This is a genomic window from Altererythrobacter sp. (assembly GCF_050299635.1).
Taxonomy (GTDB): domain Bacteria; phylum Pseudomonadota; class Alphaproteobacteria; order Sphingomonadales; family Sphingomonadaceae; genus Erythrobacter.
Genome location: NZ_JBNKWF010000009.1, coordinates 1 through 114,674 on the forward strand (window position 1 = coordinate 1; position 114,674 = coordinate 114,674).

Consider the following 114,674-nt stretch of genomic DNA (forward strand, 5'->3'; position numbering starts at 1 on the left):
GAAGGTTTCAGCATCGGACTTCCTGCTTCTCCAAGAAGTGGCCAATCCGGTCAGGTTTAGTGATACTTCGAAACGCTTTGCTACATGGGCGACAGTCCAATGATCGACAAAAAATCCCAAACGGAAGAGTTCAAGAAACTCGCCCGCGAACTAGAATGCGACGAGGATGAAGCTCACTGGGACGAGCGGCTGAAGAAAGTCGCCAAGGGCAAATCGGAAAAGCCTGATGTGGAGTGATCCTGCGATCTGGGGGCCGGTCATTGTCGCCGGTTCTGTTATCTGGACAGGAAGCTGGATCACGCAGTCAATTCAGTCCGCGAGTGCCGCGCGGCGAGAAGACCATGAATATCTAATGCGCGATCTTGCCGAGATAGCTAGCGACATTGGCCGCATTGAGCTTCTTGTCGGCGGGATCGCCAATGACGTTGCCCCGCCGATTGACCCAGAGAATCCGCCCTACTGAGGACGTGTTTGCAAAAAATACTATCGCCAATTCTTTAGGGGTGCCTGCTCAACCCAAACTCGCCGGCCCAAATGCACGCGGGAGCAGGTCTGACAGCTTCGTCTGGACGACTTCACCATTGCCCGCGCACCACACCACCGGATCGGTATCGCCCAGTTGCGCCAGTTCGCTGAGCACCTGGCGGCAACGGCCGCATGGCGTCACCGCGCCACCTGTCTCGCCGATCACCGCGATCTCCACCAGCCCGCCGCGATGGCCGTCATCCATCGCTTTCGCCACCGCCACGGTCTCCGCACACAATGCGAGGCCATAGCTGGCGTTCTCGATATTGGTGCCGGTCACCACCGTGCCATCGGCGAAACGCAGCGCCGCGCCCACGCGAAACGAGGAGTAGGGCGAATAGGAATTGTCCAGCGCGCGCCGCGCCGAGGCGATCAGGCTGTCCCGGTTGTTGTCTTCACTCATGGCTGCACCACCACCCATTCGACCGGCTCTTCCGAAGCCTCCGTATAGCGCGCGGAATTGGCGCTCCATAACAACCACGGCCGCCCCGCATAGCGCGGAGGGAAGCGGTCGCGCACCAGCCACAGATCCCGTTCCATCATCTCGGCGACAGCATAGCGCTGCTCGAATGCGGGAGAAAGTTTCAGGATCACACGCTTCCCCTCGTGCAGTTCGATCTGGTTGACGAAGGTCAGCAGCTCGCTTTCGACCGCCGCATCGCTGACCTTTTCAGGGCAATTCTCTGCGGTCTGGTCCAGCGCAATGACCGGCGGGAGCATGTCCGCATCGCGCGGCACGACGGTAACGAAATTGGCTGATTGCCCGTCAGCCCCGACGCAGGGATCGAAATGGTGAACGGCACCGGCGCGCAGCCCCGCGCGCTTCGCCGCGGCTAGATTGCGGGTAAAGCGCGCGTCCTTGCGCCTGCTGCCGATGCTGGCATCGAGATAGGCGAACTTGCCGCCCAGTGCGCGCACCGTCTCGAAGCCGACCAGCCCCTGCGCCTCGCCCACGGCCACGCCCTGATCGGGATAGGTGGCTTCGCTGGGGGCCCAGCCGCGCATGTCCCACCAATACCATGCGGCCCCGGTCAAAGCCGCCAGCAGCAATGCTGCCAGCGCATAGAGCCACAAGGGCCGGCGACGTGTTGTTCGCTTGCGTGCCATGCCTGCGGCTCTGCCTTCAGCCCTTGATATGCAGCACGCAGATCAGCGTGAACAGCCGCCGCGCGGTGGGGAAATCGGTTTCGACCTTGCCTTCGAGCCGCTCGATCAGCAGCTCGGCGGCATTGTCATGGATACCTCGCCGCGCCATGTCGATCGTCTCGATCTCGGCAGGGGTCGCCTTGCGGATCGCCTGGTAATAGCTGTCGCAGATGGCGAAATATTCGCGGATCGGCCGGCGAAAGCGCGCCAGCCCGATCATCAGCGTTTCGAGCATCTGGTCCTGCCCGTCGCTGATTTCGAGCACCAGCCGCCCGTCCTGCACCGAGAGCTTGAGGCGATAGGGGCCCTTTGCTCCGCGCTCGGTACTGCGCACGGGCTTGAAAGTGTTCTCTTCGATCAGGTCGAAGATCGCCACGCGCCGTTCCTGTTCGACATCGGCATTGCGCCAGATGATCGTCTCCTCATCGAGGGAGATATGCGCAATGCGGTGATCGTTAGCAGGCGAAGACATCAGGACTGGCCTTTCGCAGATGCATGGGGTGCCAAGCAAGCATTTCGATATTCCATCCCCGCTATCCACAAGCGACTGCGGCGATTATGCCATCCTTCACCCTTGCTTATGCTGGCAGTGCCAGCAATGAAGGCCGCGATGGCCGATACCGAACTCCTGATCAGATCAGACAACGACACTGCCACTGCGCAGGGCCGGACGCTGCCTTCGAATATCGAGGCCGAGGCGGCCTTTCTCGGCGCTGCGCTGATCGACAATCGTGTGCTGGAAGAATTGCGCACGCCGATTCGCGCGGAGCATTTCTTCGAACCGCTGCATCAGCGGATTTTCGACCGCATCATCAAGCTGGTCGATCGCAATGCCACCGCCAGCCCGGTGACTTTGAAGCCCTATTTCGAAGCCGACGAATCGCTCAAGGCGCTGGGCGGCACGACCTATCTGGCGCAGCTTACCGCCGATGGCGCCGGCCTGCTCGCAGCGGGCGAGCTGGCGGCGCAGATCTATGATCTGGCGCTGCTGCGCGAATTGGTGAGCGTGGGCCGCGGCCTGGTGGAGGGCGCGCTCGACACCAGCGAAGACGTCGCGCCGATGGACAAGATCGCGCAGGCCGAAGCGGATCTGTTCAAGGTCGCGGAAGGCGCGACCACCGGCAGCGAAGCTTCCAGCTTCAAGGACGCAGCGCTCACCGCGATCAAGATGGCCGAAGCGGCGATGAATTCGGGCGGCGGGCTTTCGGGCAAGACCACCGGGCTTGCGACTATCGACCGCAAGACCTCGGGCCTGCACAATTCGGACCTCGTCATCCTCGCCGGGCGTCCGGGCATGGGCAAGACCTCGCTCGCCACCAATATCGCGTTCAACTGCGCCGAAGAGTATCTCAACTGGCAGCGCGACGGCGGCGAGTTCAATTATGGTGCGCCGGTTGCCTTCTTCAGCCTGGAAATGAGCGCCGACCAGCTCGCCACGCGTATCCTGGCCGAACAGGCGGAAATCTCTTCCGAAGCGCTACGTTCGGGCAAGATGAGCCGCGACGATTTCCAGAAGCTGTCTTTCGCCAGCCAGCGCCTGGCCGAACTGCCGCTCTATATCGACGATACGCCCGCACTCACCATCGCTGCGCTGCGCACCCGGGCACGGCGGCTCAAGCGGCGCCATGATATCGGGCTGATCGTGGTCGACTATCTCCAGCTTCTGCAGGGATCGGGCCGCGCCAACGACAACCGCGTGAACGAGATCTCGGAGATCAGCCGCGGGCTCAAGACGCTGGCCAAGGAGCTGCAGGTTCCGGTGATCGCGCTGTCGCAGCTCAGCCGCGCGGTCGAACAGCGCGAGGACAAGCGCCCGATGCTGTCAGACCTGCGCGAATCCGGCTCGATCGAGCAGGACGCCGACATGGTGTGGTTCATCTACCGCGCCGATTATTACCACGAAGCGATACGACCCGACATGCCGAGCGAAACCACATCGGCGGAAGCAACAGAGAAATACCGCAGCTGGGAAGAACGCTATCTCGAGATCAAGAACAAGGCGACGCTGATCGTCGCCAAGCAGCGTCACGGTTCAACCGGCAATGTCCCGCTGCACTTCCAGAGCGAGATCACCAAGTTCACCAGTCCCAATGTGAAGGACTATTCGGACTGGGGATACGAATAACGGTGCAGATTGCGCCTAAAGCCCCAGATTGAGCCGCCGCGTCACCGTATAATCGAGCACGTAGACCAGAAACCAGCCGAGCTGCCAGCGGATGCGGTTGAACAAGGTCCCGCGCTTGCGGTGTAGTTCGCGCGTGACCGGTTCGCTCCATTGCTCCATGTGATCGACCAGCCCGCGCAACCGCTCGGCCAGCGCCGCATCCTCGATCCTCACCATCAGTTCGAGGTTCAGCCTGACCGAGCGCATGTCGAGATTGGCGCTGCCGAAATAGGAAATATCGTCCACCACCATCAGTTTCATGTGCAGCTTGCAGGGCTGGAACTCGGCCACGCTCGCCCCCGCCCGCAACAGGCCGCCATAGAGCGCACGCGAAGCGCCGATGGTTGCGCCATTGTCCGTCTTGCCAGCCATCACCAACCGCGCGCGCCCGCGCCTCGCCAGCCGGCGGATTTGCCGCCGCATACTGCCGGGTGGAGAGAAATAGGCCATGACGAGATCGAGCCGACTGGCCCGCGCGATATCGAGTTTCGCCATGCGCGCCCAGGCACTTGTCATCCGCGTCGGCCCGCCAAGCAACAATTGCACAGGGCCAGAGCCGCCATCCCAGTCGCGCACCATGCGGCGGATCGAGCGGAACTGCGCCTCTCCATCGGCAGTCCAGGTCTCCAGCTCGGCGAACCAGCTGCAAAAGCGTTTCACCACCTCGCCTTCGATCATCACACCGAGATCGCACCAGCCGTTCACTTCCGGCGGCGCGAAATAATGGTCCGAGACGTTGAATCCGCCGGTCAACACGCGTGCCCTGTCAGCGATCACAAATTTCTGATGGTTGCGAATCAGATAGCGTACGTTCCAGCCCGGCTGGAAACGGCTGAACCGCCCGCCCGCGCGCATAATCGGGTCGAAGAAAGCCTGCGGTGCATCGCTACCGAAATCGTCGATCATCAGGTGGACATCGACCCCGCGCTGTGCCGCGCGGATCAGCGCGCCGCGGATCCTGGTGCCGGTATGGTCCGCCTGGAACATGTAATAAAAGATCGCCAGGCTGCTCTGCGCACCTTCGATCATCTCCATCAGCGCATCGAATCGGTCGCTGCCCGCCGGATAGAAGGTGAATCGGTGGTCCTGCACCTCGGCGGAGAACGGCTCCGGATCGCGATAGCCGTCAACGCTCTGTGGCGGATGCAGTTCGGCGGCGTCGTCGCTCATGCCAGCGCTCTAGAGCATAGCGCCACAACAGCGCAATTTCTTGACTCGCGCCGCCTTGCCACCTATCTCGCGCGCTTTCCAGACAGCTTATTTTGCATGAGAGGCCTTCATGGCACGCGTTACCGTTGAAGATTGCGTCGACAAGGTTCCCAACCGTTTCGATCTCGTCCTGCTCGCCGCAGAGCGCGCACGCGAGATTTCGGGCGGCGCCGAAATGACGATCGACCGCGATCGTGACAAGAACCCCGTCGTCGCCCTGCGCGAAATCGCCGAACAGACGATCAAGCCCAAGGATCTGCACGAAGCGGTGGTTACCAACCTGCAGAAGATCCTGCCTGACGATGAAGACGAAGCCGATGACATCGGCTCGCTCAGCCAGTCGGCCGAAGCGCTGCGCATCACTGCCTCGGCGCCGACCCGCTCGACCTCGATCGGGGCCGATTACGACGCCGGCTGAATTCCGCCTTCAGTGGAAGATGAAGGGCCGCTCCATAACGGGGCGGCCTTTTCATTTGGGCCATCGACGCCCCCTCCCCGCCCCTCTCGCATGAGTCCCGGCATGAGCCAGCCTGCGCTTGCGGGATTGACGGTATGCCGGTGCGCCGCAATGGCTTCAGGCAAGCACTGAGTCACACGCCACCAGCAAGGATATCGGGGATCCATGGCCGTCATCGCGATCTACAGCGCCAAGGGCGGAGTGGGCAAAACCACCATCGCTTCAAATCTCGCCTGGTGCTCCGCCACGCAAGCGGGACACAGCACATTGTTATGGGATCTCGATGCTGCAGGCGGTGCAGGCTTCCTGTTCGGCGTCGAACCCAAGGCCAAGCGCGCCGGGGCCATGTTCGCACGCGACGAGAACCCGGAGGAACTGCTGTGGGAGACAGGTTACGAGAACCTCGACCTGCTGCCCGCCGATGACAGCCTGCGCCAGCTCGATTCGCAATTGCTGCAGATCGGCAAGCGCCGCCGTCTGGGCAAGCTGGCGAACAGGCTGGGCAAGCATTATGAGCGGATCGTCCTCGATTGCCCGCCGGGGCTGGGCGAAGTCAGCAGCCAGGTATTGCGCACCGCAGAGATCGTGATCGTTCCGCTGCCACCCTCGCCCCTGTCGCAGCGGGCATTCGACCTGGTCCGGCGCGAGATCAAGCGTGTGGGCGAAAAGGCTCCATCGATCCTGCCGGTGCTTTCGATGGTCGATGTCCGGCGCAAGCTCCACCGTGAAGCTGTCGAGGCAGAGCCGAGCTGGCCTGTGCTGCCTTATTCCAGCCCGGTCGAACAATGCGCGGTGCGCAACCAGCCGGTCGGCGCCTTCGCCGCATCCGCGCCCGCCGCGCAGCAATTCGGCAGGCTGTGGCAAGCGATCGACCGCAAGCTCAGCAAGCGTTGATCGCAGCCCACAAGAGACCTACCCTCTGCCCCCTCCCTTGCCTATAAAGCGCGCTTGCGAAGGGGGCAGCATGAGCGAAATCGGTGAAGCGATTGGAACTGCGGTCGAAGGCGGGTTGCTTGCCCGGATCGTCGGCGGCGCCAGGGGCGGCCATGTGACAGACAAGGACGGCAATCCGCTCGAGAAGGGGCATTTCGCCGAAGGCACCTGCCTCAATTGCGGGACTGAACTGACCGGCGCTCACTGCCATGCCTGCGGACAGAAAGCGCACCTCCACCGCACGATCGGAGCTTTCATGCACGATCTGATGCACGGCGCGCTGCATCTCGACGGCAAGATCTGGCGCACGCTGCCGCTGCTCGCTTTCAAGCCCGGGCAGCTGACGCGGCGCTATATCGATGGCGAACGCATGCGCTTTGTCAGCCCGATGGCGCTGTTCCTGTTCAGCGTCTTCCTGATGTTCGCGGTGTTCCAGATTGTCGGGCTGACGGCGCCGACCGAAATCAAGCCCAACGTCGACCCGGAGAAGACGCTCAACATGGTGCGCGAAGGGGCGAGTGAGCAGCGCGAACGGATTCAGGAGCGACTCGACGCACTGCCCGCCGATTCGCCGGAGCGCGCGGAGCTGGAAGCGAAGCTGGCCGATGCGGACGAAGGCCTGGAAGGCATTGAACAGGTCGAGAAGTTCACTCTGGACAAGAGCGGCACCGTGAACTTCAATCTCACCGGAATCGAAGCGCTCGACGAAGGTCTGATCAAGAAGTGGAAAGAAAACCCCAGCCTGATGCTCTACAAGCTGCAGGCCAGCGCATATAAATTCAGCTGGTTGCTGATCCCTCTTTCGATCCCATTCGTGTGGCTGCTGTTCGCCTGGAAGCGCCGCTTCAAGGCCTATGACCACGCGATCTTCGTAACCTATTCGCTTGCTTTCATGTCGCTGCTGTTCATCGCCCTATCGGTGCTGGCCACAGCGGGCATCGGTGGCGGCTGGGTGTTCCTGGCACTGCTGGTGATCCCGCCGGTCCATATCTACAAGCAGCTACGCGGCACTTATGAGCTCTCACGCTTTTCCGCGTTCTGGCGGATGGCGGTGCTGTGCACGATCATCGTCCTGGTGGTGGTGCTGCTGTTCCTGTGGCTGCTGGTGCTGCTGGGCGCGTTCTAGCACGACAGCGCAAAGCAAAAGGCGCCCGGATCGCTCCGGACGCCCTTTCCTGTCCTGCCAGATCGGCTGCGTTCAGGCCCCTTGCGGTGCCGTATCGCCCGATCCGCCGAACTTCTTGCCTGCCTTGGGAACCGCCGAGCCAGGCGCGGTCTGCACCACAGCAGGGCCGGAAGGCCGGTCGGGCCGGTCGATCTTGCCGTCTTTCATCAACTGGTCGATTTCCTCGCCATTGAGCGTCTCGTATTCGAGCAAGGCCTGCGCCAAAAGGTGCAGCTTGTCCTCCTGTTCGGTCAGCACATCGGTCGCGCGTTTGAGCGCGGTTTCGACCAGCCGCTTAATCTCGGCATCGATCAGCTTGTTGGTTTCTTCGCCCGCCATGGTGCGAGCGGTCTGGCCCATGCCCAGATAGCCTTCCTGGCTCTGCTCGTACTGGAGCGGGCCGAGCACATCGGACATACCCCATTTGGTGACCATGTTGCGCGCGAGGTCGGTCGCATACTGGATATCGCCCGAAGCGCCGGACGAGACCTTGTCATGCCCGAAGATGATTTCCTCGGCCACGCGCCCGCCCATGCTGACGGCAAGGTTCGCATGCATCTTGTCGCGGTGATATGAGTAATTATCCCGTTCGGGCAGGCGCATCACCATGCCCAGCGCACGACCGCGCGGGATGATCGTCGCCTTGTGGATCGGATCGGACGCCGGCTCGTTGAGGCTTACCAGCGCGTGGCCGGCCTCGTGATAGGCGGTCATCTTCTTTTCGTCTTCGGTCATGACCATGGATCGGCGCTCGGTGCCCATCATGACCTTGTCCTTGGCGTCTTCGAACTCCTGCATCGCGACGAGGCGCTTGTTGCGCCGCGCGGCAAGCAGCGCCGCTTCATTGACGAGATTGGCCAAGTCAGCGCCGGAGAAGCCGGGCGTGCCGCGCGCAATGGTGCGCGGGTTCACGTCAGGTGCCAGCGGTACCTTCTTCATATGCACGCCGAGGATCTTCTCGCGCCCGTCGATATCGGGGATCGGCACAACCACCTGGCGGTCGAAACGGCCGGGGCGCAGCAGCGCCGGATCGAGCACGTCGGGCCGGTTGGTGGCAGCGATGATGATGATGCCTTCATTGGCTTCGAAGCCGTCCATCTCGACGAGGAGCTGATTGAGCGTCTGCTCGCGCTCGTCGTTGGAATTGCCCAGGCCGTGCCCGCGATGGCGGCCGACCGCGTCGATTTCGTCGATGAAGACGATGCAGGGTGCGTTCTTCTTGGCCTGTTCGAACATGTCGCGCACGCGGCTGGCGCCGACGCCCACGAACATCTCGACGAAGTCGGAGCCGGAGATGGTGAAGAAAGGCACGCCTGCTTCGCCTGCGATGGCACGCGCGAGCAAGGTCTTGCCGGTGCCGGGGCTGCCGACCAGCAGCGCACCCTTGGGGATCTGTCCGCCGAGTTTGGAGAAGCGATGCGGATCCTTGAGGAACTCGACGATTTCTTCCAGTTCTTCGCGCGCTTCATCGATGCCCGCGACATCCTCGAAGGTCACACGTCCCTGCCGCTCGGTCAGCAGTTTGGCCTTGGACTTGCCGAAACCCATCGCGCCGCCGCCGCCGCCTTTCTGGACCTGGCGCAGAGCGAAAAAGGCAATGCCCAGGATCAGCAGGAAGGGTAGCGTCTGGATCAGGATATAGAGCAGGATATTGCCCTCTTCCGCCTTGACACCGGAATACTCCACACCGTTCTCTTCGAGCAGCTTGGGCAGCTGCGTGTCATTCGCGACCGGAACGGTGGTGAATGTCTTGTCATTCTTGAACGTGCCGCTGATGCTGTCCGGCGCGATCTGGACTTCCTTGACCGATCCCTCGGTCACTTTCTCGCGAAAGTCGGAATAGGGGATTTCGGTCCCTGCAGCAGGTGTGCTGTTGCCCATAACGGACACAGTCAGCAACAGCGCCAGGAAAACGCCGCCCCAAATCATCAGGTTTTTCATCCAGGGGCTGGGGCCCTGCGGCCCTTCTCCATTGGGGTCACGCGGATCGTTGAGATCGCTCATCGGCAAATAGTCCTTTCCTTGAGGACCAATGTAGGCGCGGCAGGGTGAATGGCAAGATAACGCCCTGTCAGGTTGCGCGGGAATTGCGATCAGTCTGATCGTCCCCTTGGCCTAGCGAGCGGAATAACCCTTCAAAAACAGGTCGACGGCACCTGCTACCCGCGCCCGATCGGCAGCAGGATCGGTCTGCATGCCATATCGCCGCTCGACATCGCCCAGCCCCTTGCACATGCCCACGAATTGTTCGGCTGCGAGCGAGGAATTCTCGATTCGCAGGTCACCAGCGGCCACCATCGCTTCCAGCATGGCGACAAAGGCGGCTTTCACGCGGTAGGGGCCCGCATTGAGGAAAGCCCGCCCGACATCGGGATTGCGTTCGGATTCGGCGGCCACCTGGCGGTCGAAGCACACCACTTCGGGTCGCGAAAGAAATGCGCTCATGGCCTCGCCGATCGCCGTCAGCCGTTCGCGCACCGAGGCCGGTTCCCGGCCGGCGCTCACCGCTTTCGCCCCTTCTTCGAACAAGCGGCGCATCTTCCCGCATTCGAGGTCCACTGCGGCCGCGAACAACGCATCCTTGTCGCCGAACTGGTTATAGATCGTGACCTTGGAAACGCCTGCCTCGGCCGCGACCTGTTCGATCGAAGTTGCAGCGAATCCATTCCGGAAAAACAGCGTTGCAGCCGCTTCGAGAACCGCTGCGCGCTTGGCAGGATCGACAGGGCGCCCACGCAACCTGGCGTTTGACCCGAACTCATCCTGTCTATTTCCAGTTGACAAAGTGAACCGCTCCGTTCAATTAAACGATACCGTTCATTAATGCGCCATGTGCGCCTATTGTGCAACCCTCGCAAGCAGCAGGACCTGGCAGGAATGCTCTGGATCGCCATCAGGATGCTCACCGGAGACCGGCAGAAGTTCTTCGGCCTGCTGTTCGGCATCGCCTTTTCCACCCTGCTCATCACCCAGCAATTGACGCTGTTCGTCAATCTGCTCGAACGTGGTGCGAGCGGCGTCTTCAACAACGCCAATGGCGAAGTGTATGTGATGGACCCGGTCAGCCGCACCGCAGACGTGGTCTATCCCATGCCCTCCACCGCGCTCGACCGGGTTCGCTCGGTCAAGGGGGTTGAATGGGCGGTACCGCAAATCCGCGCCAATGCCGCCGTGCGCACGCGGCAGGGCGATCTGGAGCAGGTCGCCATCATCGGTGTCGACGATGCCACGCTGATCGGCCTGCCCAAGCGGCTGGTCAAAGGCGACAAGAACGATCTGAGGATTCCCGATTCGGTCATCATCGACGATGTCGGGGCGATCCGCATGTTTCCCGGCAGCGATCCGGTTGGTGAGCGGCTGGAACTGAATGATCAACGCGCGGTGATCCACGGCATAGCCGATGCCGTCCCCGGATTCACCAGCACTGCCGTGCTATACACCACCTATTCGCGCGCGCTGACCTTTGTTCCCGGCACGCGCAACCGGATGAGCTTCGTAATCGTGGGAGCGGAAGCGGGCGTGACACCGGAAGCGCTGGCGCAGCGCATTCATCAGCAGACCGGATTGCGCGCACGCACACGTGACGAATTCGCGCAGGACGGCGTCGATTTCATCCTCGAAAACAGCGGCATCCCGTTCAATTTCGGGGTGACGGTGGCGCTCGGCTTCATCGTCGGCGTCGCCATCGTGGGCCTGACCTTCAGCCTGTTCATCCGCGACAATATCCGCCAGTTCGGTGCCCTCAAGGCGATCGGCGTCACCAATGGCAAGATCATCCGCATGGTTGCGGCGCAGGCTGGGATGGTCGGTTCGATCGGCTATTGCCTGGGCCTTGTCGGCACAGTGGTTTCGCTTTCGCTGTTCACCCGAAACCCTTTCTTCAAGGGGTTCTACGTCCCGTGGCAGGTGCCGCTCATCAGCCTGATGGCGGTCATCATAATCCTCGCATTCACTGGCTGGGTCGCCTTGCGCAATGTGCTTCGGACCGAGCCCGCGGCGGTATTCCGGTGATGGCTGATAGCGTCGCAAAATCCCTCGACTGCTCAGAGGAAGCAGCGATCTGCACCCGCGATGTGTCGCGCGATTTCCAGTCGGGCCAGCAGGTGTTGCGCGTGCTGCACGATATCAGCGTGGACATCAGGCCGGGCGAGATGACCTATCTCGTGGGCGAGAGCGGATCGGGCAAGACCACGCTGATCTCGATCATGTGCGGCATCTTGTGGCCGACCCATGGCGAGGTGCGTGTCTTCGGCACCGACATTTACAGCCTGAGCGACGACGAACTGGTCCGCTTCCGTCTGCAGAACATCGGCTTCATCTTCCAGCAGTACAATCTCATTCCCTCGATAGACGCCGCTTCCAACGCCGCCGTTCCCCTGATCGCGCAAGGTATGGACCGCCATGCGGCGCGCGAGAAGGCGATGGCGCTGCTCGATGCGCTCAACATCGCGGATCAGGCGGACAAGCTGCCCAGCCAGCTTTCAGGCGGCCAGCAGCAACGCGTCGCCATCGCGCGCGCACTGGTGCACGAACCGCGCCTTGTGGTGTGTGATGAGCCAACCGCCGCGCTCGACGCAAGGTCGGGCCGCCGCGTCATGGATCTGCTGCGCGAAGTCGCGGTCTCGCAGGACCGCGCCTGCATCATCGTGACTCATGACACCCGTATTTTCGACCTCGCCGACCGTATCCTCGTGCTGGAAGACGGTCGCATAACGCATGACGGCAAAGACATGCCGGACGGACAGTAGGACTATCGACCATGGCACTCCTCCCCGAAGGTTTCAGCTTCTCGCGCAAGGCATTGCCGGTGATCGCCTTGATCGGCTTTATCGGGGCCGCGATCTTCATTGCGACGGGCTATCCCGACCGCAGCCTGTCGGAACCCGAAGAACAACCGCCTCACGCGACTGGCGAGCTTGCGCGCTCCGCCCGGGTCGCGGGCACGGGCGTGGTCGAGCCGTCGAGCGAGATCATCGACATCGGGAGCGCGCTGTCCGGTCTGGTCACGGAAGTGCGGGTCACGCCGGGCGAATTCGTCGACAAGGGGCAGGTGTTGTTCATGGTTGATGCCCGTGCCGCACGGGCACGGCTGAACGAAGCAAACGCAGGGATTGCCGAGGCGAAAGCCGCAATAAACGAAGCGCAGACGGCGCAGGCCACCGCCCGCAGCCAGCTCGACCTCTACAACAGGATTGATGATCCGGCGGCCGTCAGCCGGGCCGAAGTGATCCGTGCCGAAGGTGAAGCCAAGGCGGCATCCTCAAGGCTGGAGCTTGCTCGCGCACGCCTTTCCGCCGCGCAGGCCGCCGCAGGCAGCGCACGGACGGAAATCGGCCGGTTGACGGTTCGCGCGCCAATCGCAGGCGAAATCCTGGAGGTGAATGTGCGCCCCGGCGAATATGTCTCGACCATGGGCGCGGCGAGCGAACCCTTCATGCGCATGGGCGAAACCCGCCCGCTGCATGTCCGCATCGATGTGGACGAAGACGAGGCAATCCGTGTGGCGATGGGTGCACCCGCGCAGGTCAGCCCGCGCGGTGCTGCGGTAAAGCAGGTCGAGGCCAGCTTCGTGCGCGCCGAACCGCTGGTCGTGCCCAAGCGCTCGCTGACCAATTCCGCGCAGGAACGCGTCGACGTCCGCGTGCTGCAGCTGATCTATGCCCTGCCCGAATCGGCCCACGATACTTTCCGCGTGGGCCAGCAGGTCGACGCCTTCATTCCGGCTGCTAAAGGCACGGACCAGTGAGAGCGCGCGTCACCCTGATCGCGGTTTCCGCGCTGGCGCTTTCCGCCTGTGTTGCGGGGCCTGCGCCCGAAATCGCGACCCCCACGCCGGAGCTTCCCAAGGCGTTCTTCCATGCGCCAGATCAGGCGCAGCAAGCGGCGTTGGCGGCACTCATGCCCAGCGAGGATCCTGCCTATCGCACGCTTGTCGAGCAGGCCGAGGCAGAAGGGCCCTCGCTTGCCGAGGCTCTCGCGCGGGTCGAAGCGGCACGTGCCGGAGCTGCTCGCGCTGGCGCCGAGCGCTTGCCGCAAATTGGCGCCGATGGCTCGGTCTCGCGCAGCCGCACCAACCCCGCTCAGTTTTCCGCGAACCTGCCGCCCAACATCCGGATCGACACGGAGCGCACCAGCTTTGCCGCCAACCTGACCGCACGCTGGGATGCCGATCTGTTCGGCGTGCTCAAGGCAAGCGAGCGCGCCGCACTCGCCCGGCTCGATGCCGCCAGTGCAAGCGCGCAAGCCGTGCGTTTGGCGCTGCTGTCCGAAGTGGCCGGCAGCGTGATCGACTGGCGCACGCTCAAACGTCGCGAGGCTGCGCTCAAGCAAGACGAATCCGCCGCCGCGAGGCTGGCCGAACTGGCCGGAAAACGCGAAGCGGCAGGGATCGCCCCCGGTTTCGACCGCGTCCGCGCCGAAGCCGCCGCCAGCCAGTCACGCTCGCGGATCGCCGCGCTCGCCAGCGAGGAATCGCGGATCATCGGCAGGTTGGTGGCGCTGACCGCGCTCGATGCGGCGGCGGTGAAGCAAGCGCTCGTTCAGCCGGGACCGGAGGATTGGAGCGGTGCGCCTCCCGCCGCATTGCCGTCCGACCTGCTCGCCAACCGGCCCGATATCGCGCGCGCGGAAGCAGAGCTTGCGGCAAGCGATGCCGATCTCGCCGCCGCAGCCCGCAAGCGCTTCCCCCGGCTGACGCTTTCGGCAGCACTGGGGCTGCTTTCGTTCAATCTCTCGGATCTGTTCGACAGCAATTCCGTTGTCGGATCGGCGGGAGCCGGGCTCGTCGCCCCGCTGCTCGACTTCGGCAGGATCGAAGCGGAAATCGACGCTGCAGCGGCGAACAAACGCGCTGCCTTTGCGGCCTATCGCGGGGCCGTGTTCAATGCGCTGGGCGATGCCGAAGCATCCTATGGACTGGTTGCAGCGAGCGATGCCGAAGCGCTGGCTGCCAGAGAGGAATTGGCGCGGCTTCAACGTGCCGCCGACCTTGCCGAGACGCGCTATCGCGCGGGCCTTGCCGATTTCCTCACCGTGCTGGAAGCGCGCCGGGCGGCTGACGGAAGCCGCGAACGCGCCGCCGCCGCGCAAGGCCGGGCGCAAAGGGCGCGGGTGCTCTTGTGGCAATCTTTGGGCGGGGATCAGCCGAACATGCGGTCGACCAGCCAGTAGCTCGCGGTGATGCCAATCGCGTAGCTCGCGAAGCGGACCGCTGGCGCTTCGCCATGCGGCGCCAGCTTGCGCACAATCTGTCGCAGGCCCAGCACCGTCGCGATAATGATGAGCTGCCCCGCTTCCACGCCCAGATTGAAAGCCAGCAAGGCGGCGGGCACTTCGCCTTCGGGCAATCCGATTTCGCGCAGGGCACCGGCAAAGCCGAAACCGTGCAACAGGCCGAAGCCGAAGGCGATCAGCCAGGGCCAGCGCCGCGTCCAGCTGTGTCGGTTCTCATGCGTGAGCTCGACCGCGAGGAAAATAATGCTGAGCGCGATCAGCGCTTCGACCGGGCGCTGCGACAGGCCGGTATAGCCCAGCGTCGTGGCCACCAGCGTCAACGAATGCGCCAGCGTGAAAGCAGTCGCGGCCCCGACTACCGGCCAGCCGGTCCTCACCAAAAGGATCAGCGCCACCACGAACAGCAAATGGTCCCAGCCCAGCAGGATGTGCTCGGTTCCGATCGCGAAATAGTCCTTGAACACCTGCCACTTCTGCGGCCGCGCGGCGATCGTTGCAGCAGGATCGCTGGCAGTCAGGCGAAAGCTCTGCACTTCGCGGCCCAGCGGGGTCACGCGCAGCAAAGCGTCCGCATTGCCGACCAGTCCGGGCAGCGAAACCATACCGCCTTCGACCGGACCTTCGCAAATGACATCCTCATGCCCGATCACCGCAGTAGCCCCGGCGCGTAGCGCCGGCTCGCCCTGCGCGGAGCAATTTGCGGGAACCTCAGGGATCACCGCATCGTTGCTGCCTGGCCCGGCCAGCGACTGCTTCCAGTCGAGCGACCATTGCCCCGGCGTGCGTTCCGCAAACTCGATCGTGAAGGGGCGGATCTCGTCCGCCAGCGCGGGCACGGCGGCAAGGAACAGCGCCGCAAACGCCGCCAGCCAGCGGATCATCGCGCGATCTCTATGCGATAGGCATCGCGCAGGATCCGGTAAGCCTCCTCTTTCCGTTCGGCTATCGTCTCGCTGCGCCAGTCGTCCTCGACCTGCTGGCGGATATCGGCGAACGGGGGCACCTTTCCCGGTTCGCGCGCGGAAAGACGGACCAGATGCCAGCCGAGACCGGAGGCAACCGGACCCTGCCATGTATCGCCAGGCTCAAGGCGGTCGATCTCATCCACGAAACGCTCACCAAAGCGGGCAAGGAGTTCGCGGCGCGGTTCGCTGGCAAGGCTGGCAGGCAGGTCGATCCGCTCGCCAAGCCTGCGCCAGTCCGCCCCGCCCTTCAGCCGCGCCATCGCCGATTTGGCCGCGTCGTCACGCGAGAACCAGAGCTGGTCCAGCGTATAGTGCGCCTCGTCAGCAAACCGCTCGGGATGCGCCGCGTACCAGGTCTGCAAGGTTTCGTCCGAAGGTTGCCCTGTCTCGGCCCTCGCACTGGCGACCATGTCCATTTTCTGTGCCAGCCGCCGCCGCACGATTGCATCGCCCCGGTCGAACCCCAGCCGCAGGGCTTCGCGGTAGAGAACCTCCTCGCGCACATAGCGATCGATCTGGCTGTCGAGCTCGGCATCGGTCGGTGCGCGGCCCATCATCTGCTCGAAACCGAGCGCGATCGACGCCTGCGTTTCGCGGTCAACATCGATCACGCGGCTGGTCGGATCGACTTCCTCCCCGCGCATCGAGAAGAGGGCGAAGACCAATACGCCGGCGAGCAGGAAATGGACCAGAGGTTCGCGCGTCCAGCCGGGCAGTTTCACCACGTCTCCATCATCACTTGGCCGTCACTTGGCGGCAGCAGGTTTGAGCCAGATCGGCGAGGAATAGGCGCGTTCCTGCGCCACCGCATCCTCCATCGCATCATCGGGCAGTTTGACCCCGAAACGCACCGCATCGTAGAGCGGCCAGCGCGGAGTAGGGATCTCGAGCACGCGCAGGTAATAATATGCCCGCTGCCCCTCGACATAGTCGGGATCCTGCCATGCCGCGCGCAGCTCGGCTGCCCCTATGTCATTGGTATAACTCGCCGTGTTGCGATCCACCGTATCGCCCACCGCGGGGACCTTGCCGCCCCTGCGGGCGCGCTTGTCCATATCGCTCCAGACCACGTCATAGACGCGTTCCTGCATGGCGCCCGAACCATCGACCCAGCCCTTCACGACCTGCACCCGGTCGAGATTGGCGCCATCGGGATCCTTCAGCGCGGAGATCAGAAATGTTGGCGCCTTGCCGCTATCGGCCAGCTCTCCGCCCATCGGGACGCCGCGCGTATATCCCGCCTTGACCCAATCGCCGTCCCAGTCCGTAGTGCTGAAATCGAACCCGCCGAACAGCCGCACCACCATGCGCGGGCCGGTGGTGGCATAGACTTCGCGCCGCTTGAACGCGTCGAAGATTTCCGCACGCGTATTGCCGCGCGCCCAGGCCGCCGCATAGCCACCGGCGAGATATTGCCAACCGAACCGGCCAATTCCCGTGCCGATGTTCTGCGAATGAAGCGCGCGATCCTTGATCGCCGGTTCATTGCCCGTGTGCTTGCCGAAAAAACTGTCCTCATCGCCCGTCGCAAGCGCGGTGTGGCTATCGGTCGAGCCCACCAGCCCGAAGGCGTAGGGATTGACGCCGAGACGTTCTTCGATCGACAGCCCGCGCTTCAGCGCTTCGCGAATGTAATTGCCGCCATACATGTCAGGCGTGGATCTGGCGGTGAGCGGCAGATTGCCCAGTTCCCATCCCTTTACGCCAAAGCCTGCAAACTCGTCATTGGGCGAGAGGAAAGGATGGGTTTCGCTGTCGCCCTTGATCTGCGTCGCTTCGACGACCGGCTCGTGCGCAGCCCGCCTGCGCGCATATTCTGCCGTCATCGCGCCGCCATCGGGCATGGTGAGTTCGAACATCAAGCCATTGGAAAGGTTGGAGTTGTGCGGGATTGCCAGCACCTGGCCACTTGTCACCTGTGTGTAGGAGTCCATGTAATCCCACAGCCCCTGAACTTCGGTGTTGAGGCCGGGAAAGGGAAGCACCTTTCCAGTTTTGTCCTTGCCGTCGCGGAACATCACCACCCGGTGGAGATTGTTGCCGTCCGGCATCAACGTATATTCGAAGCCCGCCAGCGCGGTGAACTTGCCGGGCCGGTTATAGCGATCAAGCGTGTCGAGCAGCGCGCCCCAGATCTCCTGGGTCGCTTCCTTGTTCCTGGCCTGATCGGTCATGGCTTCGGGCAAGGTTCCATTCGCCGCTGCAGTGATGAGTTCGGCCACCGCCTGCTGCGATTGTTCCGGGCTTTCATGCATCATGTCGTGCCAGCGCCGCAGCGTCTCGTCGCGGATCAGCAATCGCGGCGCATCATAGAGGCGGCGCGTTGCTCCCAGCCCGTCAGAGTGATCTGCGATGACAAGGAAATCGAGCGGCCGGACAAGCTTTGCCTTGATCCCGGTGGTTGAGGTCACTTCTTCGCCGCTGGCAAATTTCAGTGCATCCTCAGGGCCAAGCCGCACGCCGAAACCGAAGGCATCGACCGAGTTATCGGTATGAAGATGGGTGTCGCCCCAATAGGGCCGGTCCGGATATTCGGCGAGCTCAATCGTGCCCTCGCCATTGCCAAGCTGGCTTTCGTCCGGTGCCGCTTTCTGGCTACAGCCTGCGAGCGCCAGCGCCGCGCTGCCCGCCATGAACCATTGTGCCAAAACTTTGTGCATGGAGCCTCTCCCTCTCCTTGTCGCAAGGGAGTTTGCGCGCTGGCGGCGGTCCAGGTCAAGCGGACGCGCCAAGCGCAGCCATGCCGTAACGTCAGGGTCGTTCGATCAGCCTGGGCGCTTGTGCAGCAGAGCGCTGCGCAGGCAGCGGCAGACCACTTCGTCTCGCTGGTTGAGCATCTCATGCGTGAAGGTCACGATCCCCGCATTGGGCCGGGACTTGCTCTCTCGCAATTCGGCCACTTCGCTTGTCGCACGCAAGGTATCGCCCAGGAAAACCGGCTTGGGCATCACGAGCTTGTCATAGCCAAGGTTGGCCACCAGCGTTCCCAGCGTCGTGTCCGCGACCGAAATGCCGACCATCAGCGAGAAAGTGAAAGTCCCGTTGACCAGGATCTGGCCGAACTCGCTCTTCTTCGCCGTTTCGATATCCAGGTGAAGCGGCTGCGAATTATGCGTCAGCGTAGTGAAGAGCAGATTGTCAGTCTCGGTGACCGTGCGACGCAACTCATGCTCGATCCGATCGCCAACCTGCCATTCGTCGAAATATTTCCCAGCCATGCCGTTCAGCCTTCCTGTTTCCAACGCGCCACGACGTCCTCGCCATCCCTCGCACTGTCGCGGATCGTCCCCGGCGTGCGGCTGAAGCGCGGCGCGGGCGCGGTATGCCATGTGCCGCCATGTTCGACATAGACGTCGCGTGCTTTCATATGCGGGTGATCTCGCGCTTCGTCGAGCGGCAAGACAGGGGCGAAGCAGGCATCGGTCCCTTCGAGAAGTTCGCACCAATCGGATTGCGTCCTGGTCTTGAAGAGTGCGGCCAGCTTGCCGGTGTAGTCCTCCCAATTCGCAATATCCAATTGCCCCTCGCGCAATTCGGCAGGTGCATTGGTACGTTCGAGCAGTTCGGCATAGAATTGCGGCTCGATCGCGCCGACGCTTACCTCTTTCCCGTCAGCACAGGCATAGCAGCGATAGAAATGCGCCGCGCCGCCCAGCAGCCCGTGGCCGCGCTTCGTTGTTCGGATTGCATTGGCAGGCTGTCCGAAGAAGAAGCTCATCAGGCTGGTCACACCATCGACGATCGCGGCATCGACAACCTGCCCCTTGCCACTCCGCTCACGCTCATAGAGCGCGGCGAGGATACCGAAGGCGCAATACATCGACCCACCACCGAAATCGCCGACCAGGTTCTGCGGCGGGATCGGAAGATCACCTTTCTTGCCGATCGCGTCGAGCGCGCCGGTGATCGCGATATAGTTGAGATCATGCCCCGCGGCCTTGGCCAGCGGCCCATCCTGGCCCCAGCCGGTCATGCGGGCAAAAATGAGCCGCTGGTTGAGCTCCATCAACACTTCCGGCCCCAGCCCCAGCCGCTCCATCACACCGGGCCGATATCCTTCCACCAGCACATCGGCATGGCTCAGGGCATCGAGCACGAATTGGTGCCCTTCGGGGCTCTTGAGGTCCACTTCAACCCTGTGCCGCGCGCGTTCGACCACGGGATTCATCGCCTGGCCGCCCGGACGCTCGATCCGCACGACTTCCGCGCCAAGGTCCGCCAGTAGCATGGCGACGTGCGGCCCCGGCCCGATCCCGACGAACTCCACCACCTTGAGACCGGTCAGCGGCCCGTTCGATTGCGACATGAATGCTCCTCTCTCTTTGCCCGATTGCATGGCGCGAGGGGTGCCTGCTGGCAAGGGGCGTTTCGCTGGCCTGCATTGACAGTGACGGGTCGAGAGCGGGATAGGGCGCGCATGGCAATCGTATTGGCTGCGGCATCGGGCGGAGGGCATCTGGAGCAGATGGCGCTGCTGCGCGAGGCATTCGCGCCGCATGATTGGACCGTCGCCACAACCGACACTCTCCAGGCCGAGCAATTGGGGATCGAGGCCCCCGCGATCCTGCCCGATTGCAATCTCGACCAGCCGCTACGATCGCTGATCTGCGCCTTTCGCGCGCTGCTGCTCATCTTGCGGATTCGGCCTGACATTGTGATCTCGACTGGTGCCGCTCCCGGCTTCCTCTGTATCTTTTGGGGCCGCTTGCTTGGCGCAAGAACGCTGTGGATCGACAGCGTTGCGAATGCCGAGCAGCTATCCCTCAGCGGACGGCTTGCACGGCGCGTGGCGCATCGTTGCCTCACACAGTGGGAGCATCTGTCAGACGGTGAAAACGTGCAATTCGCGGGGTCCGTCCTGTGATCCTGCTGACCGTCGGCATGCAATTGGGCTTCGACCGGCTGATCCGTGCAATGGATCGGCTTGCGCCCGAATTGGGTGAGCGCATCGTCGCGCAGGTTGGACCTGGATCATACCGCCCGCAGCATATGGAAGCGCACGAGCGGCTCGACCCACAGGAGTTCGAGAGACTGGCACGCGAGGCCCGGCTGATCGTGTCTCACGCAGGGATAGGCACGCTTCTCACTGCACGGCGATTGAACAAGCCGATCGTCCTCTTTCCGCGCGAGGCCAGCCTGAGCGAGCATCGCAACGACCACCAACTTGCGACAGCGCGCCAACTGGCGGATCGCCCCGCCATATCGGTCGCATATGACGAAAGCGAACTGCCGCTAGCCGTGAGGCGCGGGCTGGAGATGGATCGGGTTGAATGGGCGCCGCCCGCCGCGCTCGCTTCGCTTAGACAGGCAGTGGCGCAATTCATCGACGAATAGCCGCGATCAAAACGTTACTGGCCGTAAACCATACAAATGCGCTTCAAGACACCTAAAGCACCGAATTCCTGCCCGAATTAACCAGTTTTTGACACGACGACAGCTATTTGCGCCGCGCTATGGAAGCTGTCGTCAAAACACATCTCGATCCCGCACCCGATCACCAGATTGCTGTGGTTGGCCTGGGCTATATCGGACTGCCTACTGCGGCAGTGCTGGCCGGCTTCGGCTGGTCCGTCTGCGGCGTCGATGTTTCGCCCCGGATCGTCGAAACCGTCAATTCGGGCGGCGTGCATATCGAGGAGCGCGATCTCGATCGGCTGGTCTACGAAGCGGTCGAAAGCGGGCGGCTGACGGCATCCACGGCCATGCCGCGTGCGCATTTCTACATGATCGCTGTTCCCACTCCGCTACGCGACAACAACCAGCCCGACATCGCATTTGTCGAAGCCGCCGCGCGAGCCATTGCGCCTCAGCTAACCAGAGGCTCCAGCGTGATCGTCGAAAGCACTTCGCCCATCGGGACCACCGAGCGCGTGGCGGAAATCTTCGCCGATTTGCGGCCCGACCTCGCCGTTCCCTCCTATGGCAGCAAAACGCAGGCGGATGTCGCGATCGCCTATTGCCCCGAGCGTGTGCTGCCGGGCAAGATCGTGACCGAGCTGGTCGAGAACGACCGGGTGATCGGCGGCGTGACGCCGGCCTGCGCGGAAAAGATCGCGACGCTTTACCGCAGCTTCGTGAAAGGCGACTGCCTGACAACCAATTGCCGCGTCGCCGAAACCGTGAAACTGGTCGAAAACAGCTTCCGCGATGTGAACATCGCTTTCGCCAATGAACTTTCGATGATCGCCGACACGATCGAGATTGACGTGTGGGACGTGATCCGGCTGGCCAACCGTCATCCGCGGGTTAACATCTTGCAACCCGGCCCCGGTGTGGGCGGGCACTGCATCGCTGTCGACCCGTGGTTCCTGGTAGCTGGTGCGCCCGAGCAGGCGCGGCTGATCCGCACCGCGCGCGAAGTCAACGACCACAAGGCACATCACACTGCAGACCGTATTCGCGCGCTGATCGAAGCGGCCGGACCGGACGCCAAGATCGCGCTGCTCGGCCTCGCCTTCAAACCCAATATCGACGATTTCCGTGAGAGCCCCGCACTCGAGATCGCAGAGGAAATCGCCCGCGAGCAGGGCGAGCGCGTGCTGCTGGTCGAACCCTATGCGGCGGAACTCCCAACCTGCCTGAAGGGCAGCGGCGCACAATTGACCAGGCTTGACGAAGCACTTGAGGCTGCCGAAGTGGTCGTGCTGCTGGTCGACCATGACGCCTTCAAGGTACTCAGCATGGAAGGGCTGGCGGGCAAGCTCGTCTATGACACGCGGGGCATGCTGAAGAAATGACTCAAGCGAAAATCCTGGTCACCTTCGGGACGCGGCCCGAAGCGATCAAGATGTTTCCGGTGGTCGAAGCCTTACGCGAGGCCGGATGCTTCGACGCGCGCGTGGCAGTCACCGCGCAACATCGCGACATGCTCGACCAGGTGCTGCAAATTGCCGGGATCGAACCCGATATCGATCTCGACCTGATGCAGCCCGGCCAGAGCTTGGACGATCTTGCAGCGCGGATCGTGACCCGATTCGGACAGGTGCTCGACGAGGAAAAGCCTGATCGTGTGCTCGTCCATGGCGACACGCTGACCACGATGATGGTCACGCTGGCCTGCTATTTCCGCAAGATCCCGGTCGGCCATGTCGAAGCGGGCTTGAGAAGCGGCAACATCTATTCGCCTTGGCCCGAAGAAGTGAACCGCAAGGTGACAGGCGCCATCGCGGACCTGCATTTCGCCCCGACTGAGGCTGCAGCAGCAGCACTCAAGGCCGAAAATGTGGCGGAAAGCGCGATCCACGTAACCGGTAACACAGTCATCGATGCGCTGCTGGCGACCCGCGCGCGGATCGCCGCGAACCCTGCGCTCGCGCCCGCCCTCGACCCGCTGGTCGAGCGTTTCGCCGGCAAGCGGCTTATTGCAGTCACCGCGCACCGGCGCGAGAATTTCGGCGAAGGCATGCGCCAGATCGCCGCCGCACTGGCGGAACTGGCCCAACGCCCCGATATCGCGCTGATCTATCCGGTGCATCCCAATCCCAATGTGCTGGAAGTGATGCAACCTGCACTGGGCAGCATCGACAATATCGCGCTGATCGAACCGCTCGATTATCCCAACTTCGTCCGCATGATGGAACTGTCAGACCTGATCCTGACCGATAGCGGCGGGATTCAGGAGGAAGCCCCCAGCCTGGGCAAGCCGGTGCTGGTGATGCGCGACACGACCGAACGGCCCGAGGCGGTTGAAGCGGGCACGGCACGACTGGTTGGGGCCGACCGCGCGTCCATCGTCAGGAATGCGAGCGAACTGCTGGATGACAGCGCAGCCTATGCCGCAATGTCCAATGCCCATAATCCGTTCGGCGATGGCACCGCGGCACGCCAGATCGCACAGATCATCGCGAAGCAGCACCCGGACTGAGGGACCGCGCGTATTTCCACGCGGCTATTCCCACCGCCGCGCTTGCGCCCAAATCGATGGCCCAGTTCAGATGAAGTCCGCGAAACAGCAGGCTATCGGTCAAGTGCAGCGATATTACGCGCAATACGACCAGCCCCACCATCACCACTGCCGCCAGCCGCGCCACCAATAGGGATTGCGACCTAACCCCGGCGTTCCGGCGGCGATAGCTGCGCCAGATCCGCCACAGCACTCCACCCGTCACCACGAGTGCCAAGAGCGCCAGCGGATATTGCCCGATACGCCGTTCGCCATAGGCATCGCCCAGCAGCAGCATTTCGCGCAACTCGAGCCGGACCAGATCTTCAAATTGGTAAAATCGGCTTAGCGCAAGCAGTATGAAGAGCATCGTCAGCACAAACCAGGTTGCCGCATCGCCATTCGGCGTCGCGACCGATCCTGCTTGGACCCGCGCCCGAACCATGGCGAAAAGGCAGCTCGCACTGACCGCAAGATAGAAGAGAATTGCCGCAAGGCTGAGCGGGGAAGGCATAGCAATCGAATCTCAAGCACGCTTAACCAATTAAGACCCTGCAACAAGGCGAGGAATCATTCCACGTTTCGCGGTTTGGTACGGCAGAATTGCCCACAGGACAGTCCACCGACTCGGTTGCGTGAGAGGCAGCGGGTCTTCTATCCAAAGTTCAGGTCGCCAAAGGAACGCACCATAGGAACGCATGGGCAATGAGATTCACGGCACAGCACCGAATACGGGCTGCGTTTGTGAGCGCTATCGCGGCAGGACTTGCTGCGTGCGGCGCGACGCCACCACCGGCGGTGGGACCGGTCGCAACTGCGCCAGTCCAAGAGCTCGGCCAGGGCGATTATGCGACGGTATCGGACAATGCCTACCGCCTGCGTCCCAGCGACGTCATTTCCGTGTCGGTCTTTCGCGAACCTGACCTCTCGGTGGCAAGGCTGCCAATCGGGTCTGACGGTACAATCTCCCTCCCACTGATCGGTGCGGTAGAAACCGAAGGTAAAACGCTTGAAGCATTGACCAATGAGGTCACCCACCGGTTCGACATATCCGGCCTGAGGCGGCCCAGCGTGAGCATCAATGTAATCGAATATGCCTCACACCTGGTAACCGTCGAAGGCGGCGTCGAGAGCCCGGGTGTCTATACATTCCAGCCGGGCGCCAGGCTTTCTTCGGCGCTCGCGCTGGCCAGCGGCCCAACGCGCGTTGCCAAGCTTCGCGAAGTGGCGATTTTCCGCGAAACCGATGATGGTATGAGAGTCGCCAAGTTCGACTATGCGGCCGTGAGCCAGGGTACCATGATCGACCCTGTGATCGAACCGGGCGACCGCGTGGTCGTGGGCATTTCCAGCCTGTCGCAATTCTGGCAGGATTTCCTGCGCGCTCTGCCTGCCTTCGGCATGTTCACAAGGGTGAGGTTCTGAGAGCGGCGATGAACAGTCCCGCGCACTCTCATCAGCCAGCTGGCCGTCCTTCGGGCGGGATGGGGCCATGGGTTGACCAATTCCTGCCGGTTGCCGGTCAGACAGGTCGCAACTACCCCCAGACGCTCGTAACCGCCTCCTTCGTGCGCGGTGTTCTGTTCCGCCAGCGCTATCTGATCCTTGCCACGATTGGCGTAGCCCTTCTGGCAGGTCTGATCCTGACGCTGCTGATGACGCCAATCTACCAGGCGGTCGCCACCGTGCGGATCGACCCATATGAGGTCAATATTGTCGAGGGTCAGGATATCGCTCCAGGCCTCGCGACGAACGAGATCAGCCGATACATGGAAACACAGGGCTCGGTGATCGAGAGCAAGAAGATGGCTCGACGCGTCGCCGAAACGCTCGATCTGGCCGACAATACCGCATTCCTGGGCCCGGATACGATGGATTCGCGACCAGATGGGGTGGACGACAAGCAGTGGCGAGCCGAGCGGATGCACATGGCAGTGGCCAAGCTGCGAGGCGGCATCACTGTCGATATTCCGCTCGACAACCGGATCGTTCCGATCAGCTTCCGCTCCAGCGACCCGGCAATCGCAGCGCGGATCGCCAATGCCTATGCCGACGCATTCGTGCTGGAGGATCAGCAGCGCAATATCGAGGTCAACCAATATGCGCAGCAATATCTGCAAGAGCAGATCGTGGATGTCCGCGCACGCCTGCAGGACGCCGAGCTGGCCGCCAATGCCTATGCCAAAAGGAGCGGCATCGTCCGCCAGTCGAGCGGTGAAAACGCCGGTTCCTTCTTTGGTACGCCATCGTCTGCCCCAACGATAACCGGAGCAAACCTGGCGCAGGTGAACCAGACCTACACCGCAGCCAAGGCAGATCGGATAACGGCCGAGCAACGCTGGCGGGCGATCGCCGGAACACCCGCACTGCAACTCAAAGACGTGCAGCAGAGCGAAGTCATTCAGGGCCTGCAAAGGGCCCGTGCCGAACTGGTGAGCGATCTGGCAGACCTGCGCCAGCGCTATGATGACGATTATCCTGCAGTGACCGAAGTGGAAGCGCAGATCGCAAGCCTCGATTCAGAGATTGGACGCACCGCTTCGAACATCAAGGCCAGCATCCACCGCGAATATGAAGTGGCTGCGCGGCAAGAGCAGGCACTTCTCGGTGAACGCAACCGCGTCTCCAATGCGACGCTCAACGAGCAGGATCGCCGCGTGCGATTCAACATTCTGGAGCGCGAAGCCGATGCCTTGCGCAACCAGCTCGCCAGCCTGCTGCAGCGCTTCAACGAGATTGCAACTGCGGCCAATGTGAAGACCGGCACCGTCACCAAGCTCGACAGCGCCGACATTCCCGAAACGCCGGTTTCACCGAACATCCTTCGCAATCTGCTGATCGCATTGATCGGCGGCGTGGGCCTGGCAGGAGGGTTGGCGATCCTGCGTGAAACCTTCGACGAGCGGCTGCGTTCGCTGGAAGAGATCGAGGAACGGCTGGGCTTCCCTCTGCTTGGCCACACGCCTTTCGTGTCTGAAGGTGACATAGCGGAACAGACCGGCAATCGCTTCAGCCCGCTGATGGAAAGCTATTCTTCGATACTGACCGCACTCGATTATTCACTGCCGCGCAACAAGAATGTGCTGCAGTTTACCAGCAGCCAGGCATCGGAAGGCAAGACCACCACGGCTGTCGTGCTCGCCATGTCGCTCGCGCGGCTGGGCCGCAAGACGCTGCTGGTCGATGCAGATTTACGCAGGCCATCGGTCGCGGCGCATCTCGGCCACGCCACTCCCGAACTTGGATTTGCGGAGGTGCTGCTTGGACATGCCGAACAGACCGACGCCTTGCTGCCCGGCACACCGGACAATCTTGACGTCCTTCCAGTTGCCACAACACCGCCCAACCCGGTCGAACTACTGTCCTCGCAGATGATCGAGGATTTCATCGAGCGCAATCGCGGGGAGTATTCGGCGGTTATCTTCGATACTTCGCCAGTAATGGGGATTGCTGATTCGCCTTTGCTGGCGCGGCACGTCGATGCGACCGTCTTCATCGTCGAAGCGAACAGTGTCCAGTTCGGCCAGGCGCGTGCAGCACTCAAGCGGCTGCGCGGCGCAGGCGCAAACATTGCCGGCGTGGTGCTGACCAAATACCGGGCGCTTCAGGCGGGCCAGTCATACGACTACCAATACCGCTACTATCACTACTCGCCAGGCGAGAAGGATTGACCGGTCGGGCGGGAATCGCGCGCGCATGAACCGTCCTGGCATCTGGCATCTGAGCGGCGACTTCCCCGATCCGTTCGATACGGCCAAGACTCAAGCGATCCGGCGGCTGATCGATCTGACGGCAACGCAATTCGAGCACCGGGTCTTCTCGATCAATCGGGTAACGCCCGGAACGGCCGAATTGGCGCACTCGCTTGTATCCGGCGCAGTGGCGATCGAGGAGCGTAAGTTCGAATATGGAGTCGCCTTGCGGTACCAGGCTCCGCCGCGCGGTTTGTTCCATGCGACGTATCTGAAGCGGCTGGGCGATTGGCTGGCTGACCAGGCAGAAGCATACGGCAAGCCCGATCTGATTATCGGTCACAAGCTGACGATCGAAGGCATCGCTGTCGAACGGGCCGCGCGGAAGCTGGGCGTGCCCTACGCGATCGTGATCCAGGGCAATAGTGACGAGAAGATCCTGCGCTATCGGCCTGGATTGCACACTCGGCTGGAGCGCGTGTTCCACCGTGCCGGCGCGATCTTCCCCTTTGCTCCCTGGGCGCTTGCTGCAGCCGAGGAAAAGCTTGGCAAGGCTCGCGCGCCAGTAGAGTTGCTGCCCTGCCCGCTGGCCGAAGGATGGCAGCTCGTGGCTCCGACACCAGGAGGGAGCCAGTTCGCCAGCGCCTTTAACCTCGGCACTTACAAGGAGAAGAACCTGGCCGGCCTTGCCCGCGCGCTTGGCCTCTTGCGAGCTCGAGGTGTGGATGTGCACTGCCGGATCGCAGGCGGGGGGAAGGAGGCTGACCGGCGAGCAACCAAGAGAGCTATCGGCAACGCCACAGGAATCGAATTCCTCGGTCAGCGCGATCAACCTGCCCTGGCGAGGCTATTCAACGAGAGCATTGCGATGGTCCTGCCTTCGCGCCGTGAGAGCTTCGGCCTGGTATTCATCGAAGCGCTCATGTCGGGTTGCCCGATCATCTATCCCGCAGGCGCAGGCGTTGATGGCTATTTCAACGGCAAGAGCTTCGCGCTGCGGGTCGATGCAACGGACCCGCGGAGCATTGCCGATGCGATGGAGCATGCGACCGCAAACCAGGCCGAGATGAAGGCAGCGCTTGCCGAGTGGCAGCAAAGCGATGAAGCCCGCTTCTTCGCGCGCGCAAGCATCGCAGAGATTTTCGCGGCCGGGATCCGCCAAGCAATCGAGCCGAGCTGATCTGCGCGCGCTGCTTCAGTAGCCCGCCAGCCAGGACCCGCGTTCGCGCCAGACTTCGGCGAAACCAGCCTTCGCTGTGCGATAGTGCGGAATGACCGCCAACAGCGAAAATGCCGCCATCCGGTTGGCGGCCCACAGCCATGCGAGCGCAATGCCAAGCGGCCGCAACGCCGGGTGCCAATGGTCTCGGATGAGCGTGCTCCTTGCGCGCATCACGGAGATTTTCTTGCGATATTGCAGCGGGGTCGAGGCGCCGACCAGGTGCATGATCTGTGCATCGGGCGTGATCATCGGGCGATAACCCCGCTTGCGCGCACGCAGGCATAAATCCGCTTCCTCCCCATACATGAAATAGCGCGGATCGAAGCCGCCCAACTCGCGCCACAAATCTGTTCGGATCAGGAAGAAGCAGCCGACAACGATATCGACTTCGCGCTCGCTATCGCGCCGCCAGCAGCCGATTGCTTCCGGGTTGAAGATGCAGGATCGCGGGAACAACCGCGTGAGCCCCACAGCCGAGCAAAACTGGCTCCAAGGGGTTATGCGGTTCCAGCACGACGCCATATTGAGCGAACCATCGGGAAATACGGTTCGCCCGCCAAAGATTCCCGCCCGGGGATTGGCAATTCCGAATGCGACCAGCTTCGCGATCGCCGCGTCCTGGGTTTCCGTATCGGGATTGAGCAGAAGCAGCCATTCGCTTTTTACCCGCTCCGCCACCGCATTATTCGCACGGGCAAAACCGATGTTTTCATCATGGGCGACCAGTTCAACTTGCGGAAATTTCTGCGCGATCGCCTCTGCCGATCCATCCTCGGAGGCATTGTCCCACACAATCACGCGCATCGCGATGTCCCCGGCATGCGCGAACAATGTCTCAAGTGCTTTCAGAGTCAGGGCGCAGGTATTGTAGCTCACGATCACGACAGTCACTTCCGCCGAAATGCCGCTCTCTCCTCCAGCTCGCCTGTTCGCAGCGCTAGCCGAGTTCATGCGCGCGCGGATTGCGTAAGCGAAAGGCTTGCGCCCAGGATAACCAGGAACCATGTCAGCAGGCCGCCGACAAAGGCCACGGTAAAGCCGGCAATCACCAGCACGAACAATGCGATCGCAAGGCCGAGCACGGTGCGGCGATCAACCTCTTCCAGCATCGTCGTGCAGCGGCCGAGAGCAAGAATCGCGAAGATCGACACCAGGAACAGCGCGGCTGGCACCGCCAGTCCGTGCCGGATCGCCAGCACCAGCCAATAGCTGTCGACGCTGCTGTTCATCCAGTCGGGCCGTTCATGCACCGCGAAGCCGATGCCGAAGACCGGAAATTTCTCCACCGACTGCACGCCAAATCGCCAGATCAACAGCCGATAGTATCCCGTCTGCGGGTTGAGCGTCATGCGGATAAGAATCGAGATGATCCCGTTCTGCGATGCAATATGGATGAAGAGCGCGGACAGTGCGGCAAATGTCGCCAGCAGCCGCCAGTTGAGGAAGCTGACCGCTCGCTGGATCCAATCGTAGGCGATAAGTCCGATCGAAAGCACTACGCCGAGGATCGCAGCCGAGCTGAGTGTGAAGAGCGAAAAGACCGCCGTCGCGACCCCCAATTTTCCGGGCCAGCGGCGCAGTCCGGACAAGGCGTAGAGCGGAAGCAGGCTGGCAAGGAACAGACCCGCGAAGATCGAATGGGCGAAGGGTCCCGAGGCTCGCAACAGGCCGAAGCGGTAATTGGCGATATTGGCCTTCTCGCCCACTGCAACGCCCCCTTCATAGAGCGGCAAGTCCCCGAAGATACTTGCGGCGATGGGTCGCACGATCGGATGCCCGGCAAGCACTTCCACCAGCAGGCTGAATCCGGCGAAGAAGGCGCCGGGTGCCAGGATGACAAGGAGTCGGCGCAGATCGTCAATATCGCGAATGCATAGCCGCGCGAGCATGTAAGGGCCGAGGAGGTCGAGCACCAGGGCCCCTCCACGCAGCACGCCATCGCCCACGCCATAGACGAAGATGAAGGACACCATCATCCAGCCTGCTGCAAAGAACACCAGCCCATCAGCCGGACGGATCCGAAACTGCCCCAACAGGAGGCTGCGCGCGATCCAGGGAGTGACCAGAAATACTGCGGCCCGGCTGGGATAGATCACCTGCTCGCTTATGACGATGCGCATTTCCTGCGGCAGGAAGATTGAATAGACCAGCAGGACAAGGGGAAGAAGTCTGCGCAGCGATTGAAGGTCGCCACCAGCAAAGGCTTCGGCTTCCGGGGCCTCGGCGCCTGGCTGATCCTGAGCCGGAGCGGCTATCGACGCCATCCTTCGTGTCCTCCTCGCACAGATGAATTAGGCATATTGCCGGGTCTGCCGCAAGCAGCCCCCCTCACGGTTCTGGGCAAGAATCCATTTTCCTACAGGTAAATGCACGTGATAGCCGATGTTCCTCATTTGTTCCAACAAGAGGAAACCCCATGCCCAAGGATAATTTCCAGTCTTCATCCGACAGCCTGATCTCTCCGGCCCAGATCTGCTTCGCCGTTACGCCGGACGATGCACAGGATCTCGCAATGGTGACCAAGGCGATTTACATCGGACTGGGCGGCGACGTGACCTTGCGGTCTGTCGACAACACTGACGATGTGACTTTTGCAAATGTGCCGACCGGCGCGATTCTGGATGTCCGCGTCAGCGCCGTCCGCGCGACCGGGACGACCGCCAGCAATATCGTGGGCCTGGCCTGATGGGTCGCTTTGGAACCGGCTTTCCTGCGGGCCGCCGTCGCAGGATACTGGATGGATCAACTCCCCCACCGCCACCTCCTCCACCGGGCGTATCGGAAATCAGCCCGGCGCTCGCCTGGGATGGCACCGCAGGATCGGGCTTTGCATCGCTTCCCGCCGATCCAACGCGCGTTACCGCCAAGCCTGCGCTGCGCCTGATCGTGCCGCCGCGCCAGACCTTCACCGATACGCTGCTCATCGGAGTCTATGCCGGGGCGAACAATGCCGGTTCGCTCTATACCAACATGGGACTCAGCTTCGTGCGGGTGCATTACGAGGGCACCAGCCATGATATCGCGGCACCGAGCTATCAGAGTTTCGCCGATGCCAATGGAAACATTGTCAGCTATTTCGGCTGGTGGGCCAAACTGAAGCACAATGGCACGAACGGCGTTTCGCAGGTCTATTTCGAAGCCGTACCTTCGGATGCGACCATGCAGTCTCGGGTCGCCGGTCCCTACACATTCTTCCCTGCCGCTGCCCTGCATGACCTCGAGCTCGAAGTGGCACCGTCGCAAGCACAGATCACCGGGCAGCGCTATCAAACGCTTCGGGCTGCACGCGACTATGCGCGCTCGCAAGGCGCCAACCACCCGCGTATCACCATCACCGAGGGTGGAGACCTGGTATTCGGCGACACTGTCGCCTCCTATGTCGGTCAAGGCTATCTGACCTATGAAGCAAGCGTTCCCGTCACGCTCACGCTGGATGCCGCAACCGTGGCCACGGGGACGAGAGCCGACGCGCGCTTCCGCAGCAAATACGGCCGACAGCACTTCAAGGGCGCGAATATCACGCTCGATTTCAAACATGCGCTGGAAATCTACAACGAAAGCGGACTGGGTAGCCCGCCCGACTGGTTCGACGGGATTAACATCACCAATCCCAATGGCCGCTACGACCTATGGCGCGGCTACCCCCGCAGCCGCAAGCTCTCTACCCTGATCCGCGGCAGGCCGTGGCTGACCGAGTGCAGCTTTTCGAACGTCCCCTATAACGGCACCAGCGCCTCGCTGACGCGCGGTTGCACGGTCAGCCAGGGATGGCAGGAGATTGCAACCGATTGCGACTGCGCCCTCGGCAATGTGATCAATGACTTCAACTCGGGCGACTATATCGCCGCCGTTAATGCGATGCAGGTCAGCTATGCCGGTGCTGGTGCCACCGCGACACTGTCGTGCAGTGGCGACTGGAACAGCACTTCGCGCACGTTCACCGCCAAGGTTGACGGCAGTGAGGTCGGGACTTTCACGGTCAACGATAGCGACGCCGACTATCTGGCGGGGACCAACTACACAGTCCAGAATGTCGTCGACTGGATCAACGGCTTGAGCGGATGGAGCGCCACGCTGCTCGACAATTCGCGCTTCGCCACTGCGATCTCCATTCCGGGCGGCAATGCCGGTGCATTCACCGACATCGACGTGATGAGCGCCGCATTCACCTTCGTGACCGAGTTCGACATCCATCCGGATTTCTACCAGGTCACCCATGTCGGCAAGGAAAACGGCGTGCTGGCGGACAATGTTGGCGGCGGGATCGTGGCCCAGAGCCTGTTCATGAAAGATGGACCCTCGAGCGATTTCCTGGTGCTCAACAATGTCTTCGATAACACCAATTCGACCCAGTATTTGAGCCAGCTTGGCGACGATCACAGCCATGTGGTCATCGCGCACAATAGCTGGACGCGGCAGGACTTCTGGCTGCGGGTCAACGTGCTCGGCTACAATCCGGATTCCTACTGCCTTGTCGCGAACAACACCGCGCCCCTGTTGTTCTGGGAGGACGCGGCTGACGGCGAAGTGACGATCGCCGCCAACCACTTCCACGCCGGGGCCAGCGACCCTGTGGGCGCAACGGGTTCGAGCTTCGGTGGCGACGAGGATACGCTGTTCGCAAACATTGCGGGCGGCGATTACGCACCTGCAGGCGCACTGCTGACCAACCTCAAGAGCCCGGTCCTGCGCTATGATCTTGCAGGCGCGCAGCGAGGTGCGTCGGCACCCGCGGGCGCGCTCGCCTGATCGGCGGGATGGCAATGAAGGCGGGCAGTCGGGACCGTGCAAAGTCCCGCTGCCCGCTCTTGCTTCCGCGCCATCCGCTTCCATAAGGTGAGGGGTCTGCACGTCGCTCACCCTGCACGGAAACCAGCCGATGGCCGCCACCAATTGCGAAGTCTCCATCGCTGCGCATTACGTGCCCGAAAGGGTGCCTTTCCTTGTGCAGGCGCTCGAAGCGATCGGCCAGTGGCAGGAGCATTCCGCCAGCGTGACGATCGTGACCAACGACATGGCGCTGGCGGAAGAAGCGGAGATTGCGCGCGTCGTTGCAGAGCTGGAAACGCGCGGACACAGCGCGCGCTTCGACCGGACGCACGGGTTGGCCCATCCCTTCCATCTTACATGGTGGCACAAGGCCCATCTGCGCGAATGGTTTGAGCGCGACGGGCCAGCCGACGACCTGTTCCTCTATATCGAGGACGACATAGCAGTGACCGAAGCGAATCTGCACTATTTCCGTCGCTTCCTTCCTGCCGCCAAACAGGCGGGCTGCATCCCGGGCCTGCTATGTTACGAAATCGCGCCCTGGGACGAGCGCTACTCGACCGGATTTCGCGGCCCTCAGATCGTCCGAGAAGGCGAGTGCCTTGCGCTGGAGGGCCAGCGCTTCGTCTCACCCGCATTTCCCTATTGGCCCGGCTTCATCCTCGACCGCGAGCTCTGCGCGCAATATCTCGCTTCGCCCTGGTCCGACATTGAACAGGCAGAGCGCATGCCGCAATCCGCACGCCATACCTGCCGCGTCCAATCGGCATGGGCACTGACCTACGACAATGTCCCTAAGGGCCTGCATTCGCGCTACGTCCTGCCTGTCGATGCCAGGCTCAACCCGCTGCCGGAAAGCTGCGTGCTGCACACCGCCGGGAATTATTCGGTAACGCGGCGATACAGCTTCGGCACCGTCCGACTGCGCGACGTTTTTCTGCCGATGGGCATAACGTCCAGTTTGCGCCAGGGATGGTGGAACGCGCGTGCGCTGATGCGCAGGATTGCGGACAAGCTCCGTCGCACTTTCTCTTCCGCCGGGTGACGTGATGGGCCGGCTGACACGCATGATCGAGCTGGCGAAGTTACTCTACCTCCAGCGGGTGACGGGATTTGAAGTCGACGACGTACCAATGCTTGACGATGAGGCCGGGCGCTGGTTCACCGACCGGATCGGCCAATGCGCGAGCTATCTCGAGTTCGGAGCAGGCGGAACGACACGGCTTGCGGCGCGCCTGCAGGTGCCGACGATCTCGGTCGAGAGCGACCGCTATTTTGCCGCCGCAGTGCGCAAGGGGCTCGCACCAGGGCACACGGTCACGCTGATCGATGCCGATATCGGGCTAACGACCAATTGGGGCATTCCCGTCCCGGGCACGCCCAATACCCGGCGCGTGAAACGCTGGCGGCGCTATGTCGACCTGCCCTTCGCCACTCTAGAACGTATCGGGCAGCCTTTCCCCGATTTGGTGCTGGTCGATGGCAGATTCCGCCGTGCCTGCGCCTTGCAGGTCGCTTATAAGGCAGCAAGAGCCAGGGCGCAGTGCGATCTTCTGTTTGATGACTATTACCGCGAAGAACGCACCCACTATTCGGCAATCGAGAGCTTTCTGGGGGAGCCGGAACCGCTGGGCCGGGCGGGATTGTTCCGCATTTCGCCGGATCGGCAGGTCTGCGAAACGGATATTGCCGAAGCGATGCGGGACTTCCGCTAGAGCCAGTTCAACTGGGGTGACGAGCAACCAGTTGCCGCATTTCGTGCAATAGCGGGTGACGCAGCAAGGCCAAGGCCGCCAGCCACACCACCCCTGCGACCGGCACCAAGGCTCCAAGCATTGCGAGCCGCGACATTCCGCCGGACAGTGCGCCAAGCGCCAGATGTGCCGCCAGCGCCACCAACAGCGCGGCAGCGGCGCTCTTCCACACCGCTCTGGCAAAGGCGCCGTATGTCATACCGAAGGACCGCTGAAGCAGGTGCTGGTTCACAAAGAAACTCACCACCAGCATCGCCAGCAGGCCCAGCGCGACCGCAGTGGTGCTGATGGTAACGGTAAGACCGAGGATCACGAAACGCAGCAGGGTCAGCCCGGCCTCTCGCCTGAACACCAGCCGTGCTTCTCCCGCCGCTGCATGAAGCTGTTGCGACAGAGCGGTGGCGGCATGCACGATCCCGCCCAGGGCGAGGATCTGACCCAGCAAGATGGATTTGCCCCATTGCGGGCCGAACAGTCCGAGGATTACCGGATCGGCCAGCACCGCGAAACAGGCCAGCGCCGGCCAGACCACACCCGTCATCAAGGCAATCGTGCGCAGATAATCGCGCCTCATCGCCACGCGATCGCCGTTCGCCCCGGCGAACCCCGTCAGCACGATTGGATGGATCGCCTGTTCGATGCCCGATCGCAGCGTACGCACCAGCCGGTTGGCGCGGTTGAAGAAGGCGGTCCAGGCAAGCCCCTGGAACGTGCCGATCATCAGCGGTTCGATCGTGCCGCCCAATCCGCCGAACAGCTGCGCACCGCCGAATTGCGAACAGAAGCGGAAGACCTCCGCGGAGCCGCGCCTGCTCGGCATGACAAAGCGCAGATCACGCCCGATCATGCCGAGCGAGGCTAGTTCGCAGGCGAACTCAGCAAAGGCGCCCCAGGCCAGCGCCTCCGCCCCATAACCGCGCGCGATCAGGCCTAGCGTGACCGCCACTTTCAGCAGCACGGCTCCCAGCTTGACCTGAGCGATCGCACCATAGCGATAGGCCTTGGCCAGCACCGCCTCTGCGGTCTGAGCCCATGGCCGGGCCAGTAGCCCCAGCCCCATGATCGCCAGGCAATTGCCGACTGCGGGGGAGTCATAGGCCGAACGCAAGACCAGCGCGAGCAGCAGACAGGCCACCACCGCCGCTAGCGTATTGGCGAGCGCCACGAAGCGCGCCGGGCCCAGCACCTCGGCATCGATCCGGTCTTGCATCAACAGATAGCTCTTGAGCTGGAGATCGCGCAGCGGTTCGATCAACATCAGCACGGCGAAGGCCATGACATAGGCGCCGATCACATCAGGCGGCAGAATCCGCGAGACGACAACGACCAGCGCCAGAGAGATCGCCAGCGAACCGAAATTGGCCAGGCTCGACTGGATGACGGACTTACCGACTCTAGCCATGTTTGGATGCCCTACTCGGCACGATGCGCCACCACGGTCAGGAACTCGGGGCCGTGAAAATCGTCGGAAGCGGGGCGGCACGGTACGATGCCGGGGTTTGCTTGAATCGCCGTGCGTGCCTGCCGCGCCATGTCATCACCCACGGATGAGCGATCATGCCATTCGATACGGTTGAACCCTGCATCATGCAGCGCGCGAGACAAGGCCGCGCGGCTGGGCAGGCAGAAGTGACGCGGCGCTTCGAGCCCGCGCCAGAAGCGCCCGAACTCTCTCAAACCGGCGGCCTGAGCATTGGGCGTTTCCAGATAGAGCCGCCCGCCGGGGCGCAACCATGCTGCGAAACGCGCGAGCAAACGCGCCGGATCGGGCACATGCTCGATCACATGATTGGCGGTGATGCAGTCGAAACCCTCAACGAAATCGGCCTCATCCACATCCGCCGCGTTCCTGACCTCAAGCCCGCGACCCGCAGCAGTCGCCACAGCTCGCTCGTCGAAATCCACACCGCAAACATCATGACCGAGCCCCGCCGCCCGGAGCATGAAATCGCCATTGCCGCAGCCATAGTCGAGCACTCTGGCAGGAGCGGGCGGGAGGAAGCGGTACCAGCAATCCAGCTCGAGCTTTCGCTCCGAGAACAGGCTTACGGCGGTCCGCGCTGCAAACGAAGCGAGACTGGCGGAACCTCCATAGGTTCCCTGCACATAGCCCCGCGAGCAGGCACGCCAGATACGGGCTGCGATGCCCCTCTTGCTCGGCGCGGCAGCGTCACTGGCGCCATGCGTGTAGTAGCCCGCATAGGCCTTGCCCACATGCTCTGCCGTGGGGCGCCGCAACAGTACCAGCGATGCGCAATCGCTGCAGCGCGCGAATGCAAACGCGCCGGGCACAGCTTCAAGAGACCAGTCCTGAACTCCATCGAGGAATGGCTGGAGATTGGCCGATCCGCATAGCGGACAGGCCTCGACCGTCTCGAACCAGACCTCGGGCCACGACTTCTGCGTCGCGCGGCTGGCCATCACGATCCACCCAGCCAATCGACCAGCGCGATGCGCTCTGCATTTGCCGCCTGCAGGGCCGGATCGGATGCAGAGCGACGGTAGCGCCCGCCTTTCTCCGCCAACCACGCCAGATAGCCAAGCCAGCGCAACACGCTCGTCGGCGGATGGCCAGACAGTCGCGCCAGCTCATGCGGATTGGGCCGCAACATCCGCTTGATCGCGACGGATGCCGAGCCTTCACCTTCAGCCCGCTGCGCCTGCCTGTGCAGCAATTCGTGCTGGCGGTGAGTTTCGTCATCGGCGAGCAAGGCCACAGCAGCGATTTCCACTCGCTCTTGTGATGCAATTCCCAACCCGCCGCGCACCCAGCAAGCACCATATGCACGCGCGAGCGCTGCAATCAGATCGAGCGACCGGCCAAGGTTCAATTGTTCCGCGCGCGCGGCAATCCTGTCCCAGTCAATCCGATGCGCTCTGCCCAGATAATGCAGGTCGGACAGCACCAGCGGTCCATTGGCAAAGGCGTGGTGCAAAGTCGTATGCTCGATCAGGTGGAGCAGATTGGCGGCTGCCGAAGGAACCGCGATGGCCTGGCCGAACAGTTCCATCTGCTCGGCCTCGGCCCACATCTGTTCGAGCAGGAGGTCGCTCTCGTTCCAGTTCCGCGCATTGAGCCCGTGATGCAATTCGATCACCATTCCGCGCTGCCTGTCAACGATTTCGGGCATCTGGTGGCCGTGCTCGACGCCATGGGGCACCGCCCATTTCGCGCGCCGATAGCCGTCGTGCGCGAGTAGTACCCGCTCGCCCTCTTCGACCTGATCGATGGGCAGCAACAGGTCGATATCGCGCAGCGGGCGCAGCTGCGGCTTGGGATAGTCGCGAAAGGCGAGCGATGCCCCCTTCAATGCCAGCACCTTGAGCCCGGCATGCTCGAGAATACGAACGGCCGCCACCAGCCCCTGTGCCTGACTGAGGCTGGCGAGCGAATGCGTCCGCGCCGCTTCCGCGAGCTGGTGCATGAGTGCAGCGGGCACGCTCGTTTCTGCCATTCTCGCCAGATATTCGTGCAATTGAGGGGCGGAACGCGTGCGGCCCGCCAAAGCAGCCAACTCCTCCCAATCACCGGGATTGAGTGCCTGAAGGCGCAAATCGTGATCGGCATCGGGATTGGCAAGAAGCGCAAGCAGCGCTTCGCCCGCATCGGAGATTGTCGAGGCGATCCTCATGCGCCCACCCCGCCTTTGGCTTGCTTCGGTCCCGCCAGCGCAACCAACTGATCCGCAATGGCGAGCAAGGCCCGGTCGTGGCTCAGGATCACCACAGTCATCTGGCCGCGCAGTGCTTCGATCGAAGCCATGATCGCGGCCGAGTTCGGCTCGTCCAGCGCGGAAGTGATCTCGTCAAGGATCAGCAGGCTCGGCTGGCGCACAAGTGCCCGGGCGAGTGCAATGCGCTGGCGCTCTCCACCCGAGAACTGGCGTCCGCTCTCGCCCATGCGCGTTTCCAGCCTGTCAGGCAGATCGCGCACGAACCCGGCCGATGCCGCATCGAGCGCTTGCCACATATTCGCCTCGTCGATTTCATCGCAGCCCCAGGCGAGATTTTCGGCAATCGAGGCGTCGAGCAGGAAGGGTTCCTGTTCGGCATAGGCGACCTGGCGGCGCCAGCGCGCGCGGCCCTCTCCATCCAGCACCGTGCCATCCACCGCGATTTCACCGTGATCGGGGCCAAGCAATCCGCACAGCAGATCGGCCAGGCTGCTCTTGCCCGAGCCCGAAGGCCCGGTGATTGCGACAATACTTCCGGCGGGGATCACAAGATCGAACTGCTCGATCGCCGGGAGATCGCGCGCTTCGTAGCGCAGGCTTACGCCGCGACATTCGATCCCTTCGCGCAGTTCCAGGCGCTCGGTTGTCCTTGGCTGCGGCTCAACATGCCTGCGGGCATCCTCGACCAGCGCGAGCAGACCCGCCAGTGCCGGAAGATTGTAGCGCCAGCTGCGCAGCCCCTGCTGCACATTGCCAATCAGTGGGACAGTGCGGGCGAAGATCGCAACGACCGGCAGAAAAACCGCAAGCGCCAGCCCGAACACCGCCAGCGCGAGATAGACCAAAAGAGCGAGGATCGCGGCGGCGGCAATCTGGAACAGCATCTGGATGCTCTGGCTGACCCGGAAATAGCGCCGTTCGCGCTCCACAAGTTCCTCCGAAGCGCAGGCGAATTGTTCGGCCAATGCGTCCTCCGCATCGGCGATCCGCGCCGCGCGCAAGTGCTGCAACGCGTTCGAAACCACACGCTGTAGCCCGCGATAGGCCGCGGCATAGGCTTCGCCGTCGTCACGGCTGCGTCCTCGCAAGAAGGAGAGTCCGAAGCCTGCAAACAAGGCCAAGGCGAAGATGGCGCTGGTGATCGGCAGCGAGATGAGTGCGGCAGAACCCGTCAGCAGCACTATCGTGACCAGCGCCGTCGCGATCGACAATGCTTGGTTCACAAGCGAGGAGACGCGGTCCGTCTCTCCCATGATGGCCGCCGCGTGATCGGCGCTATTGCGGGTCGCCAGCCAGCGCCACTCGGCATTGAGCACCGCATCATGCGCCATCAGGCGCAGATCCCGCCCCAAATCGAGACTCAGCGCCCGGCGGCTTTCGTTGCTGGCGAAAACGATCAGCGCGCGCAGCCCAACCAGCGCCACGAGTACCGCCAACAACGCCCCCAGCGGCAGCTCCGCGAACGGCGCCAGCCAGGCCGGCTCGACCGGAGCGCCCGCCGGACTGGTCGCAAGCTGGATGATCGGCACCAGCATGATAAGCCCCACGCCCTCGGTCAGGCTCGCAGCGAGCATCAATGCGGCCAGCAGGCCGAGCCGCCCCCAGCCCGCCTGCCGGATCAGGAAGGCCAAAGCCTCGCGGTCGCTGATGCCCTTGCTAGCCATCGTTCCGGCCCTCAGCGAATTGCACGAAACGGGCGAGCGCCAGCCCGCGCGGCACATTGCAGAGATAGCGTAGCCAGCGATAGGGGCGCGTGCCGGACGGATCGAGCGCGTCCTCGATATCCGAGCGAACGCGTTGCAGGTCGAACAGGTGCGAAGCGATCGACCTCGGAGCAATGCGCTCGATCGTCTCCAGCATCCCGCTGCCGTCTCGCCGCAACCTGCCGATGAAGTCTGCCGACTGGACCCCGACCCGCTCGCATTCAGCCACATCTCGCGGGATACGCATGGCCGCCACCTGTCGCGCCAGCCAACGCGAGGTTCCATCGCGCATGAACAGTTCGACCGGCATGGATGCGCAAAGCTCGAACAGCGGCCGGAACGCCAATGGCTCGCGCGTCGGCATGCCATGCAGCAAGCGCAATGCAAGCATGAGTTCCGGCCCTTCGGACAGGGCGGAGCGGATCATGCTGGCCTGCGAAGCCACCGCATCGGCGGATTGGTAGATGCCGGTATCGTGCCCCGCATCGTCAGCGCGTTCCACTGCCCGCGCAACCGCTTCGTTACGGGGATCGAGCGGACACCAGGTTGCGAAGGGCGAGATATGGACGCCTCTCCATTCGTCGATCCGCCGTCGCCAGGTGAATGGTACATGCGGCCAGACCGCCAGTGACACAGCTCGGCGCGCGAAACCTCGGGGATCCCGGCTGGCGCGCAATTCCTTGAGCAAATGCGCCCAGCGCCTTTGCCGCAACCAGGTGGGATATGCGGCCATTCCGTCATAGCTGAAGGCCGCGTCGCCGAAATCGCCGGTGAATAGCGCGTCGCAACCATCATTGGCGGCCCGGCGGTGAATCGCATGGACCCAATGCATATTCATCTCGTTGAAGCTGGGCCAGCTGCCCAGCAGCATCAGCGCGTCGAGATCCTGACCGAATGCGGCCTCACCAGCATTGACGAAATGCGGCTCCAGCGCCGGATATTGCTTGGCAAGCCGCTTCACGCTCTGGGATTCGTCATAATCCATGCGCGGATCGGGATCGGGCAACCAATCCTCGACCGGGACAGCGGTGTAGGAGCGCAATCTGCCGCCGGGAGGCAGTTGTGCGAGCAGCGATCCTGCCACCGATTGCGAATCCACCCCGCCGGAGAGCGAAATGGCGGGCTTTCCGATCCCTTCGAGGTTTGCAGCGACTGCCCGGTCGAGCTGTTCGCTTGCAGCGGCAACATAGTCGCGCGAATCCGCGAACCGCACGGGTTTCAGCCGGTGCAAGTCCCAGAAGCCATGCTCCTGCTGCCCATCGGGCGTGTGGCGTTGCACCGTGCCGCAAGCGACCCGCGCCAGCCCGCGATAATAGCTCTTCGTCCCGTCTCCCAGGTTGAACAACGCCACATCCGCGACCCGGTCAGCATCGATCCGCATCGGAACGCCCGCTGCGAAGATGCTGCGCGGCAGCGAGGCCGCGATAAGACGCGAACCGCTCCGCCAGACATGCAGCGGCGGGGCATTGAGCGGAGAGCGAGCCAGCCGCACTTCGCGCCGATCGGGGCACCAGCGGATGGCGGCATATTCGCCGACCACCGCATCGTCGCAAACCTCGCCCAATATCCGGCATGCCGACGCGTAAAGCGCAGCGTCGCTCTCCGGCACTTCGATCCCCAAGCGGCGAGCGAGATCTCCACGCTCCATGATCTGTCCGGCGAAGAGGGTGTAGGCGCCACTTTCATCGGGCCGCAAATCGAGGGGCAGATTTCGGGGCGAGCGCGTACCGGGCACAGCGTCCGCCCGCATCGCCAGCCCGGCAGAAGGAACCGAACCCTGGCGGATATCGCCCGCCAGGCCCAGCTTCAGACTGGCAACGACCCGCTCCCAATCGCCGGCGAACCATTGCCCCCCTTCAAGGTCGATTGCAGCACAGATCAGCAGGCTGCGATCCATCTTACCAGGCACTGGCGGCGCGATCTGCCCTTTCCCGCCCGTTCTGCGCAAAGATCATGACGGGCCGGTATTCGCTCCGTTCGCAATGGCCGATCAGCATTCCACCGTCATTTTCGACCCAGGCATGATAGGCATGGCGCGAGGAACGATCGCTGCGGTGGATCGCCAGAACGAGCTGCGATTCAATGCCCGTGAGCCGGAGGCTCCATTGCAGTGCGATTGCCCGTGGCAGACATTTGCTTTCCCCCGGCAGGCGCAGTGTCGCACGCTCAATCCGGCTCGCCATCGCCTGCGCAAGCTCCAGCTTGCAGGAAGGGCCAAGATCCGCGCCCATTTGAGAACCGTCCCGCATCTCGCCCAGCGAAGCGCGGAACAGCTTGAGAGGAACAAACCGCACCACCAGCCGCGCCAGCAACAGCAGCACCATTGCCCTTGCCGTAGCCAGCCGCTTTTGCGACAGACCAGCACCGCCCGCATTCATGCGCAGGGGTCTCATTCAGCAATACTCGGCCAGTCCCGCCTCGACCAATTGGTCTGTAAAGGCGAGCACCGAGCGCAAGCATTCCTCTGGCGCCACTTCGTAATCGTTCCGCAACCCCTGGACGATGTCCTCAATCGCCGGGCTGCGGTCGATCGCCTGCCAGATCGCTCGCCCCGTATCCTTGGCGGAAAAGAACACCCCGGTGTCGGCGTGGACCAGGATCAGCTCGCCATCGATGTCCGTCGCAAGAAACTTTTGCGGGATCTTCCTGATCTTCACTGGCTGTGCCATCGCCCGGTCGGCTTCTGCAGGAAATGGATCGGAGAGCACAATCAGCTCGCAGGCATATTCTTGCCATTGAACTTGGCGTTGTCGCCAAAGGGATTCTGGTTGCCGGCAATGGAAGTCAAATCCACGGTGAGCCGTTCGAGCTTGGGCTCAACCCAGCTCTTACGCACCGGCTGCGCGTTTTCGCTTGCCTTGACCACTGTCTGCGACCTCGAATTAACTATGTCTCGCGTATATTTCGTGCAGCCCGCCGCATCAAGCTAGGCGGGCGAACTCTCCCCCGCTCGATTGCGCGCACCGCCGCACTCGTGGTCAATCAGGGACGAGATGTCTTCAAGCGATTGAGAGAAGGCACCAGCATCGAGGGGTCTGCTCAAACGCCAGAACCGCACCGACTGCACCAGTTCGAACATCATGCGGGAATGGAACTGCTCATCGCCCCGCGCCGCATGAATGAAACCGCGATAGAGCGCACCGGGCACGAGCGTGAGCTTTTCCGCTCCAAGAACGGGTGTGAGAGTAGTCTCATCCCCTGCTTCGATGAACACAAGATCCGTCAACGGCAGCGGGCGTGTTTCGCGGACAGCCGGATCGGCATAGGCCTTGCCCGGCAGGCTTGCGATGGGTGAACACTGCACCGCCCCGACCAGATCCGCTGCGTCGTCCCACAGCTTCATGGGCTTGCCATCGGGAAGGCCGAGCAGTCCGTCCGGGCCTTCCGCCAGCACAAGCGTGTCGTCGCAAACATGCGCGAAGCCACGCCACGCCAGCCCGGCGGCAAGCGTGGATTTGCCCGCGCCTGAAGCACCGGTAAATGCGACGACACCCCCATCGTGAGAGACTGCGCTGGCATGGAGCGGCATCATTCCGTTGAGCCATGCCACCGCGCCGAACACTGTGCCCCACAGATAGAGCCGGCATTCGTCGTCCAGTTCGGGACGCGGCAGTTCCCCCAGCACGCTCTGGCCCTTCCGGTAATGGAATTGAACGCCGCCAGGCGTTTCGAGCCAGAAAGCATCACCTGCAAGCGCAAACTTCTCCTTGTCGATCAGCAGGTCTGCATCGCGCGGAGGAACGGCCCCAAAGCGAAGTTTCATCGCCTCGCCCAGCCGCACGAAAGCCTGCAGGCAGGGCGCACCCTCCGTATCGGCCGAAAAGTCGATAATCCGGTCTGTCACTTTCACTCCCGACCCCCGAGGCCCTGAAACTTGCCGGAAGTCCCGATGAACGCTAGATTCGCGCGCAACAGAACGCAAATGAGGGTACGCGCAATGCACAGGCTGGTCGCCCGGACACTGGGAACGGCAATTGCTGCCGGAATTGCGCTTTCACCCATCGCGGCCCAAGCGAACACCCGCGCTGGCGACAATGCCGCGCTCTACGCAGATGCAGCCAGCCAGCAGGCCGGCGCGCAACAGGCCGACGATGGCAACAAGAACAGAAAGAAGCGCGGGCTCGCCTGGTGGTTCGACTCCGATATGGGGCGGCTCCTGCTCGGAGCCACCGGAGTCGCGCTTTTGATAGTGCTCTGGGATGATGGAGATTCGGACGACCAACGTGAATCGCGGGGCGGCTTCCAGTCGAACGGCGCGAATTAGGGTCCGGACCCATTAAGCACACGGCGCTCCTGATCGCCATCGCCGTGATCGCGGGCGGTGGCGGGGTTGCCTATGGGTTTGCCAATCTTGCGGTGCAGCTCTGCGCGCTCGCTGTTCTGGCGCTGAATCGGGAGGCCTTCAAAGGCTTCTGGCATGACGCACCGCGGCCCCTGGCCATAGTACTTGCCGCCACGCTTGCCTTGCCACTACTCCAACTGGTCCCGCTGCCGCCCGGCGCATGGCATTCGCTACCCGGGCGCGAATTGGCGGAGGCGGCCCGCCAGGCAGCCGCTGCGGACGGCTGGTACGCGCTCACGCTCGACCGCAACCGCACGCTTGTGGCCGCGACGGGGTTGATCGCGCCACTTGCGGTTCTCACTATCGCCTGGAACCTGCCCCGTCGCGACCTGGCCTGGCTGGGCTGGCTGATCGTCGGTCTGGGATTAGCGAACTTCCTGCTAGGCGCGGTGCAGGTTCTGTCCAGCGGACAAAGCGGGCTGCTCTATCCGGAAAACCCCATGCCCGGCGTGCTGTTCGGCAGCTTCGCCAATCGCAATTCGACGGGGATCTTCCTCGTCACTTGCCTCGCCCTGCTTGTGGCTCTGCCCCAGCCATGGCGCGGCGGGCTGGGAACAGCGTTCAAGATTGGCGCGGGCGCGGCGCTTGCAATCGGCGTGGTGCTTACGCAATCGCGCACCGCTATGGTCTTAGTGGCGCTGCCGGTCCTGCTGGCTGCGATCCGTTTGGCCTTGCGCAGGCAAGCGATGGACAAACGCGGGCTGGCGGCGATTTGTGCCGCGCTGGCATTGGTTAGCCTGGGCACGCTCTCTGTCATGAGCCTTGCAGACACGCGCCTCGATACCAGCCTTGCCCGCTTTTCGCAGAGCGACGAAGCGCGCTTTTCGCTGTGGGAGGACGCCAGCTATACCGCGCAAAAATACTGGCCGGCAGGTGCCGGGATGGGAACTTTCGACGAGGTGTTTCAGGCTGATGAATCGCTTGAAAACCTGACTGAGCGCCGAGCCGGACGCGCGCATAATGACTACCTTGAACTCGCCATCGAAGCGGGACTGCCCGGCCTCCTGCTTCTGGCCGGATGGTTGGCGTTGGTCGCCTGGTTGACCTTCGCAGCGCGCCGGTCAGAACTTCGCTGGCAGGCATGGTCTGGCTCAGCAATCCTTGCCGCGGTCGCGCTTCAATCGCTGGTCGACTATCCGCTGCGCAATCAGGCCATGCTCTGCATCGTTGCTTTTGCCTTGGCACTTCTGGGCTCAGCCCGGCGAAGCGAGGAGGCGCAGCAATCATGAAGCGGCTGGCCTGGTTCTTCGCCCTGGCCCTGATCGGCGCGATTACCGTATCGGTCCAGCTCGACCGGCAAGCGCGCAAGGCTCCGCATCTGGCGCGATTCGTGCCGCAGCCAGTGCGCGGTTTCAGCCAATACCATCTCACTGCCTCTCAACTTCGGTCAGGTAACGCTGAGGACGCGCTCAGTAGCGCCAGGGTGCTGGTGGCGCGACGGCCCATGCCGGCTGAAAATCTGCGCCTTCTTGCACAGGCGCAAGCGCTGGCCGGAAACGAGAGTGACGCCGCCACGACCATCCAGCTGGCCGCTCAACACGGCTGGCGCGATCCTCTGGCGCAGGTTGCGCGAATGCGTTTGGCGCTGGAAAACGGCGACGGAGGCGAAGCCGGACGGCGGCTGGCGGCATTGTGGGCACTTGGCGATAACCCTGAGGCACTCTCCGAACTTGCGCGCCCGGTGCTAGCCGTGCCCGAAGCGCGCACCGCGTTCGCGGCCACGCTGGCGGGTGACACCCGCTGGAAACAACGCTTTCTACGCCTTGGGCCGGAAGTGCTCCCAGGCGATCTTTTCCTCTCGACATTGGAAGATGCCCTCCGCCTGGGCGCGAAATTCGACTGCAAATCTCTATCTAAGGCATTGAATAAAAGGAGTAAAGTCGCACAAGAGAGCTGTCGGTCGGATTAGCCCTCGCCCCGCGAGGCAAAAGCCAGCCCGCGCGCGCCCATCACCACCTGTTCGCCCACCAGCTTCAACTGCATTCCGATCCGCTCGTCATGGCAATCACCCTCGGGCGAAAAGAGGTCGGGGCGCGAACGGATCGTCACCCCCATAGGCGTTGGCCAACCGCGCAAGGCATGAGTGATGGCGCGAAGCGTCGTGAGCGCACCCATTGATGCCTGCTCGCCGCCCGCAGTCGCGATCAGACCCACGGCGCGCGCATCGAGATAGGGCCGCTCGTCGGTCGCCAGATCCTCGAGATAATCGAGCGCATTCTTGACCACCCCCGAAATGGTGCCGTGATATCCGGGCGCAGCGACCATCAGGCCATCGGCCTGCCGCACCGCCTCGATCATGTCCTTGCCAGCCTCATCCGCAGGTACATGCATTCCGTAGTGTGGCAGCGAGCTGAGATACTCGCCGCCGAACACATCGACATGCGCACCTGCCCGTTCGGCGTGATCCGCAGCATAGCGCAGAGCCATCTCCGTCATGCTGTTGTGGTTCACAGTCCCGCCCAGGGCAACGATGCGGATCATTGGTTTTTCCTAGTCATCTCCATGCGCCCTACCCCAAAGTCGGCCCGCTGGGAAACCGCTGATGACGAGTTGTTGCCGCGCCGGCGCTACCGATGCGCAAATGCACCAAGCGGTCACAATTCGAGGAAGCTGTCATCCCGGGCCAGGCAGAACAGGCTGAGTCCGGCCGCCTTCGCACGTTCCGCCGCCATGCTGGTCGGCAGCGAGACGGTGACGAGGCAGGTCCCTCCAGCGCGCACCACCTTCTCGACGATTTCGTAGGAACAGCGCGCGGTGGAGATAACGAAACCCTCTGCAATTTCCTGCCCAGCATCAGCAAGCGCGCCGATCAGCTTGTCGACTGCGTTGTGCCGCCCGACATCCTCGCGAACGCAGCGCAATGTGCCGCTGCGGTCCGCAAAACCCGCTCCATGCGCGGCCCCGGTGCGACGGTTGATTTCCTGGAGGCCACGCAGGTCAGATAGCGCGGCGAAGATCGCTTCGGCCGTAGGGGGTGCGTGTTCCGGGACCCGGGGCAAGGGCTTCGCTATGGCTTCAAGATTCTCGATCCCGCACAACCCGCAGGAACTTTCCGCCACGCGGGTGCGGACCCGCTCGGTCAATTGTTCGACACCCAGCCCCGAAAGTTGCGCGCGCGCAATATAGCCCAGGTCGGTTTCGGCAATGGCGATCTGCTGCACATCGGCCACCGTGCCTGCCAGCCCCTCCGTCAGCGCAAAGCCGCGTACGAAGTCTTCCAGATCGGATGGCGTCGCCATCATCACGGCATAGGAAAGCCCGTTGAATTCGAGCGCGACGGGCACTTCCCGTACCCACTCGCACGAGAGAGGACGCGACGATCCGTCCCGCCCATGTTCGACCGGATTAGCCATAGGTCCGGCTTTCAGGCTGCCTCGGCATCCGCCTTGAGCTTCTCGACCGCCTGGCTGGCGATGGGCGAAAGGCGCGACAGATCGTCTGCGAAGATCTGCGCCTTCATGCGCGGATCCCAGAACTTAAGGATATGCGTGGCGGTATCCTCCACCGCCTTGTCATGGCCGTTGGCTTCGAAATTGGCGGCGATCTGGTTGGCCATGCGGCTCAGCTTGTCGATGTCCATTACTCGGCAGGCTCCATGTCCGAAGTCTGGATCCGGCGCGCCATGGCGGTAAGGTCCGCGTACTCCTCCTGCCATTCGCTCGGCCCGTTGGAGGGTGTTACCTGCACGGCGGTGACCTTGTATTCGGGGCAGTTGGTGGCCCAGTCCGAATTGTCGGTCGTGACCACATTGGCCTGCGTATCGGGGTGGTGGAAGGTGGTATAGACCACGCCCGGCGCGACGCGATCGGTCACCAGCACGCGCAGCGTGGTTTCGCCCGCACGGCTCGCCAAGCGCGCGAAATCGCCCGTTGCCAGCCCACGGTTTTCGGCATCGGTGGGGTGGATTTCCAGCACATCTTCCTTGTGCCAGGCGTTGTTGCCGGTGCGGCGGGTCTGTGCGCCGACATTATACTGGCTGAGGATGCGCCCTGTGGTGAGCAACAGCGGGAAACGCGGCCCGGTCCTTTCGTCGGTCGGAACATATTCGGTCACGACGAACTTGCCCTTGCCGCGCACGAATCCATCGACATGCATGATGGGCGAGCCATCGGGAGCCTTGTCATTGACCGGCCATTGCAACTGCTCGCCATTGATCACGCGTTCCCAGGTTACGCCGGCAAAAGTCGGGGTCAGCCGGGCGATCTCCTCCAATACCTGGCTAGCGTGGGTGTAGTTCCAGTTGCATCCCACGGCATTGGCCAGCATCTGAGTGACTTCCCAATCCTGATAACCATTTGCCGGCTCCATCACCTTGCGCACCGGCTGAATGCGGCGTTCGGCATTGGTGAAAGTGCCCGCCTTCTCCAGGAAGGTCGAACCCGGCAGGAAGACATGCGCGTAATTGGCCGTTTCGTTGAGAAACAGGTCATGCACGATCACGCAATCCATCGCCGCCAGCCCTGCAGCGACGTGATGCGTATCGGGATCGGATTGCAGGATATCCTCGCCCTGGATGTAGATCGCCTTGAAGCTGCCATCCACCGCGGCATCGAGCATGTTGGGAATTCGCAGGCCCGGCTCCGGGTCTAGCGCAACGCCCCAATCCTCCTCGAACAACGCGCGCGTCGCACCATCGGAAAGGTGGCGATAGCCCGATAGTTCGTGCGGGAAGCTGCCCATGTCGCAGGCGCCCTGCACATTGTTCTGGCCACGCAGCGGGTTCACGCCGACGCCGCGTCGCCCGATATTGCCGGTCACCATCGCAAGATTGGCGATCGCCATGACCGTGCTTGAACCTTGCGAATGCTCGGTCACGCCAAGGCCGTAATAGATCGCGCCATTTCCGCCGGTGGCGAACAGTCGTGCCGCTTCGCGAACGGTCTGCGCCGGAACCCTGGTCACACCTTCAAGGAACTCGGGACTGTGCTTCTCGTCGGAGACGAAACGCGCCCAATCCTGATATTCGTCCCAGTCGCAGCGCTCCCGGATGAACTCCTCATCCGCCAGCCCCTCGGTCACAATCACATGCGCAATGCTGGTCAGCACGGCGACATTGGTGCCGGGTTGAAGCGGCAGGTGATGCGCCGCCTCGATATGCGGGCTCCTCACCAGGTCGATGCGGCGCGGATCGATCACGATCATCTTGGCACCCTGGCGCAGGCGGCGCTTGATGCGGCTGCCGAAGACCGGATGGGCATCGGTCGGGTTGGCGCCGATCACGATGAAGACATCGGTCTCGTCCGCCGAATCGAAATCCTGCGTGCCTGCGCTGGTGCCGAAAGTGGTCGACAGCCCATACCCCGTCGGCGAGTGGCAAACGCGGGCGCAGGTATCGACATTGTTGGTGCCGAAACCGGCGCGGACCAGCTTCTGCACCAGGAAGGTTTCCTCATTGGTGCAGCGGCTGGAAGTGATGCCGCCCAGCGCGCGCGGGCCAAGCTCGGCCTTGATCGCGTTGATACGGTCCGCAGCGAAGTTGATGGCTTCTTCCCAGCTTACTTCGCGCCAGGGCTGGTCGATGCTTTCGCGCACCATCGGCGTGGTGATGCGGTCTTTGTGATTGGCATAGCCCCAGGCGAAGCGACCCTTGACGCAGGAGTGGCCATGATTGGCCTTGCCGTCCTTCCAGGGAACCATGCGGACGAGCTGTTCGCCCTTCATTTCTGCGCGGAAGGCGCAGCCCACACCGCAATAGGCGCAGGTGGTGACGACAGAGCGCTCCGGTTTGCCGTGCTCCTTGACGCTTTTTTCCATCAGCGCGCTGGTGGGACAGGCCTGCACACAGGCGCCGCAGCTGACGCATTCGCTGGAAAGGAAATCGTCGCTCGGCTGCCCGGCGCTGATCGCGCTGGCAAAGCCGCGCCCGTCGACCGTCAGCGCCAGCGTGCCCTGCACTTCGTCACAGGCGCGCACGCAGCGCGAACAGACAATGCATTTGTCCGGCGCGAAGAGAAAATAGGGGTTCGATAGGTCGGGCTGTGTGCCGAGATGGTTCGCGCCTTCATAACCGTAACGCACATCGCGCAGGCCCACTTCCGCCGCCGTGTCCTGCAGTTCGCAATCATTGTTCGCGCTGCAGGTGAGGCAATCGAGCGGATGGTCCGAGATGTAGAGTTCCATCACGCCGCGCCGCAGCTTCTCAAGCCGCGGGGTTTGCGTGCTGACCACCATGCCTTGTTCGGCCGGCGTGGTGCAGCTGGCGGGAGTACCGCGCCGCCCTTCGATCTCGACCAGGCACATGCGGCACGATCCAAAGGCCTTCACATTGTCGGTGGCGCAAAGACTGGGAATATCCCCGCCGCTTTCGCGCGCGGCCCGCATCACGCTGGTCCCTTCGGGCACGCTCACTTCGCGTCCGTCAATCGTCAGCGTCACCTGCTTTTCGGAACCGCTCTGCGGCGTTCCGAAATCCTTCTGGCGCTCATAGGTCATCGGCTGTCTCCAACGCCCTTATACCAAAATCTTCGGGCCAATGCTTCAACGCACTCATAACGGGGTAGGGCGTGAAGCCGCCCAGCGCGCAGAGCGATCCGTCGCGCATGACTTCGCAAAGATCTTCAAGCAGTTGCACCTGCTCTTCCTTGCTGCGTGAACTCTTGCGCGTGTTGTGCATCTGCGGGGCGAGTTCAAGCCGGTCGGGCTCGCGGCCTCCGGCACGGATACGGTCGATGATTTCCGTTCCGCGCACAGCGCCAAGGCGGCAAGGGGTGCATTTGCCGCAGCTTTCCGCCGCGCAGAACTGGAAAGCAAAGCGCGCCATCGCCCCCATGTCTGCCGTTTCGTCGAACACCACCACGCCGCCATGACCGATCAGCCCGTCAGCCGCGGCATAGGCCTCGTAATCAAAGGGCAGGTCGAACTGGTCCGGGTGGATATAGGCGCCCAACGGCCCGCCGACCTGCACCGCCTTGACCGGGCGACCCGATGCCGTCCCGCCGCCGATTTCGTTGACGAGCTCGCCCAGGGAAACACCGAAGGCCGTCTCATACAGCCCGCCATGCCTGATATTGCCGGCAAGCTGGATCGGCATGGTTCCCTTGGACCGCTCGATGCCGAGGCTCTCGTAGAGCGCCGCACCGCCTTCAGACAGGATATGCGGCACCGCTGCCAGCGTCAGCACATTGTTGACCACGGTGGGCTGGCCGAACAGGCCTTCGATTGCAGGTAGCGGCGGCTTGGCGCGCACTTCGCCGCGCTTGCCCTCAAGACTGTTGAGCAGCGACGTTTCCTCGCCGCAGACATAGGCCCCCGCACCCACGCGCACTTCGATTTCGAACGGCGCAATGAGCGAGGCCGAAAGCGAGATGGCCGCATTCATCTTGGTAATCGCGTCCGGGTATTCGCTACGCAGGTAGATGTAGCCGTGGCTCGCCCCGACAGCTTCAGCAGCGATCGCCATGCCTTCGATCAGGGCATAGGGATCGCCTTCCATCAACATCCGGTCGGCAAAGGTTCCACTGTCGCCTTCATCGGCATTGCAGACGATGAATTTGGGCTCGCCGCTCGCCCTTGCGACCGTCTGCCATTTGATGCCTGCCGGGAAACCCGCTCCACCGCGCCCGCGCAGGCCGGATTGCGTCACTTCCTCGAGGATACGTTCCGAGCCGATTTGCCGCGCACGCTTGAGCCCGGCCCAGCCGCCGCTTGCCTCGTAGTCCTCGAGGCTCAATGGGCGGGTCTTGCCCGCGCGAGCGAATGTCAGCCGTTGCTGCCGCGCAATAAAGGGATGCGCCGCAACAGGGCCGATGCAGATATCGTCCGCCCCGCCATCAAGCACCTCAGCAACGCGATCCGGCGTGACCGGACCCCAGCCGATGCCATTGATCTCTACCAGCGGTTCGAGCCAGTGCATGCCCCAGCTCGAAACACGCTCGACATCGGCCCCCGCCTTGGCAAAGGCATCCGCCAGTGCGTCTGCGCCGCAAGCCTTTGCCAGGCTGTCATCAGAGATACGGACCCCAAGAGAAACTGGCGTGCTCATGCTTCCTCGATCAGTTTGCGCAAGGATACGCTGTCGAGCCGGGCATGCATTCGCTCGCCCACGCGCGCCGCAGGGCCTGCGCTGCACAGCCCAAGGCAATAGACGGTCTTCAATCGGACGCGATCGCCTGCCGCATTCTGTGCGTCGCCCATGAGCGCTTCCACGCCGCGTGCCTGGCATGCCTCCGCACGGCAGATCTGCACTTCCGGACGATCGTCAGGAGCGTGATTGAAATCGTGATAGAAGCTGACGACGCCATGCACTTCAGCCCGCGTAAGGTTCAGCGCCCTGGCTATCGCCCGTTCCGCCGCTTCATCCACACAGCCGAATTCCGCCTGAACTTCATGCAGGATCGGAAGCAGAGGCCCACGCTGCGCACGATGCCCGGCGCAAATCTCCTCGATCCTCTTGTCACTCTCAACCACAGACATATCCTACCATCCCATAGCCGCAGCCGATAGCAGATTGTTTGCGTTGCATACAATCTCTTCCCGCGGAGCGGCGGTTAGGCAAGCCCAACAATCTCGCCCGAATCGTCAAGACCGATTTCGTAGGCGGCCGGCTTCCTGGGAAGACCCGGCATCACCATGATATCACCGCAGATGGCAACGACGAAACCTGCCCCGGCCGAGAGACGCACTTCGCGAACTTCCACCGTATGGCCGCTGGGCGCGCCCTGCTTGGATGCGTCGGTCGAGAAGCTGTACTGCGTCTTGGCGATGCAGATCGGCAGATTGCCATAGCCGAAGTCTTCAAACTCCTTGAGAGTGCGGGCGACCGAACCGGCGAGCACGACATCTTCCGCCCGGTAGATCTCTTTTGCAATCGTGCGGATCTTGTCTGCGAGCGGCGCTTCGCAAGGATAGAGCAGTTCGACCTTTGCCGAATTGGCATCGAGCACATCCTTGACCGCATTGGCCAGGTCGCGCGCGCCCTCGCCGCCTTCGGCCCAGTGCCTGGAAAGCGCGCATTTCACGCCATTCTCGGCGCAGATGCGCTTCAACGCCTCGATCTCCTCATCGGTATCCTTGATGAAATGATTGATCGCGACCACCGGCGTGATGCCGAACTTCTTGAGGTTCTCGATATGGCGAACGATGTTGACCGAGCCGCGTTCGAGCGCTGCGACATCGGGCTCGCCCAGATCGCCCTTTGCAACCCCGCCCTGCATTTTGAGCGCGCGGACCGTCGCCACCAGCACCACCGCATCGGGCCTGAGGCCTGACTGGCGGCACTTGATGTCGAGGAACTTCTCGGCCCCCAGATCCGCTCCGAAGCCAGCCTCTGTCACGACGACATCCGCCAGTTTGAGAGCGCTCTTGGTCGCCATCACCGAATTGCAGCCATGCGCAATATTGGCGAACGGCCCGCCATGTATGAATGCCGGGTTATGTTCGATCGTCTGCACCAGGTTCGGAGCGAGCGCATCCTTGAGCAGGACCGCCATTGCGCCATCGGCGCCAATGTCGCGCGCAGTGACCGGTTTCTTCTCATAGGTCCGGGCCACGATGATGTCGCCCAGCCGGCGCTGCAGATCCTTGAGGTCCGCAGCGAGGCACAGGATCGCCATGATTTCCGAAGCGACCGTAATGTCGAACCCGCTCTCGCGCGGGACACCATGCGCCGGGCCGCCCAGCCCGATCACGAGGTTGCGCAACGCGCGATCGTTCATGTCGACCACGCGCCGCCAACTGATGCGACGCGGATCGATGTTCAGGTCGTTGCCCCATTGCAGGTGGTTGTCGATCAGCGCTGCCAGCAGGCTATGCGCAGAAGTGATGGCGTGGAAATCACCGTTGAAGTGAAGGTTGATGTCTTCCATTGGCACGACCTGCGCACGGCCACCGCCGGCCGCGCCGCCCTTCATCCCGAAGCACGGCCCCAGCGAAGGTTCACGCAGGCAGACCATGGCATTGACGCCAATGACATTGAGGCCATCGGTCAGGCCGACGCTGGTAGTGGTCTTGCCTTCGCCCGCTGGGGTGGGCGTAATCGCCGTGACCAACACCAGCTTGCCATCAGGCCGATCCTGCATTGCGGCAATCTGCTCGAGACTCAGCTTGGCCTTGTGATGGCCGAAAGGAACCAGCGTCTCGGGCTTGAGACCGAGGCGCCGTTCAGCCAGCGCGAGGATCGGCTCCATCGTCGCGGCGCGTGCAATTTCGATATCGGGTGCGCCGGGCGGCGGCAGGTTGTCTTGTGGCATAGGAAACTGGCGTTGCCCCTCCCTTAAAGTGTCGGATCCACCAACACGGCTGAACTCTCGGCCCGCAGGTCGATTGGCTGCCTGCGCTGTCTGACAAAAAAATATGGGGGGACAAGGCGCGAAATGGACGGACGGCCCAATCTAATCCACACTATGACTCACAGTGATGCTACGGCAGCAGCAGGAGCCTGCCCAATTCGCTCATTCTTCGCCAGTGACGATCATGTCCTTGAGCCAGGGCAAGCTCGCATAAATTGTCGGGAATACGTCCTCTTCAAGTATCGCCCTGCACTCCTCTGCTATCGCTCTGGTCGCTCCGCCTAGCATACCTTCGCGCGCGACCAGCGCCATGCGGCGATTGAAGCTGCCGCGACCGATCGGCTTCACGATCAGTTGCTCGAGTATGCCGGGAGTCTGGAACAGGCAAAGCGGAGTGGTTATGCCCCAGCCTTCGCCGTAGGCCACCGCCTGCGAGTGCGCAGTGACCGAATCGAATTCGATCTCTTCGGGAAATTTGAGCTGCAGCCGGCCAAGCTGCGCTTCCGTCTTCCTGCCGACGGATGAACGCAATGAAAAGCGAATGAGTTTGCTCGCCATCAGGTGCGGACCAAGCTCGGTCTCAAGCGGAAAATCTTTTGGAAAGATAAGCACATAGGGCTCAGTCACGATCATGTATCGCTCGACGCCGATCATGCTTGAGACATGGCTCTCCTCTGTGATCATGATGTCGGACGCATGCGAGTTGAAACGCGAGAGCTGGTCGGGGAACAGTCCGTTCGCGATCCGCCACGTCTTCGCCATGCCCGATGCGCGATGGTAGAGCGGCGGGCCGAGCACATTGGCGAGGCTTTCCGGCATGCTGATCGACAGATGTGCCAGTTGCGCCTGCTCGATCTCGGCGGCTTCCAGATACGCCTGCTGCACGTCGGCCAGGATTTTCTTGCCCTTGGTAAGCAGGGCCTGACCCGCGCCGGTGAGGACGATCGGACGCACGGTTCGGTCGAACAATTGCCGACCGACCGCTTCCTCAAGCGCAGCGATGGTCTGGGATACCCCAGATTGCGTCATGCCCAGCACTTCGGCACCGCGAGTCATCCCACCCTGCTCGGCCGTTGTCACAAAGACCTGCAGCGTCCGGAATTCGAAGCTTCCCAGCAGCTTCCCGTGCTTCGTCCGCCGCTCATTCCGTTCCAATTCTGCGCCTCCAGTCAACCGATGCCAACTAGTTCGCCAGACGGGGCCGCCTGAACCCTCCGCGAGCGATACATACTATCAGTTTTCGTTATCTTGCACCAATAGGAGCTATACGAGCTTTCACGCAAGTTGGTTTCTTGCTTATCGTGTCAACGGTCGTCTTGACGGAAATGATTACGAGCTGCGGTTGACGGGTAGGGACTCGCTCTGCAGGCTTAAGAGGCGAGCGGGCGATCTAACGCCCCGCATAATGGCGCGCAACTTCTGCTATGTTTGGCACGCGCCTGGACCGAAAAAGACCAATTAGGGAGGTCAAATCAGATGAGAAAGTTGCTAACGGGTGCATCAACCCTCGCATTCGCAACCTGTTTTACGACTGTGGCGCAAGCACAGGTGAGCGAGATCGTCGTGACTGCCACGAAGCGGTCGGAAAACGCCCAGGATATTCCGGTTGCAGTGCAGGCGATCGGCGCTGAAGAGCTCGACAACCTCAATATCGACGAGTTTACCGATTACCTCGTTCAGATGCCGAACGTGACATCGGGCGGCGCAGGCCCAGGCCAGTCGACGATCTATATCCGCGGTGTCGCTTCAACCACGCCGAACCTGACGACGGCTGGCGTTGCCGGCCTCGCTCCCAACGTGGCGCTCTATCTTGATGAGCAGCCGCTATCACAGCCGGGCCGCAACCTGGACGTCTACGCAATCGACCTCGAGCGTATCGAAGTCCTGCCTGGCCCACAGGGTACGCTTTTCGGGGCAAGTTCGCAGGCCGGTACCGTCAGGCTCATTACCAACAAGCCGCGGCTGGGCGAAACCTCAGGCTTTGCCAACGGCGGCGTGTCCCTCACCAAGGGTGGCGAGCCCAGCTACAAGATCGAAGGCGGGATCAACCTTCCGCTTGGCGATATCGCTGCTTTGCGCGTCGTGGGCTATTATGACGAACGTGGCGGCTATATCGACAATGTCGCGGGGTCACAGACGCTGAGCGACTCGGCTCGCTTCCGCCCGGCCACGGCCGTGCGCGAAAACGGCACCGTAGTCGGCGCGAACCGCGCCGGTTTCCAGTCGGCGCAGGACCTGTCCGGAGTGAACTTCCTGGCCGCGACCAATGATTCGCTGGTCGAGAAGAACTTCAACGACACGAGCTACAAGGGCTTCCGCGCGGCATTGCGCGTTGAACCGACTCCCGATTGGACCGTAACCGTCGGCTACGCCAAGCAGTGGATCGATTCTGAAGGCGTCTTCTTCGAGGACCCCGACCTCGGCGAATACAAGGTCCAGCGCTACGAGCGTGATTCGATCGACGACGATTTTGACAACATCAACTGGACTGTCGAAGGCCGCCTGGGCGCGCTCGAAGTGCTCTACACCGGTGCCTACACCAAGCGTGAGACGGCGCAGCGGATCGACTACACGGACTATCTCTTCATCGGTCAGTATCTGCCTTACTATCTGTGCGATTCGACGGTGAGCTATCCGGTTTACAACGCCTCCTACGGCGGCGTGGCCGGCGTTCCATTCGGCACCTGCCAGGCGCCGAACCTCCACGTCGACTCGGTGACGGACACAAAGGTGCTGACGCAAGAACTGCGCTTCAACACACCGGCTGATGCCCGATTCCGCGTTACTGCAGGCGGGTTCTACTCCGACCTGCAGCTCGATGAGCGCAACAATTTCAACTATCCGGGCAACGTCAATGCAATCGTGTTCGGATCGCCGGGATTTTCGGAGAATTTCCCGTTCATGACGGGCTACACATCCGATCCCGGCCCGTTCGAAGCGCAAACGATCTTCCGGAACGACGTGCGCCGGACGGACAAGCAATGGGGTCTGTTCGGCGAAGCGAGTTTCGACATCGTACCTGACCTGCTCGAACTCAAGGTCGGAACGCGATATTACAATGTGGAAGTCGATATCGAAGGCAGCGCGAACTCCTCGTTCTGCAACAGCTTCCAGCCTGACGCCAATGCCTTCGGCACCGACATTTCGGACCAGTACAATGGCGACGGGCAGTACACGTTCCACAACACCTGCAACACGGCGCGCCACATCACCTACACCGAAGGCCAGTCGATTGCCGACATCCAGGCTATCGACCCGGCCCTGAGCCTGTCGCAGGCAACGGCGATCTTCAACGCCCTCTCGGCACCGGACAAGGCGAAGACGAATGGCTTCATCTTCAAGGGCAGCCTCAGCTTCACGCCCAGCGATGACCTGCTGTTTTACCTGACCTATTCGGAAGGTTTCCGTCCCGGCCTGCTCAACCGTCCGGGTGGTCGCGTGAATGCGGCCGGTACGTTCACCGTACCATTTGAAGTCGATACCGACGAGGTAACCAACTACGAGCTTGGGTGGAAAACCAACTTCGCCAATGGTGACGTGCAGTTCAACGGCAACCTGTTCTACGTCGACATCAAACGGCTGCAGACGACCGTGTTCGATCCCACCATCACCAACCTGTTCTTCTCGGCAAACGCCGCAGATGCTCGGGTCATGGGCATGGAAGGTGACATAATCTGGGCTCCTGCTTCGATCCCGGGTCTGACCGTAACGAGCGGCTTCTCGATCCTCGACACGAAGATCACCAAGGTCCTGATTCCGACTGGAGACGTTACCAAGGGTTCGGAACTGGCATTCGCTCCGAATTTCCAGGGCAACATCCGGGCGCGTTACGAATGGGACCTGTCAGACACGATGACGGGTCACATTATGCCCCAGCTGGCCTACGCGGGTTCCTCGCGCAGTGACATTCTGGACAACAGCGCCGTGAAACTCGACAGCTGGACCCAGGTTTCACTGAGTGCAGGCGTCTCGACCGGCACCTGGAACGCCGAACTCTACGTCAACAACCTGTTCGACAGCCACGCCATCCTGTCGGCCACCGGCGTGTTCGACGTAATCAGGCAAACGCCGGCGCGCCCACGCACGATCGGCCTCCGCTTCGGCTACAATTTCTAAGGCCGGGATGGAGCGGTTTTGCCATCCTTGCTACCGATGATATGAAGATCGCGCCCCGGGACATCCGGGGCGCTTTCTTTGCCAACATGCCGGACACAGAAATCCAGGAACCAGATACCGAGACCCGCCTCAAGGAGGCACAGAAGCTTGTTCAGGCGGGGCAGCTCGATGCAGCACGCGCAGCGGTCGAAGAGATCCTGGCCGGCGAGCCACGATCGCGCGACGCTCTCTATCTCAAGGCCGTGGTCCTGCGTTTTCAGGGCAAGCAAGAGGACGCCCTCGAAGCCCTGGACGCGATCAAGGCCGTTGCACCCGAATTCGGGCGCGCCCATCAGGAAGAAGGGCACATCCATTATCGCGCAGGCCGTATCGATCAGGCGCTGAACGCCTATCGCCGCGCCTGCCATTTCAACCCTTCGCTCACCGCCAGCTGGGACCGCCAGGCCGAGCTGTTTCAGCGCGTCGGCAATCAGGCGGAAGCGCGCAAATGTGCGGAGCAGGTGCGATGGCTCAAGCAATTGCCGCCGCCTGTGCTGGCGGCCATGAACCACATCCATGAAGGGCGGCTGATCAAGGCCGAGGAAATGTGCCGTGCCTTCCTGCAGCACAATCCGAAGCACGTAGATGCCATGCGGATGCTGGCCGACATCGGGGCCCGGCTCAACGTCATGGAAGACGCCGCCTTCCTGTTGGAAAGCGCCGTCGCCTTCGAGCCTGAGCATGTCTCGGCGCGGCTCGAATATATCCAGATCCTGCGCAAGCAGCAGCGCTATGAAGCCGCGCTAGAGCAGGCTCAAACCCTTTACGAACGCAATCCCGAAGACCCGGTCTTCCAGTCCAACCTCGCGATCGAGAGCATGCACAACAACCGCTTCGAACGCGCGTTCGAACTGTTCGACAAGGTGCTCGAAAAACAGCCGGGCGACCCCACCACGCTGACATCGCGCGGACATGCACTGAAGACCTTTGGCAAGCATGATGATGCGGTAGAGAGCTATCGCCGCGCCTATCGTTCCATGCCGGAGCACGGCGATGCCTGGTTCGGCTTGGCCAACCTCAAGACCTATCGCTTCACGGATGATGAAGTCGCGCTGATGAAGCGCGAAGAGGCATCGGACCGGCTGAGTTACAATTCCCGCGCGCAGGTCTGTTTCTCGCTCGGCAAGGCCTTCGAGGACCGCAAGGAATATGAAGAGGCGTTTGAGTATTATCGCCGCGGCAACGAGCTAAAGCGCGTCCAGTCCCGCTATGATGCGGACCAGATGACCGAGGAGTTCGCCGCTCAGCGGGAAATCTGCAACGCCGAGCTGGTCGAGAAGCAGGGCGGCAAGGGTTTTGAGGCACCGGACCCGATCTTTATCGTCGGGTTGCCGCGTGCCGGATCAACCCTGCTTGAACAGATCATCGCCAGCCACAGCCAGGTTGACGGGACGCTCGAACTGCCGAACATCCTTTCGCTCGCACACCGGCTGCGCCGACGCAAACAGGTCACTGACGAATCCCAATATCCGCAGATATTGCATGAACTGACAGCAGAACAGCTCCGCGAGTTCGGCGAGAAGTTCATCGAAGACACGCGCATTCACCGCGCGGGTGCACCATTCTTCATCGACAAGATGCCGAACAATTTCCGGCATATCGCGCTGATCAAGCTGATCCTTCCGAATGCGAAGATCATCGATGCCCGGCGCGAACCGATGGCCTGTTGTTTCTCCGGCTTCAAGCAGCTCTTCGCGGAAGGCCAGGAGTTCACTTACGGGCTCGAGCAGGTGGGGCGCTATTATCACGACTATGTCCACCTGATGCGGCACTGGCACGAAGTGCTACCGGGCCAAATCCTGCACGTGCAATATGAGGACGTGGTCTCTGACACCGAGGCGCAGGTGCGCCGGATTCTCGACTTCCTGGGCCTGCCCTTCGAGGAATCCTGCATCGAGTTCCACAAGACCGAGCGAGTCGTGCGCACCGCCAGTTCCGAACAGGTGCGCCAGCCGATCAACACCAGGGGCCTGGAAGCGTGGAAGCCGTTCGAGCCATGGCTTGATCCGCTCAAACTGGCGCTGGGCGATGTTCGGGAAGACTACAAGAGATAGAGAAGACACTTGGGGATCGCTGGATGAACGAAGATCAAGGCCCGACAATCGCGCCGCCAATTACCGAGCTGCCGATCAAGACCGCCAAGGGCGGATTCTATCATGGCTTCAGCACGCATGTGACGATTCCGTCGAAACTGATCGTGAGCATGCTGATTGTCTGGGCGATCGCGTTTCCCAGTATGGCGAACAAGACCCTCGGTATTGCCAATGAGACGATCATCCACCTGTTTTCGAGCTGGTATGTCCTGCTGGTCGGGCTATTTCTGGTCTTCTGCGTCGTGCTCGCGATCCTGCCGATATCGGGACGCCTGAAGCTGGGGTGCCCGGGCGACGAGCCGGAGTTTTCGCGCTTTTCCTGGTTCGCCATGATGTTCGGCGCCGGGCTTGGCATCGGCATGTTGACCTATTCGACGGGCGAACCCCTCTCCCACCTGACCAACAATCCCGAAATCATCGCCGGACATGTCGGCGCCGTGACGCAGGAGGCGGTTGGCCCTGCCTATCTCTATTCCTACCTCCACTGGGGCTTTTCCGCCTGGGCGATCTATGCCACGATCGGCCTCTCGGTCGGCTATGTCGCCTATCGCCGCGGCCTTCCGTTGACGATCCGCTCGGGCCTGGTGCCGCTGATCGGCCACCGCCTGACCGGGCTACCGGGGCACATCGTCGATATCGTCGCAGTCGTAGCCACCATCCTTGGAATTGCCGTTACCCTGGGGCTTGGGGTCGAACAATTTGTCCAAGGCCTCAATCGCATCGGCATGGGTGACTGGCTCCTCAACGCGGATGGGCTGGCGTCCAATTCCGCGATCGTGGTCGCGTTGCTCATAATTGTAGGGGCTTCGACGATATCGGCGCTCTCGGGTGTAGGCAGGGGGATCAAGTGGCTTTCAAATCTCAACCTAGTCCTCTCACTCATCCTATTCGCGGCCTTCCTCATTTTCGGCGCGACGCTGTTCAGTCTCAAGCTGATTACATTCGGCACTTTCGATTACCTCCTGTCTCTGCCTCGGCTTGCCTTCACCTTCTCGCGGCCTGACGGGACGGAGATCGGCAATGCCATCGCGCAGTGGCAACTCGACTGGACGGTCTTCTACTGGGCCTGGTGGATCGCCTTTGCGCCCTTCGTGGGCATGTTTGTCGCCCGCGTCTCCAAGGGCCGCACGGTGCGCGAATACATCATCGGCGTCGTCTTGGCCCCGGCGCTTATGTGTTTCGTCTGGCTCTCCGTGATTGGCGGAACCGCGGTCGACCTTGTCATATCCGGCGCATCGAATGGCTCGATCCTCTCGACCGTCATGTCGGACCAGCTCTACGCGACGATCTCTGCCCTGATGGATTCGGGGCTGGCTCATGCCTTTTCGATCCTCGTCGTCGTTTTGCTGCTGACTTATGTCATCACCAGCGCGGATAGTGCGATCCTGATCGTCAACACGATCAACGCCGCCGGCAAGGATGACGATCACGGTCGCCAGCACACGCTGTTCTGGGGCGTTGCGATCGCGCTGGTCGTGGGCAGCCTGCTGATCATCGGCGGGCTCGATGCCGTCCGCACAGCGATGATTATCGGGGCGCTGCCGTTCAGCTTCGTCAGCGCACTAATGGCAATATCGGTAGGCAAGGCCATCTGGCGGGATTCGATCCGCGAAAAGCACGGCGTCGCTTCCACCCTGCCGATACCGCCGGCAAACGGTTAGGTTCAGTGTCCAGGGCCGCGTGGCCACTCTCCACGCGGCCCGATGGATCAATCAGCTGATGTTTGAATCGGGGAAGCTCGCCTTGCGATCTTCCATGAACTTCACGAGTTGCGCATCCACGCCCGGATCGAGCTCCGGCGGCGTGTAGCTCGCGAGCAATTCCTTATAGAGCGTCTCTGCCCGCTGCTCGGCGGTTTGCGCGCCGTCTTCGGTCCACTGTTCGTAGCTGTTGTTGTCGGCAATCGTCGAACGGTAGAATGCAGACTTGAAATTGCGCTGGGTGTGGCTGCAACCAAGGAAGTGCTGCCCCGGTCCGACTTCGCGCAGCGCGTCCATCGCCTGGCCGTTCTCGCTCAAGTCGACACCCTTGGCATAGACCGCGAGCATCGCCGCCTGGTCCGCGTCCATGACAAACTTTTCATAGCCCATTGCAAGCCCGCCTTCGAGCCAACCCGCAGTGTGGAGCATGAAATTGACCCCCGCTAGAAGGCCCTGTTGCAGCGTGTTCGCCGCTTCATAGGCAGCCTGTGCATCGGGCACCTTGGAGGCGGTGAAACCGCCTGCGCTGCGGAACGGCACACCAAGTCGCCGGGCGAGCGCAGCGCCGGTGTTGATGACCAGCGAAGCCTCCGGCGTGCCGAAGGTGGGCGCGCCAGACTGCATCGACATGGACGAGACGAAGTTGCCGTAGATCACCGGAGCGCCGGGACGGATCAATTGCGCCAGCGACATTCCCACCATGCCTTCCGCCAGGCTCTGCGCCGCGACGGCCGCCACGGTCACCGGGCTCATCGCGCCCGCCACGATGAACGGGCTGACCATCACCGCCTGGTTGTGCCGCGCATAGACCTTGAGCGAACCGAGCATTGTATCGTCGAAGGTCATCGGCGAGTTGGCGTTGATCAGGTTCACCAGCACACAGTTATTTTCGACGAAGTCCTCGCCAAACACGATCTTCGCCATCGTGACCGAATCTTCCGCCCGGTCGGGGTGAGTGACCGAACCCATGAAGGCCTTGTCGCTGTATTTGATGTGCGAATAGATCATGTCGAAATGCCGCTTGTTGACCGGCAGGTCGACGGGTTCGCAGATCGTGCCGCCCGAATGGTGCAGGCTGTCGGCCATGTAGGCCAGCTTCACGAAATTGCGGAAGTCCTCGATCGTTGCATAGCGGCGCCCACCTTCGCGGCTGTAAACGAAGGGCGAGCCATAGGCGGGAACCAGCACCGTGTTCTTGCCGCCGATCTCGACATTGTTGGCCTGATTGCGAGCAAATTGCGTGAACTGCCTGGGCGCGCTCTTTTGAATAAGCTCGCGGCACATGCCGCGCGGGAAGCGCACGCGCTCACCATCGGCTGTAGCGCCAGCCTTGACGAAGATTGCGATCGATTCCGGATCGTCCTTGATGTCGATTCCGATCTCTTCGAGAATCGTGTCGGCATTCGCCTCGATGATCGAATAATCCGCATCGCTGAGCACTTCATAGGGCGGGATGTTGCGCTCGATATAGGCTGCTCGCGCTGGCGTTGCTGCAGCCGCTGCCTCCGCGCGGCCGCGCCGCCCACCCGATCGACCTGGTCTCGCCATTTCCGTATTCCCTCTTGCTAGGCCCGTTCGCGGTTGCGGCGCCTGCGGCCCCGACCACCCGTGCTGTCTGATGAATTCTGGGGCGCGGTGGGGAAGTCCATCGCGCCGACAAAATACTCCTGAAACCTCGGCTCGGTCGCGGTTTCGACCTTTTCGATCTGCCTGACTGCTTCGACCAGCTTCGCCTTTTCTGCCCGGTTGTAGAGCGCCATCGCCGCGCCCATTCCCGCGGCATTGCCGATCGAGCGGATCTTGCCCTCTTCCGCCCCCGGAATGATGCCGATCTTCGCAACGTAGCCTGAGTCCAGGTGGTTGCCGAAAGCGCCGGCAAGCAGCACCTCGTCGAAGCTTTCGCAATCCAGGTAATCGGTCAGCAGCTTCACGCCCGCGGCGAGAGCGGCCTTGGCCAGCTGCACCGCGCGGACATCTGTCTGCATGATGTAGATCGGGCCATCGGGCCGATCGAGCAGCAGGAACTTCCAGCTCTTTCCTTCGGCCACGAAGCGGTGTGGTGCGACTTCGGGCCGGAACAATCCGCTCCTGTCGATCAGCCCGGCGCTGGCAAGCTCGACCATGACTTCGAATATGCCCGAGCCGCAGATGCCGGTGGTGCGGTGCTCCAGCGCGGATCCGTCCGCGTCTGACAGCCATTCGTCATGGCCGATGATCTTGACCCGCGGCTGGAAGGTTTCCGGGTCGATCCGCACGCGTTCGATCGCGCCGCGGCTCGCACGCACGCCCGCGTGGATTTCCGCCCCTTCAAATGCCGGTCCGGTTGGCGAGGAGGCAGCCGCCACACGGCCGCCGTGCGACAATACGATCTCGGCATTGGTGCCGATATCGACCAGCAGGACGGAGCGCCCCTCCATCTCATCCATCTGGGTGAGATAGGCACCGGTCGTATCCGCGCCCACATGTCCGCCGATCAGCGGCAGCATGGTGACGCGCGCACTCTCCGACAGGCCGATGTCGAGAATCCTAGCCGGAACTTCGAACATTTCCTTGGTCGCCAGTGTGAATGGCGCTTGCCCCAACTCGACCGGCGAAATGCCAAGGAAGAGGTGGTGCATGATCGGATTGCCGACCACCATGACTTCCAGGATCTGGTTCTGACCCAGCAGCAGCGTGACACGCGCCTGTTCCAGCATGGCAGCAACCTGTTCGCGCACGACGCGGGTGAGCTTCTCTTCACCGCCCTTATTGAGCATACAGTAGGAGACCCGGCTCATCAGGTCTTCACCGAAGCGAATCTGCGGGTTCATCGCCGACGCTTCATAGGCGAGCTCGCCCTGCGAAAGATCGTAGACATAGAGCGCGATCGAGGTCGAACCGATGTCGATCGCCGCGCCATAGACGTTGAAGGGCGAAGGGGGCCAGATATCGATGATTTGCCGGTCGTCTCGTACCACTGCGATCAGCCTGCGGTCGTTCTGCGCCAGTATTGGCTGCAGCTTGACCAGCGTGCGGTGACGCGGGCTGGTTTCGATTTCGAATTGCCGCAAGGCGCGGATCAGCGATTCCGCATCGGAGGGGTTGTCGTCCAGTCCCTGCTGCGGAAGTTCGAGCATGTAGAGCTGCACCGACGGATCGAGTTCGGTGAGGAAAGCCACGCTCGCTTTCGATATGCTGCTTTCGTATTCGCGTGCATCAGCAGGAACTTCGGCGACGACATCGCCCTGGATTTTCGCCCGGCAAGCGAGCCGCCGGTCTGAAGGCATCAGGCCCTTCCTGACGGCAATCTCTTCGCTGCGCGTGAACTCGCTCAGACAGGTTTCGCTGACGGTTATGCCGTATTTGGCATGGCTGCCTGGTTCGACTTCGACCTGGCAACGCTTGCACATGCCCTTGCCGCCGCAGATCGACTGCATGTCGACCCCGGCTTCAAGCGCGACGTCGTAGAGCGTCTGCCCTTCCTGCGCGGTGGCGCGGATGCCTGACGGCGTAAAGATGACCCTGTGTTCAGCCATCGTAGTCGAGCGTCAGCACCCTCCCTTTGGATGGGCCGCCCACTGCGGCAGACCGTCACTGATCGTGTAGTATTCACCCTTCTCAGCGGTGAAGATATGCCCGCGAGGCGCGAGCCCATGCGTATCGTCGAGACTGCCAGCAATCACGCTTACAGTCGAAGAGTTCGGCTGGCGCCAGAGCATTGGGCTACCGCATGCGGCGCAGCGGCCCAGCTCGGACGTGCCCGAATGCGGCGACCATTGCAGTTCGCCGTCGGAATCGACGCGGTCCTTCTCCGTCCTGCAGGCGGCAAGGAAATTGCCGGTGACCTTGCGGCACTGGCGGCAATGGCAAAACCAGATGTCGCGCAGGCCTTGGGCGCGGAAAGTGACCGCGCCGCAAAGGCACTGCCCTGTATGGCTATCAGCCACGACGGCGACGGCTGCCGCGGCGGCCACCGCGTCCTTCGCCGCCCTCGCCTTCCGCCGGCGGCTCGCGATAGGTGCGGATCCAGTTGGCGCAATTGGGATCGACACCGTTCAGCACGTCGGCTGCCTTGATCGCCGGGACGAGCCCATCATGCAGCGGATTGACGATTGCGCTGGTCATCCCCGCGCATTGCAGCATGGGGAGGAAGGAGTTGTTGATCGCATGGCGATTTGGCAGGCCGAAACCGATGTTGGAGGCGCCACAGGTCGTGTTGACCTTGAGCTCTTCGCGCAAGCGGCGGATCAGGTGGAAAACGTCCTTGCCGGCCTTGTTGATCGCGCCGATCGGCATCACCAGAGGGTCCACTACAACGTCTTGCGGCTTGATCCCGTGATCCTGTGCGCGCTCGACGATCAGCTTGGCGATCTCGAACCGTTCGTCAGGATCTTCGGAAATGCCTGTTTCGTCATTCGATATGGCGACCACCGCCGCGTCATATTTTTTCACCAGCGGCAGCACACGCTCCATCACCTCGTCTTCAGCGGTGGTGGAATTGACCAGTGCGCGGCCCTGATAGACTGACAGGCCCGCTTCGAGCGCTTCGATGATCGAGGAGTCGATTGCCAACGGTACGTCTGTGATAGACTGGACCAGCTGCACCACCTCGGCCAGGATCCTGGGCTCATCGGCCAGCGGAATACCGGCATTGACGTCCAGCATCTGCGCGCCTGCGGCAACTTGCGCCAGTGCGTCGGCCTGGACGCGCGAATAGTCGCCTTCTTTCATCTCGGCGGCCAGCAGCTTGCGTCCGGTGGGATTGATCCGCTCTCCGATCATCACGAAGGGCTGGTCGAACCCGATCGCGATTTCCTTGGTCGCAGAACTCAATACTGTGCGTGTCATTCGGCTTTCATCCTTATGCCTGAGCCGCCTGGAACTGGTGTTCGATATTTGAATGGAGCGCATCTTCGGCACGTTTGAGCGACCACGGTTTGCGGTCGCCCAGAACGCCAGATCGCGTGACGATTTCGCCCACGAACTGCTCCTGCCGGTAAGCCATCAAATGGATGCCGCTGATGCCTTCGATCTCGGCAAGTTGCTGCATCAGTTCGACCGCAATTGTGCGGCCTTCTTCGCGCGGTTTCTCCGCCTGTTCGAGCCGCCGCACGATCCCATCGGGAATGTGCACGCCTGGAATGGCGGAGCGCAGCCACATTGCGGTCTTTGCACTGGCCAGCACGCCCACACCCATCAGCACATGGCACTGCTCAGTCAGGCCCATGTCACGCGACCGCGCCATGAAGTCGCGTGCCATTTCGATGTCGAAGCAATATTGCGACTGCACGAACTGCGCACCGCCAGCGATCTTCTTGGCAAACTGGTCGACGCGATTGGCGATCGGCGGAGCGAAGGGATTGATCGACGCACCGAGGAACATGCGCGGAGCTTCATCGAGCGCCCGCCCCGAGAGGAAGCGGCTGTCGTCGCGCAGCGTCTTAAGAGTTTGCAGCAGAGAGACCGAATCGAGATCGAAGACCGGCTTCGCTTCAGGATGATCGCCTACGCTCACGTCGTCGCCCGAAAGGCAGAGGACCGAGCATACGCCCAGTGCGGCCGCGCCCAGCACATCGCCCTGGATCGCAATGCGATTGCGGTCGCGGCAGGAAATCTGGATGATCGGCGAATAGCCCACGCGGGTTAGCAGAGCACACACGCCCAGGCTCGACATGTGGCAATTGGCGCCCGAGCCGTCAGTGGCGTTGATCGCATCGACATAGCCGTCGAACAATGAAGCGCGCCGCAGCACTTCGTCCGGGTCGGCGCTATCGGGCGGCGCAATTTCGGTCGTGATCGCGAAGTGCCCCGTGCGCAACACGCGCTCGAAGCGGCCGTGCGACGAATGGCCTTCGCGCATCGGCAGCGGATCGCCCGGGTTGGCGCCAAATTCGTCAAAATCGAATTGTTCAGTCATTGCGCGCCAGCTTGAGCCATGATGAGGTGCCCTTGTCGCGCTGGTCGACGGCGAACTGGACTTCGCGAATGGCTGCGGCACCGTCGCGCATTCGGCTCGCCCCATCCCATGCCGCGTGCCAAACGCAGCGCATATTGGGCTTTACCTCGCACATGCCGTTTTCGCGCACGCCGCCACAAGGACCGTTGCGGATCGTTTTCGGGCAATTCATCGGGCAAGACATGCCAGTGCTCGAAAGCACACAGTTGCCGCACATCTTGCAGTCGAAGAAGAAGCCCTTGGCGTGGCGTTCAAATGCGGTAATCGGACGGTCCAGCCTGGTACCGAACAGTTTGCTCGTGCCACGCAACAGGCCGAGAGTCAGCGGCTTGGCCAGGGAATAGAGCCGCTCCATCCCGCGCGAATGGCGCACGGACCACAGGCGCACGCTATACAAGCGCCACATCCGCTACCGCTTCGGCGAGGTCGCCATAGCCAACCGAGCGATAGACATAGTTGAGCTTGAGTTTTTCGGCCGCATCGCGTGCCTTGATCTGCAGCAGCGGCGCGTCGGTCTGCGCAAGATAGACGAGATCGCGATAATTGCCGAAATAGATGTCGCGCAAATGCGGCAGCCGGTCGAGACCAAGCCCCTCGATCACCAGCCGGTCGAAATGCTTGACCAGATAATCGGTCACGAAGAAGCTGCCGATCTCGGCTTCGGTTATGTCGCTGAACAGGCGCGAAGTGGCAAAGAATTCATAGCAATGTGCATGCGGAAGGCGCTGCGCGTCATGCTTCTCCAGCACCTTGTCGAGCGCGCCGCAAGTGCCGCAATCGCCATAGCCGACCAGCACGCGGTCGTATTCACCCCGGTGCTCGGTCAGATAGGCATCCACGCGCGGCGCAATTTCCGCCGGGCGATTATGCAGTTCGGCAGGCAGACACTGCAGTTTGAGCAACTCGGCGCCGCTGCCCAATTGATCGCGCAGCGCAATCACCTCTTTGGCCAGCGCGCCGCAGGCAAGAATCAGGTTTGGCCGCACGCCAGCACCTGTTTCCAGAGCGCGGCCCGCCGCCAGTGCCATCAGTGGTTCCGCCCAACGAGGGCACGGGCAAGTTCCGAGCTCATCGCCGCATCGCGCCCGTATTGGGTTGCGCCGATCGCATCGGCGAATTCCTGGTTGAGCGGCGCGCCGCCAACCATCACGGGCAGTTCCTTCATGATACCGCGCTTGTCGAGCTCTTCGATCACCACGCCCATATAGGGCATGGTGGTGGTGAGCAGCGCCGACATGCCGAGGATGGCGGGCTGGTGCTCGTCGATTGCGGCGAGATAGTTTTCGATCGGGTTGTTGATGCCCAGATCGATGACTTCGAAGCCGGCACCTTCGAGCATCATGCTGACAAGGTTCTTGCCGATATCGTGAATGTCGCCCTTGACGGTACCGATGACATATTTGCCCAGGCTGGCCTTGCTTTCGCTGGCCGAGAGGATCGGTCGCAGGAGCTCCATGCCGGATTTCATCGCCGCGGCACATTGGAGCACTTCGGGCACGAACAGGATGCCGTCGCGGAAATCGACTCCGACGATGCGCATACCTTCGACCAGGGCATCACTCAGGACCTCATTTGCGTCCCAGCCGCGCTCGAGCAGGATTTGCGTGCCTTCATGCACCTCATTTGCGAGGCCATCGTAAAGGTCGTCCTTCATCTGCTCGACGAGATCTTCGTCATTCAGATCGCGCAGGATGATGTCTTCTTCGTCACTCATCGGCCAAATCTCCCCCACACGCTTCTGCCGCCGTCGGGCAGGAATGGTCGTATGAAGCTGCCAAATTGCGACCGGAGGGCGATTCTGTCTTTTCGCAATCCGACGAGAAATGGTATAAATCCGCCATTCGCACGGCTCTCGAAGCAGTGCGACTCATGCGCGCCATCGGGTTGGCGCGGGGAGACAATAAATGGCTGATTTAACAGACCAAATTCGGCCCAACCGAATTGTATTTCTGCTCTTGCCCGAATTTTCGATGATGGCGTTTTCAGCCGCGCTTGAGCCGTTGCGGGCGGCAAATCGCATGTATGACGGTGAACTCTACGATTGGAAGCTGGTGAGCACCGATGGAGAGCCGGTTACCGCCAGCAATGGCGTGACGGTTTCCGTGGGCGGCATGCTCGACAATAGCCAGCCTTGCGACATGCTTGTGGTATGCGCTGGCCTGAACACGGCGACGCATTGCAACAGGGAATTGGCGGCCAAATTGAGGCCCCTGGCGCGCACTACTCCGATCGTCGGCGGTGTATGCACTGGCAGTGTTGCACTCGCGAAAGCGGGGCTTTTGGACGGATATCGCTGCACGATCCATTGGGAAGACCTGATCAGTTTTGCCGAAAACTTTCCGCATCTTGAGATCACCGGCCGGCTTTATGAAGTCGACCGGGACCGCTTCACATGTTCGGGTGGCATCGCACCGCTCGACCTGATGATCCACCTGATCGGCCGGGACTTTGGGCGCGAACTGGCCGCCAAGGTCGCCGAACAGATGATCCACCATATGGCGCGCGAAGCGCATGAGCCGCAGCGACTATCGCTGATCGAGCGAACCGGCGTGCGTCATCCAAAACTGCTCCAGGCGCTGGCAATCATGGAAGAAACGATAGAAACACCGCGCTCGCTCGACATGATCGCAGCGATGGCGCACCTTTCAGCGCGGCAGATGGAAAGGCTGTTCCAGTTCCATTTCGCGCGCACGCCCAAGCGGTATTACCTCGACTTGCGGCTGGCACGGGCCCGGCATCTGTTGCAGCATACCGCACTGTCGATCGTACAGATCGCTCTGGCGACGGGGTTTTCTTCGGCTGCCCATTTCAACAAGGCCTATCGGCAAGCCTTCAATCACACGCCCAGATCGGAGCGGACAGGCAAGTCTGAGCCTTCCGGCATCTCGAAGGATCCGCCATCCGAGGAACTGGCTCGAAACGAATCCGAAGGGTAGGCTTCAATCCTCTTCGTATGCGCGTTCGTCGATCTCGAACACGGCTGGCGTCGAGGCCGGTATCGGAACGAAATCTTCCTGTTGTTCGGTCGGAACCGGCTTGCTGGCCGCCATCCGCGCGAGCCCGAATGCAAAAAGCAGGGTATGGATCGCGGCAGTATATCCAAACAGTGCCAGCGGCCCGAAGGCACCCATCGCAACTGGCGCCACAAGCGGACCCACAACCGATCCGATGCCGTAAATTAGCAGCAATCCGCCGCTGACCATGACAAAGTCCTCCGGGTCGGCATGGTCGGCAGCATGCGCGGCACTCAATCCGAATATCGCCATGCCGAACACGCCGTATCCGGCCGCGCCTGCGAGCAGCATCAGAAGCGAATAATCGCCGACAAGCGTCAGGAACGCCCCCGCCATTGCCGCGCCTGCCGAAGCAAAGACGAGCACCTTGCGCCGGTCGATCAGGTCGGAAAGGTATCCGATCGGCCATTGCGTCAGCGCGCCTGCGATGATCGCAGCACTCATGAAGCTTGCAACCATCGGCGCGCCATAGCCCATCCCCTGCACAAAGACGGGGCCGATCGACCAGAAGGCGGCATTGGTCAGCCCGACCGAAAGCGAAGCCGCGACGGCTAGCGGCGAGACGGTCCATAGGGTGCGAAGGTCAAGTTCCGCCTTTTGCGGTGGCGACGGATGCTCGATCGGCGTGAGTGCCACCGGGACGATCGACAGGGCGATCAGGATGGCAACGAGTGAAAACAGCATGTAGCCGCCCGGGTCGGCCAGCAGCAGCAGATATTGCCCGATTGTCACCGAACCGAAATCCACCATGCGGTAGATCGAGAGAACCTGACCGCGATTGGCATTGGTAGAGCGTTCGTTGATCCAGCTCTCGATGATTGTGTAGAGGCCGGCGAAGCAGAAGCCGATCACGAAGCGTAGCGCGAACCACAGCACGGTGCCCGGCTGAATTGCGTAGATCAGGCTCGCCGCCGCAGCCAGTGCGGCGAGTGCCGCGAATACCCTTATGTGTCCGACCCGGCGCACCATGTTCGCCGCCAGCAGGCATCCAACCACGAAACCGGCGTAATAGCCCGCCATGACCACGCCGATCGCCCCGAGCGCGAAGCCTTCAAGGTTTGCCCGCACCGAAACGAGCGTATTCTGCAGTCCACCGCCTGCCAGCAATATGCCGACGGAAATGAGGAGTGGCCCCAGAGAGACGAGAATGCGGCGCATGGGCGGGGATTAGCGATTCGCGAAAGGCGCGTCAGCCCGGCGATTTGCGGAATGCAGTGGAGAATTTTGAACTTCTGCAGAGCGCGAGTCCGCTGCAAGACCTTGGACAAGCGGAGCAACAGGGGCATTAGCGCCGCTTGAACCCCGGATAAGAACCGCTGATTGCGGGCGCAAAACTGAAGAAGCCGCTCGACGCGGCATCGCGCGCAAGGCAATTTGGCGGCTTGCCCCTATGCGAGGAGCCTCTGGCACATGAGCGTCAGCCTGTTCGAATTGTTCAAGATCGGAATTGGTCCCTCGAGCTCCCACACGGTTGGGCCGATGGTGGCTGCGCGGCGCTTTGGTGAGTTTCTATCTGATAATGAATTGCTTGGGCGCGTCGCGCGGGTGCAGGTCGACCTCTACGGCTCACTCGCGCTGACCGGCAAGGGGCACGCGGTAGACACCGCGCTGATCCTGGGCCTCGCGGGTGAGGAGCCCGCCAGCGTCGACCCCGATGCAGTCGAAGCCATTATCGGCGAGGTCCGCTCAAAATGCGAGATCGCGCTGTTCGGACGCGAGACAATCGCATTCAATCCGGAGAAGGATCTCAAATTCCGGATGCGCGAACGCAAGCCATTCCATTCCAACGCGATGGGCTTTGAAGCATTCGACGGCGCTGGTGAAAGCCTGGCCCGGCGGCTCTATTATTCGATCGGCGGCGGATTCGTGGTGGATGAGGATGAAGCCGGAATCAATTCCCGCTCTCCCATGGAAAGCGACATTCCGCATGATTTCGCATCGGGTGCGGAACTGCTCGAAATGTGCGAAGCCGAGGGTGTTTCGATTGCCGAGCTGATGATGCGAAACGAATGTGCCCACCAACCGCGCGAGGATGTCGAAGCCGGAATAGACGCAATCGCCGGGACCATGATGGCCTGTATCGATCGGGGTTGCCGCGAAACCGGCGTGCTGCCCGGCGGGCTGAACGTCAAGCGCCGCGCGCCCTGCATTGCCAGCGAACTGCGCCAGCGCCAGGAAGCCTCGCTAAGCGAGCCGCTCGGCACGCTTGACTGGATCAATCTCTGGGCGATGGCGGTGAACGAAGAAAACGCCGCGGGTGGTCGCGTTGTCACGGCTCCAACCAATGGTGCGGCGGGAATCATCCCGGCGGTACTACGCTATTACGAGCGCTGCTACCGCGGCACCCCCGAAGGCAAGCGCACCTTCCTGCTGACCGCGGCTGCAATCGGCGCGCTCTACAAGCGCAATGCCTCGATCTCAGGAGCCGAGGTCGGCTGCCAGGGCGAAGTTGGCGTCGCCTGTTCGATGGCGGCGGCGGGGCTTACGGCAGCGCTGGGCGGCAATCATTGGCAAGTCGAGAACGCTGCGGAAGTGGGCATGGAGCACAATCTGGGCCTTACCTGCGATCCGATCGGCGGGCTGGTGCAGATTCCCTGTATCGAGCGCAACGCCATGGGAGCGGTCAAAGCGATAGACGCCAGTCGGCTGGCACTTATGGGTGACGGCAGCCATATGGTCAGCCTGGACAAGGTGATCGCAACGATGTGGCAGACCGGACGCGACATGCGCGACAAGTACAAGGAAACCTCGAAGGGCGGCCTCGCAGTAAACGTGGTGGAATGCTGAGGAACTAAAGCTCGCTCGCGGCCTTCACCAGAACGCCCCAGGTGAATTCGGCAAAGCTGCGCCACACCTCGATCACGAAGCGGGTTTCGCTTTCGCGGATCAACAGAATCTCGACACCCTCGAAGATCGTGCGCTTGCCGCTGCCAACCGGGAAATTCGCCAGGTCGAGCGGATTGCCCGATTGAACAACCTCAACAGCGCGCGGACCTTCCACCGCAATCGCGATCTGACGTTCCGACACATCGGCAATGCTCACCGGCTGGCCCGATGCATCGGGCATGGCGGTGCCAGCGGGCGCGCGCCACAGCCATTCGTCAGGGCCGATGCACAATACGCCATCGGCCATAGTACCGATCCGGCGAGGCAAGGTGCCGGGCAAGAGAGCATCGAGCTGCCCTGCATCGCGGGCGCGCAGCGAATATCGCGCCAAAGGCGGCTCAAGCGAGACAGTTGCCGCGTCGAAATGCGCGGGCACGGTCGGCACCGGTTCATTGCGGACAAGCGCGTCAACCATTGAGCCGCTCCCCTTCAGGATCGTAGAACACCATGTCGCCCACCTTGGCGCGGATCACCTTGTCCTCCATCGGGATATGGAGCACGTCACCCTTGCGGCCATGCCCGCCTGCAACCAGCGCCAGAGCGATCGAGCGACCCAGAGCCGCGCTCCAATAGGATGAGGTGACATGGCCTAACATTGTCATCGGCTTGGGCTGGTTGGGATCGGCGACGATCTGCGCGCCTTCCTCCAGAACTTCGTTCGGGTCCTCGGTCAACAGGCCGACGAGCTGCTTGCGCCCGTCCGCCACGATGTCCGGTCGCGAAAGCGAACGCTTGCCAACGAAATCGAGTTTCTTCTTGCCGATCGCCCATTCGATACCAGCGTCATAGGGCGTCACCGTGCCGTCGGTATCCTGACCGACGATGATGAAGCCTTTTTCGGCTCGCAGGACGTGCATTGTTTCTGTGCCGTAAGGCGTAATGCCGAACTGTTGCCCCGCTTCAAACAGCGCCTCCCACACCATACGGCCGTAGGCGGCAGGCACGTTGACTTCAAAGCCGAGCTCTCCAGTGAAGCTGACGCGGAACAGCCGGGTCGGCACGCCGCAGATCGAGCCTTCGCGCACCGCCATGTGCGGGAAGGCGTCGGGCGAAAGGTCGATCCCTTCCACGAAGGGAGCGATCACATCGCGCGCCCTGGGTCCTTGCAAGGCAATCACCGCCCATTGTTCTGTCGTGCTGGTCAGCCAGACATCGAGATCGGGCCATTCGGTCTGGAGATAATCCTCCATCATGTTCAGCACGCGCGGCGCACCGCCGGTTGTCGTCGTGAGATGGAAGCGGTCATCCGCCAAGCGGGCGGAGACGCCATCATCGGTGATGAAGCCGTCTTCCCGCAGCAGCAGACCATAACGGCAGCGACCGGGCTGCAGCATCTTCCACGGGTTGGTGTACATGCGATTGAGGAACTCGGCTGCATCGGGGCCGACGACCTCGATCTTGCCTAGCGTCGACGCATCGAAAATGCCCACGGCATTGCGCACGGCCAGGCACTCGCGGTTGACGGCTGCATGCATGTCCTCACGGCCCTGCGGGAAATAGCGAGCACGCCGCCACTGGGCGACCGGTTCGAAAACCGCGCCATTTTCTTCGGCCCAGCCATCGATATTGGTCTTGCGGGTCGGCTGGAACAGCGCATCCTTCGCGTGCCCGGACATCGCACCGAAAGTCTGCGGCGTATAGGGCGGGCGGAAGGTGGTGAGGCCGATCTGCTGCACCGGTCGGCTGAGCGCGTTGGATGCAAGTTGCAAGCCGTTGAGGTTGCTGGTCTTTCCCTGGTCGGTCGCCATACCGGTGGTGGTGTAGCGCTTGATGTGCTCGATCGATTTGAAGCCTTCGCGCACGGCCAGATCGATATCCTTCGCCGTCACGTCGTTCTGGAAATCGACAAAGGCCTTGATCGTCGCCGGGTCCTTGGGGGTCGGTAACCGGTCGATGATCACGCCGTTGCCGAAATCCCAATCGCCCGCGCATGCTCCCACGCAGCGCACATTTTCGTTCGGCCTGTCGGGCAGATAGGCGCCCCAGCGTTCGTTCCAGGCGATCGATCCCTTGGAATGCGACCACAGGTGGATGCTCGGGGTCCAGCCGCCCGCCATCAGTAGGGCATCGCAATTGACCGAGCCGCGCGGCGTGCCGTCATAGCCACCGATCTTGACACCCGATACGGCATGCCTCCCGGCAACTTCGATCACGCTCGCGTCCAGCTCGACCCGGATTCCGCGATGTCCGGCACCTTCGATGAGCTCAGCCGAAACCTCGCTGCGATAATCGACGATGGCAGCCACGCGCGCGCCCGCGTCGTGCAGCGCGAAGGCATCGTGCCAGCCGCTGTCATGCGCGGCCATCAGCGCGATATTGCGACCCACCGCCACGCCGTAGCGATGGAGATAGGTGCGCGCGGCAGAGGCGAGCATGACACCTGGGACATCATTGCCTTCGAACACCAGCGGGCGTTCGATCGCGCCTTGCGCCAGCACCACCTCGCCCGCACGGATGCGCCACATCTTCTCGCGCGGACCGTTGCCGGTCTCCGCAAGGTGATCGGTGATCCGCTCGACCGCACCAATGAAATTGTCGTGGTAATATCCCATCGCGGTCGTGCGCGTGAGCAGGCGGACATTGTCTGCAGCTTCGAGCCGAGCGACGCTCTCCTCAAACCAGGGCCACTGGGACGGATCGGCCAGTGCACCGCCGCCCAGCTCATCCTGCTCGTCAACCAGGATCACTCGCCCACCTCTTCCGGCCGCAGCGAGCGCGGCCTCGATACCCGCCGGGCCGGCACCGACCACCAGCACTTCGCAATGCGCATAGGCAGCGGTGTAATGATCGGGATCAGGTAGCTCGGGAGCGTCGCCCAGGCCTGCCATGCTACGAATGGTCGGCTCGTACAGCTTCTCCCAGAAACTGCGCGGCCACATGAAAGTCTTGTTGTAGAAGCCCGCCGGGAAGAACCGCCCCAGCCGGTCGTTGATCGAACCGAAATCGGTCTTGAGCGAGGGCCAGCGGTTCTGGCTGGTCGCACTCAATCCATCATAAAGCTCGACATTGGTGGCGCGCAGATTGGGTGTGAAACGCCCCGGCCCGCGCGTGACCGAAACCAGCGCGTTCGGCTCTTCCGAACCTGCGGCAAGCAATCCGCGCGGCCGGTGATACTTGAAGCTGCGCCCGAACAGCACTTCACCATCGGCCAGCAGCGCACTCGCCAGCGTATCGCCGGCGAAACCCTGTCGCGCGCCTCCGTCCCAGGTGAAGCCCACCTGGCGCGAGCGATCGACCCGCCCGGCACCGTCAACCCGCCAGCCGCTCATTTGCGTGGCTCCCCGGCCTTGTAAGTGGTCTCGAACTTGTCAGTCACCGTATCGCGCACGGCGTTGAAGAATCGGCCGCAGCCGAAACTGTGCCGCCAGCGTTCATGGTGCCGCCCGCGCGGGTTGTTGCGGATGAAGAGGTACTTCTCCCACTCTTGATCCGACAAGGCAGAGGGATCCTCTGGCCGCGCGATATGCGCTTCACCGGCATAGGCGAATTCCACTTCGGGGAGTTCCTGCTCGCAATAGGGACAACGGATCAGCATCATGGCCCGACCCTCCTCAGTGCGCCACGGCGGCCGCCGCCGCCTCGTCGATCAGCCGCCCGTTGCGGAAGCGATCGAGGTTGAAAGGTGCGTTGATCGGATGCGGCTCGTCCTTGGCAATAGTCCAGGCGAGCAGGTCGGCTGCGCCCGGCGTGGCCTTGAATCCGCCCGTTCCCCAGCCACAATTGACGTAGAGACCCTTGACCGGCGTCTTGCCAAGGATCGCGGAGCGATCGGGCGTGACGTCGACCGTGCCGCCCCAACTGCGCAGCATCCGCATCCGGCGGAAGATCGGGAAAATCTCGCAGATCGCGGCAATGTTGTGCTCGATTATGTGAAGCGCACCGCGCTGCGAATAGCTGACATACTGGTCGGTGCCCGCACCGATCACCAGCTCGCCCTTGTCGGACTGGCTCATATAGGCGTGGACGGTGTTCGACATCACGACGCAGGGGAAGACCGGCTTGACCGGTTCGGACACCAGCGCCTGCAGCGGAAAGCTTTCGAGCGGGAATTCGAGCCCAGCCATCTGCATGATGACTGAGCTGTTGCCGGCTGCCGACACGCCCACTTTCTTCGCGCCGATGAAACCGCGTTCGGTCTCTACGCCTTCGATGGCGCCATCCGCGCCGCGGCGAATGCCTGTGACGGCGCAATTCTGGATGATATCGACGCCCAGCGCAGCCGCCGCACGGGCATAACCCCAGGCGACGGTATCGTGCCGCGCAGTGCCGCCGCGCCGCTGCAATGCGGCCCCAAGCACTGGATAGCGCGCGCCCGGATCGATCGAGAGCGGCGGGCAGTATTCCTTGGCCTCTTCAGGCGTCAGCCATTCATTATCGACGCCGTTGAGACGGTTGGCGTGGATGTGCCGCTTGAAGCTCTGCACGTCATGCACATTGTGCGCGAGCATCATAACGCCGCGCTTGGAGTACATGGTGTTGTAGTTGAGCTCCTGGCTCAGCCCGTCCCACAACTTGAGCGCGTGATCGTAAAGATGCGCGCTTTCGTCATAGAGATAGTTCGAGCGGATAATGGTGGTGTTGCGGCCGGTATTGCCGCCGCCCAGCCAGCCCTTTTCGATCACCGCGACATTGGTGATGCCATGCTTCTTCGCCAGGTAATAGGCCGCACCGAGCCCGTGCCCGCCCGCGCCGACTATGATCACATCGTAGTTCGCCTTGGGGGCGGCATCAGGCCACTGCTCGGGCCAGCCCTTGTGGCTGCCCAGTGCCTTGGCAAATAGGGTGAGTGCGCTGAACCGGGTCATGCCTGTCCCTCGAAGTTGATGGTATGGATCGTAGGCATCAGCGCTCCATCTTCGCTGGTTGTGACTCCGCACGCGCCGCGCGGGCGCACATTGCAACCGCCAGTGCCAAACCCTGCCCTGCGACCGGCGCTCCGCATCGCGGGTCCAGCAGTTGTCAGTGCCTGGGCACCTCTACGAAAATGGGGGGCCATGCCTTTCATCCCGGGCTGTCCCCGCAGATCGCACCCTCGACCGGGCCAGCCGCAACCGGCGTTCCGTCGACAATCGCAAGGTCCGGCAGCCCGGAAATTGCATGATCGGCATCGACCGGAGCGGCTTTCGGTTCGGTTGCGGAGCGCACGAGATCGTTGAGCGCCGACAGGCTGCATTCCACGTAGAAATTCTTGAAGGATTCGACGAGATACTCCTCGCGCGCATACATGCCCTGGCGGTAACCATCGGTGGCGATGCCCCGATGGTTGATCTCGGCCAGCCGGCTGTCCTGGAGGTTCGTCTCGCGCCAAACCGCGGTGAGGTTCTCAACCGTGTAGTCTTCGAGCTCGATCGCATCCTCGTGTACCAGCCAGCTTGTGCGCAGCAGGGTCTTGTCCGGCGCAATGGGCACAACGCTGAACGTGATCGCATGGTCACAGCAGAAGTGGTGCCAGCTGTTAGGATGGGTCCAGACAGAAAGGCTGGTTGGAGCAGGCTCGTCGAAATCCCAGATCAGTTTGCTGCTTGCAGGCGTGCCATCAAGCGTTTGAGAGACTGCACCCTTGGCCAAGCCGAGCCGAGCAACCCGGTGCCACCAATTATCCGGAAACTCGATGAGATCGCGGTGAAAGCCCCGCTCCTTCCAAAGCGCGACGAACGCCGCGACATCGGCGCCGAGCCCGTCTTCCGGGCTGCCGTCGCCAAAACCGTCGCCACTCAACGAATTGAGCAGTTCAGGATGGTTGCTGTCACAATGGTAGCATTCACGATTGTTTTCCATCGTGAGCTTCCAGTTGGCATTCTCGATCAGATCATCCTGGTAGGCGACCTTGAGCCGGTCGAGATTGTACAGACCCACCTGCTGGCCGACATCTTCGCGCACACGATCGATCGGCGGGGGATTGTCCGCAAGGCAGATGAACAGCAGGCCCGCAACATTTTCGATCGCCACCGGGTGCAGACCGTGTTCGGACTTGTCGAACCCGTCGGGCATGTTTCGCGCTGCCATCAGCTTGCCGTCCAACCCGAATGCCCAAGAGTGATATGGGCATGTAAAGCGGGGTACGCGGCCCTGGGTATCGCCGCATAGCTGGGCGCCGCGATGGGTGCATGTGTTGTAAAACGCGCGAATCTCCTCGTCCTTGCCACGGACGATGATTACCGAATTGTTCGCCATGTCGAACCGGTACCAGTCCCCCGGATTCTTCACATGCGCCACCGTGCAGGCGAACAGCCACACCGATTTCAGCATCACCTGCGTATCGAATACATAGGCCTCCCTGCTGACATAGAGGTCCTGCGGCAGCGTGTAGCCATTCCGGTTGCGCGCGAACATCGCGGCCATTGCATCGAGATTGAGCATGGCGCGTCAGCTCCTCAGGGCCTCGTTTTCCGGATCGAACGGACTGTCAGGGATGATGACAGCCTTGTGCCGTTCGCCCAGAATCGCAATTTCCAACTCAGTTCCCGGTTCGGCGAGATCCGGGCGGACCATGGCCAGCGCCAGGCTCTTGCCCACCCGCCAGCCGTATCCGCCCGAGGTCACGCGCCCGACGAGCTCATCGCCAAGATAGATAGCCTCCGAACCACGCGCATCGGCGTCGGTCACGTCCAGCACTTCCATCGTCACCAACTGGTTCTTCAGGCCCGCTTCCTTGCGTTCCATCAACCGTTCACGACCGAGGAAATGCTCCTTTTTCTTGGAGATGAAGCGATCGAGACCGCTTTCATGTGCCGAGTACTCGACGGAAAGCTCGCGCGGGATCAGCTTGTAGCTCTTTTCCATCGCCATCAGCGTCATCGCACGGATGCCGAACGGCTTGATGTCGAACTCCGCGCCCGCTTCCATCAATTGATCGAAGATGTAGTTCTGCATCTCGATCGGATGATGGATTTCCCAGCCAAGCTCGCCGATGAAGTTGACGCGCAGCGCGTCGACCGGCGCGGCGCCGATGCTGATTTTCTGACCGGTGAGCCAGGGGAAGGCCTCGTTCGACAGGTCCGCGCGGGTGACCTTGGCCAGAACGTCGCGCGAACGCGGTCCCGCCAGCACCAGTACGCCCATGGCGGTCGTCAGGCGCTCGTAGGTCACCGATCCATCAGCCGGCAGCGCTTTCTTGAGGTAATCGTGATCGTGCCGTTCGTAACCTCCAGCAGAGACGAGGTAATAGGTCTGCGGCGCTGTCTTGTAGACGGTGAACTCCGCCCGCACACCGCCTTCGCTGGTGAGCAGGTAGCTGAGCGAGACGCGACCAATCTTCTTGGGCACGGCATTGGTCAGCAAGCCATCCAGCCATGCCTCCGCGCCGGGGCCGGAAATCCGGCACTTGGCGAAGGGGCTCATGTCCTGGATGCCGACCTTCTCGTGCACATGGCGCACTTCGTTGCCGACATGCTCGAAATAATTCGAACGGCGGAAGGACCATTTCTCGCGGACCGGCTCACATTCGACGACCGGGTGGTTCTCGTTTAGGATCACATCGGGCTTGTCGAGATCGGCTTCGCTCAGTTCATAGCCCTGCGGCGCGAACCAATTGGGCCGCTCCCAGCCGAACACGCTGCCAAAGACAGCACCGAGATCCTTCATCCGGTCATAGCAGGGCGTGCGACGTAGCCCGCGCGCAGCTTCGCGCTCCTCGTCCGGATAGTGGATGGTGAAGACCTTGGCGTAGGCTTCCTCATTCTTCTCGATCAAATAGCCTTCGCTGGCGTAGTCGCCGAACCGGCGCGGATCGACACCCATCATGTCGATGGTCGGCTCGCCATCGACAATCCAGTGCGCCAATTGCCAGCCGGCGCCGCCTGCGGCGGTGATGCCAAAGCTGTGGCCTTCGTTGAGCCAGAAATTCTTGCGGTCCCAAGCCGGTCCGACGATCGGTGAACCATCAGGCGTATAGGCGATCGCCCCGTTATAGACCCGCTTCACACCGACTTCGCCGAAGGCAGGCACGCGTTCGATGGCGCTTTCGATATAGGGCATCAAACGGTCGAGCTCGTCAGGGAACAGTTCGTATTCGCTGTTCGCGGCAGGGCCTTTTACGTAACAGGCAGGCGCGCCGACTTCGTAAGGGCCAAGCAGCAACCCGCCCGCCTCTTCGCGCATGTACCAGGAGCTGTCGGACTCGCGCAGCACTCCCATCTCGGGCAGCCCCTGCGCGCGCCGCTCCATAATCGCGGGGTGCTGGTCAGTCACGATATACTGGTGCTCGACCGGGATGACGGGCACGTCGAGCCCGACCATCGCGCCCGTCTGCCGCGCAAAGTTACCGGTGGCGGACACAACATGCTCGCAAGTGATGTCGCCCTTGTCGGTCGAGACGACCCACTCGCCATTCGGCTTTTGCGTAATGCCGGTGACTGTCGTGTTGCGATAGATCTTCGCACCGCGCTGGCGCGCACCTTTGGCCAGCGCCTGGGTCAGGTCGGCAGGCTGGATATAGCCGTCATCGGGATGGCGAATCGCTCCGATGATGTCGCCCGTCTCGCACAGCGGCCAGATTTCCCTGACCTGATCGGGCGTCAGGAATTCGACATTCACGCCGATCGTGCGCGCAACACCGGCGTAGTAATTGTACTCGTCCATCCGGTCCTGCGTGCGTGCGAGGCGGATGTTCGAAACACGCGAGAAGCCGACGTTCAGCTCGGTCTCTTCCTCCAGCGTGGGATAGAAATCGACCGAGTACTGGTGGATCTTGCCCACCGAGTAGGAGAGATTGAACAGTGGCAGAAGCCCGGCAGCATGCCAGGTCGACCCGCTGGTCAGCTCCTTGCGCTCGATCAGCACGACGTCAGTCCAGCCCAGCTTGGCAAGATGGTAGAGGGTGCTGACACCCACGACACCTCCGCCAATTACGACAACCCGCGCGCTAGTCTTCATATCCATTGGCAAAACCCATCCGACGAACTTGGGCAATCCGCCCTGTAGCTTCCTGAGCTCGCCATATGCCTCGCATCGCGCTGGTGCCGCAACGCAGGAAACCTGCATTCGACGTTCTTATGATACTGATTAGCCGTTCATGTGGGCTTTCGGGCTGGCCACCAAAACAATCTGCCATCGCAGATTTAATTACATTATTTCAGAGCTTTACCGAGAGCATCCTGCCCGCCGGCGAAAAAAAGCCGGACAGGACGCAAAGGCGACCACTACGCGAGTCATAACCAGATTGTATGCAACACAAACAGTTCGACATTGTTTCCGGTTGCCATTAGCAGGCTCTCGGCGGCATCAGGCGCGCCGGAACACGCGAAGCAAGACAACCGTCCTGGCTTGCCGCGAGTGTGGAAGAGGAACGGATTTTGGCGGAGTTGATCGATGGCAAGGCGCTGGCGCGCCAACTTGACACGGAGACCAAGGCCGGCGTTGACGCACTGATTGCTGAGCGCGGAGTGGCACCGGGCCTGGCGGTCGTGCTGGTCGGAAACGATCCGGCGAGCGAGGTCTATGTCGCCCACAAGATCAAGGCATGTGCTCGCGTCGGCATTTCCAGCCAGGAACACCGCTTGCCCGAGAACACGCCGCAAGATGCCTTGCTCACACTCATCGCCCGGCTCAATGTCGATCCGACCATTCACGGCATATTGGTCCAGGTGCCGCTGCCGCAGCACATCGATGCCGGCGTGATCCTGGGAGCAATCGATCCGGGCAAGGATGTCGATGGCTTCCATCCCGTCAACGTCGGGCGGCTATCCACCGGCACGGGCGGCCTGGTCCCATGCACCCCCCTGGGCGTGATGAAGCTGCTTGATACGGTGATCGACGACATGACCGGCATGAATGCTGTGGTCATTGGCAAATCGAACATTGTCGGCAAGCCGATCGCCATGCTGCTGCTTGAGCGTGAGGCGACCGTCACCGTCACGCATATCGAGACGCGCGGCCTGCCGGACATCGCCCGTCAGGCGGATATCATCATTGCCGCAGCCGGGGCGCCGCGCCTGGTGCGCGGATATTGGGTCAAGGAAGGGGCCGTCATCATCGATGTCGGCATCACCCGCGTTCTCAACCCCGAATCCGGCAAGGACAAACTCACTGGCGATGTCGCATTCGACGAAGTCCAGCATGCCCGCGCCGTCACACCGGTGCCGGGCGGCGTGGGCCCGATGACCATCGCGTGCCTTTTGTCCAACACGCTCAAAGCCGCGCGCAATGCAGGAGCCCAAATCCATGGCTGAAATTACGGCATCGACCACCGTTCGTGTGCGCGAATACCCGGTGCTCGCCGATATCGGCATCAATCCCGACGAGGTCGGCAGGCGTCAGCCTCTGGTCGTAACGGTCGAGATTGCCGTGGGCAGCAGCCCAATCACGGAGATCGGTGAGACCATAGACTATCGCAAGATCGTCGCCGCTATCGACGAACTTGCGGCGGTGCACATTCCGCTGATTGAGACCTTTGCCCATCGTCTGGCGGAAAAATGCCTGGCGATGGATGGAGTCCGGGCTGCCGATGTCTCAATCGACAAGCCCTTCGCGATCACTCGCGGAATGGCGGGGACACAGGTCAGGCTCGAGCGGGTTTGATCGGGCGGGATCGCTCCCGCCCGTCCTTCGGTCAACCTTCAGCTCAGGCGATCCTCAGATCGGATAGTGGCCCGGCTCGGTTTCAAACGTGATCCAGCGCAGCTCGGTAAAGGCATCGATCCCGGCCTTGCCGCCGAACCGGCCATATCCAGAAGCTTTCATGCCGCCGAAGGGCATCTGCGGCTCGTCAGACACGGTGCTGGCGTTGACGTGGCAAATACCCGCCTGGATCTGCCGCGCGACCTTGAGACCGCGCGCCGTGTCACGCGTGAAGACAGCTGACGACAGGCCGTATTCGGTATCGTTGGCAAGCTCGATAGCATGGGCTTCGTCGCGGGCACGGGCAATGCCGACCACGGGACCAAAGCTCTCTTCGCGAAACAGCTTCATGTCCGGCGTCACCCTGTCGACCAGATGCGCAGGCATGACGACATTCTGCACCGTCTCGCCACCGACCAGCAATTCGGCTCCCTTGCCCACGGCGTCGTCGACCAATGCCAGACACTTCGCAACCGTCTTGGCATCGACCACCGCACCAAGCGGGGTATTGCCGGCGACTGGATCGCCAGCAGGCATGGTTTCGACCTTGGCCTTGAACTTTGCCGCAAACTCGTCCGCCACACTATCGACCACGATGATCCGCTCGGTCGACATGCAGATCTGGCCCTGGTTCATATAGGCACCGAAAGCGGCGGCCTTCACCGCTTCGTCCAGATCGGCATCTTCAAGTACCACCATCGGGGCCTTGCCGCCCAGTTCGAGCAGCACCGGCTTGAGATGCTCCGCCGCGCGTTTGGCGATGATCTTGCCAACCCCGGTGGAGCCGGTGAAGTTGATGCGCTTCACTTCAGGCGCGTCGATCAGCGCACCCACCACCTCGGCAGCATCCTCTGGCGCATTGGTCACGACATTGACGACGCCATCGGGGAAACCTGCCTCCGCAAAAGCTTCGATAATCAGCGCGTGCGTACGCGGACATTGCTCGCTGGCTTTCAGGATCACGCTGTTTCCGCAGGCGAGCGGCACTGCGATGGCGCGCACGCCCAGGATGATCGGCGCGTTCCACGGCGCGATGCCCAGCAGCACGCCAACCGGCTCACGCACGGCCATGGCGATCGTTCCGGGATGGTCGGAAGGAATGACTTCACCGCCGATCTGGGTTGTCAGCGCGGCGGCTTCGCGAACCATTCCCGCTGCCAGAGCCAGGTTGAACATGGCCCAACCAGCGGTCGCACCGATCTCGCCCATCATGGCTGCGACAAAATCGTCCTGCTTCGCCATCAGCGCATCGGCAGCCTTGTTGAGAACGGCACGGCGGGCGTTGGGCCCCATCACAGACCATTCCGCAAATCCGGCCTGCGCCCTCTCGGCAATCGCGGGAATATCCGTTGGCTGCATCGCTGTGGCAGTCGACGCGACTTCGCCAGTAATCGGATTGAGACGTGTAAACTCGGTCATTCCGGCTTCTCCCATTTCGGCTATCGAGTGCCCGATTTCCTTCCCGGGAGCCAGGCAACCCGGTTGCGGCACGATCTCGCCATCGAACACCAATGGAAGATTTATGCGCTCAATGGGCCTCAGTTTTGCGCAAGCGTCCATAGTTTTCGGCAAGCATCCAGGTTTCGGCCAGGTAACGGCTCCGGCCTTCGCACACCCCCTGTCGGATCGCAGTGTTCCATGATTCCGGTCCCTTCGGTCCTTGAAGGCGGGCGCCTTGACTCGGCGAGCGGGTACGAACATCCGTCAAACACAAGAGGATGTTTGAAGAGAGAAATGGTGACAGCACATTCCGCACCGCTGAGGAAGATCGACCCCGCCGACGAACAGGCGCTGCTCGACATGATCGACAAGTGGATCGAGCGCGAGGTTCGCCCGGTCGTGAAAGACTTCGATCACGCAGACGAATGGCCGGCCGAGCTGGTCGGTCAGATGGCCGAGCTGGGATTGTTCGGCGCAACGGTGGGCCAGGAATATGGCGGGCTGGGGCTTCCGGCCACAACCTATGCCAAGATCGTGATGAAGATTTCCGCAGTATGGATGTCCATCACCGGCGTCTTCAACTCCCACCTGATGCTGGCTCTGGCGATCGAGAAATTCGGCACCGACAGGCAGAAGGACAAATGGCTGCCGCCTCTGGCGAGCGGTGAGCTGCGCGGCGGGCTGGCGCTTACCGAACCCGACGCGGGAACGGACCTGCAGGGCCTGCGCATGGTCGCGCGCCGCGATGGCGACGGCTATATCATCAACGGCACAAAGACCTGGATTACGAATGGTATCCACGGCTCCGTCTTTGCCATGCTGGTCAAGACCGATCCCGATGCCGAACCGCGCCACAAGGGCATGAGCCTGTTTATTGCCGACAAGCGCGAGGGCTTTACCGTCAGCCGCAAGCTCGAAAAGCTCGGCTACAAGTCGATCGACACCGCCGAACTGGTTTTCGACAATTACCGCATTGGCGCCGACCAGCTGATCGGCGAAATCGAGGGGCAAGGCTTCTACCAGGCGACGGGGGGGCTTGAGCTCGGCCGCATCAACATCGCCGCACGCGGCACCGGTATTGCCGAAGGGGCGCTGCAACTCGGCCTGGAGTACGCCAAGATCCGCAAGACTTTCGGCAAACCGATTGCCGAGCACCAGGCGATCCAGCTCAAGCTTGCCGAAATGGCCACGCGCGCCCGTGCGGCCCGGCTCCTGACGCTCGACGCCGCAGAGAAATTCGACAGTGGCGAACGGAGCGATCTTGAAGCGGGCATGGCGAAGTACTTCGCTTCGGAGGCAGCGTTGGAGAACTCGATCGAATCAATGCGTATTCACGGCGCATACGGCTATTCGAAGGAGTATGACGTTGAGCGCCTGTATCGCGACGCCCCGCTCACCTGCGTCGCGGAAGGTCCCAACGAGATGCAGCGTATCATCATCGCCCGCCAATTGGTGAAGCGAAGCGAGGAACAATAGGCTCTTGATCGGCCCGCCATATGAATGAAGAGGCCTGATTCGGCCTGAGTTTCGGGCTGGCACATGAAAGGACGAATTGAGACATGCGGGTCCAACACTATTTGCTTCTGTCGTGCGCATGGGTCTTGGGCACATCCGCTCTCGCGCAAAGCGCCACCGGCACACCTCCTGTCGCAGACCTTCCGCGCGCCGAGTTTGTCCAGAGAATGGATACGGAGTTTGCCCGTTTTGACCGAGACGGCAATGGGGTGATCCTGCCCGAAGAAGTCGCGGCAGCTCAACGTGAAGCTGCTACTACAGAAGCATTGCGCCAAAACCGGCAAGTGTTCGGCAAACTGGACCAGGACGGGAATGGCCAGCTGAGCCCGCAGGAGTTCTCAGCGCTCGCAAATCCACAAGCAATTCCAATCGATCCCACGCCGATAATGAGTCAGTTCGACACCGACAAAGACGGGATCGTGACACTGATCGAATACAGAATTGCCACCCAGTCCAACTTTGACCGGATCGACACCGACCGTGACGGGATTGTAACGGCCGTCGAAATGAATGCGGCAGGGATCGTGCCCTAGGTTGGCATGGCTCAAGGATCCAGGGCAGACTTTAATTGAACGTCTGCGCATGGGCCGCAGGAATTAGAGCGCGCCTTCATCTCCGGTAAAATACGCCTCAGTGATCGAGCCATCCCTGCTTCCAAGACACTTCCAGAGTGCCTGGGCACCTTCGACATTGACGTAGATCTCGATCGCGGCTTCGGATTCCTCGATACGGTTGGTCGAAGTCTTGGCACCGCCGGTCTGCTCGGTAACCCGCGCGAGACATTTGCTCTCCAACCCGCCAGGCCCGCGAATGGGGTCCGCCGTTGCAGCTTTCACCGGAGGATCCATCTTGATCGGTGCAGCATCCTCAGTCGTCATCTGCTCGGGTTCAGAAGTTGCAGCGGCGGGCTCGCTTTCCTCTGCCGCCTCTACCGCCTCTGCGGTCGTTTGATCGGTCGTCTCCGGTGAGCCGCAACCCGCCAGGGCAAGTGTCGCCGCAAGAATGGAAACGGTACCAAGTGTGGTCTGAAATCTCACAATCCAATCTCCTCGATAAGATACGTGGGAGTTAACTGACTGCCGCTTCGAGCGCGTATTCGGCCTTTTCGCCACGGCGGGCTGCATTGCGATAAAGATACACGCGGATCCGGTAGTCGCCGCTCTTGGCAGCAACGCCTTCGAACATGTTTTCGCTAATCGAACCGTTAAAGACCGCGACTTCGGTTTCACCCGGCTCGAGCAGGTTGAAATATGCGGCCGTATTCTTGCTCGCCATGGAGATGTTCATCGACTGGCCCGCTCGAACATTGAGAAGGTAGTCGACCGTTTCATAGCCTGTGATCGATCCCTCGATACGTGCCGAAGATGTTCCTGGCGCAAACGAAAGTCGCTTGTTGGTGATGCCATCGATCACTTCGGCCTCGTCGGCTGTGCTCACTGTCGCGGCGGTCGAGCTTCCAGCAGCTTCCGCCTGATCATCCGCAGAAGCGATCTCGGTCTCGGCAGCAGACGTGCCATTGTCGTTGCTCGCTGCCGCAGTTTCCTCACCAGCAGCCTCTCCGGGCGCTGGAGCCTCTTGAGAGCAAGCGCCGAGAAACAGGCTTGCGACAGCAACTCCACTCGCAATTCTCATTCTTTTCATATCAAGATCCAATCTCGCCGCATGCGTGCATGTTTTAGGGTTCGGCGCGGAGCGTTGGGGGCTCCGCGCCGCGACCCAACCTATTCCGCGAAACCGCTGACCTGCCCGTGTCGGTTCACTGTGCACGAAGCACGGCGATGGCCCGATGCAACGGTGATTTCGTAGGGCCCGTTGTCATATTTGAACACGCTCACAGGTACGGTACTTCCCGAAGGGACACCCCAATATTCGTCGCCGCGTTCCTTGCAGGCGTTCTGCGCCTCAGCAGGTGCGCCCCGGACCAGAACGCTGTTGGAATGTTTGCGATTGTTGCGCTCTGTCTCGCCAGCCATGTAGCCGGAGTGATAGGCCTCTGAATCATGCTTCGAATAGTGGCTGCCGTACATGCCGTCATTGTACCCGCGCTCATATTCAGTGTTGTATTCGGAAGTGTTGCGCGAATCGTCATGCTTGTGATGATGCGTGAGCGCCGCGATCAGGCCAACTGCCGCCGCACCGGCAACGATACCGGCCGCCGAGCTTCCTCCATGGCCGCATTTGCTCTTGCCTTGAGTGTTGAGCGTATCGACACGGCCATTGGCGATGGTCGCAGCCACGCAGGTCTTGGTGTGGCTGTTCCACCAATACTGGGCTTCGCCTTCCTTCTTGACGAATTCATAGCCACGGCTGCCCATTTCGGGGTCGAAGCTACGGCCTCTTGCCCCGATCAGGTCATCGACGTCGCTCGGAGTTTCAGCGAGTGCACCGATCGGGGTAAAGGCAATCGCTGCCCCGACACTGTAGCAAATCATCTTCTTCATGTTCATTTCCTTCACTCCTGCTCGTTTCAGAATGCGAACCCGACGCCCGCGCTAGCTCCCGCCTGGCCGCGGCTTGTTACGGTGCCGCCTACCTTGAATACGAACTTGCCCTCTGGGTCCGACTTGGAAACGCCCACCGCGATGGCCTGTTCACCCTGCCAGACACCCACGCCGCCGCCGATGACGCCCATTCCCGGCTGGTAAGACTGTGGGATGGCCGAAAGCGCCATGGCCGCTGCTGTGCCGCCCTCCGAATCCCGCCGCAGGTCGCGAATATCGGCATCGACCTCCAGAATGCGCAGGTCGGTATAGGCATTCGAGGAAGCCATCAGCTGGTCGAGCGAGCTCGAAAGCTGTCCCAGGTTGACGGCATCGGTGCTGTTCACCGCGGCCGCGACATGCGTCACCCGGCGTTCGTTGCCAGTGCTGCCCACCGACACGACATTGGCCTCGCCATCGTCGGTCGAGTTTTCACCGATGGCGACCGAACTCGTACCAGATGAGGTCGCCTGATACCCAAGCGCGACCGAACCGGTCTTGCTGGCCTGGCTGCCGTTGCCAACCGCGAGCGACTTGTTGCCTGAAGCTACCGCACCGGATCCGCCGGCGGAAGCATCCTTTCCGGAGGCAACCGGCACACCGGAACCCGCTTCGTTGGTCGAGGTGAAACCGCCGTTCTTCTGGTTGACGATCAGATTGCCGATGGCGAGGATTTCGCCTTCGTTTGCAGTCACCCTTGTATCGAGACCGGCTATCGCCCCGGTATTGGTCGCGATATTGCCAGCATTTGTGGCGATGCCACCAGCGTTGGTGGCAATATTGGCGGTGTTCGTAGCAATCGCGCCAGTATTGGTGGCGATATTGCCTTCGTTGGTCGTCACACGCGTATCGAGCGCCGCAATGGCGGCGCCATTCGTTGCCGTGCCGGATTCGAGAGTCGTCACTCGCCCGTCGATTGCCGAGATCGCGCCTGTATTGGCGGCAATATTGCTCTCGTTGGTCGTGACCCGTGTGTCGAGGTCAGCAATGTCGGCAACATTGGTTGCCACCTGGGTTTGAAGGCCGGCGATCTGCGTCGCCTGACCGGCAGCAACTGCATTGACGTTGGCAATGGCGGTCCCAAGTTGGCCGACGGTGGCCGCGTCATGCGCATCGACACCATCGGCCACATTCACGATCCTACGTTCGCTGCCGACTGCGCCCACAGAGATAGTGTTAGCCTGGTCAGCAATCGAGCCGTTGCCCAGCGCTACCGAACCCTCCGCAGAAGCCGTGGCATCATACCCTAACGCCATCGAATAGAGGCCCGATGCGGTGGACCCTTCGCCGATGGCGACCGCACGCTCGGCCGTCGCATCGACATTGTTGCCCAACGCAATCGAGCGCTCGCCCGAGGCGTCGGCATTGTCGCCAAGCGCCACAGCATGAAGCCCGCTTGCATCTGCGAAGTAACCGGCGGCAAGCGACCTGTCTCCGCTTGCATCCGCAAACTCTCCCAAGGCAACCGCACTCGATCCGCTTGCATCCGCATCACTGCCAAGAGCCGTCGCGCTCGTTCCACTCGCCTTCGCGTTCTCCCCGACAGCCGTGGAGGCTGTGCCCGAAGCAGAGGAAAATGAACCAACTGCGGTACTGGAAATTCCGCTTGCCACCGCGTTACCTCCGAAGGCGCTGGACCTTTCGCCAGTTGCCTCGGCTGCGTCACCCACGACTGTCGCAGCTTCGCCCGCGATACTTGCTCCGCCAATTGCAATGCCGAACGAGCCGGTCGAAGTTGCACTTTCGCCAAGCGCGATACTGTTGCCTGAACCAGCATTGGAACCCCGGCCGATCGCAATCGCATCAGTACCAGAGGCAGTTGTATTGAAGCCGATTGCCAGCGCATATTGGCCTGAGGCGTCTGCATGATCGCCCGTAGCAACCGAGCTCAGGCCCGAGGCATCCGCGTGATCGCCTGTCGCAATTGAACTCTCGCCCGACGCGTCAGCTCCATCGCCCAGCGCAACAGCATGTAGTCCGCTCGCGTCAGCGAAACGGCCAGCAGCCAGCGAACTCGTTCCGGTCGCGCTAGCCGAAGTGCCCAATGCGGTCGATTCCGCCCCAGATGCAACCGAGGCGCTGCCAAGCGAAATCGCACTTGCACCCGACGCAACCGCAGTATGGCCAAGGGCAAGGCTGCTATCGCCGCTTGCTTTACTGTTGGATGCAAAGGCTGCTGAATCTTCTCCGGTCGCCTGCGCGTTGTCGCCCACGGCCGTCGCGCTAAATGCCGCCGTACTGGCACCGCCAATGGCAACGCCAAATTGGTTTGTCACGCTCGTTCCATCGCCAATCGCAATGCCGTTATCGAATGTAGAACTCGCACCGTTGCCGATCGCAATCGTGTCAGTGGCAGACGCAGTTGTATTGAAGCCGATCGCAATGGCATTTTCCCCCGAGGCATCCGCCTGGTTGCCTGTTGCTATCGCGTTTACTCCTGAAGCTGCCGCCAGGTGCCCGGCCGCAATTGCGTCGACTGCGGTAGCCTGTGCGCCATTGCCCAACGCAACCGTATTCGAATGTGTTGCGGCGGTATTGGTCCCGAATGCAATCGAATCCACTCCGCCGGCCGTTGCCTGGTGGCCGAAGGCGTTCGCACCCGCCGTACTTGCTTCGCTGAATGCCCCAAGCGCAATCGCGTCGATAGCGCTGGCAGTAGTCCCGCGACCAATTGCGATGGCCTCGACCGACGTCGCCGTAACATTCGCCTCATGGCCAATCGCGATGGAATCGAGCGCGATTGCATCTGAGCTGTGGCCGATCGCTGTTGCGCCTGCACCCGCAGATACATTCGAGCCCACAGCAGTCGAAAACTCGCCTGTCGACGTGGCAGCCTTGCCCACTGCAACCGAACTGTTGTTTCCGTCAGTGGTGGTACCGGCAACTCCGCACTCGAAGCTGTCAGTCCCCGTTCCGGTGTCGCAGGTGACCGGACCCGCCGAAGCAGGTGCGGAATATGCCATGGCAAGAGCAATCAGGCCGGTGCCGGTGAGAGCCGAAATGCGGAGAGAATTGCAGGATTTCTGTGACATGAGCTGTCCTTCTAACGCAGTGAAAAGGAAACCGAATATAACACCAAAGCTAGCGCGGAGTCTTGGCTGGTTTCCATTCGATTATCCCGCCATCGGCCATCAGCGCCATGTGAAGATGCCCGTCGCGGATGATGAATGTGCGGACGTACGGAAGCTGGCGTTCAAGCACCTCGCCGAGCGTCGGCTCGGGGCACAGCGCCTTGGTCACCGCCATGAGCCCGAAGGCCAGCGTGCCGCCTGTCGCGTTGGAAATGTCGTTTCGCCAGATGCCGGTGCCGCGATTGCAGTCCAGCCGTGCCATGACCCGGCCTTCCGCGCCGAATGTGAGAATGTATTTGCTCGAATCGTCCGGCCGCCTGGCTGGCTGGGCATCGGCCATCGATTCGATGCCAACAAGTTGCCAGCTAGTCCCCTCCAACCCGGCAAAGGGGACATTGACCGGGGGAGCTTCCGATTGGGTCGTACAGGCGGCAAGGCAAGTGCATGCCAGCGCAGCCGCTGCCAGATGATTTTTCATGTAACTCGACACCACCCACGTTGCGATTTGTAGAATAAAACTAGTGGGCGGGCCGATAAGCGGCTACGACTATTTGCTGACTCCGGGTTTGCAATTCATGCCATTTTTGGCAATCAATTGAGGCGCTGACGGGGTAAGTTGAAGGCGGACCCGCAAGAGGTTCGACATCGAAGAACAGATCGGTTCGCATCCAAATTGACGCCTGGCCATTCCCGGCCCGGTCATCGCTGCCCTTGAGGCATGGAAACCATTTAGCGATTGGATAGGATCGAACCTTGCACGGCAGGCTACCCAAATATCGAACGCTTGTATCGAGTATCCTGCCGAAGGTTGCGGACATTGCCGATCGGCAAGTAGCCAGCGGCATCTATCGTATGTGGGGTAGCGACCTTGGCTGGCCCGCATGGATATTCGATGGCACATCGCTCAAGGCGGGCGCCGCGCTTCCCCGCAAGATCGGCCTGGCTGACGATTTGCTCATTCTGGGCAATTTTCTTGACCATGTTGGGCCCGAAAAACTGCTCGCCAGCGTTACAGGCCCGCTCCATTTCCAGCTCGTACCGCGAACCTTCGACAGGCTACGCAGCGCGCCTGACGTCGATTCCGCGATCAAATTCCTTGTCAGGGCTCTGGCAATCGAGAATTACATTGTCCGCTTCGAGGTAGAGCAGGGTGATGATGATTTTGGAATTCGCGTCAGCGTTAGCGAAGATCTGGGGATCGTGGGCGAGTTCATGGAAATCACAGCTGCGACCTATCTGCTGCACATCGCCAAGGTTTTCGAGCCAGCTCCCTATATTTGCGACGCGCCCGGTCGAGCCGAACTGTCCATCCGCGGTGGGCTTCCCTCCTGGCATGGAGTTCTGATCGAAGCCGGGGAATACGAGATTCACCCGAACTCCAGCTCAACGCGGCTGAGACTGCCGAAGCAATGGAGCATGGCCCGAAACGGGAGCCACGATCCGGTTGCATGGGCAAGCGAGCAAGAATGGCTCGAAGCTCGAATTGCCTTCCACCAGGAATCCCTGTCCCCGTCACGGCTAAAGTCGGCGCTCCGCACGGTCATCGAAAGCGAACACCGCGTTCCCCGGCTGAAGGAAATCGCCAAAGCCGAGGGCATTTCGGAGAGGACTCTGGCGCGGCGCATCGCTGACCTAGGAATCACTTTCCAGCAGGTCGCGGACGAGATCAGGGCTGAACTCGCCGTCGAGATGCTGAGCGCAGGCACCAGCTCTATTGCCGGCATCGCGCAGACCCTGGGCTTCAGCCATAGCTCAAGCTTCGCCCGGGCATTTCGGGATTGGTACGGTTGCACTCCAACCCAATGGCGCACCCACGACGGCTAGAGCCAGCAGTCCGGCGCAATAGCGTGATCGACATGGCGACAAGCTGCCGTGAAGCCAAATCCTCGACTGCTTGTCATGCCCACTTTGCCAGCTTGGCTGGCCGGCCCTCGCGTCCTCTTGCGCGCTCAGGCAGGCCTGTTGTCAGGCGCATAGGAGCTGACGAAGTCGCCATGCGAAGGCATCGCCGCCACTTGCGCCGAAATGGCGTCTCGCTGCTGTGCCAACGCTTGCTTCAGGCGATCTGAGTTCATCAGGCTCGCCAGGCGGTGCCATTGCCGGGGTGCCAGGCCTTGGCCAAGAAACACGTAAATCCAGCTTTCGGTGCGGAACAGTTCGAGCGATTCTTGCCAAGCCTGCCCCTGTTCCGAAAAATTCTCGATACGGGCTTCAAGGCTTGCGGGGACTTCCATCGCCGACCGACTGCGCCAGAAATCGGAATCGTCGCGCTGGGTCAGGTAATAGTGGAGGATGATGAAATCGCGCACATGCTCGAGTTCGCGGAGCGAAAGTTCGTTCCAGCGATCCCGCAAAGCCGGGGTGATCCCGCCGAACGGGAAGAGCTGGATCAGTCGCGTCACTCCGATCATCATGAGATGGATGCTGGTGGATTCCAGCGGTTCGACAAACCCCGAAGAAAGCCCCATCGCCAGGCAGTTCCTGGACCACATCGTCTGCCTGCGCCCGGTCTTGAAGCGAATAAGCCGCGGATCGTTGAGCAGCTCGCCGGTTACATTGCCGAGCAGTCTCTCGCGAGCCGCATCGGGCTCGAGATACTCGCTTGCAAAGACCAGCCCATTCCCGGTTCGGTGCTGAAGCGGAATGCGCCATTGCCAACCTGCATCATGCGCAGCGGCAACCGTATAGGGCGCCGGAGCATCGGTGTTCTCGGTCTGGACAGCCCATGCCCCGTCTGTAGGTAGCCAATGGCTCCAGTCTTCATAGCCAATGCCGAGAGTTTCGCCGATTAGCAACGCGCGGAAACCGGTACAGTCGATGAACAGGTCACCTTCGACGCGTTGCCCGTGGTCCAGCAAGAGCGCAGCGATATCGCCCGTCTCAGGGTCTTGCTCGACCGTCTCGATCCGCCCTTCGATCCGTCTTGCGCCATCACGCTCCGCAACTGCACGCAGAAAGGCTGCGTAGCGTCCTGCGTCCAGATGATAGGCATAGCTCGGCTGAGGATTACCCTCGGTGGTGAATTTGTGTGCGAGCGCGGCTTCGTGCTCGAGGCAGTAAGCGCCGATTGGCGCATCGACACCCAGCTCGCGCCCTTCCAGCCAGAAATGCTGGAACTCGGCGACCCAGTTGCGCATCGCGAACGTGCCGAAACTGTGCATGTAGCTGTCGCCCAGTGCGCCCCAGTCGTCGAACCTGATACCGAGCTTGAAGGTCGAACCGGTCGACGACATGAATGCGCGCTCGTCGATGCGCAGATATTCGTGAAAGCTGCGGGCGGTTGGAATAGTTGCTTCGCCGACGCCGATGGTGGGAATAGCATCGCTTTCGACCAGTGTGACTTCGACCAGCTTGCCCAGTTGCCGGGCCAGCCCGCAAGCGGCGATCCACCCTGCCGTGCCGCCGCCGGCTATCACCACGCGCGTGGGTTTGGGTCCGCTCATCGCTGCATCCTTCGCGTCAGCATGGCGCGCAGGCGGCGTGCGAACATCGCGTCCATCTTACCCAGCGGGCCAAGGATATGATCGGGCAAGTGGTCGCTGGCATCACCGGTGTCGCCGAAGATATAGTGGTCGAATATCGCCTTCCACGCTTCCCGCTCGTATTGCGGTCTCTGCCGTATCGATAGCATGGCGTGCATCAGGGTAAGTTGCGGCGTGTCGACAAAGTCGGGAACCTGGTTCCACCACCAATTGAGCAGGATGTTGAAATCATCCAGCCCTTCGACCTGGTGCCACCACATCGCCGGATAGACCAGAATGTCCCCGGGTTCGAGCACGACCGATTGCGCGTTTTCAAGGGCTTCCGCAAAGCGCGGGAACCGCGCGAAATCGGGAGCTGCAAAATCCACAATGCTGACGACCTGCCCGCCCGGCGTTGGCTCAAGCGGACCGGGATAGAGATTACCGATCTGGTCGGGTGGAAACAAGGTGAACCGCCTGCGGCCGGCGGCACAAAGCGCACAATTGTTGGATAGGTCATAATGCGCGGAAGTGACCGTGCGATTGCCCATCCACAGGCTTCCGACCACCGGAGCGCAGTTCTCGTCGACGACGCCCTCCAGGCCCGGATCGTTTTCTGCCCAAAGCCCAGGGAAGAACAACTCAAGATCGGTTGAACCGACGTAAATCGTTTCTTCCGGCACGGCGGCGATTTCGCGCAATATCGGATCGAGAGCTTCCTTCGATGCCGCGAAATTGAAGCCATCGAGGTTTTGGTTGTAGTGAAAGCGGCCATTGGCCGCGGCAGCAACGCGGTAGACGGTCAAGGCTCTCCCAGACCATTTTTCCTGCAGGTACTGCATCACGCTGTCGGTGGAAGAGAGAGAATGGCGAACTATTGGAAGTTCGGCTCCAGCGCCCCTGAAGACAATCGGGCGCATGGTTTCCGCAATGAATCGGTCGAGCTCTTCGCCGCGCGGCATAGGCGCCGATGATTCTTCGACACAATCCGCTTCGGGCATCCGGTGGAGAGCCTTGCCTGCCATGCCTATCCGTCGCGCATCCTCTTGCGCCGTACGAGGTCATTCAGAGTGCCGAGCGAATGTGCGATCAACACAGCGGGGGCAAGGAAACCCGCGCCGTGGAGTTTCGCTGCCTCGTCTGCGGGGAGATCCTGGATCGCTTCCGGCAAAATTGCATGGAAATTGTCGAACTTGACGGCTTTGGAATCGGAAATCTGAACGTTTAGCGCCAGCGGCTGGATGAGCCCTGCATCGTCGAGCGCCTTTGACATGTGACGCGTTGCATCGAGGCCCGTGTGAATCATGCGCAGGGCTTCAAGCGCCTCCTCCAGCACAGGGCTGTTGCCGCCGTGGCGAAGGAATAGCGGATCGGAACCCTCCTCATCTTCGGTAACCTTGGGGTGATCGAGGATGATGTGCACCACCGGATCATCGCTTCCCGCTGCACCCAGCAGAAACGGTCCTTTGCGGACCAGAGCGGGTACATAGCGGGCATCCCATGTTCCCTCTTGCACAAACAGAACCTCATCCGGTTCGAGCCCGATGATGGCAATTGGAGTGGCGATCCCGCTATCATCGCGGGTGAACAGGATCGGATATTCGCGCTGCACTTGCGCAAGCTCCGGCAGGAACACGGCGACCTGGCCGGCCGGGTCACCAAACTCCGCACCGGCTCCGCGCCGCAGCCTCAGGCTGGCATGAGTGACATTGTCGAGAATGGCTGTCTGCATGGCTGGAGCCTACAGTATTGCGATTGAATGAGAAGGGCCGTCACCGCATCTGATCGGCAACGGCCCTTCCTTGTTCATCTGGCTTCAGGAAATCAGAAGCGGAACCGGGCACCCACGTAGTAACGCGGACGACCATCGACGATGAACCAGGGCTGGTTCTTCGTTCGAGCGTAAGTCTTTACGTTCGATCCAGTCAGATTGATCCCTTCGAACGACAGCGAGATGTTGTCGGTAACGTCATAGCTGACGTTGAGATCAAGCTGATCGTAGGCATCCACGAACACCGGGTTACGCGATGAACCGCGGCTGTTGTTCGACAGGAAGGTGTCGCGCCAATTGTAGGTCAGGCGCGCCGAGATTCCGTAGTTCTCGTAGATGAGCGAGGCGTTGAACGTATCCGACAGGCCGAGCAGCGCGAACTGGTCGGCATTTGTCGGAGCGGTGATGTCGTAACCGATATCGCCGCGAACCAGCGTGTAAGCCGCCGCAACGCCCAGCCCGGTATCGCCCAGGAAGTACTGACCGGCGATTTCCACACCGTAGATGTGCGCATCCTCGCTGTTGACCGGCTGTTGCACCTGGAACTGGTAGAGCGGATCATCCGCATTACCCACGAGGTCGTAAGCACCGAGGATATCGTCCACAAACTGCTGGTCCAGCCCGTTCGCACCGAGATTGGCGTTGAACTGGGTAACCGCGTCGGCATAGCCGAACTGGTCGATCAGCGCCGACAGCGTGAACAGATTGACGTCGGAAAGGTCGAGGCCGTTATCCTGGAGATACTGCAGAGCCTGGCCTGACCGCGTGCCGTCAACGCCAGAACTCGGGTCACGCAGACCGAACAGTTCCTGAGTAACCTGACCCGTGCCGACAAAGTTCTTCACCCGCTTGTCGAAGAAACCGACAGAGAAATAGCTGGACGGGGCGAAGTACCATTCCAGGCTGGCGTCAAAGTTGTCCGACACCAGCGGTATCAACTGCGGGTTGCCAGCGTTGCCACCGGGGACGCCGCCAAGCGCCGTCGGACGGTTCGGATTGCCTGGGTTGGTCGAGGCAAACAGCGAACCGAAGTCCGGACGGGCGATTGTGCGCCCGAAGGACACGCGACCCTTGAGATCGTCTGTGATGTCGATCGAGAAGTCGAGCGCCGGCAGGATGTGGTCGTAAGTGTTATCACCGGTGACCGGCTGCTCGTCGGCAGAAAGAACAGCGACGAAGTCGTTGTCCGCAGCCCAGTTGATACTCTGGGGAACGCCCTGAAGCGTGATCGATTCGGAACTGGTGCGTTCGTATCGCACACCCGCAACCACATTGACCGGTCGGCCCATCAGTTCGGTGTTGAGTTCGACCTGGCCATAAACCGCCCAGATGTCCTCGTTCACGCGATTGTTGCTGGTACCGTTGACGGTGCCGGGAACGTTGAAGGCCGTGTAGAGCGCCGTCGCGTCACCCCGGAAAGCCGTCGCAAGCGGATCGCTTGGCGAGATGCCCGTGTCAAAATCCTTCCACTGGCAAACAAGGCAGAACGGCGTCACCGCATCCGGCGCAGTCGCTGCGATGTCGCCTACACTGCCGACACCCCAATCGCCCAGGGCGTTGTAAGTGCTGGTCGTGCGGCTCGACATGCCGGCCGAACGATAGCTCGCGCCGAACTGGACGCGATCATCATCACCCATTTCCCAAACGCCGTCGAGACGCACTTCGTCGACGGTCTGTTCCTGGAATGCAGTCTGGCTGCGAGCCACCTGGGTTCCGAGATCGGGGATGTCGAGAACGCCGTTGTTGTTCCCGTTGGTCGAGTCATCGAAAGTGATGAACTGCTGAGGGAAGCCGTCGACGATCCGCAGACCCTGGTCCACGATGCCTTTCTGCGCGAGCGCAAACAGGGTGGAGGTGTGACCGAGCGGGTTGTTCGGCCTGGCCTTGGCTTCCGAATGGTGGCCGTCGAGGATCAGCGTCAGGTTGTCCGAAACCTCGAAATCGACATTGAGGCCAAGCGAAACGAGTTCGTCCTTGGTGGCACGATACTGCTGTTCGAAGCCGCCATCCTTGGGCGAGCTGATGACGTCGTCGATGAAGATCGCAGTCGCTACCTGATCATTGCCGTCGAACTCGATCGCGTCGAACGGGCGGTTGTACCAGGTGGTCTGGTCGGTCCGCTGCTCTTCGGCTTCGTTGCGATAATAGGTCGCATCGGCTGTCACCGTAAGCCGGTCTGACGGCGCAAACTGAAGCGTCAGCTGCCCGTTGATCCGCTCACGCTGGAACTCCGAATAGTGGTAACGCGTGTCGTTGGGTATTGCGATCAGCGTTTCCGGATCGGCCGGCGGATTGGTGACGGTGGTGGTTCCGTCAGCACGGCGGAAGGTCGTTGTCCCGGCAAACTGGCTGTAAGGCAGGATGTTCCAATCATTGGCCGATTCCGACACGGCCGAATTGTTGCGCTTCTGGTAGCTGCCGAAGAGACCGACACCGAATGTGGCATCAGTATTTGTCCAGTTGACCAGGCCCGAAACCTCAGGCGTGACGCGCGAGTGATCGAAAGTATCCGAACCATCATAAAGGGCCTTGGCACCGATCGAGCCGCTGATGCCTTCAGGCGCATCCAGCGGTCGGCGGGTCACGATATTGATCGCCGCACCGATGCCGCCACCGGGAACCGCTGCACGCGAGGTCTTGTACACTTCGAGACGCCCAACGCCTTCCGAAGCGAGGTTCGCAAAGTCGAATGATCGGGTCGTGCCCGAAACGAAGTCGCCGTTCTGATCCTGACCGACAGAGGCGATGCTCGCGGTCGGCAGTGTGCGACCGTTAAGAGTCACGAGGTTGAAGCCAGGGCCAAAGCCGCGGACGGTAACCTTCGATCCTTCGCCATTCACGCGGTCGATCGAGACACCGGTGATACGCTGGAGCGACTCGGCAAGGTTGGTATCGGGGAACTTGCCGATTTCTTCAGCCGAAATACCGTCGACCACACCCGAGGAATTCCGCTTCAGGTCGATCGAGCGATCGAGCGATGCGCGAATCCCAGATACGATAATAACGTTGCCGTCTTGCTGAGCAGATGCGCCATCTTCGCCAACGCTCTCATCCTGGGCTGCAACGCTTGAGGCGCCAACAAGGCTGGCTGCGATAGCAATTGCGGACACGGTACGAGTTGCGCCAGCGCGCATTGATAAACCAATCATTTCATCCTCCCCACTTTCGGCTTCCTGCCGAATTTTGGTAGCGCTACCATTTTCGCGCCGATTTCGTGCCTAGTGGTTATTGCGTTCAGATGTCAATGGCTAAATGCGATTGTGCAAGCATTCGCGCGAGCGCTAGTTGCAGAATTGCGCCTGCATTCGACGTCAGTTGTGTTCGGCTCTGCAACTGGGCCCATTGCAGGTTCCAGCCCGATTGCACCACCCCGCAAAACTATCGACATATTTGCCGGTGAGAAATGTGCACCTCCCTGGACGCCGATTCGATTTTGGACCGGGCGATGTTCGCAACACGGCCGCGCGCATTATTAGTCTGATGAATTGATATGCGATGTCGGGCGGGAAGATATTGTGCCACGGAATCGAGCGCTGCGAGGGCGGTGGTCATGGCCAAAACCAATGCATCCTGGACCACGATCGCGCCCAAGAATCGGTAAATTGCCGCGCTTGCCCCGCTGCAATTTTCGGCTGCCCTGCCAAGCGCATCGCCCGTGTCAGCGGTCGAGATGGCCGGTGCGAAGACGACATTCGACGCGGCAGTAATTTGCCGATTCGTCTCTGTTGGGCCTGGCGACTCAAGGGTGATGCCGGCAAGCTTCGCCGCATCCATCAAGCAGACAGATGCAGATTCGGCCCACGCGATCTGCTCTGTGCCGAGGCAATCTTTCCCCATCGATATTGCGGCCAATTCCACCTCAGAAGGTGTGCCTGCAATGGCGATTATTCGTGATGAGAGCGGGGCGAGAAAAGCACCTGACGAGGCTTCAAGGTCCTGATTTTGTAACACTGCTGCTTGGCAGCAGTTGCCTGACGAGCGCGTAAGGCAACAAGGCTGAATTCCTTCCCGGGAAGGAGATCAACGGCCAGCTTTCCCACGCAGTCGCACCGGTCGAGATTCCAAATTGGTTGCAGACCGGACGTGGTAGCGATACCAATGCGTCTAGTGAAAAGGAGGCCACCAGATGGGAAGGCCTCGGAAGAGAGGATTGCCATGATCGATCGCCGGTCGCTCTTGCGCGGCAGCGCAGCCCTTGCAGGCATGACAATGGTCGGCCCGCGGCCGCTATCGGCGGAACCGCTGGGCAATCCATTGGCGCTTCCCCCGGGTTTCCAGATGTGGGCAGTCCAGGACGAGCTGGCGCGCGACTTCGATGGCACGCTCATGCGCATGCATGCCCTGGGATACAGGCGTATCGAAGCGGCGGGCTGGCAGGATCTCGCACCCGAAGATTTCGGCGCACGGGTCCGCGCTGCGGGACTCGATCCGGTTTCCTGCCACTTCTCGATGCGCGACTTGATGGAGGAATACCAGCCCAAGCTGGATCAGGCGCAGGCTGTGGGCGTCCGCCATTTCGTAGCGTCCTCGCCATCTTCCAGAGCGGCGTTTGATCCTGCGCTGGATTGGATACGTGCCTCCGCGGCCGCGATGACGCTCGCCGACTGGCGCGAGAATGCCCTGCGCATGAACGAAATCGGCGCAGCCGCAAAGGCGATGGGGATGCGCTTTGCCTATCACAACCATCCGGCCGAATTCCTCCGCTACGATGGAGTGCTTGCCTTTCATGAGCTGCTGCGCCTGACAGATCCCGCGCTGGTCGCGTTCGAACTCGACCTCGGCTGGGTGGCGGCAGCGGGGCTCGATCCGGCTGAAGTGATCGACCACCACGCAGAGCGTATCGAACTGCTCCACATCAAGGACATCGCAACAGCGCAGCGAACACCTCACACGATCGCAGACGATCTGACCACGGTACATATCGGTTCCGGCACGATCGACTGGCAGGCGGTATTGGCCGCGGCCCGAAGGGCACCGATCGCCAGCTGGTTCGTTGAGCAGGAAGCTCCCTTCACCCGGCCGGTCATTGACCAGATGGGCGAAAGCCTTGCCTTCTTGCGAGAGGTCATATGACGATGGGTCCTGTACGCTATGCAATGATCGGCGGCGGCGAGGGGGCTTTCATCGGCCCGGTTCACCGCACAGCCGCGGCAATCGCAGGCAATTGCCGCCTGGTCGCTGGCGCGCTTTCTGCTGATCCGCAAAAGGCGCGACGGTCCGGCGCTGCAGTGGGTCTCGCGCCGGAGCGGACCTATGACGATTATGAGGCGATGATCGCAGGCGAACTTGCCCTGCCCGAAAGCGAACGGGCAGAGTTCGTCGCCATCGTCACACCGAACCATGTCCATGCTCCAGCTGCGATCGCGGCCATGGAGGCAGGCTTTCCCGTGCTGACCGACAAGCCGCTCGCCGATACGATGGCGGCAGCCAGACAGATCCTGGAGGCGGCCCGTCGCACCGGCGCGCTGTTGGGCATCACGCATACCTATCTTGGCTATCCAATGGTCCGGCAGGCGCGCGAACTGGTGGAATCGGGCGAGTTGGGAGCGGTTCGGCGCGTGGCCGTGCGCTACACGCAAGGCTGGCTGGCGCGCGCCGAAGACGGCGTGGGCAAGCAGGCCGAATGGCGGACCGACCCGGCGCGATCGGGTATTGCCGGAGCATTCGGCGATATCGGCACGCATGCCTTCAATCTGGTCGAATTCATGACCGGAGAGCGAATGACGCGCATTGCTGCGGAACTACGCGCAGCGGTTCCCGGCCGCGCGCTCGACGATGATGGCATGGCTATGTTCCACCTTTCGGGGGGCGGTCGCGGAACGCTGGTCGCCAGCCAGATCTGCGTGGGTGACGCCAATGGTTTGGCCATTTCGATTTGGGGCGAGCGGGGCGCGTTGCACTGGGAACAGGAGCATCCCAACCACCTGCGATTGGCCCGACGCGGAGAGCCCGAGCAATTGTGGACCCCGGGCGTCGATCGCGGATACCTCGGCGATGCGGCGATGGTGGCGACGCGGCTGCCCTCAGGCCATCCCGAAGGCTATCTGGAAGCCTTCGCCAATATCTATCACGACTTCGCGCTTGCGGTGCGTGGCGAGGTGGCCTGCCTGCCAGCCTATGCCGGCCTGGACGCAGGCATGGCGCATATGGCCTTTGTCGAAGCGGCACATGCCAGCAGCGAAAGCGGCGCTAGCTGGGTCAATATCGAGGAGCTACCATGAAGGGACCGGCCATATTTCTCGCCCAGTTTGCTGGCGACGAAGCGCCCTACAACAGCCTTCCCGCGATGGCCAAATGGGCCGCCGACCTGGGATATGTCGGCATCCAGATTCCCACTTGGGATGCAAGGCTGATGGATCTCGCCAAGGCGGCGGAAAGCCAGGACTACTGCGACGAACTCGCCGGGATCTGTGCCGAGGCCGGTGTCGCGATCACCGAGCTTTCCACCCACCTGCAAGGCCAGCTGGTGGCGGTGCATCCCGCCTATGACGAGCTGTTCGACGCTTTCGCTCCGGCGGAAACTCATGGGCGGCCGGAAGCGCGCACCGAATGGGCACGCGAGCAGGTGCGGATGGCAGCGCGGGCGAGCCAAAGGCTTGGCCTTACCGCGCATGCCACTTTCTCCGGGGCCTTGCTGTGGCAGACGGTCTATCCCTGGCCGCAACGGCCGGCGGGACTGGTCGAAGAAGGCTTCGCCGAACTCGCCCGCCGCTGGAAGCCGCTGCTCGACGTGTTCGACGAGAACGGCGTCGATGCCTGTTACGAAATTCATCCGGGTGAGGATTTGCATGACGGGATTAGCTGGGAGCGTTTCCTGGCGGCGGTGGACAATCACCCGCGCGCCAACATCCTGTATGATCCCAGTCACTACGTATTGCAGCAGCTCGACTACCTCGAGTTCATCGACATCTATCACGAACGCATCCGCATGTTCCATGTGAAGGATGCCGAGTTCCTGCCGACCGGGCGGGTTGGCGTTTACGGAGGATATGGCGATTGGAGCGAGCGCGCCGGGCGCTTCCGGTCGCTGGGTGACGGGCAGGTGGATTTCGCCGGTATCTTCTCGCGGCTGACGCAGCACGGCTACGACGGATGGGCGGTTCTCGAATGGGAATGCTTCCTGAAATCGCCCGAACAGGGCGCGGCCGAAGGCGCTCCGTTCATCGCATCGCACATGATCGAAAAGACCGCCAAGGCATTCGACGATTTCGCAGGGGCGGCGCCGGACATGCAGCGCAACCGGCGCATCCTGGGACTGAATGACTGATACAATTTTGGGGAGGAATAGAGCCATGCAGAGGGGGCTTCGCGCACGACTGTCGCTGATGATGTTCCTGCAATATGCGGTGTGGGGGGCATGGTTTGTGCCGTTTGCCACCTACCTCACCCATCATGGCCTGCAGGATTCGGTCGGCTGGATCTATTCGGCGCAAGGGTGGGCTGCCATTGCCGCGCCATTGTTCATCGGCGCGTTGGCCGACCGCTATTTCGCTGCCGAGAAGGTGATGGGCGTCCTGCACCTGTTTGCCGCGCTGCTCCTGTTCGTGTTGACGATGATCGGTGCGGATGCCGGACTGATGTTCCTCGGAACGCTCGGTGTGTTGCTCGCCTTCATGCCCACCATCGCATTGTCGAACACAATTGCGCTCAACGCGCTCGACGACAACGAGAAGCAATTCCCGGCTATCCGGGTTTTCGGGACGATTGGCTGGATCGTTGCCGGGCTGGTGGTCGGCGTTGTGCTGCCGGGCGACGCCGAGAGAACCGCTCAGCCCATCCTGTTCGCTGCCGCGCTGTCGCTCGCTTACGGGGTCTATTCCTTCACTTTGCCCAGAACGCCTCCACGCGCTGGTGAGGCACGACCCTCGGTCACTGCGCTGCTGGGGCTCGACGCCATCCGTACTTCGGACCGCAGTTTCTGGGTTCTGATCGTCTGCTCGATGCTGATGATGGTCCCCTTCTCGTTCTACAACGTCTACGCCAACCCCTTCCTCGACGATATCGGGGTCGCCAACCCAGCCGCGACGCAAACGATCGGCCAGGTTTCGGAAGTGGCATTCCTGCTGGCTCTCCCGCTGTTCCTGCGCTGGTTCAGCATCAGGGGCGTGCTGTTCATCGGCATGGCCGCCTGGGCTGTGCGCTATGTGATCTTCGCCAATGCCTTCACTGCCGCCGGCCCGATCGAGCCGCTCGTCTATGCCGGCCTGGCATTGCATGGCGTGGGCTTCGACTTCGTTTTCGTCGCCGCGACGATCTGGATCGGCAACCGCTTCGCCGCCGAGGAATGCAACCGCGCGCAGTCGTTCCTGGCGCTGATGACCTGGGGCGTCGGCTATCTGGTCGGAACCAATGTCGCCAATGCCGTTCAGGTCGGCACGGGCAGCGGCGGAGAGTCAAACTGGCAGAGCTTCTGGCTCATGCCCGCCGGATTTGCCGGAATTACCGCAGTGATCTTCCTGCTGCTGTTCCGCGACCGCAGAAAGAATCCGCCGGTCGTGGCAGAGGGGAGCATCTGACTTGCAGATGAGCGAGCCCCTATCGTTGCAGCACCCAGTCCAATCCCTGGGCAATGTGGCGGATGAGCCACGGGTCGGCATAGCTTTCCTCGGTATGGCCCATCGCCGTGTAAAATACCCGCGCGCCTTCGAATTCATGCGACCACGACATCGGGTTGGGATTGACGTCAGATTCCCCGATAGATTGCGGGTCGACCACGGCAAGCAGATGAACGGTCGGGTCGAAGTCCTCGAAATAGTACCATTCATCGATCCGGGTAAGCTCCGGCTCAAGGCCGGCCGTCGCGGGATGGTCGGGGTCGGTCACAGTCACGTGCCCCGCGGGCGTCCCGGCAGGATGCCGCGCGAAACGCGCACCAATCAGGCGCCCGAACCAGGGCCAGCCGTAATGCGAATCCGCCGCCGCGTGAATGCCCACGATCCCGCCGCCGCGATGGACGAAATCCTGCAGCTTCTTCCGCCGCTCGCCAACAAACCACTCGGACGCAGGATCGTCTTCCTCCGTAGTGGTGCTGAGAAACACGATGGCATCGAACCCGTCGAGCGCATCGCCGTCAAAAAGAGCCGGGTCCTCGCTCGCCACAATGTCGATGCCGCGCTCGGCCCCGAGGCGCGCCAGTGCTTCGACCCCGGTTTCGATCGAGCTGTGACGCCAGCCCGTCGTATGCGAGAACACCAGCACGTTCGGCCTGTCTTGCGCCACCGCCGCTACGGCAGAATTGAAGCAGGCAAACGCAAGGAAGGCTGCGAAAAATCTCACGAAACCGTGCGTCGTCATTTGTCCCTCAACTTCGATTGCAACCCTGGATCCGCGGCGCAAACGCCACGAGGGCTGGCCGTTCGTCCAATTCGATCGCCTAACACACGCACTGTCCACGATCCAGCCGGGTCCTCGCACGCGTGTCGTGCCGCCACGTTTGGCGGAAAGGCACGGTTCGCGCCGCCGGAACTGGCGAAGGGAGAGAAAACTTGAGCATGTCAATTTGCGCCGGCCGACGCGAGATCCTGCAAGCAGCAATCCTGCTGGTGGGCGGCGGTCTTTTCGGCGGCACACTCGCCTCCTGCTCGAAGCGCGAGCAGGACGGTCCATTCTTCGAGCCCGAAGCTTTCGCCCTGCTCGATGCTGTCTGCGAAACGCTCATCCCGCAGACCGACACGCCCGGCGCATCGGCAGCAGGCGTGCCGCAATTCATCGACGATATGATGCGCAACTGGGCTTCGGACGAAACCCGGGCAACGTTCCAGAGAGCGCTCACCACGATCGACGATATGGCGCGTGCGGAAAGCGGAAAGCGTTTCGTCGAGCTCGCCCCAGACACGCGCACCGCGATGCTTTCGGCCCACGACGCAAAGGGCGAGGAAGACTGGCGCGCACTGCGGCAACTCACCTTGATGGGATACTACCTGTCAGAACCCGGCGCGACCGAGGAACTGCGGTACGAACTCGTACCGGGCCAATGGGAACCGAACGTACCAGTAACGCCCGATACTCGCGCTTGGGCGGTTAAAGGGGTCTGAGATGTTTGATGCGATCGTTGTAGGCTCGGGCATGAGCGGCGGCTGGGTGGCCAAGGAACTGACCGAGGCCGGCCTCAAGGTCCTTGTGCTCGAACGAGGGATGAAGATCGAGCATGCGGTCGATTATTCCGACACGCTTGATCCTTGGGAGCTCGATAATTACGGCCTGGTCTCGGAGAAGGAGATCGACGAGGACTATCCGATCCAGTCGAGATGCTATGCCTTCTCGACTGCCAACAAGGGCTGGTGGGCGAAGGATAGCGACCATCCCTACACCTTCCCGGAAGACAAACCCTTTTACTGGATTCGCGGATATCACCTCGGCGGTCGATCGCTCATGTGGGCGCGGCAGTCCTACCGCATGTCGGAAATGGATTTCGAATCGAACGCCAGGGACGGACACGGCGTCGACTGGCCGATCCGCTATTCCGACATGGCGCCCTGGTACGATCACGTAGAGCGCTTTGCCGGGATATCCGGTTCGCGCGACGGGATCGATCAACTGCCCGATGGGCAATTCCTGCCGGCCATGCCACTGACACCAGTCGAGGAAGAATTCGGCCGCAAGCTGGAGGGGGCCTATCCGACCAGGCGCCTGATTACCGGCCGCTGTGCCCATCTGACCGAAGTGACGGAGGAACAGCAGGAACTCGGTCGCGGGCCCTGCCAGTATCGTTCGCTTTGTGAACGCGGCTGTTCATACGGCGCCTATTTCTCGTCGCTTTCGGCAACCTTGCCGGCTGCCGAACGCACCGGGAATCTCACCATCGTCACCGATGCGATTGTCCACAGCGTGGTCACCGATCCCAAGACGGGCAAGGCGACCGGCGTCAAAGTTATCGACGCGAACACCAAGGAAGGCCGCACATACGAAGCCCGCGTAGTTTTTCTCTGCGCATCAACGCTACCAACTGCGCAAATCCTGCTCAATTCGCGATCCGAACAGTTCCCGACAGGTCTGGCCAACCGCTCCGACATGGTCGGCCGGAATCTGATTGACCACATTTCCGGCATGGGTGCGAGCGGAACCTATCCGGGGCATCTCGATACCTACTACCATGGTCGCCGGCCCAATGGCTTTTACATCCCGCGCTACCGCAATGTTACCGAAGAGGCGGATGGGTTCACCCGCGGCTATGGATTCCAGGGGCGCGGGCTGCGCCTAAGCTGGGAACGTGGCAACTGGACCGGCGGCATCGGCGCAGAGTTGAAGGAAAGTCTCCGGAAACCGGGCCCCTGGACGCTTTCGCTTGGGGGCTTCGGCGAGATGTTGCCCAATCCGGAAAATCGCATCACCTTGAGCGAGACGGCAGTCGACAAGTGGGGTCTTCCCGTCCCTCATATCGAATGCGCGCTCGGCGCCAATGACAAGGCGATGATCGACCAAGCCAATGCCGATGCGGTCGAGATGCTGGAATTGGCGGGCTGCACCGACATCACCTCGCGCGAACATTATGGCGGTGTAGGTCTGGGCATTCACGAAATGGGAACTGCACGCATGGGCAAGGACCCGGCGACATCGGTGCTGAACGGCTACAATCAGGCCCATGATGTGCCCAATCTGTTCATCACCGATGGTGCCTGCATGGCATCGGGCGGCTGCCAGAATCCATCGCTTACCTACATGGCGATGTCGGCACGCGGCGCCCACTACGCGGTCGAGTTCCTCAAGGAGGGCAAGATCTGATGCGTCATTCACTGAGCTTGCGGGGCATGAAAACAGGTTTCGCGGCGAGGACGCTTCTGCCCGCTTGCTCCAAGACAGGCCTGCCACCGCTGGCCTGTTGACTGTCGACCGGCTCTTCCACTCAATCCGAGGCTGAAAACCCGTCCCCATGGCCTATCCTCCGCCCTACACTCCCGACCCCGAGCGCTACGACGGCCGGATGCCCTATCGTCGATGCGGCATTTCTGGCCTCGATCTGCCAGCGATTTCCCTGGGCCTGTGGCAGAATTTCGGCGGTGCGGATGTGTTCGAGAACGGACGCGCGATCCTTCGCCGGGCCTTCGACCGGGGAGTCACCCATTTCGACCTCGCCAACAATTATGGCCCACCCTACGGCAGCGCGGAGGAAAACTTCGGGCGTGTTCTGGCGAGCGATTTCGTATCGCACCGGGACGAGCTGATCATCTCCTCCAAGGCCGGGTGGGACATGTGGCCGGGGCCCTATGGCGATGTCGGTTCGAGCAAGAAGTATCTCATTGCCAGTTGCGACCAGAGCCTGAAGCGCATGGGGCTCGAGTATCTCGACATCTTCTATTCGCACCGGGTCGATCCGACTACGCCGCTCGAAGAGACGGTCGGAGCGCTTGCCCAGCTCCACCGCCAGGGCAAGGCGCTTTACATCGGTATCAGCTCCTATTCGCCCGAACTCACGCGCGAGGCGGCGGCGATGCTGGCCGACCACAAGGTGCCGCTGCTGATCCACCAGCCGAGCTATTCAATGCTGAATCGCTGGATCGAGGAAGGGCTGCTCGACACGCTCGAAGACCTCGGCGTTGGCTGCATCGGCTTTTCGCCCCTGGCACAAGGGCTGCTGACGAAGAAGTATCTGGGCGGCGTGCCCCAGGCATCGCGGGCGAGCGAAGAAGGATCGTTCTCGAAGGAACTTCTGTCAGAGGAGGCGCTGGAACGTGTGAGGGCGCTCGACGCCATTGCCAGCCGACGCGGACAGACACTTGCGCAGATGGCGATTGCCTGGGTGCTCCGCGATCCGCGCGTTACCTCCGCGCTCATCGGCGCCCGCACGGTGGAACAGCTGGACGATTCGCTCGACGCGCTCAAATGCCTCGAATTCTCAGTCAAAGAGCTTGCCGAGATTGACCGTCATGCGCGGGACAGCGGCATCGATTTGTGGCGCGGCCCATCCTCGATAACTGAGTTGCCGCGTCGCAAACACCCTCGATAGGCGTCACGCGTATCGGATCACTGCCCTTGCCCCTTGCCGGGAGCGTAAAGCGCGTCAGCGGCAAGAGCGAGGAACATGTAATTGGTCGCGCCCCCGCCCATCACATACTCGCCCTGCTGCCAGAAATAGGGCCAATCCTTCAACTCGGGCAGGTCCGGGCGAACTAGATTGGTGCCAGAGATCACCCCGCCCGGAATGTACGACCAATCCGCGCGGTTGACGCCATAGGCCACCAGCGCCGACTTTGCGCCGACGCCAGAAACGAAACTCGCCGTGTTTTCGCCCGGATGTACGCCGAGAACGAAATTGAGCGAGTTGAGGAAGCTGTCGGTCGAGGTCGCCTCTGGCCACCCCTTGTGAAAGAACCACTGACGCACGCCGAGCGACTGAATCGTCCATCCCGCCCCCCAGATCGCGGGCCGGTAGGGAACGCCATAGGGACTATCGTTTTGCGCACTCGATTCGACGCCCCGCTGGTAATCGGCGACCGCTGCTGCGAGCCGACCGCGAAATCCCGCCGGTAGCCGGTTATTTATGGAAGCCAATCGCCAGGCCGCATCGCCGATGGAAGCAAGGATCTCTGGCTCTCGTGCGACCAGCTGGTCGATATAGGCTTGCTTGCCGGTTGCCTCGGCCAATTCGGCCAGAGCAAAGACCTTGTTCGAGAGATTGGTCGCGCGATCGAGCGCGCTGTCCGTGATCTCGATCGCGGCGTCGATCGCTTCTTGCCCCAAAGGCGATCCGTGATCGCGCAAAACTCGCCCGGCTGCAGCCAGTCCCCCGGCAACATAGAGCTCCCGGTTGGGGTTATCCTCGGTGAAGACCCATCGATCGTCCCACCGGATCGGGTCACCATTGTTGTCGACACCAAGGCCATCGATGGTTCGTTTGGGAACGTTATCCGTGTGGTTGGCCGCGTCACCCAGCATGGCGTAGGCGCGCAGGCTTGGCGTGATGATCCCGCGATAAAGGCGCCCGAGAGAGCGATACCCGCCCAGCACCGAAAGCAGCCCATGCTCGATTTGCTGGATCGCGTCATTGACCCCGTCGGGACTGTGGATCTCGACCCGCCGGTTTTGCTGATCGATGGTGGTAGCATCATAATCGAGATCGAATTCCTCTACCATCTTGGCGAGCATCCAGGCCGTTCCGATCTGCGATTCCACCCGCAGGTCGTAATCGCCGGCATCGTGCCAGCCACCCCGGTCGAGCCCAGGAACGATATCGCCCGGCGCAAAGGAGGTGAGCGTCTCATCCCCCTGAACATAGCCGTCGAAGTGGTTGAGCGAGACCGGAGCCATCAGCGCATCGTCGAGATGGTCAAGCCCGTGCCAGATGCGATACTTCTCGTTGACCTGCATGTGGCACATCTGGACTGGAAGGAAATATTCCAGCGTCGGCTGCCAGGCGTGGCGTGCATAGACTTGCCCGTCGATCCGGAACGGATGGGACGTCGTGGCTCCATACTCAATTTCATAGAGGCCCGGTTCGCGTACCTCGCTGAAATCGAAACTTGCATAGGAATAGCGCAGGAAATCGCCCCAACGCACTGGCCTTGTGGCCTTGACGCGTTCGCGGCCCTGCGCGGTCAGTCGGTACAGCACCGCTTCGTTTTCCGGCGCGCTGCCTTGCGCCAGTTCAATCACGGCCCGCTTGGGCTGTGCGGGCGTGTAGCCGATTTGCGAGACCTGGATGACCGGGGCGTAGGTCCAGTCATCGACGGTGTTCGGCGTGACGATCCATTCTACAGCGCCATCGGTCACATTGGCGGGAATAGGCGTACGGATGATAAACCAGCCGTTGTTGTGCGCCGCGCGGCCGTCGATCAGCTGCAGCTCTCCCGAACCGGCATTGCGGAAGGCAATCCTGCGCAGCGCGTCTTCAGGCGCAACAGTCAACAATTGTCCGGTCGCCAGTGGCGCCGCCAGGGCCTGGTCGTTGAGATTCTGCACCGGCCCGTCTGACTGCATGTTGCGTGGCACCGGAACGGTCCCTCCCGGTTGCCCAATCATCGGCCCCTCGGGCTGTGGGCTGAATAGCCCGGACTTGCCGTCCATCAACCACGCCTTGCCAAAGAGCTCGCCCGGAAACAGCTCCATGTTGAAGCCAGCCCGTCCGACCCATTCGGGCGGCAGTGGCTCGGCAAGATCCACTGTAATGCGGAAACTGTTGCCGCCTGCGGGCGCGACCGTGACAGAATATTGGAGGTCCAGATCGGGATAGAAGATCGGGTTGAAACTGCGCCCGTTCTTGGCCGGATCGGGATAGCGCAAGGTCTGGCGGATCGTCCCCGTTTCCGCATCAATCGCCCGCTTGCCGACCGAAGTTGGCATAGGGCTCCACTGGCCAGGTGTTGGCTCGAGACGGAGATCGCCATTGGCCGCTACCCGCCTGCCATGCTGGATTATCGTGACCCCGGTCTGGTGACCGTCAGGATAGATGTCATCGAATACGATTACATCCAGCCCGGATGCTGTGAGGTAGGCCTTGTCCAGGTCAAGCTGCAGGTCGCTTGTTTCTTCCGGGCCTGCTGCCCCGATCAGTGGCAGGCAAGCAGCCAATAGCAGCGATCTGATCTTCCTCACCGTAGT

The 114,674-nt window shown here is 61.7% G+C and carries 100 protein-coding genes; 40 read left to right on the forward strand and 60 right to left on the reverse strand.

Annotated features, from left to right (window positions below; translation table 11 throughout):
* The first annotated feature begins 99 nt into the window (after window positions 1-99).
* Window positions 100-237 carry a hypothetical protein gene (locus ACQY6C_RS06445; protein WP_427966383.1) on the forward strand — a complete coding sequence of 46 codons (138 nt, stop codon included), beginning with the start codon at window positions 100-102 and terminating at the stop codon, window positions 235-237.
* Between the two features lie 112 nt (window positions 238-349).
* On the opposite strand, the gene ACQY6C_RS06450 is transcribed toward ACQY6C_RS06445, so the two are convergent.
* Genes ACQY6C_RS06450 through ACQY6C_RS06465 form a run of 4 tightly spaced genes read right to left on the reverse strand, consistent with a single transcriptional unit; the run spans window position 350 to window position 2,143 of the window.
* Window positions 350-493: a hypothetical protein gene (locus ACQY6C_RS06450; RefSeq protein WP_427966386.1), complete on the reverse strand. Its 144-nt coding sequence runs from the start codon at window positions 491-493 to the stop codon at window positions 350-352.
* Window positions 494-511: 18 nt separating this feature from the next.
* Entirely contained in the window at window positions 512-928 is a 417-nt protein-coding gene (locus ACQY6C_RS06455; RefSeq protein WP_427966389.1) for a cytidine deaminase, read from the reverse strand.
* Window positions 925-1,632: a glycoside hydrolase family 25 protein gene (locus ACQY6C_RS06460; RefSeq protein WP_427966392.1), complete on the reverse strand. Its 708-nt coding sequence runs from the start codon at window positions 1,630-1,632 to the stop codon at window positions 925-927. Before ACQY6C_RS06460 ends, ACQY6C_RS06455 begins: the two co-directional genes overlap by 4 nt.
* A gap of 16 nt (window positions 1,633-1,648) precedes the next feature.
* Window positions 1,649-2,143 carry a UPF0262 family protein gene (locus ACQY6C_RS06465; protein WP_427966395.1) on the reverse strand — a complete coding sequence of 165 codons (495 nt, stop codon included), beginning with the start codon at window positions 2,141-2,143 and terminating at the stop codon, window positions 1,649-1,651.
* A 138-nt stretch (window positions 2,144-2,281) separates the two neighbouring features.
* Between ACQY6C_RS06465 and ACQY6C_RS06470 the strand changes: the two genes are divergently transcribed.
* Entirely contained in the window at window positions 2,282-3,796 is a 1,515-nt protein-coding gene (locus tag ACQY6C_RS06470; protein ID WP_427966398.1) for a replicative DNA helicase, read from the forward strand.
* A gap of 15 nt (window positions 3,797-3,811) precedes the next feature.
* On the opposite strand, the gene ACQY6C_RS06475 is transcribed toward ACQY6C_RS06470, so the two are convergent.
* Window positions 3,812-5,005, reverse strand: a complete 1,194-nt coding sequence (locus ACQY6C_RS06475; protein ID WP_427966401.1) for a phospholipase D-like domain-containing protein — start codon at window positions 5,003-5,005, stop codon at window positions 3,812-3,814.
* 109 nt (window positions 5,006-5,114) lie between these two features.
* Here ACQY6C_RS06475 and rpoZ point away from each other — a divergent pair, with 109 nt between their 5' ends.
* From rpoZ to ACQY6C_RS06490, 3 genes are all read left to right on the forward strand, one after another.
* Entirely contained in the window at window positions 5,115-5,462 is a 348-nt protein-coding gene (gene rpoZ, locus ACQY6C_RS06480; protein ID WP_427966404.1) for a DNA-directed RNA polymerase subunit omega, read from the forward strand.
* Between the two features lie 204 nt (window positions 5,463-5,666).
* Entirely contained in the window at window positions 5,667-6,395 is a 729-nt protein-coding gene (locus ACQY6C_RS06485; RefSeq protein ID WP_427966406.1) for a ParA family protein, read from the forward strand.
* Between the two features lie 70 nt (window positions 6,396-6,465).
* A complete protein-coding gene (locus ACQY6C_RS06490) occupies window positions 6,466-7,560 on the forward strand; it encodes a DUF3667 domain-containing protein (RefSeq protein ID WP_427966408.1) in 1,095 nt (364 codons plus the stop codon).
* 72 nt (window positions 7,561-7,632) lie between these two features.
* On the opposite strand, the gene ftsH is transcribed toward ACQY6C_RS06490, so the two are convergent.
* Together ftsH and ACQY6C_RS06500 are read right to left on the reverse strand one after the other, a co-directional pair.
* Complete coding sequence (gene ftsH / locus ACQY6C_RS06495; protein ID WP_427966411.1) at window positions 7,633-9,603, reverse strand: ATP-dependent zinc metalloprotease FtsH; 1,971 nt, start codon at window positions 9,601-9,603, stop codon at window positions 7,633-7,635.
* A 111-nt stretch (window positions 9,604-9,714) separates the two neighbouring features.
* Window positions 9,715-10,338 carry a TetR/AcrR family transcriptional regulator gene (locus ACQY6C_RS06500; protein ID WP_427966414.1) on the reverse strand — a complete coding sequence of 208 codons (624 nt, stop codon included), beginning with the start codon at window positions 10,336-10,338 and terminating at the stop codon, window positions 9,715-9,717.
* Between the two features lie 138 nt (window positions 10,339-10,476).
* Between ACQY6C_RS06500 and ACQY6C_RS06505 the strand changes: the two genes are divergently transcribed.
* Genes ACQY6C_RS06505 through ACQY6C_RS06520 form a run of 4 tightly spaced genes read left to right on the forward strand, consistent with a single transcriptional unit; the run spans window position 10,477 to window position 14,769 of the window.
* Complete coding sequence (locus tag ACQY6C_RS06505; RefSeq protein WP_427966417.1) at window positions 10,477-11,610, forward strand: ABC transporter permease; 1,134 nt, start codon at window positions 10,477-10,479, stop codon at window positions 11,608-11,610.
* Window positions 11,610-12,347, forward strand: a complete 738-nt coding sequence (locus tag ACQY6C_RS06510) for an ABC transporter ATP-binding protein (RefSeq protein WP_427966420.1) — start codon at window positions 11,610-11,612, stop codon at window positions 12,345-12,347. Before ACQY6C_RS06505 ends, ACQY6C_RS06510 begins: the two co-directional genes overlap by 1 nt.
* 11 nt (window positions 12,348-12,358) lie before the next feature.
* Window positions 12,359-13,345, forward strand: a complete 987-nt coding sequence (locus tag ACQY6C_RS06515) for an efflux RND transporter periplasmic adaptor subunit (RefSeq protein WP_427966423.1) — start codon at window positions 12,359-12,361, stop codon at window positions 13,343-13,345.
* Entirely contained in the window at window positions 13,342-14,769 is a 1,428-nt protein-coding gene (locus ACQY6C_RS06520; protein WP_427966426.1) for an efflux transporter outer membrane subunit, read from the forward strand. Before ACQY6C_RS06515 ends, ACQY6C_RS06520 begins: the two co-directional genes overlap by 4 nt.
* On the opposite strand, the gene ACQY6C_RS06525 is transcribed toward ACQY6C_RS06520, so the two are convergent.
* The 5 genes from ACQY6C_RS06525 to ACQY6C_RS06545 form a co-directional block, all read right to left on the reverse strand.
* Window positions 14,739-15,713, reverse strand: a complete 975-nt coding sequence (locus ACQY6C_RS06525; protein WP_427966429.1) for a HupE/UreJ family protein — start codon at window positions 15,711-15,713, stop codon at window positions 14,739-14,741. The two genes, ACQY6C_RS06520 and ACQY6C_RS06525, sit on opposite strands and share 31 nt — an antisense overlap.
* A complete protein-coding gene (locus tag ACQY6C_RS06530) occupies window positions 15,710-16,519 on the reverse strand; it encodes a peptidyl-prolyl cis-trans isomerase (protein WP_427966432.1) in 810 nt (269 codons plus the stop codon). The genes ACQY6C_RS06525 and ACQY6C_RS06530 overlap by 4 nt, the downstream gene beginning before the upstream one ends.
* A gap of 24 nt (window positions 16,520-16,543) precedes the next feature.
* Window positions 16,544-18,457: a DUF3604 domain-containing protein gene (locus ACQY6C_RS06535; RefSeq protein ID WP_427966435.1), complete on the reverse strand. Its 1,914-nt coding sequence runs from the start codon at window positions 18,455-18,457 to the stop codon at window positions 16,544-16,546.
* A gap of 105 nt (window positions 18,458-18,562) precedes the next feature.
* On the reverse strand, window positions 18,563-19,015 hold the full coding sequence (locus ACQY6C_RS06540) for a MaoC family dehydratase (RefSeq protein WP_427966438.1): 453 nt from the start codon (window positions 19,013-19,015) through the stop codon (window positions 18,563-18,565).
* Between the two features lie 5 nt (window positions 19,016-19,020).
* Window positions 19,021-20,103: a CaiB/BaiF CoA transferase family protein gene (locus ACQY6C_RS06545; RefSeq protein ID WP_427966441.1), complete on the reverse strand. Its 1,083-nt coding sequence runs from the start codon at window positions 20,101-20,103 to the stop codon at window positions 19,021-19,023.
* A gap of 111 nt (window positions 20,104-20,214) precedes the next feature.
* Here ACQY6C_RS06545 and ACQY6C_RS06550 point away from each other — a divergent pair, with 111 nt between their 5' ends.
* The 4 genes from ACQY6C_RS06550 to wecB all read left to right on the forward strand — a co-directional run bounded on the left by ACQY6C_RS06550 (window position 20,215) and on the right by wecB (window position 23,661).
* Complete coding sequence (locus tag ACQY6C_RS06550) at window positions 20,215-20,661, forward strand: glucuronosyltransferase (RefSeq protein ID WP_427966444.1); 447 nt, start codon at window positions 20,215-20,217, stop codon at window positions 20,659-20,661.
* Complete coding sequence (locus tag ACQY6C_RS06555) at window positions 20,658-21,131, forward strand: glycosyltransferase (protein ID WP_427966447.1); 474 nt, start codon at window positions 20,658-20,660, stop codon at window positions 21,129-21,131. Before ACQY6C_RS06550 ends, ACQY6C_RS06555 begins: the two co-directional genes overlap by 4 nt.
* Before the next feature lie 119 nt (window positions 21,132-21,250).
* Entirely contained in the window at window positions 21,251-22,534 is a 1,284-nt protein-coding gene (gene wecC, locus ACQY6C_RS06560; protein WP_427966450.1) for a UDP-N-acetyl-D-mannosamine dehydrogenase, read from the forward strand.
* A complete protein-coding gene (gene wecB / locus ACQY6C_RS06565; protein WP_427966453.1) occupies window positions 22,531-23,661 on the forward strand; it encodes a non-hydrolyzing UDP-N-acetylglucosamine 2-epimerase in 1,131 nt (376 codons plus the stop codon). Before wecC ends, wecB begins: the two co-directional genes overlap by 4 nt.
* Here the strand turns inward: wecB and ACQY6C_RS06570 are convergent.
* The gene (locus ACQY6C_RS06570) at window positions 23,636-24,193 is read right to left on the reverse strand and encodes a hypothetical protein (protein WP_427966456.1); all 558 of its coding nucleotides are present in this window, start codon (window positions 24,191-24,193) and stop codon (window positions 23,636-23,638) included. The two genes, wecB and ACQY6C_RS06570, sit on opposite strands and share 26 nt — an antisense overlap.
* A gap of 230 nt (window positions 24,194-24,423) precedes the next feature.
* Between ACQY6C_RS06570 and ACQY6C_RS06575 the strand changes: the two genes are divergently transcribed.
* From ACQY6C_RS06575 to ACQY6C_RS06585, 3 genes are read left to right on the forward strand one after another with little or no spacing between them, the layout of a single operon-like run.
* Window positions 24,424-25,104, forward strand: a complete 681-nt coding sequence (locus ACQY6C_RS06575) for a polysaccharide biosynthesis/export family protein (RefSeq protein ID WP_427966458.1) — start codon at window positions 24,424-24,426, stop codon at window positions 25,102-25,104.
* 8 nt (window positions 25,105-25,112) lie between these two features.
* Window positions 25,113-27,350 (forward strand): GumC family protein, encoded by a 2,238-nt coding sequence (locus ACQY6C_RS06580; RefSeq protein ID WP_427966461.1) that lies wholly within the window; start codon window positions 25,113-25,115, stop codon window positions 27,348-27,350.
* A 25-nt stretch (window positions 27,351-27,375) separates the two neighbouring features.
* The gene (locus tag ACQY6C_RS06585) at window positions 27,376-28,551 is read left to right on the forward strand and encodes a glycosyltransferase (RefSeq protein ID WP_427966464.1); all 1,176 of its coding nucleotides are present in this window, start codon (window positions 27,376-27,378) and stop codon (window positions 28,549-28,551) included.
* A 15-nt stretch (window positions 28,552-28,566) separates the two neighbouring features.
* Here ACQY6C_RS06585 and ACQY6C_RS06590 read toward each other — a convergent pair whose 3' ends face one another.
* Both ACQY6C_RS06590 and ACQY6C_RS06595 read right to left on the reverse strand, forming a co-directional pair.
* Window positions 28,567-29,544: a glycosyltransferase family 2 protein gene (locus tag ACQY6C_RS06590; protein ID WP_427966467.1), complete on the reverse strand. Its 978-nt coding sequence runs from the start codon at window positions 29,542-29,544 to the stop codon at window positions 28,567-28,569.
* Window positions 29,541-30,857: a hypothetical protein gene (locus ACQY6C_RS06595; RefSeq protein WP_427966470.1), complete on the reverse strand. Its 1,317-nt coding sequence runs from the start codon at window positions 30,855-30,857 to the stop codon at window positions 29,541-29,543. Before ACQY6C_RS06595 ends, ACQY6C_RS06590 begins: the two co-directional genes overlap by 4 nt.
* 152 nt (window positions 30,858-31,009) lie before the next feature.
* Between ACQY6C_RS06595 and ACQY6C_RS06600 the strand changes: the two genes are divergently transcribed.
* From ACQY6C_RS06600 to ACQY6C_RS06615, 4 genes are all read left to right on the forward strand, one after another.
* Window positions 31,010-31,279 (forward strand): spike base protein, RCAP_Rcc01079 family, encoded by a 270-nt coding sequence (locus ACQY6C_RS06600; RefSeq protein ID WP_427966473.1) that lies wholly within the window; start codon window positions 31,010-31,012, stop codon window positions 31,277-31,279.
* Complete coding sequence (locus ACQY6C_RS06605) at window positions 31,279-33,342, forward strand: hypothetical protein (protein ID WP_427966476.1); 2,064 nt, start codon at window positions 31,279-31,281, stop codon at window positions 33,340-33,342. The genes ACQY6C_RS06600 and ACQY6C_RS06605 overlap by 1 nt, the downstream gene beginning before the upstream one ends.
* A gap of 130 nt (window positions 33,343-33,472) precedes the next feature.
* Window positions 33,473-34,408: a hypothetical protein gene (locus ACQY6C_RS06610; RefSeq protein ID WP_427966479.1), complete on the forward strand. Its 936-nt coding sequence runs from the start codon at window positions 33,473-33,475 to the stop codon at window positions 34,406-34,408.
* Window positions 34,409-34,412: 4 nt separating this feature from the next.
* Entirely contained in the window at window positions 34,413-35,078 is a 666-nt protein-coding gene (locus ACQY6C_RS06615; RefSeq protein WP_427966482.1) for a hypothetical protein, read from the forward strand.
* A 7-nt stretch (window positions 35,079-35,085) separates the two neighbouring features.
* Here ACQY6C_RS06615 and ACQY6C_RS06620 read toward each other — a convergent pair whose 3' ends face one another.
* Genes ACQY6C_RS06620 through ACQY6C_RS06660 form a run of 9 tightly spaced genes read right to left on the reverse strand, consistent with a single transcriptional unit; the run spans window position 35,086 to window position 44,338 of the window.
* The gene (locus ACQY6C_RS06620; RefSeq protein ID WP_427966484.1) at window positions 35,086-36,519 is read right to left on the reverse strand and encodes an oligosaccharide flippase family protein; all 1,434 of its coding nucleotides are present in this window, start codon (window positions 36,517-36,519) and stop codon (window positions 35,086-35,088) included.
* An 11-nt stretch (window positions 36,520-36,530) separates the two neighbouring features.
* The gene (locus ACQY6C_RS06625; protein WP_427966487.1) at window positions 36,531-37,538 is read right to left on the reverse strand and encodes a methyltransferase domain-containing protein; all 1,008 of its coding nucleotides are present in this window, start codon (window positions 37,536-37,538) and stop codon (window positions 36,531-36,533) included.
* Window positions 37,538-38,749, reverse strand: a complete 1,212-nt coding sequence (locus ACQY6C_RS06630) for a nucleotidyltransferase domain-containing protein (RefSeq protein ID WP_427966489.1) — start codon at window positions 38,747-38,749, stop codon at window positions 37,538-37,540. The genes ACQY6C_RS06625 and ACQY6C_RS06630 overlap by 1 nt, the downstream gene beginning before the upstream one ends.
* Window positions 38,746-40,455: an ATP-binding cassette domain-containing protein gene (locus ACQY6C_RS06635; RefSeq protein ID WP_427966492.1), complete on the reverse strand. Its 1,710-nt coding sequence runs from the start codon at window positions 40,453-40,455 to the stop codon at window positions 38,746-38,748. Before ACQY6C_RS06635 ends, ACQY6C_RS06630 begins: the two co-directional genes overlap by 4 nt.
* On the reverse strand, window positions 40,448-42,403 hold the full coding sequence (locus tag ACQY6C_RS06640) for an asparagine synthase-related protein (protein ID WP_427966494.1): 1,956 nt from the start codon (window positions 42,401-42,403) through the stop codon (window positions 40,448-40,450). Before ACQY6C_RS06640 ends, ACQY6C_RS06635 begins: the two co-directional genes overlap by 8 nt.
* The gene (locus tag ACQY6C_RS06645; protein WP_427966497.1) at window positions 42,393-42,887 is read right to left on the reverse strand and encodes a lasso peptide biosynthesis B2 protein; all 495 of its coding nucleotides are present in this window, start codon (window positions 42,885-42,887) and stop codon (window positions 42,393-42,395) included. Before ACQY6C_RS06645 ends, ACQY6C_RS06640 begins: the two co-directional genes overlap by 11 nt.
* Window positions 42,888-43,163, reverse strand: a complete 276-nt coding sequence (locus tag ACQY6C_RS06650; RefSeq protein ID WP_427966499.1) for a PqqD family protein — start codon at window positions 43,161-43,163, stop codon at window positions 42,888-42,890.
* A 41-nt stretch (window positions 43,164-43,204) separates the two neighbouring features.
* The gene (locus ACQY6C_RS06655; RefSeq protein WP_427966502.1) at window positions 43,205-43,360 is read right to left on the reverse strand and encodes a hypothetical protein; all 156 of its coding nucleotides are present in this window, start codon (window positions 43,358-43,360) and stop codon (window positions 43,205-43,207) included.
* Between the two features lie 60 nt (window positions 43,361-43,420).
* Window positions 43,421-44,338 carry a hypothetical protein gene (locus ACQY6C_RS06660; RefSeq protein WP_427966504.1) on the reverse strand — a complete coding sequence of 306 codons (918 nt, stop codon included), beginning with the start codon at window positions 44,336-44,338 and terminating at the stop codon, window positions 43,421-43,423.
* 78 nt (window positions 44,339-44,416) lie between these two features.
* On the opposite strand from ACQY6C_RS06660, the gene ACQY6C_RS06665 reads away from it, so the two are divergent.
* From ACQY6C_RS06665 to ACQY6C_RS06675, 3 genes are read left to right on the forward strand one after another with little or no spacing between them, the layout of a single operon-like run.
* Complete coding sequence (locus ACQY6C_RS06665; RefSeq protein WP_427966507.1) at window positions 44,417-44,758, forward strand: hypothetical protein; 342 nt, start codon at window positions 44,417-44,419, stop codon at window positions 44,756-44,758.
* Between the two features lie 44 nt (window positions 44,759-44,802).
* Window positions 44,803-46,065, forward strand: coding sequence for an O-antigen ligase family protein (locus ACQY6C_RS06670; protein ID WP_427966508.1), 1,263 nt, complete (start codon window positions 44,803-44,805; stop codon window positions 46,063-46,065).
* Window positions 46,062-46,745, forward strand: coding sequence for a hypothetical protein (locus tag ACQY6C_RS06675; RefSeq protein WP_427966511.1), 684 nt, complete (start codon window positions 46,062-46,064; stop codon window positions 46,743-46,745). The genes ACQY6C_RS06670 and ACQY6C_RS06675 overlap by 4 nt, the downstream gene beginning before the upstream one ends.
* Here the strand turns inward: ACQY6C_RS06675 and ACQY6C_RS06680 are convergent.
* The 8 genes from ACQY6C_RS06680 to ACQY6C_RS06715 all read right to left on the reverse strand — a co-directional run bounded on the left by ACQY6C_RS06680 (window position 46,742) and on the right by ACQY6C_RS06715 (window position 56,217).
* Window positions 46,742-47,317 (reverse strand): NADPH-dependent FMN reductase, encoded by a 576-nt coding sequence (locus tag ACQY6C_RS06680; protein ID WP_427966514.1) that lies wholly within the window; start codon window positions 47,315-47,317, stop codon window positions 46,742-46,744. The genes ACQY6C_RS06675 and ACQY6C_RS06680 overlap by 4 nt on opposite strands.
* Before the next feature lie 113 nt (window positions 47,318-47,430).
* Window positions 47,431-48,120, reverse strand: coding sequence for a formate dehydrogenase accessory sulfurtransferase FdhD (gene fdhD / locus ACQY6C_RS06685; RefSeq protein WP_427966517.1), 690 nt, complete (start codon window positions 48,118-48,120; stop codon window positions 47,431-47,433).
* A gap of 80 nt (window positions 48,121-48,200) precedes the next feature.
* A complete protein-coding gene (locus ACQY6C_RS06690; protein WP_427966520.1) occupies window positions 48,201-48,416 on the reverse strand; it encodes a formate dehydrogenase subunit delta in 216 nt (71 codons plus the stop codon).
* Window positions 48,416-51,268, reverse strand: coding sequence for a formate dehydrogenase subunit alpha (fdhF, locus tag ACQY6C_RS06695; protein ID WP_427966522.1), 2,853 nt, complete (start codon window positions 51,266-51,268; stop codon window positions 48,416-48,418). Before fdhF ends, ACQY6C_RS06690 begins: the two co-directional genes overlap by 1 nt.
* Window positions 51,258-52,817, reverse strand: coding sequence for an NADH-ubiquinone oxidoreductase-F iron-sulfur binding region domain-containing protein (locus ACQY6C_RS06700; protein ID WP_427966525.1), 1,560 nt, complete (start codon window positions 52,815-52,817; stop codon window positions 51,258-51,260). The genes fdhF and ACQY6C_RS06700 overlap by 11 nt, the downstream gene beginning before the upstream one ends.
* On the reverse strand, window positions 52,814-53,248 hold the full coding sequence (locus ACQY6C_RS06705) for an NAD(P)H-dependent oxidoreductase subunit E (protein ID WP_427966527.1): 435 nt from the start codon (window positions 53,246-53,248) through the stop codon (window positions 52,814-52,816). Before ACQY6C_RS06705 ends, ACQY6C_RS06700 begins: the two co-directional genes overlap by 4 nt.
* Before the next feature lie 74 nt (window positions 53,249-53,322).
* Window positions 53,323-55,023, reverse strand: coding sequence for a formate--tetrahydrofolate ligase (locus ACQY6C_RS06710; RefSeq protein ID WP_427966530.1), 1,701 nt, complete (start codon window positions 55,021-55,023; stop codon window positions 53,323-53,325).
* A 201-nt stretch (window positions 55,024-55,224) separates the two neighbouring features.
* On the reverse strand, window positions 55,225-56,217 hold the full coding sequence (locus tag ACQY6C_RS06715; protein ID WP_427966533.1) for a LysR family transcriptional regulator: 993 nt from the start codon (window positions 56,215-56,217) through the stop codon (window positions 55,225-55,227).
* 321 nt (window positions 56,218-56,538) lie between these two features.
* On the opposite strand from ACQY6C_RS06715, the gene ACQY6C_RS06720 reads away from it, so the two are divergent.
* Genes ACQY6C_RS06720 through ACQY6C_RS06730 form a run of 3 tightly spaced genes read left to right on the forward strand, consistent with a single transcriptional unit; the run spans window position 56,539 to window position 62,971 of the window.
* A complete protein-coding gene (locus tag ACQY6C_RS06720) occupies window positions 56,539-59,178 on the forward strand; it encodes a TonB-dependent receptor (RefSeq protein ID WP_427966536.1) in 2,640 nt (879 codons plus the stop codon).
* A gap of 41 nt (window positions 59,179-59,219) precedes the next feature.
* Complete coding sequence (locus tag ACQY6C_RS06725; protein WP_427966539.1) at window positions 59,220-61,271, forward strand: tetratricopeptide repeat-containing sulfotransferase family protein; 2,052 nt, start codon at window positions 59,220-59,222, stop codon at window positions 61,269-61,271.
* 23 nt (window positions 61,272-61,294) lie between these two features.
* Complete coding sequence (locus tag ACQY6C_RS06730) at window positions 61,295-62,971, forward strand: BCCT family transporter (RefSeq protein WP_427966542.1); 1,677 nt, start codon at window positions 61,295-61,297, stop codon at window positions 62,969-62,971.
* 51 nt (window positions 62,972-63,022) lie between these two features.
* On the opposite strand, the gene ACQY6C_RS06735 is transcribed toward ACQY6C_RS06730, so the two are convergent.
* From ACQY6C_RS06735 to ACQY6C_RS06770, 8 genes are read right to left on the reverse strand one after another with little or no spacing between them, the layout of a single operon-like run.
* Complete coding sequence (locus tag ACQY6C_RS06735) at window positions 63,023-64,558, reverse strand: trimethylamine methyltransferase family protein (protein ID WP_427966545.1); 1,536 nt, start codon at window positions 64,556-64,558, stop codon at window positions 63,023-63,025.
* 17 nt (window positions 64,559-64,575) lie between these two features.
* Window positions 64,576-66,525, reverse strand: a complete 1,950-nt coding sequence (locus tag ACQY6C_RS06740) for an ASKHA domain-containing protein (protein WP_427966548.1) — start codon at window positions 66,523-66,525, stop codon at window positions 64,576-64,578.
* Window positions 66,526-66,537: 12 nt separating this feature from the next.
* Window positions 66,538-66,936, reverse strand: coding sequence for a GFA family protein (locus ACQY6C_RS06745; RefSeq protein WP_427966551.1), 399 nt, complete (start codon window positions 66,934-66,936; stop codon window positions 66,538-66,540).
* Complete coding sequence (locus ACQY6C_RS06750; RefSeq protein ID WP_427966554.1) at window positions 66,929-67,837, reverse strand: dihydropteroate synthase; 909 nt, start codon at window positions 67,835-67,837, stop codon at window positions 66,929-66,931. The genes ACQY6C_RS06745 and ACQY6C_RS06750 overlap by 8 nt, the downstream gene beginning before the upstream one ends.
* A gap of 13 nt (window positions 67,838-67,850) precedes the next feature.
* Complete coding sequence (locus ACQY6C_RS06755; protein WP_427966557.1) at window positions 67,851-68,906, reverse strand: methylenetetrahydrofolate reductase; 1,056 nt, start codon at window positions 68,904-68,906, stop codon at window positions 67,851-67,853.
* Window positions 68,899-69,333, reverse strand: a complete 435-nt coding sequence (locus tag ACQY6C_RS06760; protein ID WP_427966560.1) for a methylenetetrahydrofolate reductase C-terminal domain-containing protein — start codon at window positions 69,331-69,333, stop codon at window positions 68,899-68,901. Before ACQY6C_RS06760 ends, ACQY6C_RS06755 begins: the two co-directional genes overlap by 8 nt.
* A gap of 1 nt (window position 69,334) precedes the next feature.
* A complete protein-coding gene (locus tag ACQY6C_RS06765) occupies window positions 69,335-69,973 on the reverse strand; it encodes a DUF1638 domain-containing protein (RefSeq protein WP_427966563.1) in 639 nt (212 codons plus the stop codon).
* Window positions 69,973-70,659, reverse strand: coding sequence for a corrinoid protein (locus ACQY6C_RS06770; RefSeq protein ID WP_427966566.1), 687 nt, complete (start codon window positions 70,657-70,659; stop codon window positions 69,973-69,975). Before ACQY6C_RS06770 ends, ACQY6C_RS06765 begins: the two co-directional genes overlap by 1 nt.
* Before the next feature lie 190 nt (window positions 70,660-70,849).
* Here ACQY6C_RS06770 and ACQY6C_RS06775 point away from each other — a divergent pair, with 190 nt between their 5' ends.
* Entirely contained in the window at window positions 70,850-71,881 is a 1,032-nt protein-coding gene (locus ACQY6C_RS06775; RefSeq protein ID WP_427966569.1) for a GlxA family transcriptional regulator, read from the forward strand.
* A gap of 3 nt (window positions 71,882-71,884) precedes the next feature.
* On the opposite strand, the gene ACQY6C_RS06780 is transcribed toward ACQY6C_RS06775, so the two are convergent.
* Window positions 71,885-73,117 carry an MFS transporter gene (locus tag ACQY6C_RS06780; RefSeq protein WP_427966572.1) on the reverse strand — a complete coding sequence of 411 codons (1,233 nt, stop codon included), beginning with the start codon at window positions 73,115-73,117 and terminating at the stop codon, window positions 71,885-71,887.
* Between the two features lie 252 nt (window positions 73,118-73,369).
* On the opposite strand from ACQY6C_RS06780, the gene ACQY6C_RS06785 reads away from it, so the two are divergent.
* The gene (locus ACQY6C_RS06785) at window positions 73,370-74,746 is read left to right on the forward strand and encodes an L-serine ammonia-lyase (RefSeq protein ID WP_427966575.1); all 1,377 of its coding nucleotides are present in this window, start codon (window positions 73,370-73,372) and stop codon (window positions 74,744-74,746) included.
* A 4-nt stretch (window positions 74,747-74,750) separates the two neighbouring features.
* On the opposite strand, the gene ACQY6C_RS06790 is transcribed toward ACQY6C_RS06785, so the two are convergent.
* The 6 genes from ACQY6C_RS06790 to ACQY6C_RS06815 form a co-directional block, all read right to left on the reverse strand.
* Entirely contained in the window at window positions 74,751-75,260 is a 510-nt protein-coding gene (locus tag ACQY6C_RS06790) for a sarcosine oxidase subunit gamma (protein WP_427966578.1), read from the reverse strand.
* Window positions 75,253-78,114, reverse strand: coding sequence for a 2Fe-2S iron-sulfur cluster-binding protein (locus tag ACQY6C_RS06795; RefSeq protein ID WP_427966581.1), 2,862 nt, complete (start codon window positions 78,112-78,114; stop codon window positions 75,253-75,255). The genes ACQY6C_RS06790 and ACQY6C_RS06795 overlap by 8 nt, the downstream gene beginning before the upstream one ends.
* Window positions 78,111-78,383: a sarcosine oxidase subunit delta gene (locus ACQY6C_RS06800; RefSeq protein ID WP_427966584.1), complete on the reverse strand. Its 273-nt coding sequence runs from the start codon at window positions 78,381-78,383 to the stop codon at window positions 78,111-78,113. Before ACQY6C_RS06800 ends, ACQY6C_RS06795 begins: the two co-directional genes overlap by 4 nt.
* A 13-nt stretch (window positions 78,384-78,396) precedes the next feature.
* Window positions 78,397-79,650 (reverse strand): sarcosine oxidase subunit beta family protein, encoded by a 1,254-nt coding sequence (locus ACQY6C_RS06805; RefSeq protein WP_427966586.1) that lies wholly within the window; start codon window positions 79,648-79,650, stop codon window positions 78,397-78,399.
* Window positions 79,651-79,846: 196 nt separating this feature from the next.
* On the reverse strand, window positions 79,847-81,205 hold the full coding sequence (locus tag ACQY6C_RS06810; RefSeq protein WP_427966589.1) for an aromatic ring-hydroxylating oxygenase subunit alpha: 1,359 nt from the start codon (window positions 81,203-81,205) through the stop codon (window positions 79,847-79,849).
* 6 nt (window positions 81,206-81,211) lie between these two features.
* Complete coding sequence (locus ACQY6C_RS06815; RefSeq protein WP_427966592.1) at window positions 81,212-83,719, reverse strand: GcvT family protein; 2,508 nt, start codon at window positions 83,717-83,719, stop codon at window positions 81,212-81,214.
* 419 nt (window positions 83,720-84,138) lie between these two features.
* Here ACQY6C_RS06815 and folD point away from each other — a divergent pair, with 419 nt between their 5' ends.
* Together folD and ACQY6C_RS06825 are read left to right on the forward strand one after the other, a co-directional pair.
* Entirely contained in the window at window positions 84,139-85,014 is an 876-nt protein-coding gene (gene folD, locus ACQY6C_RS06820; protein ID WP_427966595.1) for a bifunctional methylenetetrahydrofolate dehydrogenase/methenyltetrahydrofolate cyclohydrolase FolD, read from the forward strand.
* Window positions 85,007-85,363, forward strand: coding sequence for a dihydroneopterin aldolase (locus ACQY6C_RS06825; RefSeq protein WP_427966598.1), 357 nt, complete (start codon window positions 85,007-85,009; stop codon window positions 85,361-85,363). Before folD ends, ACQY6C_RS06825 begins: the two co-directional genes overlap by 8 nt.
* Before the next feature lie 54 nt (window positions 85,364-85,417).
* On the opposite strand, the gene ACQY6C_RS06830 is transcribed toward ACQY6C_RS06825, so the two are convergent.
* A complete protein-coding gene (locus tag ACQY6C_RS06830; protein WP_427966601.1) occupies window positions 85,418-86,821 on the reverse strand; it encodes an aldehyde dehydrogenase in 1,404 nt (467 codons plus the stop codon).
* Window positions 86,822-87,136: 315 nt separating this feature from the next.
* Between ACQY6C_RS06830 and ACQY6C_RS06835 the strand changes: the two genes are divergently transcribed.
* A complete protein-coding gene (locus tag ACQY6C_RS06835; RefSeq protein ID WP_427966604.1) occupies window positions 87,137-88,318 on the forward strand; it encodes an acyl-CoA dehydrogenase family protein in 1,182 nt (393 codons plus the stop codon).
* Between the two features lie 206 nt (window positions 88,319-88,524).
* Complete coding sequence (locus ACQY6C_RS06840) at window positions 88,525-88,890, forward strand: EF-hand domain-containing protein (protein WP_427966607.1); 366 nt, start codon at window positions 88,525-88,527, stop codon at window positions 88,888-88,890.
* A gap of 63 nt (window positions 88,891-88,953) precedes the next feature.
* Here ACQY6C_RS06840 and ACQY6C_RS06845 read toward each other — a convergent pair whose 3' ends face one another.
* The 5 genes from ACQY6C_RS06845 to ACQY6C_RS06865 all read right to left on the reverse strand — a co-directional run bounded on the left by ACQY6C_RS06845 (window position 88,954) and on the right by ACQY6C_RS06865 (window position 94,386).
* The gene (locus ACQY6C_RS06845) at window positions 88,954-89,394 is read right to left on the reverse strand and encodes a hypothetical protein (protein ID WP_427966609.1); all 441 of its coding nucleotides are present in this window, start codon (window positions 89,392-89,394) and stop codon (window positions 88,954-88,956) included.
* A gap of 31 nt (window positions 89,395-89,425) precedes the next feature.
* On the reverse strand, window positions 89,426-89,998 hold the full coding sequence (locus tag ACQY6C_RS06850; RefSeq protein ID WP_427966611.1) for a hypothetical protein: 573 nt from the start codon (window positions 89,996-89,998) through the stop codon (window positions 89,426-89,428).
* Window positions 89,999-90,078: 80 nt separating this feature from the next.
* A complete protein-coding gene (locus ACQY6C_RS06855; RefSeq protein ID WP_427966614.1) occupies window positions 90,079-90,798 on the reverse strand; it encodes a hypothetical protein in 720 nt (239 codons plus the stop codon).
* A gap of 26 nt (window positions 90,799-90,824) precedes the next feature.
* Window positions 90,825-93,869 (reverse strand): YadA-like family protein, encoded by a 3,045-nt coding sequence (locus ACQY6C_RS06860; protein WP_427966617.1) that lies wholly within the window; start codon window positions 93,867-93,869, stop codon window positions 90,825-90,827.
* Window positions 93,870-93,918: 49 nt separating this feature from the next.
* Window positions 93,919-94,386 (reverse strand): META domain-containing protein, encoded by a 468-nt coding sequence (locus ACQY6C_RS06865; RefSeq protein WP_427966620.1) that lies wholly within the window; start codon window positions 94,384-94,386, stop codon window positions 93,919-93,921.
* A gap of 374 nt (window positions 94,387-94,760) precedes the next feature.
* On the opposite strand from ACQY6C_RS06865, the gene ACQY6C_RS06870 reads away from it, so the two are divergent.
* Window positions 94,761-95,732, forward strand: coding sequence for a helix-turn-helix transcriptional regulator (locus ACQY6C_RS06870; RefSeq protein WP_427966623.1), 972 nt, complete (start codon window positions 94,761-94,763; stop codon window positions 95,730-95,732).
* Between the two features lie 125 nt (window positions 95,733-95,857).
* Here ACQY6C_RS06870 and ACQY6C_RS06875 read toward each other — a convergent pair whose 3' ends face one another.
* From ACQY6C_RS06875 to ACQY6C_RS06895, 5 genes are all read right to left on the reverse strand, one after another.
* Window positions 95,858-97,351 (reverse strand): tryptophan halogenase family protein, encoded by a 1,494-nt coding sequence (locus ACQY6C_RS06875; protein ID WP_427966626.1) that lies wholly within the window; start codon window positions 97,349-97,351, stop codon window positions 95,858-95,860.
* A complete protein-coding gene (locus ACQY6C_RS06880; RefSeq protein ID WP_427966629.1) occupies window positions 97,348-98,394 on the reverse strand; it encodes a cupin-like domain-containing protein in 1,047 nt (348 codons plus the stop codon). The genes ACQY6C_RS06875 and ACQY6C_RS06880 overlap by 4 nt, the downstream gene beginning before the upstream one ends.
* A gap of 2 nt (window positions 98,395-98,396) precedes the next feature.
* Window positions 98,397-99,101 carry a SapC family protein gene (locus ACQY6C_RS06885; protein ID WP_427966632.1) on the reverse strand — a complete coding sequence of 235 codons (705 nt, stop codon included), beginning with the start codon at window positions 99,099-99,101 and terminating at the stop codon, window positions 98,397-98,399.
* A gap of 92 nt (window positions 99,102-99,193) precedes the next feature.
* Entirely contained in the window at window positions 99,194-102,289 is a 3,096-nt protein-coding gene (locus ACQY6C_RS06890) for a TonB-dependent receptor (protein ID WP_427966635.1), read from the reverse strand.
* Window positions 102,290-102,518: 229 nt separating this feature from the next.
* Complete coding sequence (locus tag ACQY6C_RS06895) at window positions 102,519-103,091, reverse strand: hypothetical protein (RefSeq protein ID WP_427966638.1); 573 nt, start codon at window positions 103,089-103,091, stop codon at window positions 102,519-102,521.
* 204 nt (window positions 103,092-103,295) lie between these two features.
* On the opposite strand from ACQY6C_RS06895, the gene ACQY6C_RS06900 reads away from it, so the two are divergent.
* From ACQY6C_RS06900 to ACQY6C_RS06915, 4 genes are read left to right on the forward strand one after another with little or no spacing between them, the layout of a single operon-like run.
* Entirely contained in the window at window positions 103,296-104,213 is a 918-nt protein-coding gene (locus ACQY6C_RS06900) for a sugar phosphate isomerase/epimerase family protein (RefSeq protein WP_427966641.1), read from the forward strand.
* On the forward strand, window positions 104,210-105,361 hold the full coding sequence (locus ACQY6C_RS06905) for a Gfo/Idh/MocA family protein (RefSeq protein ID WP_427966644.1): 1,152 nt from the start codon (window positions 104,210-104,212) through the stop codon (window positions 105,359-105,361). The genes ACQY6C_RS06900 and ACQY6C_RS06905 overlap by 4 nt, the downstream gene beginning before the upstream one ends.
* Entirely contained in the window at window positions 105,358-106,407 is a 1,050-nt protein-coding gene (locus ACQY6C_RS06910) for a sugar phosphate isomerase/epimerase family protein (RefSeq protein WP_427966647.1), read from the forward strand. The genes ACQY6C_RS06905 and ACQY6C_RS06910 overlap by 4 nt, the downstream gene beginning before the upstream one ends.
* A 25-nt stretch (window positions 106,408-106,432) precedes the next feature.
* On the forward strand, window positions 106,433-107,656 hold the full coding sequence (locus ACQY6C_RS06915) for an MFS transporter (protein ID WP_427966649.1): 1,224 nt from the start codon (window positions 106,433-106,435) through the stop codon (window positions 107,654-107,656).
* A 19-nt stretch (window positions 107,657-107,675) separates the two neighbouring features.
* On the opposite strand, the gene ACQY6C_RS06920 is transcribed toward ACQY6C_RS06915, so the two are convergent.
* Window positions 107,676-108,359: a ThuA domain-containing protein gene (locus ACQY6C_RS06920; RefSeq protein WP_427966651.1), complete on the reverse strand. Its 684-nt coding sequence runs from the start codon at window positions 108,357-108,359 to the stop codon at window positions 107,676-107,678.
* A 272-nt stretch (window positions 108,360-108,631) separates the two neighbouring features.
* Here ACQY6C_RS06920 and ACQY6C_RS06925 point away from each other — a divergent pair, with 272 nt between their 5' ends.
* The 3 genes from ACQY6C_RS06925 to mgrA all read left to right on the forward strand — a co-directional run bounded on the left by ACQY6C_RS06925 (window position 108,632) and on the right by mgrA (window position 112,083).
* Window positions 108,632-109,174 (forward strand): gluconate 2-dehydrogenase subunit 3 family protein, encoded by a 543-nt coding sequence (locus ACQY6C_RS06925; protein ID WP_427966706.1) that lies wholly within the window; start codon window positions 108,632-108,634, stop codon window positions 109,172-109,174.
* Window position 109,175: 1 nt separating this feature from the next.
* Window positions 109,176-110,861: a GMC family oxidoreductase gene (locus ACQY6C_RS06930; protein ID WP_427966653.1), complete on the forward strand. Its 1,686-nt coding sequence runs from the start codon at window positions 109,176-109,178 to the stop codon at window positions 110,859-110,861.
* Between the two features lie 148 nt (window positions 110,862-111,009).
* A complete protein-coding gene (mgrA, locus tag ACQY6C_RS06935) occupies window positions 111,010-112,083 on the forward strand; it encodes an L-glyceraldehyde 3-phosphate reductase (protein WP_427966656.1) in 1,074 nt (357 codons plus the stop codon).
* A 17-nt stretch (window positions 112,084-112,100) separates the two neighbouring features.
* Here the strand turns inward: mgrA and ACQY6C_RS06940 are convergent, their stop codons facing one another.
* Entirely contained in the window at window positions 112,101-114,668 is a 2,568-nt protein-coding gene (locus ACQY6C_RS06940) for a cellulase N-terminal Ig-like domain-containing protein (protein WP_427966659.1), read from the reverse strand.
* Between the last annotated feature and the right edge of the window lie 6 nt (window positions 114,669-114,674).

What these genes read in the sequence shown, in the direction of transcription:
- ACQY6C_RS06445 (WP_427966383.1), top strand. Translation starts at nt 100, where the DNA reads ATGATCGACAAAAAATCCCAAACGGAAGAGTTCAAGAAACTCGCCCGC.
- ACQY6C_RS06455 (WP_427966389.1), bottom strand. Translation starts at nt 928, where the DNA reads ATGAGTGAAGACAACAACCGGGACAGCCTGATCGCCTCGGCGCGGCGC.
- ACQY6C_RS06460 (WP_427966392.1), bottom strand. Translation starts at nt 1,632, where the DNA reads ATGGCACGCAAGCGAACAACACGTCGCCGGCCCTTGTGGCTCTATGCG.
- ACQY6C_RS06465 (WP_427966395.1), bottom strand. Translation starts at nt 2,143, where the DNA reads ATGTCTTCGCCTGCTAACGATCACCGCATTGCGCATATCTCCCTCGAT.
- ACQY6C_RS06470 (WP_427966398.1), top strand. Translation starts at nt 2,282, where the DNA reads ATGGCCGATACCGAACTCCTGATCAGATCAGACAACGACACTGCCACT.
- ACQY6C_RS06475 (WP_427966401.1), bottom strand. Translation starts at nt 5,005, where the DNA reads ATGAGCGACGACGCCGCCGAACTGCATCCGCCACAGAGCGTTGACGGC.
- rpoZ (WP_427966404.1), top strand. Translation starts at nt 5,115, where the DNA reads ATGGCACGCGTTACCGTTGAAGATTGCGTCGACAAGGTTCCCAACCGT.
- ACQY6C_RS06485 (WP_427966406.1), top strand. Translation starts at nt 5,667, where the DNA reads ATGGCCGTCATCGCGATCTACAGCGCCAAGGGCGGAGTGGGCAAAACC.
- ACQY6C_RS06490 (WP_427966408.1), top strand. Translation starts at nt 6,466, where the DNA reads ATGAGCGAAATCGGTGAAGCGATTGGAACTGCGGTCGAAGGCGGGTTG.
- ftsH (WP_427966411.1), bottom strand. Translation starts at nt 9,603, where the DNA reads ATGAGCGATCTCAACGATCCGCGTGACCCCAATGGAGAAGGGCCGCAG.
- ACQY6C_RS06505 (WP_427966417.1), top strand. Translation starts at nt 10,477, where the DNA reads ATGCTCTGGATCGCCATCAGGATGCTCACCGGAGACCGGCAGAAGTTC.
- ACQY6C_RS06510 (WP_427966420.1), top strand. Translation starts at nt 11,610, where the DNA reads ATGGCTGATAGCGTCGCAAAATCCCTCGACTGCTCAGAGGAAGCAGCG.
- ACQY6C_RS06515 (WP_427966423.1), top strand. Translation starts at nt 12,359, where the DNA reads ATGGCACTCCTCCCCGAAGGTTTCAGCTTCTCGCGCAAGGCATTGCCG.
- ACQY6C_RS06525 (WP_427966429.1), bottom strand. Translation starts at nt 15,713, where the DNA reads ATGATCCGCTGGCTGGCGGCGTTTGCGGCGCTGTTCCTTGCCGCCGTG.
- ACQY6C_RS06535 (WP_427966435.1), bottom strand. Translation starts at nt 18,457, where the DNA reads ATGCACAAAGTTTTGGCACAATGGTTCATGGCGGGCAGCGCGGCGCTG.
- ACQY6C_RS06540 (WP_427966438.1), bottom strand. Translation starts at nt 19,015, where the DNA reads ATGGCTGGGAAATATTTCGACGAATGGCAGGTTGGCGATCGGATCGAG.
- ACQY6C_RS06545 (WP_427966441.1), bottom strand. Translation starts at nt 20,103, where the DNA reads ATGTCGCAATCGAACGGGCCGCTGACCGGTCTCAAGGTGGTGGAGTTC.
- ACQY6C_RS06550 (WP_427966444.1), top strand. Translation starts at nt 20,215, where the DNA reads ATGGCAATCGTATTGGCTGCGGCATCGGGCGGAGGGCATCTGGAGCAG.
- wecC (WP_427966450.1), top strand. Translation starts at nt 21,251, where the DNA reads ATGGAAGCTGTCGTCAAAACACATCTCGATCCCGCACCCGATCACCAG.
- wecB (WP_427966453.1), top strand. Translation starts at nt 22,531, where the DNA reads ATGACTCAAGCGAAAATCCTGGTCACCTTCGGGACGCGGCCCGAAGCG.
- ACQY6C_RS06570 (WP_427966456.1), bottom strand. Translation starts at nt 24,193, where the DNA reads ATGCCTTCCCCGCTCAGCCTTGCGGCAATTCTCTTCTATCTTGCGGTC.
- ACQY6C_RS06580 (WP_427966461.1), top strand. Translation starts at nt 25,113, where the DNA reads ATGAACAGTCCCGCGCACTCTCATCAGCCAGCTGGCCGTCCTTCGGGC.
- ACQY6C_RS06585 (WP_427966464.1), top strand. Translation starts at nt 27,376, where the DNA reads ATGAACCGTCCTGGCATCTGGCATCTGAGCGGCGACTTCCCCGATCCG.
- ACQY6C_RS06590 (WP_427966467.1), bottom strand. Translation starts at nt 29,544, where the DNA reads ATGAACTCGGCTAGCGCTGCGAACAGGCGAGCTGGAGGAGAGAGCGGC.
- ACQY6C_RS06595 (WP_427966470.1), bottom strand. Translation starts at nt 30,857, where the DNA reads ATGGCGTCGATAGCCGCTCCGGCTCAGGATCAGCCAGGCGCCGAGGCC.
- ACQY6C_RS06600 (WP_427966473.1), top strand. Translation starts at nt 31,010, where the DNA reads ATGCCCAAGGATAATTTCCAGTCTTCATCCGACAGCCTGATCTCTCCG.
- ACQY6C_RS06605 (WP_427966476.1), top strand. Translation starts at nt 31,279, where the DNA reads ATGGGTCGCTTTGGAACCGGCTTTCCTGCGGGCCGCCGTCGCAGGATA.
- ACQY6C_RS06610 (WP_427966479.1), top strand. Translation starts at nt 33,473, where the DNA reads ATGGCCGCCACCAATTGCGAAGTCTCCATCGCTGCGCATTACGTGCCC.
- ACQY6C_RS06615 (WP_427966482.1), top strand. Translation starts at nt 34,413, where the DNA reads ATGGGCCGGCTGACACGCATGATCGAGCTGGCGAAGTTACTCTACCTC.
- ACQY6C_RS06620 (WP_427966484.1), bottom strand. Translation starts at nt 36,519, where the DNA reads ATGGCTAGAGTCGGTAAGTCCGTCATCCAGTCGAGCCTGGCCAATTTC.
- ACQY6C_RS06625 (WP_427966487.1), bottom strand. Translation starts at nt 37,538, where the DNA reads ATGGCCAGCCGCGCGACGCAGAAGTCGTGGCCCGAGGTCTGGTTCGAG.
- ACQY6C_RS06630 (WP_427966489.1), bottom strand. Translation starts at nt 38,749, where the DNA reads ATGAGGATCGCCTCGACAATCTCCGATGCGGGCGAAGCGCTGCTTGCG.
- ACQY6C_RS06635 (WP_427966492.1), bottom strand. Translation starts at nt 40,455, where the DNA reads ATGGCTAGCAAGGGCATCAGCGACCGCGAGGCTTTGGCCTTCCTGATC.
- ACQY6C_RS06645 (WP_427966497.1), bottom strand. Translation starts at nt 42,887, where the DNA reads ATGAGACCCCTGCGCATGAATGCGGGCGGTGCTGGTCTGTCGCAAAAG.
- ACQY6C_RS06650 (WP_427966499.1), bottom strand. Translation starts at nt 43,163, where the DNA reads ATGGCACAGCCAGTGAAGATCAGGAAGATCCCGCAAAAGTTTCTTGCG.
- ACQY6C_RS06665 (WP_427966507.1), top strand. Translation starts at nt 44,417, where the DNA reads ATGAGGGTACGCGCAATGCACAGGCTGGTCGCCCGGACACTGGGAACG.
- ACQY6C_RS06675 (WP_427966511.1), top strand. Translation starts at nt 46,062, where the DNA reads ATGAAGCGGCTGGCCTGGTTCTTCGCCCTGGCCCTGATCGGCGCGATT.
- ACQY6C_RS06680 (WP_427966514.1), bottom strand. Translation starts at nt 47,317, where the DNA reads ATGATCCGCATCGTTGCCCTGGGCGGGACTGTGAACCACAACAGCATG.
- ACQY6C_RS06690 (WP_427966520.1), bottom strand. Translation starts at nt 48,416, where the DNA reads ATGGACATCGACAAGCTGAGCCGCATGGCCAACCAGATCGCCGCCAAT.
- fdhF (WP_427966522.1), bottom strand. Translation starts at nt 51,268, where the DNA reads ATGACCTATGAGCGCCAGAAGGATTTCGGAACGCCGCAGAGCGGTTCC.
- ACQY6C_RS06700 (WP_427966525.1), bottom strand. Translation starts at nt 52,817, where the DNA reads ATGAGCACGCCAGTTTCTCTTGGGGTCCGTATCTCTGATGACAGCCTG.
- ACQY6C_RS06705 (WP_427966527.1), bottom strand. Translation starts at nt 53,248, where the DNA reads ATGTCTGTGGTTGAGAGTGACAAGAGGATCGAGGAGATTTGCGCCGGG.
- ACQY6C_RS06710 (WP_427966530.1), bottom strand. Translation starts at nt 55,023, where the DNA reads ATGCCACAAGACAACCTGCCGCCGCCCGGCGCACCCGATATCGAAATT.
- ACQY6C_RS06720 (WP_427966536.1), top strand. Translation starts at nt 56,539, where the DNA reads ATGAGAAAGTTGCTAACGGGTGCATCAACCCTCGCATTCGCAACCTGT.
- ACQY6C_RS06725 (WP_427966539.1), top strand. Translation starts at nt 59,220, where the DNA reads ATGAAGATCGCGCCCCGGGACATCCGGGGCGCTTTCTTTGCCAACATG.
- ACQY6C_RS06730 (WP_427966542.1), top strand. Translation starts at nt 61,295, where the DNA reads ATGAACGAAGATCAAGGCCCGACAATCGCGCCGCCAATTACCGAGCTG.
- ACQY6C_RS06735 (WP_427966545.1), bottom strand. Translation starts at nt 64,558, where the DNA reads ATGGCGAGACCAGGTCGATCGGGTGGGCGGCGCGGCCGCGCGGAGGCA.
- ACQY6C_RS06740 (WP_427966548.1), bottom strand. Translation starts at nt 66,525, where the DNA reads ATGGCTGAACACAGGGTCATCTTTACGCCGTCAGGCATCCGCGCCACC.
- ACQY6C_RS06750 (WP_427966554.1), bottom strand. Translation starts at nt 67,837, where the DNA reads ATGACACGCACAGTATTGAGTTCTGCGACCAAGGAAATCGCGATCGGG.
- ACQY6C_RS06755 (WP_427966557.1), bottom strand. Translation starts at nt 68,906, where the DNA reads ATGACTGAACAATTCGATTTTGACGAATTTGGCGCCAACCCGGGCGAT.
- ACQY6C_RS06765 (WP_427966563.1), bottom strand. Translation starts at nt 69,973, where the DNA reads ATGGCACTGGCGGCGGGCCGCGCTCTGGAAACAGGTGCTGGCGTGCGG.
- ACQY6C_RS06770 (WP_427966566.1), bottom strand. Translation starts at nt 70,659, where the DNA reads ATGAGTGACGAAGAAGACATCATCCTGCGCGATCTGAATGACGAAGAT.
- ACQY6C_RS06775 (WP_427966569.1), top strand. Translation starts at nt 70,850, where the DNA reads ATGGCTGATTTAACAGACCAAATTCGGCCCAACCGAATTGTATTTCTG.
- ACQY6C_RS06780 (WP_427966572.1), bottom strand. Translation starts at nt 73,117, where the DNA reads ATGCGCCGCATTCTCGTCTCTCTGGGGCCACTCCTCATTTCCGTCGGC.
- ACQY6C_RS06785 (WP_427966575.1), top strand. Translation starts at nt 73,370, where the DNA reads ATGAGCGTCAGCCTGTTCGAATTGTTCAAGATCGGAATTGGTCCCTCG.
- ACQY6C_RS06790 (WP_427966578.1), bottom strand. Translation starts at nt 75,260, where the DNA reads ATGGTTGACGCGCTTGTCCGCAATGAACCGGTGCCGACCGTGCCCGCG.
- ACQY6C_RS06795 (WP_427966581.1), bottom strand. Translation starts at nt 78,114, where the DNA reads ATGAGCGGCTGGCGGGTTGACGGTGCCGGGCGGGTCGATCGCTCGCGC.
- ACQY6C_RS06800 (WP_427966584.1), bottom strand. Translation starts at nt 78,383, where the DNA reads ATGATGCTGATCCGTTGTCCCTATTGCGAGCAGGAACTCCCCGAAGTG.
- ACQY6C_RS06805 (WP_427966586.1), bottom strand. Translation starts at nt 79,650, where the DNA reads ATGACCCGGTTCAGCGCACTCACCCTATTTGCCAAGGCACTGGGCAGC.
- ACQY6C_RS06810 (WP_427966589.1), bottom strand. Translation starts at nt 81,205, where the DNA reads ATGCTCAATCTCGATGCAATGGCCGCGATGTTCGCGCGCAACCGGAAT.
- ACQY6C_RS06815 (WP_427966592.1), bottom strand. Translation starts at nt 83,719, where the DNA reads ATGAAGACTAGCGCGCGGGTTGTCGTAATTGGCGGAGGTGTCGTGGGT.
- ACQY6C_RS06825 (WP_427966598.1), top strand. Translation starts at nt 85,007, where the DNA reads ATGGCTGAAATTACGGCATCGACCACCGTTCGTGTGCGCGAATACCCG.
- ACQY6C_RS06830 (WP_427966601.1), bottom strand. Translation starts at nt 86,821, where the DNA reads ATGACCGAGTTTACACGTCTCAATCCGATTACTGGCGAAGTCGCGTCG.
- ACQY6C_RS06835 (WP_427966604.1), top strand. Translation starts at nt 87,137, where the DNA reads ATGGTGACAGCACATTCCGCACCGCTGAGGAAGATCGACCCCGCCGAC.
- ACQY6C_RS06840 (WP_427966607.1), top strand. Translation starts at nt 88,525, where the DNA reads ATGGATACGGAGTTTGCCCGTTTTGACCGAGACGGCAATGGGGTGATC.
- ACQY6C_RS06850 (WP_427966611.1), bottom strand. Translation starts at nt 89,998, where the DNA reads ATGAAAAGAATGAGAATTGCGAGTGGAGTTGCTGTCGCAAGCCTGTTT.
- ACQY6C_RS06855 (WP_427966614.1), bottom strand. Translation starts at nt 90,798, where the DNA reads ATGAAGAAGATGATTTGCTACAGTGTCGGGGCAGCGATTGCCTTTACC.
- ACQY6C_RS06860 (WP_427966617.1), bottom strand. Translation starts at nt 93,869, where the DNA reads ATGTCACAGAAATCCTGCAATTCTCTCCGCATTTCGGCTCTCACCGGC.
- ACQY6C_RS06865 (WP_427966620.1), bottom strand. Translation starts at nt 94,386, where the DNA reads ATGAAAAATCATCTGGCAGCGGCTGCGCTGGCATGCACTTGCCTTGCC.
- ACQY6C_RS06870 (WP_427966623.1), top strand. Translation starts at nt 94,761, where the DNA reads ATGTGGGGTAGCGACCTTGGCTGGCCCGCATGGATATTCGATGGCACA.
- ACQY6C_RS06875 (WP_427966626.1), bottom strand. Translation starts at nt 97,351, where the DNA reads ATGAGCGGACCCAAACCCACGCGCGTGGTGATAGCCGGCGGCGGCACG.
- ACQY6C_RS06880 (WP_427966629.1), bottom strand. Translation starts at nt 98,394, where the DNA reads ATGGCAGGCAAGGCTCTCCACCGGATGCCCGAAGCGGATTGTGTCGAA.
- ACQY6C_RS06885 (WP_427966632.1), bottom strand. Translation starts at nt 99,101, where the DNA reads ATGCAGACAGCCATTCTCGACAATGTCACTCATGCCAGCCTGAGGCTG.
- ACQY6C_RS06890 (WP_427966635.1), bottom strand. Translation starts at nt 102,289, where the DNA reads ATGATTGGTTTATCAATGCGCGCTGGCGCAACTCGTACCGTGTCCGCA.
- ACQY6C_RS06900 (WP_427966641.1), top strand. Translation starts at nt 103,296, where the DNA reads ATGATCGATCGCCGGTCGCTCTTGCGCGGCAGCGCAGCCCTTGCAGGC.
- ACQY6C_RS06905 (WP_427966644.1), top strand. Translation starts at nt 104,210, where the DNA reads ATGACGATGGGTCCTGTACGCTATGCAATGATCGGCGGCGGCGAGGGG.
- ACQY6C_RS06910 (WP_427966647.1), top strand. Translation starts at nt 105,358, where the DNA reads ATGAAGGGACCGGCCATATTTCTCGCCCAGTTTGCTGGCGACGAAGCG.
- ACQY6C_RS06915 (WP_427966649.1), top strand. Translation starts at nt 106,433, where the DNA reads ATGCAGAGGGGGCTTCGCGCACGACTGTCGCTGATGATGTTCCTGCAA.
- ACQY6C_RS06925 (WP_427966706.1), top strand. Translation starts at nt 108,632, where the DNA reads ATGTCAATTTGCGCCGGCCGACGCGAGATCCTGCAAGCAGCAATCCTG.
- ACQY6C_RS06930 (WP_427966653.1), top strand. Translation starts at nt 109,176, where the DNA reads ATGTTTGATGCGATCGTTGTAGGCTCGGGCATGAGCGGCGGCTGGGTG.
- mgrA (WP_427966656.1), top strand. Translation starts at nt 111,010, where the DNA reads ATGGCCTATCCTCCGCCCTACACTCCCGACCCCGAGCGCTACGACGGC.